The 112,309-nt window shown below is 62.7% G+C and carries 106 protein-coding genes, 2 tRNA genes and 2 pseudogenes (2 of these 110 cut by a window edge); 50 read left to right on the top strand and 60 right to left on the bottom strand.

Annotated elements, in window-relative coordinates:
• Nucleotides 1-529, top strand: partial view of a polyribonucleotide nucleotidyltransferase gene (pnp, locus tag ACP154_RS05085; protein WP_421861272.1) — the 3' end only. It extends 1,601 nt beyond the left edge of the window; the window shows 529 of its 2,130 coding nt (coding positions 1,602-2,130); its start codon lies beyond the left edge, outside the window; it ends in the stop codon at nt 527-529.
• A 71-nt stretch (nt 530-600) separates the two neighbouring features.
• Here pnp and ACP154_RS05080 read toward each other — a convergent pair whose 3' ends face one another.
• The gene (locus ACP154_RS05080; RefSeq protein ID WP_421861275.1) at nt 601-1,077 is read right to left on the bottom strand and encodes a hypothetical protein; all 477 of its coding nucleotides are present in this window, start codon (nt 1,075-1,077) and stop codon (nt 601-603) included.
• Between the two features lie 235 nt (nt 1,078-1,312).
• Between ACP154_RS05080 and ACP154_RS05075 the strand changes: the two genes are divergently transcribed.
• On the top strand, nt 1,313-3,763 hold the full coding sequence (locus ACP154_RS05075; protein ID WP_421861277.1) for a prolyl oligopeptidase family serine peptidase: 2,451 nt from the start codon (nt 1,313-1,315) through the stop codon (nt 3,761-3,763).
• Between the two features lie 74 nt (nt 3,764-3,837).
• On the opposite strand, the gene ACP154_RS05070 is transcribed toward ACP154_RS05075, so the two are convergent.
• Nucleotides 3,838-5,376, bottom strand: a complete 1,539-nt coding sequence (locus ACP154_RS05070) for a porin (protein WP_421861279.1) — start codon at nt 5,374-5,376, stop codon at nt 3,838-3,840.
• Between the two features lie 104 nt (nt 5,377-5,480).
• Nucleotides 5,481-6,302 carry a LytTR family DNA-binding domain-containing protein gene (locus tag ACP154_RS05065; protein ID WP_158267838.1) on the bottom strand — a complete coding sequence of 274 codons (822 nt, stop codon included), beginning with the start codon at nt 6,300-6,302 and terminating at the stop codon, nt 5,481-5,483.
• Nucleotides 6,303-6,489: 187 nt separating this feature from the next.
• On the opposite strand from ACP154_RS05065, the gene ACP154_RS05060 reads away from it, so the two are divergent.
• Nucleotides 6,490-7,656: an acyltransferase family protein gene (locus ACP154_RS05060; protein WP_421861282.1), complete on the top strand. Its 1,167-nt coding sequence runs from the start codon at nt 6,490-6,492 to the stop codon at nt 7,654-7,656.
• 66 nt (nt 7,657-7,722) lie between these two features.
• On the opposite strand, the gene ACP154_RS05055 is transcribed toward ACP154_RS05060, so the two are convergent.
• Entirely contained in the window at nt 7,723-8,691 is a 969-nt protein-coding gene (locus ACP154_RS05055; protein WP_421861285.1) for a hypothetical protein, read from the bottom strand.
• Between the two features lie 145 nt (nt 8,692-8,836).
• Between ACP154_RS05055 and ACP154_RS05050 the strand changes: the two genes are divergently transcribed.
• Nucleotides 8,837-9,946, top strand: a complete 1,110-nt coding sequence (locus tag ACP154_RS05050) for a hypothetical protein (RefSeq protein ID WP_421861288.1) — start codon at nt 8,837-8,839, stop codon at nt 9,944-9,946.
• Between the two features lie 13 nt (nt 9,947-9,959).
• Here ACP154_RS05050 and ACP154_RS05045 read toward each other — a convergent pair whose 3' ends face one another.
• The 4 genes and pseudogenes from ACP154_RS05045 to ACP154_RS05030 form a co-directional block, all read right to left on the bottom strand.
• Complete coding sequence (locus ACP154_RS05045; protein WP_421861290.1) at nt 9,960-11,507, bottom strand: BCCT family transporter; 1,548 nt, start codon at nt 11,505-11,507, stop codon at nt 9,960-9,962.
• 178 nt (nt 11,508-11,685) lie between these two features.
• Nucleotides 11,686-12,066, bottom strand: a pseudogene (locus tag ACP154_RS05040) (NAD(P)H-dependent oxidoreductase); the annotation flags it as partial.
• 15 nt (nt 12,067-12,081) lie between these two features.
• Nucleotides 12,082-12,279 carry a hypothetical protein gene (locus ACP154_RS05035; RefSeq protein WP_421861293.1) on the bottom strand — a complete coding sequence of 66 codons (198 nt, stop codon included), beginning with the start codon at nt 12,277-12,279 and terminating at the stop codon, nt 12,082-12,084.
• 23 nt (nt 12,280-12,302) lie between these two features.
• Nucleotides 12,303-13,127: an enoyl-ACP reductase FabI gene (locus tag ACP154_RS05030; protein ID WP_107711943.1), complete on the bottom strand. Its 825-nt coding sequence runs from the start codon at nt 13,125-13,127 to the stop codon at nt 12,303-12,305.
• A 263-nt stretch (nt 13,128-13,390) separates the two neighbouring features.
• On the opposite strand from ACP154_RS05030, the gene ACP154_RS05025 reads away from it, so the two are divergent.
• Together ACP154_RS05025 and ACP154_RS05020 are read left to right on the top strand one after the other, a co-directional pair.
• On the top strand, nt 13,391-14,317 hold the full coding sequence (locus ACP154_RS05025) for an acyl-CoA desaturase (RefSeq protein ID WP_133724352.1): 927 nt from the start codon (nt 13,391-13,393) through the stop codon (nt 14,315-14,317).
• Nucleotides 14,318-14,407: 90 nt separating this feature from the next.
• On the top strand, nt 14,408-14,875 hold the full coding sequence (locus ACP154_RS05020; RefSeq protein ID WP_421861297.1) for a low molecular weight protein-tyrosine-phosphatase: 468 nt from the start codon (nt 14,408-14,410) through the stop codon (nt 14,873-14,875).
• 292 nt (nt 14,876-15,167) lie between these two features.
• Here ACP154_RS05020 and ACP154_RS05015 read toward each other — a convergent pair whose 3' ends face one another.
• On the bottom strand, nt 15,168-16,349 hold the full coding sequence (locus tag ACP154_RS05015; RefSeq protein WP_421861300.1) for an acyl-CoA dehydrogenase family protein: 1,182 nt from the start codon (nt 16,347-16,349) through the stop codon (nt 15,168-15,170).
• A gap of 277 nt (nt 16,350-16,626) precedes the next feature.
• On the opposite strand from ACP154_RS05015, the gene ACP154_RS05010 reads away from it, so the two are divergent.
• Together ACP154_RS05010 and gyrB are read left to right on the top strand one after the other, a co-directional pair.
• Entirely contained in the window at nt 16,627-17,259 is a 633-nt protein-coding gene (locus ACP154_RS05010) for a LysE family translocator (protein ID WP_421861303.1), read from the top strand.
• A gap of 77 nt (nt 17,260-17,336) precedes the next feature.
• Entirely contained in the window at nt 17,337-19,739 is a 2,403-nt protein-coding gene (gene gyrB / locus ACP154_RS05005) for a DNA topoisomerase (ATP-hydrolyzing) subunit B (RefSeq protein WP_107711938.1), read from the top strand.
• Here gyrB and ACP154_RS05000 read toward each other — a convergent pair.
• The 3 genes from ACP154_RS05000 to ACP154_RS04990 form a co-directional block, all read right to left on the bottom strand.
• A complete protein-coding gene (locus ACP154_RS05000) occupies nt 19,736-20,521 on the bottom strand; it encodes a putative phage abortive infection protein (protein ID WP_421861306.1) in 786 nt (261 codons plus the stop codon). The two genes, gyrB and ACP154_RS05000, sit on opposite strands and share 4 nt — an antisense overlap.
• Nucleotides 20,522-21,246: 725 nt before the next feature.
• Nucleotides 21,247-22,569 (bottom strand): hypothetical protein, encoded by a 1,323-nt coding sequence (locus ACP154_RS04995; protein WP_421861308.1) that lies wholly within the window; start codon nt 22,567-22,569, stop codon nt 21,247-21,249.
• 113 nt (nt 22,570-22,682) lie between these two features.
• Nucleotides 22,683-23,324 (bottom strand): DUF1134 domain-containing protein, encoded by a 642-nt coding sequence (locus ACP154_RS04990; protein WP_421861311.1) that lies wholly within the window; start codon nt 23,322-23,324, stop codon nt 22,683-22,685.
• Nucleotides 23,325-23,487: 163 nt separating this feature from the next.
• Between ACP154_RS04990 and lepA the strand changes: the two genes are divergently transcribed.
• On the top strand, nt 23,488-25,296 hold the full coding sequence (gene lepA / locus ACP154_RS04985) for a translation elongation factor 4 (protein WP_421861313.1): 1,809 nt from the start codon (nt 23,488-23,490) through the stop codon (nt 25,294-25,296).
• Nucleotides 25,297-25,372: 76 nt separating this feature from the next.
• Here the strand turns inward: lepA and ACP154_RS04980 are convergent, their stop codons facing one another.
• From ACP154_RS04980 to mutS, 5 genes are all read right to left on the bottom strand, one after another.
• Nucleotides 25,373-25,885, bottom strand: a complete 513-nt coding sequence (locus ACP154_RS04980) for a copper chaperone PCu(A)C (RefSeq protein ID WP_421861317.1) — start codon at nt 25,883-25,885, stop codon at nt 25,373-25,375.
• Nucleotides 25,886-25,992: 107 nt separating this feature from the next.
• Nucleotides 25,993-27,036, bottom strand: coding sequence for a tryptophan--tRNA ligase (trpS, locus tag ACP154_RS04975; RefSeq protein WP_421861320.1), 1,044 nt, complete (start codon nt 27,034-27,036; stop codon nt 25,993-25,995).
• 63 nt (nt 27,037-27,099) lie between these two features.
• The gene (gene murJ, locus ACP154_RS04970) at nt 27,100-28,707 is read right to left on the bottom strand and encodes a murein biosynthesis integral membrane protein MurJ (protein WP_421861323.1); all 1,608 of its coding nucleotides are present in this window, start codon (nt 28,705-28,707) and stop codon (nt 27,100-27,102) included.
• 3 nt (nt 28,708-28,710) lie between these two features.
• Nucleotides 28,711-31,527, bottom strand: coding sequence for a [protein-PII] uridylyltransferase (locus ACP154_RS04965; RefSeq protein ID WP_421861326.1), 2,817 nt, complete (start codon nt 31,525-31,527; stop codon nt 28,711-28,713).
• Nucleotides 31,528-31,559: 32 nt separating this feature from the next.
• The gene (gene mutS, locus ACP154_RS04960) at nt 31,560-34,253 is read right to left on the bottom strand and encodes a DNA mismatch repair protein MutS (RefSeq protein ID WP_421861328.1); all 2,694 of its coding nucleotides are present in this window, start codon (nt 34,251-34,253) and stop codon (nt 31,560-31,562) included.
• 121 nt (nt 34,254-34,374) lie between these two features.
• Between mutS and ACP154_RS04955 the strand changes: the two genes are divergently transcribed.
• A complete protein-coding gene (locus ACP154_RS04955) occupies nt 34,375-36,663 on the top strand; it encodes an NADP-dependent malic enzyme (protein WP_421861331.1) in 2,289 nt (762 codons plus the stop codon).
• Here the strand turns inward: ACP154_RS04955 and ACP154_RS04950 are convergent, their stop codons facing one another.
• The 5 genes from ACP154_RS04950 to ACP154_RS04930 form a co-directional block, all read right to left on the bottom strand.
• Nucleotides 36,664-38,037, bottom strand: coding sequence for an AmpG family muropeptide MFS transporter (locus ACP154_RS04950; RefSeq protein ID WP_421861334.1), 1,374 nt, complete (start codon nt 38,035-38,037; stop codon nt 36,664-36,666).
• Nucleotides 38,038-38,056: 19 nt separating this feature from the next.
• Nucleotides 38,057-39,901 (bottom strand): response regulator, encoded by a 1,845-nt coding sequence (locus ACP154_RS04945; protein WP_421861336.1) that lies wholly within the window; start codon nt 39,899-39,901, stop codon nt 38,057-38,059.
• Nucleotides 39,902-39,924: 23 nt separating this feature from the next.
• Nucleotides 39,925-41,478, bottom strand: a complete 1,554-nt coding sequence (locus ACP154_RS04940) for a YifB family Mg chelatase-like AAA ATPase (RefSeq protein WP_421861338.1) — start codon at nt 41,476-41,478, stop codon at nt 39,925-39,927.
• 200 nt (nt 41,479-41,678) lie between these two features.
• Nucleotides 41,679-42,305 (bottom strand): BON domain-containing protein, encoded by a 627-nt coding sequence (locus ACP154_RS04935; protein WP_421861341.1) that lies wholly within the window; start codon nt 42,303-42,305, stop codon nt 41,679-41,681.
• Between the two features lie 97 nt (nt 42,306-42,402).
• Complete coding sequence (locus ACP154_RS04930; RefSeq protein WP_421861343.1) at nt 42,403-42,813, bottom strand: YraN family protein; 411 nt, start codon at nt 42,811-42,813, stop codon at nt 42,403-42,405.
• Nucleotides 42,814-42,900: 87 nt separating this feature from the next.
• On the opposite strand from ACP154_RS04930, the gene ACP154_RS04925 reads away from it, so the two are divergent.
• Nucleotides 42,901-44,370: a penicillin-binding protein activator gene (locus tag ACP154_RS04925; protein WP_421861346.1), complete on the top strand. Its 1,470-nt coding sequence runs from the start codon at nt 42,901-42,903 to the stop codon at nt 44,368-44,370.
• On the opposite strand, the gene hemW is transcribed toward ACP154_RS04925, so the two are convergent.
• Both hemW and rdgB read right to left on the bottom strand, forming a co-directional pair.
• Nucleotides 44,367-45,527: a radical SAM family heme chaperone HemW gene (hemW, locus tag ACP154_RS04920; protein WP_421861349.1), complete on the bottom strand. Its 1,161-nt coding sequence runs from the start codon at nt 45,525-45,527 to the stop codon at nt 44,367-44,369. The two genes, ACP154_RS04925 and hemW, sit on opposite strands and share 4 nt — an antisense overlap.
• Nucleotides 45,524-46,129 carry an RdgB/HAM1 family non-canonical purine NTP pyrophosphatase gene (rdgB, locus tag ACP154_RS04915; RefSeq protein ID WP_107711921.1) on the bottom strand — a complete coding sequence of 202 codons (606 nt, stop codon included), beginning with the start codon at nt 46,127-46,129 and terminating at the stop codon, nt 45,524-45,526. Before rdgB ends, hemW begins: the two co-directional genes overlap by 4 nt.
• A 438-nt stretch (nt 46,130-46,567) precedes the next feature.
• Here rdgB and ACP154_RS04910 point away from each other — a divergent pair, with 438 nt between their 5' ends.
• The gene (locus tag ACP154_RS04910; protein WP_107711920.1) at nt 46,568-47,119 is read left to right on the top strand and encodes a DUF2975 domain-containing protein; all 552 of its coding nucleotides are present in this window, start codon (nt 46,568-46,570) and stop codon (nt 47,117-47,119) included.
• Between the two features lie 18 nt (nt 47,120-47,137).
• Nucleotides 47,138-47,371, top strand: coding sequence for a helix-turn-helix domain-containing protein (locus ACP154_RS04905; RefSeq protein ID WP_107711919.1), 234 nt, complete (start codon nt 47,138-47,140; stop codon nt 47,369-47,371).
• A 21-nt stretch (nt 47,372-47,392) separates the two neighbouring features.
• Here ACP154_RS04905 and rph read toward each other — a convergent pair whose 3' ends face one another.
• The gene (gene rph / locus ACP154_RS04900; protein WP_421861354.1) at nt 47,393-48,109 is read right to left on the bottom strand and encodes a ribonuclease PH; all 717 of its coding nucleotides are present in this window, start codon (nt 48,107-48,109) and stop codon (nt 47,393-47,395) included.
• Between the two features lie 129 nt (nt 48,110-48,238).
• Here rph and hrcA point away from each other — a divergent pair, with 129 nt between their 5' ends.
• The gene (hrcA, locus tag ACP154_RS04895; RefSeq protein WP_421861356.1) at nt 48,239-49,306 is read left to right on the top strand and encodes a heat-inducible transcriptional repressor HrcA; all 1,068 of its coding nucleotides are present in this window, start codon (nt 48,239-48,241) and stop codon (nt 49,304-49,306) included.
• Between the two features lie 62 nt (nt 49,307-49,368).
• Nucleotides 49,369-49,989, top strand: a complete 621-nt coding sequence (grpE, locus tag ACP154_RS04890) for a nucleotide exchange factor GrpE (protein ID WP_421861358.1) — start codon at nt 49,369-49,371, stop codon at nt 49,987-49,989.
• Nucleotides 49,990-50,057: 68 nt separating this feature from the next.
• On the opposite strand, the gene ACP154_RS04885 is transcribed toward grpE, so the two are convergent.
• The 3 genes from ACP154_RS04885 to ACP154_RS04875 form a co-directional block, all read right to left on the bottom strand.
• A complete protein-coding gene (locus ACP154_RS04885) occupies nt 50,058-50,783 on the bottom strand; it encodes a hypothetical protein (RefSeq protein WP_421861361.1) in 726 nt (241 codons plus the stop codon).
• A gap of 147 nt (nt 50,784-50,930) precedes the next feature.
• The gene (locus tag ACP154_RS04880) at nt 50,931-51,299 is read right to left on the bottom strand and encodes a YMGG-like glycine zipper-containing protein (protein ID WP_107711914.1); all 369 of its coding nucleotides are present in this window, start codon (nt 51,297-51,299) and stop codon (nt 50,931-50,933) included.
• 110 nt (nt 51,300-51,409) lie between these two features.
• Nucleotides 51,410-52,036, bottom strand: a complete 627-nt coding sequence (locus ACP154_RS04875; protein WP_421861398.1) for an alpha-ketoglutarate-dependent dioxygenase AlkB family protein — start codon at nt 52,034-52,036, stop codon at nt 51,410-51,412.
• Nucleotides 52,037-52,129: 93 nt separating this feature from the next.
• Between ACP154_RS04875 and ACP154_RS04870 the strand changes: the two genes are divergently transcribed.
• From ACP154_RS04870 to ACP154_RS04845, 6 genes are all read left to right on the top strand, one after another.
• Nucleotides 52,130-53,629 carry an FMN-binding glutamate synthase family protein gene (locus tag ACP154_RS04870; protein ID WP_421861364.1) on the top strand — a complete coding sequence of 500 codons (1,500 nt, stop codon included), beginning with the start codon at nt 52,130-52,132 and terminating at the stop codon, nt 53,627-53,629.
• 23 nt (nt 53,630-53,652) lie between these two features.
• Nucleotides 53,653-54,003, top strand: a complete 351-nt coding sequence (locus tag ACP154_RS04865; protein WP_421856063.1) for a hypothetical protein — start codon at nt 53,653-53,655, stop codon at nt 54,001-54,003.
• Nucleotides 54,004-54,237: 234 nt separating this feature from the next.
• Nucleotides 54,238-56,154 (top strand): molecular chaperone DnaK, encoded by a 1,917-nt coding sequence (gene dnaK, locus ACP154_RS04860; RefSeq protein ID WP_133724328.1) that lies wholly within the window; start codon nt 54,238-54,240, stop codon nt 56,152-56,154.
• 91 nt (nt 56,155-56,245) lie between these two features.
• Nucleotides 56,246-57,430 (top strand): molecular chaperone DnaJ, encoded by a 1,185-nt coding sequence (gene dnaJ, locus ACP154_RS04855; RefSeq protein WP_421856067.1) that lies wholly within the window; start codon nt 56,246-56,248, stop codon nt 57,428-57,430.
• A 75-nt stretch (nt 57,431-57,505) separates the two neighbouring features.
• On the top strand, nt 57,506-58,324 hold the full coding sequence (gene dapB, locus ACP154_RS04850; RefSeq protein WP_421856070.1) for a 4-hydroxy-tetrahydrodipicolinate reductase: 819 nt from the start codon (nt 57,506-57,508) through the stop codon (nt 58,322-58,324).
• Nucleotides 58,317-59,360: a hypothetical protein gene (locus ACP154_RS04845; protein ID WP_421856072.1), complete on the top strand. Its 1,044-nt coding sequence runs from the start codon at nt 58,317-58,319 to the stop codon at nt 59,358-59,360. Before dapB ends, ACP154_RS04845 begins: the two co-directional genes overlap by 8 nt.
• Before the next feature lie 2 nt (nt 59,361-59,362).
• Here the strand turns inward: ACP154_RS04845 and ACP154_RS04840 are convergent, their stop codons facing one another.
• From ACP154_RS04840 to ACP154_RS04815, 6 genes are all read right to left on the bottom strand, one after another.
• Nucleotides 59,363-59,668, bottom strand: coding sequence for a hypothetical protein (locus tag ACP154_RS04840; protein ID WP_421856075.1), 306 nt, complete (start codon nt 59,666-59,668; stop codon nt 59,363-59,365).
• A gap of 103 nt (nt 59,669-59,771) precedes the next feature.
• Complete coding sequence (locus tag ACP154_RS04835; protein WP_107711907.1) at nt 59,772-60,236, bottom strand: VOC family protein; 465 nt, start codon at nt 60,234-60,236, stop codon at nt 59,772-59,774.
• 21 nt (nt 60,237-60,257) lie between these two features.
• A complete protein-coding gene (locus ACP154_RS04830; protein WP_421856078.1) occupies nt 60,258-60,812 on the bottom strand; it encodes a hypothetical protein in 555 nt (184 codons plus the stop codon).
• A gap of 10 nt (nt 60,813-60,822) precedes the next feature.
• Nucleotides 60,823-61,695 carry a methylated-DNA--[protein]-cysteine S-methyltransferase gene (locus ACP154_RS04825; RefSeq protein ID WP_421856081.1) on the bottom strand — a complete coding sequence of 291 codons (873 nt, stop codon included), beginning with the start codon at nt 61,693-61,695 and terminating at the stop codon, nt 60,823-60,825.
• Between the two features lie 22 nt (nt 61,696-61,717).
• Entirely contained in the window at nt 61,718-62,341 is a 624-nt protein-coding gene (locus ACP154_RS04820; protein WP_421856084.1) for a DUF2244 domain-containing protein, read from the bottom strand.
• 4 nt (nt 62,342-62,345) lie between these two features.
• Nucleotides 62,346-63,134, bottom strand: a complete 789-nt coding sequence (locus ACP154_RS04815) for a thioesterase family protein (protein WP_421856087.1) — start codon at nt 63,132-63,134, stop codon at nt 62,346-62,348.
• 148 nt (nt 63,135-63,282) lie between these two features.
• On the opposite strand from ACP154_RS04815, the gene ACP154_RS04810 reads away from it, so the two are divergent.
• Complete coding sequence (locus ACP154_RS04810) at nt 63,283-64,029, top strand: LolA family protein (RefSeq protein ID WP_421856090.1); 747 nt, start codon at nt 63,283-63,285, stop codon at nt 64,027-64,029.
• Between the two features lie 3 nt (nt 64,030-64,032).
• On the opposite strand, the gene ACP154_RS04805 is transcribed toward ACP154_RS04810, so the two are convergent.
• Entirely contained in the window at nt 64,033-64,833 is an 801-nt protein-coding gene (locus ACP154_RS04805; protein WP_421856093.1) for an undecaprenyl-diphosphate phosphatase, read from the bottom strand.
• A gap of 101 nt (nt 64,834-64,934) precedes the next feature.
• On the opposite strand from ACP154_RS04805, the gene ACP154_RS04800 reads away from it, so the two are divergent.
• Genes ACP154_RS04800 through queG form a run of 3 tightly spaced genes read left to right on the top strand, consistent with a single transcriptional unit; the run spans nt 64,935 to nt 67,745 of the window.
• A complete protein-coding gene (locus ACP154_RS04800; protein WP_421856096.1) occupies nt 64,935-65,915 on the top strand; it encodes a cation diffusion facilitator family transporter in 981 nt (326 codons plus the stop codon).
• A gap of 31 nt (nt 65,916-65,946) precedes the next feature.
• The gene (locus tag ACP154_RS04795; RefSeq protein WP_107711900.1) at nt 65,947-66,624 is read left to right on the top strand and encodes a glutathione S-transferase family protein; all 678 of its coding nucleotides are present in this window, start codon (nt 65,947-65,949) and stop codon (nt 66,622-66,624) included.
• 2 nt (nt 66,625-66,626) lie between these two features.
• A complete protein-coding gene (gene queG / locus ACP154_RS04790; RefSeq protein ID WP_421856100.1) occupies nt 66,627-67,745 on the top strand; it encodes a tRNA epoxyqueuosine(34) reductase QueG in 1,119 nt (372 codons plus the stop codon).
• Here queG and ACP154_RS04785 read toward each other — a convergent pair.
• Nucleotides 67,742-68,014: a histidine kinase gene (locus ACP154_RS04785; protein WP_107713611.1), complete on the bottom strand. Its 273-nt coding sequence runs from the start codon at nt 68,012-68,014 to the stop codon at nt 67,742-67,744. The genes queG and ACP154_RS04785 overlap by 4 nt on opposite strands.
• Before the next feature lie 135 nt (nt 68,015-68,149).
• On the opposite strand from ACP154_RS04785, the gene ACP154_RS04780 reads away from it, so the two are divergent.
• Nucleotides 68,150-68,443, top strand: a complete 294-nt coding sequence (locus tag ACP154_RS04780) for a 4a-hydroxytetrahydrobiopterin dehydratase (RefSeq protein ID WP_421856103.1) — start codon at nt 68,150-68,152, stop codon at nt 68,441-68,443.
• A gap of 17 nt (nt 68,444-68,460) precedes the next feature.
• Here ACP154_RS04780 and ACP154_RS04775 read toward each other — a convergent pair whose 3' ends face one another.
• A complete protein-coding gene (locus ACP154_RS04775) occupies nt 68,461-68,919 on the bottom strand; it encodes a hypothetical protein (protein ID WP_421856105.1) in 459 nt (152 codons plus the stop codon).
• A gap of 100 nt (nt 68,920-69,019) precedes the next feature.
• Here ACP154_RS04775 and ACP154_RS04770 point away from each other — a divergent pair, with 100 nt between their 5' ends.
• Together ACP154_RS04770 and ACP154_RS04765 are read left to right on the top strand one after the other, a co-directional pair.
• Complete coding sequence (locus ACP154_RS04770) at nt 69,020-69,838, top strand: MipA/OmpV family protein (protein WP_421856108.1); 819 nt, start codon at nt 69,020-69,022, stop codon at nt 69,836-69,838.
• Between the two features lie 151 nt (nt 69,839-69,989).
• The gene (locus ACP154_RS04765; RefSeq protein ID WP_421856111.1) at nt 69,990-72,062 is read left to right on the top strand and encodes a [FeFe] hydrogenase, group A; all 2,073 of its coding nucleotides are present in this window, start codon (nt 69,990-69,992) and stop codon (nt 72,060-72,062) included.
• Between the two features lie 18 nt (nt 72,063-72,080).
• Here ACP154_RS04765 and ACP154_RS04760 read toward each other — a convergent pair.
• Nucleotides 72,081-72,156, bottom strand: a tRNA-Ala gene (locus ACP154_RS04760).
• A 112-nt stretch (nt 72,157-72,268) separates the two neighbouring features.
• On the opposite strand from ACP154_RS04760, the gene ACP154_RS04755 reads away from it, so the two are divergent.
• The 6 genes from ACP154_RS04755 (at nt 72,269) to ACP154_RS04730 (ending at nt 76,662) form a co-directional block, all read left to right on the top strand.
• Entirely contained in the window at nt 72,269-73,375 is a 1,107-nt protein-coding gene (locus ACP154_RS04755) for a sensor histidine kinase (RefSeq protein WP_421856114.1), read from the top strand.
• An 88-nt stretch (nt 73,376-73,463) separates the two neighbouring features.
• Complete coding sequence (locus ACP154_RS04750) at nt 73,464-73,778, top strand: YggT family protein (protein WP_107711885.1); 315 nt, start codon at nt 73,464-73,466, stop codon at nt 73,776-73,778.
• 172 nt (nt 73,779-73,950) lie between these two features.
• Nucleotides 73,951-74,883 (top strand): bifunctional methylenetetrahydrofolate dehydrogenase/methenyltetrahydrofolate cyclohydrolase FolD, encoded by a 933-nt coding sequence (gene folD / locus ACP154_RS04745; protein ID WP_421856117.1) that lies wholly within the window; start codon nt 73,951-73,953, stop codon nt 74,881-74,883.
• A gap of 50 nt (nt 74,884-74,933) precedes the next feature.
• Nucleotides 74,934-75,377 carry a response regulator gene (locus tag ACP154_RS04740; protein ID WP_421856120.1) on the top strand — a complete coding sequence of 148 codons (444 nt, stop codon included), beginning with the start codon at nt 74,934-74,936 and terminating at the stop codon, nt 75,375-75,377.
• A gap of 47 nt (nt 75,378-75,424) precedes the next feature.
• Nucleotides 75,425-76,180: an SDR family NAD(P)-dependent oxidoreductase gene (locus ACP154_RS04735; protein WP_421856123.1), complete on the top strand. Its 756-nt coding sequence runs from the start codon at nt 75,425-75,427 to the stop codon at nt 76,178-76,180.
• 62 nt (nt 76,181-76,242) lie between these two features.
• On the top strand, nt 76,243-76,662 hold the full coding sequence (locus ACP154_RS04730) for a DUF1330 domain-containing protein (RefSeq protein WP_107711881.1): 420 nt from the start codon (nt 76,243-76,245) through the stop codon (nt 76,660-76,662).
• On the opposite strand, the gene ACP154_RS04725 is transcribed toward ACP154_RS04730, so the two are convergent.
• The 6 genes from ACP154_RS04725 to ACP154_RS04700 all read right to left on the bottom strand — a co-directional run bounded on the left by ACP154_RS04725 (nt 76,655) and on the right by ACP154_RS04700 (nt 82,200).
• A complete protein-coding gene (locus tag ACP154_RS04725; RefSeq protein ID WP_421856126.1) occupies nt 76,655-77,284 on the bottom strand; it encodes a response regulator transcription factor in 630 nt (209 codons plus the stop codon). The genes ACP154_RS04730 and ACP154_RS04725 overlap by 8 nt on opposite strands.
• Entirely contained in the window at nt 77,281-78,807 is a 1,527-nt protein-coding gene (locus tag ACP154_RS04720; protein ID WP_421856129.1) for a PAS domain-containing sensor histidine kinase, read from the bottom strand. The genes ACP154_RS04725 and ACP154_RS04720 overlap by 4 nt, the downstream gene beginning before the upstream one ends.
• A gap of 29 nt (nt 78,808-78,836) precedes the next feature.
• The gene (locus ACP154_RS04715; RefSeq protein WP_421856132.1) at nt 78,837-80,186 is read right to left on the bottom strand and encodes a dihydrolipoyl dehydrogenase family protein; all 1,350 of its coding nucleotides are present in this window, start codon (nt 80,184-80,186) and stop codon (nt 78,837-78,839) included.
• A gap of 26 nt (nt 80,187-80,212) precedes the next feature.
• The gene (locus tag ACP154_RS04710) at nt 80,213-80,875 is read right to left on the bottom strand and encodes a hypothetical protein (protein WP_107711877.1); all 663 of its coding nucleotides are present in this window, start codon (nt 80,873-80,875) and stop codon (nt 80,213-80,215) included.
• Between the two features lie 31 nt (nt 80,876-80,906).
• Nucleotides 80,907-81,317 carry a nuclear transport factor 2 family protein gene (locus ACP154_RS04705; protein WP_421856135.1) on the bottom strand — a complete coding sequence of 137 codons (411 nt, stop codon included), beginning with the start codon at nt 81,315-81,317 and terminating at the stop codon, nt 80,907-80,909.
• Between the two features lie 121 nt (nt 81,318-81,438).
• Nucleotides 81,439-82,200 carry a cysteine hydrolase gene (locus ACP154_RS04700; RefSeq protein WP_421856138.1) on the bottom strand — a complete coding sequence of 254 codons (762 nt, stop codon included), beginning with the start codon at nt 82,198-82,200 and terminating at the stop codon, nt 81,439-81,441.
• A 225-nt stretch (nt 82,201-82,425) separates the two neighbouring features.
• On the opposite strand from ACP154_RS04700, the gene ACP154_RS04695 reads away from it, so the two are divergent.
• A complete protein-coding gene (locus ACP154_RS04695; protein ID WP_421856142.1) occupies nt 82,426-84,480 on the top strand; it encodes an ATP-binding protein in 2,055 nt (684 codons plus the stop codon).
• A 331-nt stretch (nt 84,481-84,811) separates the two neighbouring features.
• Here ACP154_RS04695 and ACP154_RS04690 read toward each other — a convergent pair.
• The 6 genes and pseudogenes from ACP154_RS04690 to hemC all read right to left on the bottom strand — a co-directional run bounded on the left by ACP154_RS04690 (nt 84,812) and on the right by hemC (nt 90,160).
• Nucleotides 84,812-84,887: transfer RNA gene (locus ACP154_RS04690), tRNA-Thr, on the bottom strand.
• Between the two features lie 96 nt (nt 84,888-84,983).
• On the bottom strand, nt 84,984-85,655 hold the full coding sequence (udk, locus tag ACP154_RS04685; RefSeq protein ID WP_421856145.1) for a uridine kinase: 672 nt from the start codon (nt 85,653-85,655) through the stop codon (nt 84,984-84,986).
• A 1,095-nt stretch (nt 85,656-86,750) separates the two neighbouring features.
• Nucleotides 86,751-87,089: pseudogene (locus ACP154_RS04680) on the bottom strand (heme biosynthesis HemY N-terminal domain-containing protein); the annotation flags it as partial.
• A 48-nt stretch (nt 87,090-87,137) separates the two neighbouring features.
• Nucleotides 87,138-88,400, bottom strand: coding sequence for a hypothetical protein (locus ACP154_RS04675; protein WP_421856148.1), 1,263 nt, complete (start codon nt 88,398-88,400; stop codon nt 87,138-87,140).
• Nucleotides 88,401-88,469: 69 nt separating this feature from the next.
• Nucleotides 88,470-89,195, bottom strand: a complete 726-nt coding sequence (locus ACP154_RS04670) for a uroporphyrinogen-III synthase (RefSeq protein ID WP_421856151.1) — start codon at nt 89,193-89,195, stop codon at nt 88,470-88,472.
• Nucleotides 89,196-89,197: 2 nt separating this feature from the next.
• Nucleotides 89,198-90,160 (bottom strand): hydroxymethylbilane synthase, encoded by a 963-nt coding sequence (gene hemC / locus ACP154_RS04665; protein ID WP_421856153.1) that lies wholly within the window; start codon nt 90,158-90,160, stop codon nt 89,198-89,200.
• An 87-nt stretch (nt 90,161-90,247) separates the two neighbouring features.
• Here hemC and tsaD point away from each other — a divergent pair, with 87 nt between their 5' ends.
• From tsaD to ACP154_RS04645, 4 genes are read left to right on the top strand one after another with little or no spacing between them, the layout of a single operon-like run.
• Nucleotides 90,248-91,399 carry a tRNA (adenosine(37)-N6)-threonylcarbamoyltransferase complex transferase subunit TsaD gene (gene tsaD, locus ACP154_RS04660; protein ID WP_421856156.1) on the top strand — a complete coding sequence of 384 codons (1,152 nt, stop codon included), beginning with the start codon at nt 90,248-90,250 and terminating at the stop codon, nt 91,397-91,399.
• A gap of 23 nt (nt 91,400-91,422) precedes the next feature.
• Complete coding sequence (locus ACP154_RS04655) at nt 91,423-92,424, top strand: NAD(P)H-dependent glycerol-3-phosphate dehydrogenase (protein WP_421856159.1); 1,002 nt, start codon at nt 91,423-91,425, stop codon at nt 92,422-92,424.
• Nucleotides 92,425-92,438: 14 nt separating this feature from the next.
• On the top strand, nt 92,439-92,729 hold the full coding sequence (locus tag ACP154_RS04650; protein WP_421856162.1) for a YciI family protein: 291 nt from the start codon (nt 92,439-92,441) through the stop codon (nt 92,727-92,729).
• Complete coding sequence (locus ACP154_RS04645; protein WP_421856165.1) at nt 92,729-93,076, top strand: Rieske (2Fe-2S) protein; 348 nt, start codon at nt 92,729-92,731, stop codon at nt 93,074-93,076. The genes ACP154_RS04650 and ACP154_RS04645 overlap by 1 nt, the downstream gene beginning before the upstream one ends.
• A 15-nt stretch (nt 93,077-93,091) precedes the next feature.
• Here ACP154_RS04645 and ACP154_RS04640 read toward each other — a convergent pair whose 3' ends face one another.
• On the bottom strand, nt 93,092-93,829 hold the full coding sequence (locus ACP154_RS04640; protein ID WP_421856168.1) for a creatininase family protein: 738 nt from the start codon (nt 93,827-93,829) through the stop codon (nt 93,092-93,094).
• 151 nt (nt 93,830-93,980) lie between these two features.
• On the opposite strand from ACP154_RS04640, the gene acs reads away from it, so the two are divergent.
• Complete coding sequence (gene acs, locus ACP154_RS04635) at nt 93,981-95,927, top strand: acetate--CoA ligase (RefSeq protein WP_133724290.1); 1,947 nt, start codon at nt 93,981-93,983, stop codon at nt 95,925-95,927.
• Nucleotides 95,928-95,946: 19 nt separating this feature from the next.
• On the opposite strand, the gene ACP154_RS04630 is transcribed toward acs, so the two are convergent.
• Entirely contained in the window at nt 95,947-96,477 is a 531-nt protein-coding gene (locus ACP154_RS04630; protein ID WP_133724289.1) for a nuclear transport factor 2 family protein, read from the bottom strand.
• A 101-nt stretch (nt 96,478-96,578) separates the two neighbouring features.
• On the opposite strand from ACP154_RS04630, the gene ACP154_RS04625 reads away from it, so the two are divergent.
• The gene (locus tag ACP154_RS04625) at nt 96,579-97,409 is read left to right on the top strand and encodes a LytTR family DNA-binding domain-containing protein (protein ID WP_421856172.1); all 831 of its coding nucleotides are present in this window, start codon (nt 96,579-96,581) and stop codon (nt 97,407-97,409) included.
• Nucleotides 97,410-97,544: 135 nt separating this feature from the next.
• Nucleotides 97,545-98,210 carry a hypothetical protein gene (locus ACP154_RS04620; RefSeq protein ID WP_421856175.1) on the top strand — a complete coding sequence of 222 codons (666 nt, stop codon included), beginning with the start codon at nt 97,545-97,547 and terminating at the stop codon, nt 98,208-98,210.
• 6 nt (nt 98,211-98,216) lie between these two features.
• On the opposite strand, the gene ACP154_RS04615 is transcribed toward ACP154_RS04620, so the two are convergent.
• Nucleotides 98,217-98,903, bottom strand: a complete 687-nt coding sequence (locus ACP154_RS04615; protein WP_421856178.1) for a TetR/AcrR family transcriptional regulator — start codon at nt 98,901-98,903, stop codon at nt 98,217-98,219.
• Between the two features lie 130 nt (nt 98,904-99,033).
• Between ACP154_RS04615 and ACP154_RS04610 the strand changes: the two genes are divergently transcribed.
• The 5 genes from ACP154_RS04610 (at nt 99,034) to ACP154_RS04590 (ending at nt 105,009) form a co-directional block, all read left to right on the top strand.
• Nucleotides 99,034-101,457 carry a TonB-dependent receptor gene (locus tag ACP154_RS04610; RefSeq protein WP_421856181.1) on the top strand — a complete coding sequence of 808 codons (2,424 nt, stop codon included), beginning with the start codon at nt 99,034-99,036 and terminating at the stop codon, nt 101,455-101,457.
• A gap of 19 nt (nt 101,458-101,476) precedes the next feature.
• Entirely contained in the window at nt 101,477-102,709 is a 1,233-nt protein-coding gene (locus ACP154_RS04605) for a parallel beta-helix domain-containing protein (RefSeq protein WP_421856184.1), read from the top strand.
• Nucleotides 102,710-102,735: 26 nt separating this feature from the next.
• Complete coding sequence (locus ACP154_RS04600) at nt 102,736-103,863, top strand: SO2930 family diheme c-type cytochrome (RefSeq protein WP_421856187.1); 1,128 nt, start codon at nt 102,736-102,738, stop codon at nt 103,861-103,863.
• 81 nt (nt 103,864-103,944) lie between these two features.
• Nucleotides 103,945-104,433 carry a hypothetical protein gene (locus ACP154_RS04595; RefSeq protein WP_421856189.1) on the top strand — a complete coding sequence of 163 codons (489 nt, stop codon included), beginning with the start codon at nt 103,945-103,947 and terminating at the stop codon, nt 104,431-104,433.
• An 84-nt stretch (nt 104,434-104,517) separates the two neighbouring features.
• Nucleotides 104,518-105,009 (top strand): host attachment protein, encoded by a 492-nt coding sequence (locus ACP154_RS04590; RefSeq protein WP_421856191.1) that lies wholly within the window; start codon nt 104,518-104,520, stop codon nt 105,007-105,009.
• 180 nt (nt 105,010-105,189) lie between these two features.
• Here ACP154_RS04590 and ACP154_RS04585 read toward each other — a convergent pair whose 3' ends face one another.
• The 3 genes from ACP154_RS04585 to htpX all read right to left on the bottom strand — a co-directional run bounded on the left by ACP154_RS04585 (nt 105,190) and on the right by htpX (nt 108,012).
• Complete coding sequence (locus ACP154_RS04585) at nt 105,190-106,650, bottom strand: methyl-accepting chemotaxis protein (RefSeq protein ID WP_421856194.1); 1,461 nt, start codon at nt 106,648-106,650, stop codon at nt 105,190-105,192.
• Nucleotides 106,651-106,983, bottom strand: coding sequence for a hypothetical protein (locus tag ACP154_RS04580; RefSeq protein ID WP_421856197.1), 333 nt, complete (start codon nt 106,981-106,983; stop codon nt 106,651-106,653).
• A 75-nt stretch (nt 106,984-107,058) separates the two neighbouring features.
• The gene (gene htpX / locus ACP154_RS04575; protein ID WP_421856200.1) at nt 107,059-108,012 is read right to left on the bottom strand and encodes a zinc metalloprotease HtpX; all 954 of its coding nucleotides are present in this window, start codon (nt 108,010-108,012) and stop codon (nt 107,059-107,061) included.
• 76 nt (nt 108,013-108,088) lie between these two features.
• Between htpX and ACP154_RS04570 the strand changes: the two genes are divergently transcribed.
• The 3 genes from ACP154_RS04570 (at nt 108,089) to ACP154_RS04560 (ending at nt 109,237) form a co-directional block, all read left to right on the top strand.
• Entirely contained in the window at nt 108,089-108,292 is a 204-nt protein-coding gene (locus ACP154_RS04570; protein WP_107711852.1) for a DUF1674 domain-containing protein, read from the top strand.
• Between the two features lie 50 nt (nt 108,293-108,342).
• Nucleotides 108,343-108,669, top strand: coding sequence for a hypothetical protein (locus tag ACP154_RS04565; RefSeq protein ID WP_421856203.1), 327 nt, complete (start codon nt 108,343-108,345; stop codon nt 108,667-108,669).
• Nucleotides 108,670-108,754: 85 nt separating this feature from the next.
• Entirely contained in the window at nt 108,755-109,237 is a 483-nt protein-coding gene (locus ACP154_RS04560; RefSeq protein WP_424993769.1) for a thermonuclease family protein, read from the top strand.
• A 5-nt stretch (nt 109,238-109,242) separates the two neighbouring features.
• On the opposite strand, the gene ACP154_RS04555 is transcribed toward ACP154_RS04560, so the two are convergent.
• The 4 genes from ACP154_RS04555 to trpA all read right to left on the bottom strand — a co-directional run.
• On the bottom strand, nt 109,243-109,464 hold the full coding sequence (locus ACP154_RS04555) for a DUF2061 domain-containing protein (RefSeq protein ID WP_421856209.1): 222 nt from the start codon (nt 109,462-109,464) through the stop codon (nt 109,243-109,245).
• Nucleotides 109,465-109,567: 103 nt separating this feature from the next.
• Nucleotides 109,568-110,890 (bottom strand): bifunctional folylpolyglutamate synthase/dihydrofolate synthase, encoded by a 1,323-nt coding sequence (locus ACP154_RS04550; protein WP_421856212.1) that lies wholly within the window; start codon nt 110,888-110,890, stop codon nt 109,568-109,570.
• Nucleotides 110,891-110,903: 13 nt separating this feature from the next.
• Nucleotides 110,904-111,782 (bottom strand): carboxyl transferase domain-containing protein, encoded by an 879-nt coding sequence (locus tag ACP154_RS04545; protein ID WP_107711848.1) that lies wholly within the window; start codon nt 111,780-111,782, stop codon nt 110,904-110,906.
• Nucleotides 111,783-111,838: 56 nt separating this feature from the next.
• On the bottom strand, nt 111,839-112,309 hold the 3' portion of the coding sequence (gene trpA / locus ACP154_RS04540) for a tryptophan synthase subunit alpha (RefSeq protein WP_421856216.1). Its footprint extends 321 nt past the window's final position; the window shows 471 of its 792 coding nt (coding positions 322-792); its start codon lies off the right edge, out of view; its stop codon occupies nt 111,839-111,841.

The raw sequence follows: 112,309 nt of genomic DNA, 5'->3' as shown, positions 1-112,309 counted from the left end.
CATTCTGGATGAGATGAACAAGGCGCTGACCGGCGCCCGTGAGGCTCTGAACGAGCACGCGCCGAAGATCGAAACCATCCAGATCCCGGTCGACAAGATCCGGGACGTGATCGGGTCGGGCGGCAAAGTCATCCGCCAGATCGTCGAGGAAACCGGCGCGAAAGTGGACGTCAATGACGACGGCCTGATCAAGGTCTCCGCCGTGTCCGCTGAGTCCATCAAGGCGGCTCTGGACTGGATCAACGGTCTGACCGCCGAGCCGGAAGTGGGCAAGATCTACAAAGGCAAAGTGGTCAAGGTCGTCGATTTCGGCGCCTTCGTGAACTTCTTCGGCCCGCGTGACGGCCTCGTGCACGTCTCGCAGTTGAAAAATGAGCGCGTGGGTCACCCCAAGGACGTCGTGGCTGAAGGCCAGGAAGTCTGGGTGAAGCTTCTGGGCTTTGACGATCGCGGCAAGGTGCGCCTGTCGATGAAGATCATCGACCAGGAGACCGGCGAAGAGATCAGCGAAGAGGGCGGCGAGGACTAATCCTCACCCCTTTGATCGCGAGGTCATGGAAAACCCCGCTGGCGCAAGCTGGCGGGGTTTTTGTTTGTGGGTTAGCGCCACCCCCACCGACGGGGGAGGCAGTGCCTGTCGTCCGGCGCCTGCACGCGCATCAGCAGATCTCGTGCAATGGGATCATAGACCGGGCAGCCCCGGGAATCGGTGTCGAACATCTCGAGTTCGGGACCGAAATCATGGGTGTTGAGCAGGAAGATCGCCAGCTCCTGCCGCTCCAGCTGACGGATCGAAGCGTCCAGATCGTCGGGCTCGCGCCCTATGGCGCGGTAAAAGCGATAGAGCAGTTCTCGCTCATAAAACTCCAGCCCTCGGCCCTCATCCAGCGCCAGAGAGCACAGCATGGCGTCCGGGTCGCCTTGATCAATCGCAGCCAGCATCTGATCCGCGTCGCCGTCATACGTCTCAAGGCACGCGCGCCAATCAGGCAGGGTAATCGGTTCGGGCGCGGCGGGCTGAGCTTGTGAGCACGCGCAGGCGATCAACATCAGGCTGACAAAACTGATCGCGCGCAACTTATCCGCCCCCAGAGAACCGCCCCTAAACGCCAATTCCCATATTGGAGGGTAAAGATGGCGGGATGCAACTTGAGACTGTTGGAGCGGTTTGCTTCCTAGGCGCGCCAAGGGCTGTGTCGGCGCCTGAACGACAGACGTAATCCTATAACCTTACCAATCCGTCATCCCCCGGCCAGCATTCCTCCGCTATGATCCGCCCCGACTGCGAAAACGCAAATCCGGGGAGGGCTTTATGTCCACACTTATTCGTGCGGCGCTGGGCGGCGCACTGAGCCTAGGCGTCACCATCGGCGCGGCGTCGGCCCAAGACGGCTATCGTCTGCCGCCGCAAGACATTGTCGACATCGTGGATGCGCCGAACGCGCCTTACACCACGTTGTCGCCCAACAAGCGCCATCTGCTGCTGCTGCATCGTGAAGGCTTGCCGCCGATTTCTGAAATGGCGCGCCCGATGGAGCGTCTGGCGGGCTTGCGCCTCGACGCCGAGACCAATGGCCGCCACGGCCCGCGCACGGTGATCGGTCTATCGGTGATTGATCTGGAGACGGGCGAGGAAACCGCGATCTCGACGCCTGATGATGTGGGCCTGTCAGGCTTCACCTGGTCGCCAGACGGCTCCAAAGCTGCGTTCCTGGTCACCGATGAGGACTCCATCGGCGTCTGGGTCGCAGATATGGAGCGCGCTCAGGCGCGTGAGATTATCGGCGAGGGCGTCAACGCGGTGTTCTCCGCGCTCGACTGGATGAGCGACAGCGAAACCTTGCTCGTCACCCTCAATAGCGATGAGCGCGGCCCACGCCCTGAGCGCGCGCGCGTGCCCACAGGCCCGGTCATTCAGGAAGCGGCGGGTTATGAAGCGCCGGTACGCACCTATCAGGACTTGCTCTCTGACGCGGACGATGCGGCTCTGTTCGCCTGGCTGGCCGAAAGCCAGATCGTGTCTGTGGACGTCACCGCGCGCCGTCTGCGCGTGCGCGAGATTGGCGAGCCGGGGCTCTATTACGCAGTCGATCCGGCGCCGGGCGGCGAGTATCTGCTGGTGGAGTCGCTTGAGCAGCCCTTCTCCTATGACGTGCCCTGGTCGCGCTTTGCGGAAACCAGCGAAGTCTGGACCTTGGACGGCGATGTGGTCGCGGAAATTGCAAGTCATGACATCGCTGACGGCGTGCCGATCGGCGGCGTGATCGAAGGGCGCCGCTCCATCGCCTGGCAGGATTCTGCGGCGGCGCGCCTTGTGTGGGCGGAAGCGCTGGATGGCGGCGATCCGCGGGTGGAAACCGATGAGCGCGACAGCGCCTGGGCGCTTGAGGCGCCGTTTGACGGCGAGCCGGTTGAGATCGCCCGGTTTGAAGACCGCTATTACGGGACCCAGTTCACCTCTGAAGGCCAGATCGGCATCGCCACCGAATATGATCGCGACACCCGCGTGGTGCGCGCCTGGCTGGTGGATTTTGCGGCCCCCGGCGCGGAACCGCGCTTGCTGAATGAGCGCTCGATCCAGAATGTTTACGCGGATCCGGGCTCGCCTCTGAGCGTGCGCAACGCCTATGGCCGTTCGGTTGCGGCTGTTGTGGACGGCGCGATGTATTTCACCGGTAATGGCGCGAGCCCCGACGGGGATCGCCCCTTCCTCAGCCGGGTGGATTTTGACACGCTGGACACCGAGATCCTGTGGCGCAATTCCGGCGAAAGTTATGAGCGCGTCATTGATGTTCTGACCGACGATGCGTCAGTGTTCCTGACCTCTTATGAGGATCCGACCACGCCGCCGAACGTGCAACGTCATGACGGGGAGACGGTCACCCGCATCACGAATTTTGAAAACCCGCACCCCCAGCTCAATGACATCCGCAAAGAGCTGATCACCTATGAGCGCGAAGACGGCGTGCCGCTGTCGGCGACGCTTTATCTGCCCGCCGATTATGAAGAGGGCGACACCCTGCCCTTGCTGATCTGGGCGTATCCGCTGGAATACAATTCCGCCTCGGACGCCGGGCAGGTGCGCGGTTCGCAATACCGCTTCTCTCGCGTTGCGGGGACCAGCCCGCGCTTCCTGGTGACCCAGGGCTATGCGCTGATGGAAAACGCGACCATGCCCATCGTGGGCGATGATCCGCTGACGGTGAATGACACATTCGTCGATCAGCTGGTGCTTTCGGCTGAAGCGGCGATCGCAGACAGTGTGGCGCGGGGTTATGGCGATGGTGAGCGTGTGGCGGTCGCCGGTCACTCCTATGGCGCGTTCATGACGGCGCACCTGCTGGCGGGCTCGGATTTGTTCCGCGCCGGCATCGCCCGCTCGGGCGCCTATAACCGGACGCTGACCCCGTTCGGCTTTCAGTCCGAGCGCCGCACCTATTGGGAGGCGCCTGAATCCTATTTCCGGCTGTCGCCCTTCATGCACGCCAATGACATTGACGAGCCCATGCTGATGATCCACGGGCAGATGGACAATAATTCGGGCACCTATCCGATTCAGTCCGAACGCATGTTCGCCGCCGTCAAGGGCAATGCCGGCACGGCGCGCCTTGTGATGCTGCCCTATGAAAGCCATGGCTATCGCGCCCGCGAAAGCGTTCTGCATGTGCTGGCGGAATCCATTGAGTGGCTGGACACCTATGTGAAACCGGCCGAGCCTGTCGTGCCGCATACGCCGGATCAGGGCGAGCGCGAAGTGGAGTAAAGCGTCCAGCCGCACCTATCAAAAACCCCGCCGGATCGCTCCGGCGGGGTTTTCTGTGTCTGAAGGGCGGGAGCTTAGAAACTCGCCTGAACGCCCAGCGCCAGCACATTGGTGTTCGCATCGCTTTCAGACCAGCTTTCGCCGGTCGGCAGATTGCCGCCAGACAGGAAGTTTAACGGAACCCAGCCTTCGGTGTGGATCAGTTCACCAAAAAGATTGACCGACGGGCTGATGAAATAGGATCCGCCCAGAACCCATTGGTCCTGCTTTTCCCAGGGGGCGCCGTCATCGCCAGAGACGAAGCGGCTGAACTCGAACGATACCGCGAAGTCTTCACTCGATTGCAGGTCAAACCAGTAACGCCCGCCCAGGGTGAAGGCGTTCGGCGCTACCGCTTCAAAGGCGGAATAGATCGGAACCGGCGAGGCCGTGCCTGCCCAGTCTTCGGTGGTTGAGGCGTATTCGCCCAAAAGCTCCAGACGGCCCAGATCGGCGCGGGCGTAGATCGCCCAGCCCGGATTGCTGTCATCGCAAGGATTGAAGTGGAAGACCGGATAAGCCTGGCAATAGGCGGTGGCTTCGGTATAGCTCGCGCCCGCCATCACGCTGCGGCCTTCAGACAAGGCGGCGGTGTAATTCACGTCGACGGCGAAATTGTTGACACGGCTTGGGACATTGGTGTCTTCGACCGGTGCGTTGTGGGCGCGGAATTGCGCGCCGCCCTGAATGGCCATGGCGCGCACATGCAGGCCGTTCTTGTAATAGCCGACCATGCCGCCCGTCGCGAGACCCGCGAACGCGTGCCAGCTGGTGGAATTGGTGAACGGGCTGACGGTGTCGTTCAGGCCAAAGGGCGTGTCCATCTTGCCGATGGCGGCGTACCAGGGGCGCTCGGACAGATTGCCGAACAGCACGAAGGCGCGGCGTAGCTGGATCTGGTTGCGGTTCAGATCGGTCAGCGTGCCGGATCCAAAGCTTTGCTCGGGATCATAGAGCATTTCCGAGTAGAGCGTGATGGAGTCCGTCACCCGGCCCGTAACGGCGAGCTGGGCGGAGTGCACGATGAATTCCGACACTGTCTCGCCGATCTGGTTGGCCGAGGTGGGATGGCGCATCAGCCAGCCGAATTTGGTGTTGGAATTGCTGTCTTGATAATCCGCCAGCGCCGTCACATTCCCGCTCAGGGTCACCCGGCGATCGAGATCGCCGGACTCGATCGCGTTCAGAATGGTCAGGGCGCGCGTGTTCACGCCCTCGGCGTGATCCAGGATCTGATAGCCATACTCAGGGCTGACGCCGACCAGGTTTTGGTGGAAGTCATCGCCATGATGGGTGGCATGTGCGCCGGTTTCAGCGCCATGGTCATGGGACGCTGTATGCATCGGCGCATCTGCTGGCGTGGGCGCGGGTTGAGCCATGACGGGCGCATTGAGCGCGTCAGACTGCGGCAGCAGGCCCTGAGCGGCCAGAACGCTGAGCAATTGCTGGTTTGTCGCTTCCAGCTGCGCGAGGCGGGCCTCTAGCTCCTCAATACGGGCGTCGTCATCCGCCAGAGCCGGTGCGGCCATAGCCAGCGACAGCAGGCTAATGCCTGCGATCAGTACGAATTTCATGTAAATATCCCCAAAAGGTATAAAAAAGCGCCGTCCCGTGCGCCAGAAGGGCACCGGCCTATGCGCTAATGGTTAACGAGATATTTACTGAATAAATTCAGCGATTAAACGTGAGTGCGATAGCCGCGACTCACCGGAAGGGTTCGGCCGTCCGACAGGCGCGCTTCAGCGTCGCCGTCGCCGGTGGGGACCAGTTCGCGGATCGCCGGACGCACCGTCATGTGAGAGCGGTGAAGCCGGACAGGCTCCGCCCCCGCTGTCTCCAGAAGACTGATCAACCGGGTCAGGGTCATGCGCGCCAGATGGGCGCCCGTGGGCGTGACGACCTCCACATAATTTCCCGCCGCGCTGGCGCTGATGATGTCGCGGGCTGGCAATCGGATTTCTCGGCCGCCGCTGCGCAGGGTGATCACATGGTCGGCGCGGGCGTCCTCTTGGGCGGCCCGCAGGCGCTGGCGGGCGTCTTCCAGCTCACGCATGACCGCGAGCACCGCGAGCATCAGGGCGTAGGTCAGCACATCCTTGCGAAATTCGTAGAAAAACTCGCCGAACGGGCCGCCATAGGTTTGATAGGCAAACCCGAACATGGGAGGCCAGAGCAAGGCGCGCAGGCTGTCCATGGTCAGGACATGGACGAGTGAAAAGGCTGTGACGCCCAGCGCATGCACCGGGAGCGCGATGCGCCAGCGCTCCAGGGAGACCGGGACGCGACGCTCCAGCAAGGCCACGGGCGCGAACAGGGCCAGAATGACCAGATTACTGGTGCCTTCAAGCGTCAGAGCGCGCAGCCAGACACCGGTCTCCCCCGCCCGTCGCCATTCTTCGGCCAGGGACAAGCCGTTCACCAGCCAGAAGCCGAGCGAGGCGATGAGATAAAACACAAAAGCGCCTCGAAGGACGCGGCGTTCAAGATGGGGCGTATGCATGATGACCTGATCTTGCCCTGATGCGCGCGGGCTCGCCAGCGGAGGACGCCGTGTTTCGTCCCCGTTGAGCCGCGTTTCGTCCCTGGGGCGCCGGTCTTGGTCCCGCCGGCCCGCCTCTTGCCCTTTCAGGCCTGCTTTCATGAGAGGGAGCGGTCAGTCTCGCTGCCGGTTCGATTGGGAGACTGAGATGACTGAAACCGGGCCGCGCGACAGCGCACCCCTGACCCGCCGCTATGATCTTGATTGGCTGCGCATCCTCGCGTTCGGCCTTCTGGTTTTGTACCATGTGGGCATGTTTTACGTGCCCTGGGGCTGGCATGTGAAAAGCGTGCATGCGGGGCCGGGCGCCGAGCCGCTGATGAGCCTTCTGAACCCTTGGCGTTTGTCGTTGTTGTTCTTCATCTCGGGCGTCGCCTTCGCCTATCTGCACGACAAAAAGGGCGGCTGGGCGTTTGCCGGAGACCGGGCGCTCAGGCTGCTGCCGGTGATCGTGTTCGGCATGATCGTGGTGGTCATGCCCCAGACCTATTTCCAGCTGCGTGAAATGGGCGAAATCGAGCCGGGTTTGCTCGCTTTCTGGCCTGAATACATCCTGGGCTGGGAGATCGCGGGCATCGCCGTGCCGACCTGGAACCATCTCTGGTATGTCGTCTATCTCTTTGTTTATGCATTGCTGTTGGCGCCGCTCATGGGCGCCTTCAGGGCGTTTGGACGCGGCCCCGGTGCGGGGCTGGCCCGGCTGTGGGACAGCCGCTTTGGGCCGGTCGCGCTCATCGTATTGGGCTTTGCGCCGATGATGGTCTACCGCGTCTTCCTGGTCCCCCATTTTGAGACCACGCACAATCTGACCTGGGATTGGGCGAACCACGCCATCAGCTTGACCTATCTGGTGTATGGCGTCTTCGCCGCCAAGTCCGAGCGCTTCTGGTCCGCGGTGGATCGCGCGCTGCCGCTGGCGCTGGGGCTGACGGTCATGCTCGGGGCCGGGCTGACGCCGGTCTGGGCGCTGTGGTGGGATCAGATCGCCGAGCATGCGGTCCCGCTCTGGATCGCTCGGGCGGGCCGGGTGCTGTACGCCTGGACCATGATCCTGACGCTTTTGGGTTTGGCGCGACGATTTTTGACCGGAGACGGCCCTGTGCGGCGCTATCTGACCGAGGCGATCTTTCCCGTTTACATCCTGCACCAGACGATCACGGTGTCGGCGGGCTATGTGCTGACGCGCATGGGGTTTGACGTCTGGACCGAGTTCGTCCTGGTCACCGCGATCACCTATGGCGGCGCGTTCGCCGGGTTTGAGATCATTCGCCGGATCAAGCCGCTCCGGCCGCTCTTTGGTCTGAAACTGTCCTGACCTCAAGGCCCCGCCCTCAATCGGCGGGGCCTGTCCAGTGTAGATGGCGTTACCGGTGACCTCGGCTCACCAGGGGTCTTCGTTCACGGGAAACGGCGTCTCCGAAATGCTCAACCGTGCATTCGTGGCCCGGTCAAATCGCATATAGGTGCCAACAAAGACCTGATAGACGCCCGGCTCGGCGGGGGCGAACACCAGCTGGGCCCGCTCGTCCACCTCGCCCATATCGTCTGCGCAGATCGCGTCGCCGGAGGGCGTGATCACATCCATCACCACATCGGCTTCACCCTCGGCCATGAACACCAGCGGCCCGTCGCCGCCCGCCCAGCTGATCTCGGCGGTCGGACCTTCGCCGGTCCAGCCTGGGCATCGGCCCGATGGCGTTTCCCCATAGATGTCCATGGACCCCAGTTCGAAGCCGAAGCCGGTCTGGATGTCGAGGACCACCGGGTCCGGCAGGAAACCTGGCGATAGCGCAAGGGTTTGCGCAGGCGCATCCAGAGCCCGGGCGTTCGGGGCGCCGAACGGACGCGAGTAGGGCGCGGCGTCAGACAGGATCAACAGCGTCTCTGACTGACGATCGTCAAAATCGCCCACCCAGACTTTCCAGGCCCCCGGGGCCGGGTTCGAATACGTCAGCGCGGCGTTTGTGCCCTGTCGTGCGCCATCATCGTCACATCGCCATTGACCCTCGGGATCGAGCACGGCCAGCGTTGTGTCGGCCCGCCCGGCGGTGAACAGCGTCAGCGCGGCCTGACCTGGCGCCACCTGCACCTCCACAGTGGGCGCGGAGGTCACCACGCCGTAACAGCCATTGGGAAAACCAGACCGTCTCGCCGCGAGATCACCTCCTGAGCGGACGGCGATGACATAAGGGTCCGGACCCTCGCCCGCAAAAGCGTGCGCGCCGTAAAGCGCAGGCGCATCCGGATCAGCCGCGCCGGCCTGTCCGCCAAATCCGAACATTTGTGCGTGCGCCGCAGCGCCGCACCCCATCATCAGCGCGACGCAAATCGCCCCCATGCCCAGTTTCATAGTGATAGCCCCCAGTAGAGAATGGAGAGAACGATATGGAGCGGACATGCGCGGCACAAGCCAAAGATGGGTGTGTCGCCAAAGAGTCTCTCGACTCTTCTGAAATCTGACGCTTATCTGGTCAGGCTTTTGAGGGGGAAAGAACATGGGTGCATTCACACGGGCCGCTATGGTCCTGGGGGTCACGCTGGCGGGCAGCGTCGCGGCCGTTTTCGGGGCGGACGCCTTGCGTGATGCGGGGTATCTGCCGCAGCCGAACGAAACCGGCGCGCCCGCCGCAGATATGTCAGACACAGGGCCGACGACGCGTATCGCGACCCGTTTTGATCGGTTCATCCAGTCCCCGGACCTGCAAAACCGGGCGGCCGCCGCGAACGCGGCGTGCGGGTTCGGCGAGTCTCTGTCTGCGGGTGAGACCGGGTTCTGGTATGTGGGCGATGCGCCCGGCAATCTGGGCCTATATCGCGCGGAATCTGGCGAGGGGGGCGTGCTGCGCAGCTTCACCGCCTCTGGCGATAATCTGCTCGCCTACAGCGATCAGTACGGCGAGCTTTTTGTTCAGACCGGTGAAGGCGCGTTCAACAGCCGGACCTTTGTGCTCGATGAGGCGGGCGAGGTGACCTTCACCGAACCCTTGCTGGAACGCGCCCGGATCGCCTTGACCTGTGACGACGCCTTTGCGGCGGCCGATGCGCTGAACGCCGAGTTCGCAGCGTCCGGCGCACGGGTGAATCCGATCCGGTCAGGCCTCAACGCCTTTGTCGTCGGGGACGGGTATGGGTATTGGGACTATCCGCGCGTTGACGGCCTGGTCGAGACCTGCGCGCCCGCGGGCGGCGTGGCGGCGCTTGAAGAGGGCCAATTGACCCTGATTTCGGCGGAGTTCGACGCCGAGGCTCAGTTCAGCGACATGATCTATCACGAGATGTCTGGTGAAAGCCTGTCAGGCGTCGCTGAACCGATGGTGTATCTGACGCTGGCGCGTGTCGACAGCGCTTCGGGATATGGCGATATCCAGGTGTACAGCGCCCCGCTGAGCTGGCGCGCCTTGCTGGCGGATGAGGACGCTTTCTCGCTCGTCTATCATTTTGAGGCGATGGAGCTTGTGGGCTTCACCATCAGCGGCGACGGATCGCGCTCTCATAGCGAGGCCGTGGGCGGCGTGCTGGATGCGCGCTTTCCGTGCGCAGATCCGGAGCGTGCGGTCGCAATCCTTGAGCAATTGGCGGATGAAAGCCGCGCCACGGGCCCGTAAGTCGGACCATGCGCTAAGGTTTCGCCTCCCGCATCAGCTTGAGCGCGATGCGGGGGGCGTCCCACAGCGAAGGCAGCAGCATCAACGACACCGGCGCGCCGGTGATGACGATGAACTGTTGCAGCTTGCTGACCGCGCCGCCGCCATCGCCCGCGCTGACCAGCACAATGGCCATGGCCGCCATGACCACCCCCCAGAACGCGCGGATGCCGCCGGTGGGTTCGCCGCGTTTGCTCAGCGCACTTGAAATGGCGAAGGTCATGGAATCGCCCGTGGTGGCGACAAACACTGTGGTCAGGATCAGAAACAGGATCGAGACCGGCAAGGCCAGGGGCAGATTCTGGGTGATGGCCAGCAGGGCGGCGGGCAGGTCGAAGCCTTCAAAGGCATTTGAAACAGAGCCTGGTTCGGACAGCTCGAAGGCGAGCCCGCTGCCGCCCAGAATGGTGAACCAGAAATGGGTGGCCAGAGGGGCGACGACCGAGAGGGTCAGGATGATGGACCGGATCGAGCGCCCGCGCGAGATGCGCGCGATGAAGATCGCCATCATGGGTCCATAGCCGATAAACCAGGCCCAGAAGAACAGGGTCCAGCCATTGAGCCAGCCGCTTTCGCCAAACACGCCCGCGCCGTCGCGTTGCAAGGCGATGGGGAAGAAATTGGCAAGGTAATGCGTCATCCCTGACAGGAAGTGCTGGATGATGAAGCCGGTCGGGCCGACGGCCAGAATGAAGACCAGCAAGGCAGCTGTCAGAATGATGTTGAAGCGGCTGAGAATCTGGATGCCGCGGGACAGGCCGGTCAGGGCGGAGGTGATGTAGATCGACGCCAGCGCGATGATCACGCCGATCTGCGTTGGCAGGCCTTCCGGAAAACCGAACAGATTGGACAGGCCGGCGCTGACCTGCAGGCCGAGAAAGCCGATCGGTCCGACAGTGCCGGCGATGACGCCGATCAGCGCGAAGGTGTCGGCCACCCCGCCCAGCGGACCGTTGGTGAGCTTGCGACCCAAAATCGGATAGAGCAGCGTTCGGGGGGCCAATGGCAGGCCCTTGGCCTGCTCGTAATACATCAACAAGATCGCGCTGAGCGCGCCCAGGCTCGCCCAGGCGGGAAAACCCCAATGCAGAAAGCTCTGCGCCAGCGCGACATCCACCGCGGCGTCTGAGCTGGCGGACACGTCGGCGTTTGGCGGCGGGTAGAGAAAGTGCGCCAGAGGCTCCGCCGCCGCCCAGAACACGCCGCCCGCGCCTAAAAGCGTGCAGGCGATCATCGCCGACCATTGGAAATAGGGAAATTCAGGCGTGTCCCGGCCCCCGAGCCGGATCTTGCCAGCAGGTGACAGGGCGATCACCAAAGCCATCAGGAAGATCGCAGGCAGCAGGATCTGCCAATACAGCCCGAAGCCGCGGGCGACCAGGCTCGACCCGGCGTCCACCCAGTTTGACAAAGCGCTGAGGTCAAACACCGCCAGCGCGCAAAACCCCAGGCAAAATCCTGCGGTGGCGAAAAACACGCCCAGACGCGTCCCGCGCCAGGCGCGAGCCAGCTTGTTCGTCATGGGAGAGACTCCTTGGGTTGCGTCGGCTTTAAAGGTCTTCGCGAATGCCCAAGGCATCAGGCCCTCGACCGTTTGAGGGTCGCCTTTATAGGCGAGCGTGTGGGACAGGTCGATGGCTGGGGCGAGATGGCTGGTGACGTCGAAGGCGGTCCTGGCCCTGTGGCCTGGGGGCGCGAGATTATCTCGCTAGCGCGCGGGCTGCGTTCTCGCCTGCCTGACGCGCTGTCTTGATCCAGCGCTCAAATTGCTTGGGCGAGGCGCGTTTGATCGGGCTGATCAGATTCATGCGGACGGGCTTGATCCCGGCAAACTCCAGAACCAGGCGTTTGATCTGCCGGGCGGCGGGCTGGCCATAGACATACCGGTCCCACCAGGCGGGCGTATCGGAGGTCAGGAACACATCCGCGCTGCGGCCTGTCAGCAGCCGGTCCCAGAACGGGTCCGTGTCGTGATAGCGCATGGCGAAACCGGGCAGATAGGCGCGGTCAAACACGCCCTTCATCTTTGCGGGCATGCCACCCCACCATTGCGGATAGAAGATCGCGATCCGGCGCGCATCGGTGACATGCTGACGCTAGCGTTCGAGGTCGGGCTCCAGCGTTTTTCGCTGTTTGTAACCAAAGCTCAGATCGGGATCGAACTGCATGGCGTTCAGATCCATGCGGGTGGTTTGCACGCCGCCGGCTTCAGCCCCGCGCTGATAGGCGTCCGCCAGCGCCTGGCTGAAGGAGGTTTCAGCAGGATGGCCGACGAAAATGAACAGTTCAGCCATCCTGCATCATCCTTTGAGAGGTCTTACTCTTCGATATCAGGCACGGCGACGGCATGGAAGCCGGCGTCCACGTGCAGGACTTCGCCGGTGCACGACTTGCCCAGATCACTCAAGAGGTAAAGCGCGGAACCGGCCACGCCCTCCATGCTGGTGTCTTCCTTGAGCATAGACCAGTCCTTGCCGGTCTTCATCAGGGTGCGCCCGCCGGATATACCCGCCATGGCGAGGGTCCGCATCGGGCCGGCCGAGATGGCGTTGACGCGAATGCCCTGCGGGCCGAGATCGCGGGCGATATAGCGGGTGGACGCTTCAAGGGCCGCCTTGGCGACACCCATGACATTATAGTTCGGCACAACCCGTTCAGAGCCCAGATAGGTGAGCGACACCATGGCGCCGCCGCCTTCTTCCTTGGACGGCATCAGCGCGCTGGCGCGCTTGGCGGCGTCGACGAAGGAAAAGGCGGAAATGTCCATGGCGCGCTGGAAGCCCAGGCGCGTGGTGTTGTGGGTGAAGCTGCCCTGAAGCTCGTCCTTGCCGGCGAACGCGATGGCGTGGACGAGGAAGTCGAGCTTGCCCCATTTGTCTTCAAGCGTCTTGAAGCAGGCGTCCATGGAGGCGTCATCGGTGACGTCGGCGGTGACCATGAACGGTTCGTCCCCGAGGCTCTCCACCAGCGGACGCACACGCTTCTCCAACGCTTCATCCTGATAGGAGAACGCCAGTTCGGCGCCCTGGGCGTGCAATTGCTGGGCGATGCCCCAGGCGATGGAGTTCTTGTTGGCCACGCCCATGATCAGGCCGCGCTTGCCCTTCATCAACGTGCCGGTCGGAAACTCGGTCTCGGCCATGGCCGTCCCCTTCTTCATGCATTGGCGCCCGTGAATCAGGCGCAAACTGGATGGACGGCGCAGCGCATATCGGTGCGGTGCGCCCGGTGTCAGGGCTCGCTGATAGCGCACACCGGGCACGGGTGTCGAGATTGACTGCGACGTGATGGCCGTCACAGCGTTTTGGCATTGGTTAAACATTCCCCGTCATGCATTGTATGCAACGGCTGGGCGACCGGGCATGATCAAGGCGCGGTTGTATGTCAGGACTGTTGAGGACACGCATGAAAGCCACTCCGACGCCACGCTCGGTGGCGATCCAGAAGCGCTGGAGCACTCTGGATTGGGCGAGCGTTTTCGCCGCCATCATCTATCCCGCCCTGGGCGTTCTGGGGCTCGTCATCGCCTTCACGCTCGGACTGGCTCTGAACGGGCTGACCCTGCACTGGTGGTATCCGGTGCTGGCGTTGTTTGTGGGCGCCGTGACGCTGGTGATCTGTAATTTCGGCATCGGTGTTCTGCACCGGGTCTGGCAGCACAAGGCGGGTGAGCTCAAAGCCCCCGCCCAGATCCTGACCGCGATCAATTGCGTCATCGCCATGCAGGGCCGGCTGAAGGACTGGGTGAACTATCACAGCCAGCATCACCGCCTGTCCGACAAGGCCGGTGATCCGCACAACCCCCATGAAAGCAAGATGTGGGCGTGGATGGGCTGGTTGATCTTCCGCGATCCCAACGACCTTCAGCGCCCGACGGCCATGTGGCTCAAGGATCTCAAGACGGTGCAGATTCTCGACCGGCACTATTCGCTGATCACGCTGGGCGTACATCTGGTGCTGCCGGCGATCATCTATCTCGCAGTCTGGGCGCTTGGCGGTTCGCTTTTGCTGACCTTCATTCTGCATGCGGCCGCGGTGACCGCGCGCGCGATCCAGTTTCACGCCACCATTCTGGGCGTGAACGTGTTCGGCCATCTCAAAACGCCGCGCTGGGCGGATTACCTTCTGGCGATTCTGACGGGCGGCGAGGCGTTTCATGATCACCACCACGACGAGCCGGTCAGCGCGCTGCACCTGCCGCGTCGCGGTCTGATGAACCGTCTGCTCGATTACAACGGCACCATCTTGCTGGTGTTTGAGAAGCTGCGCTGGGCGCAAAACCTCAAAATCGCGCCGCAATTCAGCGTTCCGGCGCGTCTCACCGCGTCCTGAAGCCGTCGTTAACGTCAGCTTCACAGGCGTCGCGGTCTTCTGAGCGTTGCGGGTTCGGGGCGACCCTGCCCGCAGCGTCAGGAGGGGATAATGTCGCGCGAAACATCGATCCTGTTTGTCTGTACGGGCAATATCTGTCGCTCACCCACAGCGGAAGCGGTCGCCAAGGCGCTGGCGCAAAAGGCCGAGAAAAATCTCGTGCTCGATTCCGCAGGCACCGGCGACTGGCATGTGGGGGAACGCCCCGATCCACGCGCCACACAAATCGCCGAAGCACGGGGCTATGACCTGTCTGGCATCAGCGCGCGGGCGATCACCGATGATGATTTCATCCGTTTTGATCATCTGATCGCCATGGATGAGGGCCATCAGCGCTGGCTTCTTGAGGCGCGCAGCAGCCGGCAACTCCCCGAAACCAAGATATCCTTGCTGATGGACTGGTCGGTGGGCCTGGCGCGCACCTCGATCCCCGATCCCTATTACGGCGACGAGGCAGATTTCGAGCGCGTGCTCGACCTTATCGAAAAAGGCTGTCAGGGGCTGGTGTCGCGGGTTTGAGGGTGTTCATGGGCCTCTTGAAGTGTCGTTCAGGATCAAGGCCGGGATGACAGCTTTGGGATAACACTTCTTCTCTTCCCCCACGCAGGCGGGGGCCCAGAGCCGGATACGCATAGCTCGAAGATCTCTGGATCCCGGCCTTCGCCGGGAAAGAGGGAAAGAGTTTCATCAAAGCTGAAACCCCGGCCAAGCGCAGCGCTGAGCCGGGGCCTCCATCAGAATAAAGCGCCTGAAACGGAGAGAGGTCCCTGGGCCTTCGCTATGCTCGCCCGGGACTTCAGCGATTATTCCTTCACAACCCCATCTGCTTGACGGCGAGATCGCGCATGATCTCTTCCGAGCCGCCGCCAATGGCCATCACCTTCACCTCACGATAGATGCGCTCGATCGCGCACCCGCGCAGATAGCCGGCGCCGCCCAGGATTTGCATGGCTTCATTGGCGCAGAACTCGGCTGTTTTGGACGCGAACACCTTGATCTTCGCCAGCTCTGCAGCGGGCATGGCGCCGCCATTGTCGGTCGCTTCGTTCACCCGCCAGGCGACCATTTGCAGATAGGCGTCCAGCGCGTCGATCTTGCTGGACATGTCCGCGATCTTGTGGCGGATCGCCTGATGCTTGATCAGTCGCTTGCCGAAGGTTTCGCGCTGTTGGGCGTAGGTGATGGCGTCATCAAGACAGCGTTTCGCCATGCCAAGACACCCTGCCGACAGGGTCAGGCGCTCATAGTTGAAATTGTCCATGATCGCCAGCAGGCACAGGCCTTCCTGGCCCAGCTGATAGCGCGCGGGAATGCGGCAGTCGTCAAAATGCAAGCTGGCGGTGTCTGAACACCACCAGCCCATCTTGTTGGTGATGGCGGTGCGGGTGAAGCCCGGCGCGTCAGACGGCACGAGAAACAGCGAGATGCCGCCAAACCCCTCGCCGCCCGTGCGCGCGCCGACCATATACCAGCGCGCTTTCATCCCGCCGGTGATGAAGGTCTTTTCGCCATTGATCAGCCAGTCCTCGCCGTCCTTGCGGGCCTTGGTCTGAAGGCGCGACAGGTCTGACCCGCCCGACGGTTCGGTCATCCCGAGCGCGCCGCCGGTCTGGCCGGACACGATGCCGGGCAGGACTTCCGCCTTGATCTCGTCGGTGGCGAGGGTGTGGATCGGTCCGGTCATGATCCCGCGCGAGCCGAGCGAAGCGTTCACCCCGCCCACGCCCGCATAACCCATGGCGATGCCCGCATCGACGCGCATGATCGCATCTTCAAACCCGTTGCCGCCATAGGCCGCGTCAATGCCGAAGCCGAACAGGCCCAGCGCGCCCGCCTTCTCATGCAATTCCCAGGGAAAATCGCCCGCCTCGTCCCACTCATTGGCGTAGGGTTCGATCTCGCGATTGATGAAGCCTTCGACGCTGTCGCGAAACGCCTTGCGTTCGGGCGTGTCAAAGGGCCGGGCGAGGGCGGATGTGGGCGCGTTGGACATGAGAGGCTCCCCAATACATCTTTTCCCTTATCGTAATCAGGATAACGTATACGGCAAGTGAATAGAGAGGAGATGCGGCAACTCAATCCCTCTCCCCTCCCCGAGGGGAGAGGTTAGGTGAGGGGTGAGCGGCGTTTCATCCTGTAAATGCCTACCAGATTGAAGCGCACCCCCTCACCCGGCCTCTCCCCCTTGTCCAAGGGGGAGAGGGGTAGACGCTGAGACTGAGGTCAATTCGCCCTTCCTCTCAGACCCGCTCCGCGCTAGGTGCAGCGCTATGAGCCTGATCACCCTCGCCGCCTTCGCCGGCGCCATCTTCATCCTGTTTCTCACGCCCGGTCCGGGCAATATCGCCATGGTGGGCCGGACGCTCGACGCCGGGCCGAGCCATGGCGTGACCTATGGCTTGGGGATTTTGACCGGTGATGTCTTCTGGTTGACGCTGGCGGTGTTCGGGCTGGCCGCCGCCGCAGACGCCGCCAGCGAGTACGCGCAGTTTTTCTGGATCGCCAAGATCATCGGCGCGGGCATTCTGCTCTGGTTCGCCTGGGGTTCCTTTCAGGGCTGGCGACATCCGGCGCCAGCGCACGCGCCAATGGCGAAGATCAGCAAGCGGGGTCTGGCGATGACCTATGCGGCGGGCGTCGCCATGCCTTTAACCAACCCCAAGCCGATCATCTTCTATCTCACTTTCCTGCCAGCGTTTTTCGATCTGACAATCGTCGGCCCGCTCAGCTATCTGGCGATGATCGGCGTGATGGGCGCGATGTTTGTGCTGTTCGCGCTCGTCTATGTGGGATTGGCGCACAAAGCGCGCGGCTGGCTGCGTGAGAAAGGCGTCAAGCGCTGGGCGGACCTCGTCACGGCGGTGATCATGACGGCTGTGGCGGTCTTGCTGCTGGCGCGCTAGAGCCGCGTTCAGAAAAGTCCACACCTGCAGTGCGTTCAGACATGGTGACAACGCCGCGAACGCGGTAAAAGTATGTCATGTCAGAGACACCGAATCAGGAATACGGCGCGGAGTCGATCAAGGTCCTCAAGGGCCTCGACGCCGTGCGCAAACGCCCCGGCATGTATATCGGCGACACCGATGACGGCTCGGGCCTGCATCACATGGTCTATGAGGTGGTCGATAACGCCATCGACGAGGCGCTCGCCGGGCATTGCTCGCAAGTGACTGTGTGCCTGCACGCCGACGGCTCGGCCTCCGTCACCGATGACGGGCGCGGCATTCCCACCCAGATCCACGCCGAGGAAGGCGTGTCCGCAGCCCAGGTGATCATGACCCAGCTGCATGCGGGCGGGAAATTTGACCAGAACTCCTACAAGGTGTCCGGCGGCCTGCACGGCGTGGGCGTGTCGGTGGTGAACGCCTTGTCGGACTGGCTCGACCTGACGATCTGGCGCAATGGCCGCGAGCACACCATGCGCTTCCGGCGCGGCGATCCTGAAAACGGTCAGGACCTGCGCGAAGTGGGCGATGCAAACGGTCGTAAAGGCACCCAGGTGCGCTTCATGCCGTCTGAAGAGACCTTTTCGAACATTGATTTTGAGCGCAGCCGATTGCTGCACCGCTTGCGTGAGCTGGCCTTCCTCAATTCGGGCGTGAAGATCGTGCTGCGCGACGAACGCGACGCCGAACCCTTTGAAGAAGTGCTGGTGTATGAGGGGGGCGTCGCCGCTTTCGTCAAACACCTTGATCGCACCAAGACCGCGATCTTCCCCGACCCGGTGCTGATCACCGGCGAGCGTGAAGGCGTCACTGTCGAGGCCGCGCTGGAGTGGAATGACAGCTATCACGAGAATGTTCTGTGTTTCACCAACAACATCCCCCAGCGCGATGGCGGCACGCACTTGGCGGGCTTTCGCGGCGCGCTGACGCGGGTGGTGAACCAGTATGCGGGCAATTCGGGCATTGCCACCAAAGCCAAGGTGTCCATCACCGGCGATGATGCGCGCGAGGGCCTGACCTGCGTTCTGTCGGTGAAAGTGCCCGATCCGAAATTCTCCTCGCAAACCAAGGACAAGCTGGTCAGCTCCGAAGTGCGTCCGGCAGTGGAAAGCGCGGTCTATGACACGCTGACCGAATGGTTTGAGGAACACCCCGCCGAAGCGCGTCAGATCGTGACGAAAATCGTCGAGGCCGCCTCCGCGCGGGAAGCAGCGCGCAAGGCGCGCGAGCTGACCCGGCGCAAATCCGCGCTCGACATCACCTCCTTGCCCGGCAAGCTGGCGGATTGCCAGCAGAAGGACCCGGCGAAATCCGAACTGTTCATCGTGGAGGGGGATTCCGCCGGCGGTTCCGCCAAGCAGGGCCGCCACCGCGAGAACCAGGCCGTGCTGCCGCTGCGGGGCAAGATCCTGAATGTGGAGCGCGCGCGTTTTGACAAAATGCTGTCCTCGGACCAGGTCGGCACGCTGATCACGGCGCTGGGCACCGGCATTGGCCGCGACCAGATCGATTATGAAAAGCTGCGCTACCACAAGGTCATCATCATGACCGATGCGGACGTGGACGGCGCGCATATCCGCACGCTTTTGCTGACCTTCTTCTACCGGCAAATGCCGGAGCTGATCGAACGCGGGCATCTCTACATCGCCCAGCCGCCGCTCTATAAAGTGATGCGCGGCAAGTCCGAGCGCTACCTCACCGACCAGGCCGAGATGGACGCCTTCCTGATCGAGGAAGGCAGCTCTGAAGCCGTGCTGGAGCTGGCGAGCGGAGAAACCGTCTATGGCCAGGATCTGGCGGAACGGGTGAAGGCCGCGCGCGGCATCGCCCTGTCGCTCGATCGTCTGTCCGCCCGCGCGCCGAAATTCGCGCTGGAAGCCGCCGCGCTTACGGGCGCGCTGCATCCGGACGCGACGCAAGCGCAGGTGGACGCCGCGGCCCAGCGCCTCGCCGCGCAATCAGATGAAGGCGAAGACGGCTGGGAAGGTCAGATCCTGCCCGAGGGCGGCATGGTGTTCAAACGCACCGTCCGCGATGTGGTGGAATCCATCACGCTGGACGACAAGATCCTCGCAAGCCCTGACGCCAAGCGCCTGTCAGATCGCGCGTCCGCCATTGCCGGTGATTATCAGGGGCTCGCCATCTTCCGCCGCAAGGGCGAAGAGACCGAGATCTTCTCGCCGGATGCGCTCGTCAGCGCGGTGCAAGCTGCGGGCGCCAAGGGCCTGAAAATCCAGCGCTATAAGGGGCTGGGCGAGATGAACCCAGATCAGCTGTGGGAAACCACCCTCGACCCTGAAGCGCGCTCCTTGCTGCGCGTGTCGGTCACCGAGGCCGATGTGGCCGACGAGCTGTTCTCCAAGCTCATGGGCGATGTGGTCGAACCCCGCCGCGACTTCATCCAGGAATTCGCCCTGGAAGCGGAGGTGGATGCTTAGGCGTCTGCGTTTTCAGACCTTTGTATCAAGGCCTCTGGGACATGATTTCCAAAGGCCTTGATATCAAATTCGCTCAATATTTTTCTTCCTAATTTGGCTCTATCTTTCTCAGATAGGTGTTCAAATAAATGAACATCTTCTGCGTTTTGTTTCATATTGGCGCCTCTGAAATTAAGACAGTTGAGGAGTAAAATAAATAATTCAGCGCTGGATAATTGGGCGATAAAGAGCTTAGATAATACCCTATCTTGCATTTTATTATCAACAATATATTTTAATGAGTTATGAATAGTTCTTAAGTATACACCCATCGTGATATCATACTTATTGTATATTTTTTCATATCGCTCATGAAAATTTTCACCGGTTAGTTCTAGTGGGTATATTAAATCGCGGAGTGCGGCGAAGTATTCTTTTCCGCTTTTTGTTCCTCCGCGATGATACAAGCTACAGCTAGAGAGCACATCATTGTAATTTGTAATTATAGCATTAAGGCTATCATCCATCGACTTCTCTTTATTATTCTCATTTAAAGAAGTGAATTCTTTTATAGCTATATTCATTTCTTCTTTTTGAAATTTTACGCCTCTATACAAATAGTACAAAGCCGCCATGGCGATAATCGGCCCTAAGAGACCACCGACGTATGCGCCAAAATCAGCCCAGTCTTTAGGAGATTGAGACCATGGATTTCCGTTGAATCGAAAAATGTAAGCCCCGATGACCACTAATAAGGCGATCAGGGCGCTCACAGCCACAGCCTGAATAGGTATACGTTTCATAGTTAGCGCTCCCCTTATGATGGAATAATACGAGCGCTTTTAGTGTTTGGAAGCACTTATCCTCCCCCTCCCACCTTACCCCCATACTCTCCTCACTCCTCCAGAGCAGGCGGCCGGCGCGTTGGGTTCGGGGGGAGAGGTGGTGTCCCGAGCGGGCGCGGTTTAACGCACCGCGTCGCAGCGAAAAGGCGGGACTTCGTACATTCCGGCGATCCTGTTGGAGCCGTGCCCTTGGGGCAGGAATCCCTTGGGCGGACGACTGACACCCGTCCAGCTTGGGCAGGCTGCGTAGAAATGGCGTCAGCAAGCCGGTCGAGGCCGTAGAAAACACCATCGCGCGCGGGAGCCTTTTCGGGCCCCATAAATACAATAACAGACCCACTATTCGCCCGGACTGCTCCCGCGCGCCCTGCTCGTCCCCTCGCCTGCACAGGCGGGGATGGCGGTGTTTGTTGAAACATCTCTGACAGTGTCTGCTCTTTTCCCTCTTTCCCCGCCTCCAAGCGAGTTGAGGGTAAATTCCGTCGGGGACCCAGAGATCATGAAACGCCGCACTCCCGGCTCTGGGCCCCGGCCTTCGCCGGGGAAGAGAGTCATACAAAGCCTGAATTCCCGGGCGAGCGGAGCGAAGACCCGGGACCTCTTTCAATGTTGAGAGCCTTATCCTGATGGAGGCCCCGGCTCTGCGCTGCGCTTGGCCGGGGTTTCAGGACCGAGAGGTTGTCCTACAACCCGCCCCCCACGCGGTTTTTCCAATAGCCGACATCCTCGGCGTATTTGCCGACCACTTCGCCCAGCACCTGGTTGAGCTTGAGGGTGTGAAAGCTGATCCATTCGCCCTGATCGATTTCCTCGAGCGCTTTCATCGAATTGCCCAGGAAAAAGGCGTAGAGCATGGCGATCAGGATGAAGAGCACCGGGAAGACCCAGCCCAGCGCAATGATCGTGGCGAAGGGATTGAACAGGCCGAGCCCCGCAGCGAGCCCGAACAGCGCCGTCACCGCCAGAAGAAAGCCTGCCGGGACGAACAAGAGGTAATAGCTCGAGTTCCGGGTGATCTGGAACACCACATTGCGCACATAGCTTTCGATGAAGAAGACGCGCAGGGCGATCCAGTTGATGTTCAGCGTCCACAACCGGGCCTCGGCGGAGAGCTGTTTGGAATCGCGCTCCTCTCCCACCGTAACCGATTTCGCGCGACCGATGGCGGTGCGGTAATGATCGTTGAGGCGAGCGCAATAGCGGGTCAGGAAATTCGCCATCTCGCGGGCGGTGTTGCGCTGATAGGGGGCGTATTCGGCGTAATAGAGCGCCCACATCACCAGCGCTGCGAGGATGCAGGAGCCCGCGCCGAACATCAGCGAATTGAGGGCGCCGGCGGTGGTTTCGCCCACCAGATCCCCATGCAGCGGGCCAAAGGCGTCCACCACGCCCACCGCGTTCAGCACGATATTGGCGATCAACACGACGGACAGAATGGCGGACAGCCAGATCGACAGGCGCCGCACATTGGCGTTCATCAGCTTGCGGGTCTCGTTGAGCATGTAGAGAAGCCCGTGTTCGCTCTCGGCGAATTGCTGGGCGATCACCGCGCCTTCCACATCTTCAAACAGGGCGCGCGGGTCAGAGGCGATGGGCACGGCGGCGCCCAGAAAGCGATCCGCCAGCCTGGCGTAATCCTTCGCCAGCGTCTCGGTCATCTCCTCGGGCATGCGCATGAAACCGACGCGCACCATCAGCCATTTGAAGATCAGCCCCTGGCGCGAGATATAGCTCTCCTCATGCTCGAAATCCTCGCCCAGCGTGCTTTCCAGCAGGGTCTTGTGACCTGACACCGCCGCCGCCCAGGCGCCCGGACCCATTTCGCTGGCGCGATTGGGGGCGGATTTCTTGCCCAGGCCGAACAGGCGCAGCACCAGCCGAAACGGAAAGGACAGGCCGCGCAGGACGCCCGCGCCCAGGCGTCGGGCGTATTTACCGATGCCGACAATGACCAGAGCGATGGCCAGTCCCGCCGCCAGCCCTGTTGCAAACCCCGAAATATCCATGAACGCGTCCAATCCTTGCGGCCCCTCGATCCGGCGGTCCCAAAGCGCCGGATCAGGAGAAGGTTAGCCGCAAAACCCGTTCGATGCGAGTAAGGGTTAACGCAAATTCACCCTTAGAACGGGATCCAGTTGCGCTGTCGCGAATAGGCGAGATAACCCACATTGGCCCCGGCGCGCAGCCCGACGCCCGAGCGGATCGGCGCCAGGGTGATGCCGTCGGCGCGTTGATAGTTCACCCCCAGCCCCGCCACGAAATAGGCCGAGCCCTCAACGCCGGGAAAGCGCTGGTACAATCGGTCGGTGTCATTGAGGCGATAGACGAGGGTGAACACGCGGCTGGCGTTGCCGCCCGCATCGAAGCCCAGCGAGGGCCCTTGCCAATAGACCTTGTGCTGGTCCGTGTCGCCTTTCAGGGTGAGATAGCCCTCGCCATAGCGCAGGCCGATGCCCGCGGCGCCTGACACTTCCTCGCCGGCGATATAGCCGACCGGGCGGCCGAGGTCTGAAAAGACGCGCTCCAGCGCAGAGGCGGCGGCTTCGGCGGTGACGCCAAAGAAGTCAGCGGTAACCTCCACCAGCTCTTCACGCGAATAAGTGTCGATATTGGACTGGTACGCGCTCGGTTGGCCGTAATCGGGCGCCGCCCCGTTCGAAGCGGAGGACGGCTGCTGTCCGCCGCCCGTGGCGGAACAGGCGCCGAGCGCCAGCGTCAGGGCGGTGGTCGTGATCACTGAAAGGATGGACCGTTTAATCATGGTGAGCCTGCCTTGTCTGACCGGATTCATGCGTCTGACGCTGAACGTCAATTAGGGCCTCGGTGAGGCGAAAGGGTAAACGCTGCGTAAACACGCGGCCCGGACGCCGGCTTTGCTGCCAATAAGCTTGGCGCGGCGGCTTGCCAGTGCTAACTCCCGCGGCATGAGCACAGATCCGTCCCTGATCCGAAATTTCTCCATCGTCGCGCATATCGACCACGGTAAATCCACCCTGGCCGATCGCCTGATCCAGTTCACCGGCGGTCTCACCGACCGCGAGATGAAGGAGCAGGTGCTCGACAATATGGAGCTTGAGCGCGAACGCGGCATCACCATCAAGGCCCAGACCGTGCGTCTGGACTATACCGCCAAGGATGGTCAGACCTATGCGCTGAACCTGATCGACACGCCCGGTCATGTCGATTTCGCCTATGAAGTCAGCCGCTCGCTTTATGCCTGCGAGGGTGCGCTCCTGGTGGTGGACGCGGCTCAGGGCGTGGAAGCTCAGACGCTGGCGAATGTCTACGCCGCCATTGATGTGGATCTCGAGATCGTCCCGGTCCTCAACAAGATCGACCTGCCCGCCGCAGAACCCGACCGGGTGAAAGCCCAGATCGAGGATGTGATCGGCATCGATGCGTCTGACGCCATCGAGATTTCCGCCAAGACCGGTCTTGGGATCGAGGATGTGCTGGAAGCCGTCGTCACCCGCCTGCCGGCGCCGAAATCCGGTGATCCCGCGGCGCCCTTGAAGGCGCTGCTGGTGGACAGCTGGTACGACCCGTATCTCGGCGTCATCTGTCTGGTGCGGATTATTGAAGGCACGCTCAAAAAGGGCATGCGCGTGCGCCTGATGGGCGCGAAAGCCAGCTATGGCGTGGATGGGGTGGGCGTGTTCACCCCCGCCAAGGAAAACCGCGACGCGCTGGGCCCGGGCGAGATCGGCTTTCTGAACGCCTCGATCAAGCAGGTGCGGGACGCCCGCGTCGGCGACACGATCACCGAGGAAAAACGTCCTACCGACTCCATGCTGCCGGGCTTTGAGCCCGCCGTGCCGGTGGTGTTCTGCGGCCTGTTCCCGGTGGATGCGGCCGACTTTGAAGATCTGCGCGACGCGGTGGAGCGGCTGGCGCTCAATGACGCCTCCTTCAGCTATGAGATGGAAACGTCCGCGGCGCTGGGCTTTGGCTTCCGCTGCGGCTTTTTGGGGCTGTTGCACCTTGAGGTCATTCGCGAGCGGCTTGAGCGCGAATACAATGTGGACCTCATCACCACCGCGCCGTCCGTGGTCTACAAGATCAAGATGACCGACGGCTCCGAAGTGGACATGCACAATCCCGCCGACATGCCCGATCCGGTGAAGATCGACAGCATTTCAGAGCCCTGGATCAAGGCGACCATTCTGGTGCCGGATGAATATCTCGGTGGCGTGCTGAAGCTGTGTCAGGACCGTCGCGGCATCCAGCTCGAGCTCACCTATGCCGGCTCGCGCGCCATGCTGGTCTATGAGCTGCCGCTCAACGAGGTGGTGTTTGACTTCTATGACCGCCTGAAATCGGTCACCAAGGGCTATGCCAGCTTTGACTACCAGTTCATCGAGCATCGCGAGGAAGACCTCGTGAAAATGTCGATTCTGGTCAATGAAGAGCCGGTGGACGCCCTGTCGATGATCGTGCACCGCTCGCGCGCCGACATGCGCGGCCGGGCCATGTGCGAGAAGCTTAAGGAGCTGATCCCCCGGCACATGTTCAAGATCCCGATCCAGGCCGCCATTGGCGGCCGCGTGATCGCGCGCGAAACCCTGTCGGCGATGCGCAAGGACGTGACCGCCAAATGCTATGGCGGCGACGCCTCCCGCAAGCGCAAGCTGCTGGACAAGCAAAAGGCCGGCAAGAAGAAGATGCGCCAGTACGGCAACGTCGAAATCCCGCAAGAAGCCTTTATCGCCGCGCTCAAGATGGACGACGATTAAGCGCGAGCGTTTTGACGACTATAAAAAAGCCCCGGTCATGAGACCGGGGCTTTTTGTTCAGGGCCGGAACGCTCGGTTAGCGCCCGTCACCCCCATGGCTCATCGCGCCCATGTCCGGGTCGAGCTCGGGGGCGGTGTCGCGCACGGGGAGGGTGATGGCGAGGGTTTCGCCGTCTGCAAATTCCAGCGTGAGGCTCATCTCGCCATCTTCGAGCTCAGCCGGGTTCACGCCGAAAATCATCAGATGGTCGCCGCCCGGAGCCAGGCTCGCTGCGCCGCCAGCGGGAATGTCGATGGCGTCCACATGGCGCATGCGCATCACGGCGCCGTCCATGGCCATGGTGTGCAGCTCGATGGCGTCCGCTTCCTCCGTGGTCGCGGCCACAAGCTGGCCGCCCGGCGCGCCCGCGGTGAGGGTGATAAAGCCTGCGGTGACGTCTCGCCCGCCCAGCGGTGCGCGCACCCAGCCTTCGATCACGGCATACTCGGCGGGCTCTGCGCTGACCTGAGCCTCTTCGGCGGGCGAACAGGCGCTGGCGAGGGTCAGAACGCTTAAAGGGGCGAGGGCGTAGAGGGCGCGTTTGAGCATGTCATCTCTCCATATGAGACGGGCGACGCCCCTGGCGCCGCCCGAAACCGGTTATGTCCAGATTTGGCGCGCGGTGCGCGTTTGCGCAAGCGTGCAGCCTGCGGCGTTTAAGCGCCCCAATACCCCACAAGCTTGCGCACTTCGTCGATCACCGGCCGGGCGGCCGTGCGAGCGCGTTCGGCGCCGTCTTTCAAAATGGCGTCAATCTCGGTCTTGTCATTGAGAAGGCGGGCATACTCCTCGCTCACCGGGGCGATGTACTCCACCGCCGCTTCAGCCAGTTTCGGCTTGAACACGCCAAAACCTTCCCCGCCAAACTCACCCAGAACCTCGCTCACGGATGTGCCGGTCAGCGCGGCGTAGAGACCCACAAGGTTTTTCGCTTCGGGGCGATCTGTGAGAGCCTCTGCGGTTTCGGGCAGGGGTTCGGGGTCGGTCTTGGCTTTCTTGATCTTGCGGGCGATCGTGTCGGCGTCGTCATGCAGATTGATCCGGGCATTGTCGCTCGGGTCGGACTTGGACATCTTCTTCGTGCCGTCCTTGAGCGACATGATCCGCGCACCGGTCGGCAAGATCACCGGTTCAGGCTGGGGCAAGATGATCTGGTCGCCGCCAAAGTCGCGGTTAAACCGGGCGGCGATGTCGCGCGCCAGCTCCAGATGCTGTTTCTGGTCATCGCCCACCGGCACATGGGTCGCCTTGTACACCAGGATGTCCGCCGCCATCAGCACCGGATAGGTGAACAGGCCGACGCTGGCGCGCTCGGCGTCCTTGCCGGACCCCGCCTTGTCCTTGAACTGGGTCATGCGCTCCATCCAGCCCATGCGGGCGACGCATTGCAGAATCCAGTTCAGCTCGGCGTGCTCAGGCACAGCCGATTGGGCGAAGATGGCGCTGCGTTTGGGGTCCACGCCGGCCGCGATATAGGCGGCGGCCACGCCGCGCACCCGGTCGGGCAACACGGCGGGGTCGTACTCGATTGTCATGGCGTGCATGTCCACGGCGCAGAAGAAGCATTCCTTGCCGCTGTCCTGCATCGGCACCCAGTTCTTCAGCGCGCCCAGATAATTGCCCAGATGCAGGCCGCCCGTGGGCTGCATGCCGGACAGAATGCGTTCGGGGCCGGAATAGGCGGGCGTCGCGTCAGTCATGGGAATTTCCGCTAGAGAACAGAGAATGGGAAGGCTGTGTCTTAAAGGGCGGGAGCCCGGGCCTCAAGCGTCCGTGCCGCTTGGGGCCTTGTCGGTGACGGCAGCGCTGTCGCGCTTCAGGGCGCCCAGCAATTCCTGCGGCCTGAGCCCGCCAATGGCGAGGGTTGTCACGACGAAAACCGCAAACCCGGACAGCACCAGAATCCCCATCCAGACCAACGCCGTCAGCGCGGCGCCCAGATGCGCCGCCAGAAGGCCCGTAATTGGCGCTTCCCCGAAGCGCAGAGTCAGCCAGAGCGCCGCCATCATGACCAGACAGGCCAGAACTATGCGCGCCAGACGGTGTTTCAGCCTCGGATCGGCGACGAACTGCCCCCGCCGCATCAAGGTCACGCCCAGCAAGATTGCGTTGAGCCAGCCTGCCAGCGTGGTGCCGAGGGCCAGTCCCGCATAGCCCAGAGGCCCGAAGAACAACGCCACGCCGATCAGCAGGTTCATCGCCATGGACGCGCCGGCGAACTTCATGGGCGTCAGCGTGTCTTCGCGGGCAAAAAAGCCCGGCGCGAAGACCTTGATCAGCACGAAGGCGGGCAGGCCGGCGGCGTAAATCGCCAGCGCCAAGGCGGTGCGCTGGGTGTCCGAGCTGTCAAAGGCGCCGCGCTGGAACAAGCCTGCCACGACAGCGTCCGGTATCACCAGTAGAGCGGCGGCGGCGGGCAGGGTCAGCGCCATGGAGATTTCAATCGCCCGGTTCTGGCCTCCCATGGCGCCCGCATCGTCACCAGCGCGCAATCGCTTGGACAGGGCTGGCAGCAGGGCGACGCCCATGGCGATGCCGATCACGCCCAGCGGCAGCTGATAAAGCCGCTCGGCATAATAGATCCAGGAGCGTGCACCTTCCTGCAGCGTGGCGATGGAGCCCGAAACCAGCTGATTAAAATGGGTCACCCCCGCCGCCGCAGCGCCGGGAACGCCCAGAACGACCAGGCGTTTCACGCCAGAGGTCAGACGGGGTGCGCGGACTGTCAGGCGGATCCCGTGCTGCCGGGCCGTCAGGTAAAGCCAGCCCGCTTGCAGCACGCCCGACGCTGTCACGCCGATAGAGAGCCAGAGCGCCAGGTCGCGACGCTCCCCCGGTGCGAACAGCAGAACGGTGATCAGCACCACGTTCAGAAGAATGGGCGCAGCTGCGGCCGTGGCGAATCGGGCATGGGAGTTGAGCGCGCCCGAAATCATCGCCGCGAGCGACATGCACAGCAGATACGGCATGGTGATCTGCGTCATCAGCACGGCAAAGGCGAACAGGCCCGGATCGCCGACAAAGCCCGGTCCCAGCGGATACATCAGCCAGGGCATCAGGATCTGGCTCAGCACCACAAGCGCCAGCACCGAAACCGTCAGGACGGACAAGACTTCACTGGCGAAGCGGTCTGCTTCTTCCTGGCCCTCCCCCTCCAGACGGCGGGCGTAGAGCGGGATGAAGGCGGAATTGAACGCGCCCTCCGCAAAGATGCGCCGGAACAGGTTGGGAAAGGTCAGCGCAGTGAAGAAGGCGTCAGTCAAAGGCCCGGCGCCCAGGCGCGCGGCCAGCAAGATGTCGCGCGTAACGCCGAAGAACCGGCTTAACAGAGTGAAGCCGCCAACAACCGCAGAGGAGCGCAATAACCGCATGGTCTAACGCCCGGCGCTGGCGGGCGTGGAGACCAAGCCCTGCTTGGCGCGGTGCACGGCGACCGCGTCTTCAGCGTCGGAAAGTACGTTCATCAATTGCACCTTGATGCCCACAAGCCGGGCGTCGCCAGAGGGTTTGCCGCCGTTCTCGGTGACGTAGAAGGTGTCGACGGCGCGTTCTCCATAGCCGTCAATACGCGCCGCCTCCAGCGACAATCCGATGTCAGACAGTGTTTTCGCCAGAGCGTGCAAGAGGCCGGGGCGGTCGCGCCCGGTCGCCTCGATCACCAGCGCATCATCAGAGGCGTCCAGATCGAGATTGACCGACGGGGTGACGGTGAAGGCGGCTTCACGGCGGCGCAGGGGTTTGAGCATGGGGCGGGAATCCTCTGCGGACAGGCCATGCTCGGCGGCGTGCTGCACGCTGTCGCGGAGGCGGTCCTGGATATAGCTGTCTGACCAGCCGAACGGCTTGCCGCCCTGTTCCTGCACGTAGAAGACGTCAAAAGCACGACCATCCGAAGTCGTGGTCACCTGCGCGCCCACCACGTTCGCGCCTTCGCGTGACAAGGCGCCCGCAATGTCAGCAAAAAGTCCATGCCGGTCGGGCGTCAGCACCATGACTTCCGTCGCCGAGCGGCGTTTGTCCGTGCGCACGCCGACGCTGGTCGCCTGTCCGCGCTCAAAGGCGGCGCGGGCGAAGGCGGCATGCCGGAAGCGGTCATCCTCGCCAAAGGCCAGCCAGTAGGAATGATCAAGCACTTCAGTCCAGATGCGGGTGAAGTCCGGATCGATCCGCGAGAGCGCGTCATGAAAATGATCGCGCGCAATGGCGGCGCGTTCGGCCAGCCGCGCCCGCGCCTCGGCCTCGTCGCGGCGTTCGCCGCCGCGCAGCACGGCTGCGGTCGCCTGATAGAGATCGCGCAGCAGCTGGGCCTTCCAGCCATTCCACACGCCAGGCCCCACGGCGCGGATATCCACCACGGTCAGCACGGTCAGAAGGTTCAGCCGATCGATCGTGCCGACCTTCTCGGCGAAATCGAGCACGGTGCGCGGGTCAGACAGATCCCGGCGCTGGGCCACATCACTCATTTCCAGATGGTTCTCGATCAGCCAGGCGACGAGATCGGTTTCATGGTCATCCAGCCCAATGCGCGGGCAGACCTGACGGGCGTTCTCGCCTCCCTCAATGCATTGATCGCCCTTGCCCTTGCCGGTGTCGTGCAGCAGCACCGCCAGATGCAGCGCCCGGCGATGCAGGATTTCCGGCGCCAGTTTCGAAGCAAGCGGGTGGTCGGCGTTGAGCTTGCCCTGTTCAAGCTGTCGCAAAAGGCCCAGCGCGTTCAGCGTATGCTCGTCTACGGTGAAGCGGTGATACATGTTGAACTGGGTGCGGGCGACAATGTCGCCGAACTCGGGGATATAGGCGCCCAGGAGTCCCGCCTCGGTCATGGCGCGCAGGATGATGCGCGGATCATCGGCATCCATGAGGACCGCAAAAAAGCTGCGCGCGGCGCGAGGGTCTGTGCGGAAGCGATCATCGATCTGGCGCAGTCCGCGACTGATGGCGGCCACGGCGTCAGGGTGCAGGTCCAGATGATTGGCGGCGGCTTTTTCAAACAGGCGCAGCATCATCACCGGATCGGTTTCCGGCGCTTGCGGATCGGCGAAATCGAGCCGGCCGGCATGCAAGGTGAAGCCGCGCTCAGCCAGTTCGATTTCGCTGGCGCTGCCATCTGAGGGCAGGAATCGCCCGCCGGGCGGGTCCTTGAGCGCTTCAGCTTCCAGCTTGGCGCAGACCAGACGGGTCAGCGCGCCCACATCGATCGCTTTGAGAAAATAGCTGCGCATGAAGGCTTCGACGCCCAGCTGGTCGTCCGTGTCTTCAAACCCCATGCGGCGCGCGATTTCAGGCTGCAGGTCAAAGGTCAGGCGGTCATCCTTGCGCCCGGCCAGGGCATGCAGGTGAAAGCGCACCGTCCAGAAGAAATCCGCCGCGCTCAGATACCGCTTCACATCATCGATGGAGAACAGGCCCGCCACCACCCAGCGCTCCAGCGCGTCATCGCCATAGAGGATTTGCGCGAGCCAACGCAGGGTCTGCAGATCGCGCAATGCGCCTTTGCCGTCCTTGATATTAGGCTCGACCGCATAGCGGCTATCGCCTTGACGATCCACGCGCTCATCGCGCTCGGCCAGCTTGGCGGCGGCGAATTCAGCGTCGTTTTTGATGCGGATGTCTTCGTCAAACCGGGTATGCATCTGGCGCACCAGCCGGATATCGCCCGAGATGGACCGAAGATCGAGCAGGGCCGTGCGCTCAGACAGATCGTCCTGGGCGAGTGCGATGGCTTCATCCAGCGTGCGCACCGCGCCGCCGCCAATGTGCAGGCCGCTATCCCAGATCGCGTACTGGGTCTGCTCGATCACCGCCGCGGCATATTCGGGCGGCGTATCCGAGGTGAGAAAGACCAGATCGATGTCTGATTGTGGCGCCAGTTCGCCCGCGCCATAGCCGCCCAGCGCACACAGGGCGATGCCTTCGATCGCGTCTTCGGTGTGGTCTGAGATGATGGAATCAAACAGCGCCCGCAGCGCGGCATTCATGACGCCCGACCAGGTGCGCGCCGCTTCCAACCCGCCTTCCGCGCCGTTCAGGCGTGTCCGGGCCAGGGCCCGGCCCTTCTCGAGATAGCGTTTAAGGCGGGTCATCGCCAGCTGGCGGTTGGCGGGCTTGTTCCAGCCGTCGCGGGTCGCGGCGGACAGTTCGGCGCGCAAGCGCAGCCCATCAAGACTGGCGGGGAGGGTTGTAGGTCTCATGGCTTGGATTCTACGCGAGGGGGACCGGCGCGTCAGCCAGAGTTTTGGCTCAAGGCCTTAAGGGCATACAGCACATCCAACGCTTCGCGCGGCGTCAGACTGTCCGGATCGATATCTTTCAGGCGCGCATCGCTTGCGCTGGGTTGGGTTTCTGGTTCCGGGGCCAGGCTAGAGAATAGCGGCAGATCCGCGAGCGCGGCTGCGGGCGCGTCATCGCTTTCAAGCCGTTTGAGTATCTCTGTGGCGCGTTTCACCGCCGCCTTGGGCAGGCCGGCGCGTTTGGCGACCTCGACGCCATAGGAGCGGTCCGCAGGGCCTGTCTGAACTTCGTGCAGGAAGATCAGATCGCCCTTCCATTCCTTGGCCTTGAGCGAGCAATTGCCCGCTGCGTCCAGCTCTTCGGCCAGGCGGGTCAGCTCGTGATAATGGGTGGCGAACAGCGCCCGGCTGCGATTGATCTCATGCAGGTGCTCGACCGCCGCCCAGGCGATGGACAGACCGTCAAAGGTCGCCGTGCCGCGTCCGATCTCATCAAGGATCACCAGGGCGCGCGGCCCGGCCTGGTTGAGAATGGCGGCGGTTTCGATCATCTCCGCCATGAAGGTTGAGCGTCCGCGCGACAGGTCGTCCGCCGCCCCGACGCGCGAGAACAAGCGGTCCACAAGGCCGATGCGCGCCGATCTGGCGGGGACATACAGCCCCGCCTGCGCCAGGATCGCCATCAGCGCGTTCTGGCGCAGGAAGGTCGATTTACCCGCCATGTTCGGCCCGGTGACCAGCATCAGCCGCGGATGGTCCCCGCCTGCGCCGTCCAGGTGACAGCCATTGGGGGTGAAGCGGCCCTCGCCGGAGCGTTCCAGCGCACGCTCGACGACAGGATGCCTGCCGCCCTCGATATCAAAGGCGAGGCTGTCATCCACATGCGGGCGCTCCGCGCCGGTTTCCTCGGCCCAATGGGCGGTGGCGGCGGCGACGTCCAGCTCCGCCAGCGCTTCGGCCGCGCGCCGGATCGGCGCGTCCAGCGCTTCGATACGGGCGCGAAACGCGTCAAAGATTTCAAGCTCCATCGCCAGGGCGCGCTCACCCGCCTGTGCGATTTTCGCTTCCAGCTCACCGAGCTCCGGCGTGGAGAACCGTACGGCGTTCGCCATGGTTTGCCGGTGGATAAAGGCCGTGTCGCCCATCAGGGCGTCGGCGTTCCTGGCGCTGACTTCGATGAAATAGCCCAGCACATTATTGTGCTTCACCTTCAGCGCGGTGATTCCGGAGCGCTCGGCATAGGTGGCTTGCAGACCCGCCACCACCCGGCGCGATTCATCTCTCAGGCCGCGCGCTTCATCAAGCACGGGGGTCCATCCCGGCGCAACGAAGCCACCATCGCGCGCCAGCAGCGGCGGCTCGGCGACCAGGGCTTGATGGGTGTCCTGCACCAGGCTCGCCAGTTCGGGGTTCTGCGCCAGAGACAGAGCGTCGAGCGCTTTACTGATCGGGGCGGGCGGAGCGTTCAGCGGATCCTTGGCGAAGCCTGCGATCAGCTTTTCGCCCTCTTTTAGCGCCCGGCTCAATTGCGCCAGATCCCGCGGCCCGCCACGGCCCAGAAGCAGGCGCGACAGGCAGCGCGCCGGGTCGCCGGCCGCTTTCAGCCGGTCGCGCGTCTGCTCGCGCAGCGCGCGATTCTCAAGAAAGAACTGCGCGCCATCCAGTCGGTCCTGAATCTCCGGCAGGCTCATCGATGGACGCGATAGACGATCCGCAAGAAGCCGCGCGCCGGGCGCCGTCAGGGTGCGATCAATGGCGTCAATCAAAGATCCCTTGCGCGACCCCTGAAGCGTCCGGTCAATCTCAAGGCTCGCCCGGGCCGCCGGGTCGATCACCATGGCGGCGCCAGACGGCAGGCTGAGCGGCGGGCGCAGGCGCGCCGGCGCGCCCGCTTGAGAGAGCTCAAGATAATCCAGGAGGGCGCCGAGCGCAGACAGCTCGGCCTTGGTGAAGGCGCCAAAGCCATCAAGGCTTTGCACATGAAAGCGCTGCTTGAGGCGACGCTCGGCTGCGCCTGCATCAAATTTGGCGCGGGCGCGCGGCGTGATCACTGCATGAGGCGCAAGCTCAGCGGCCAGCTTGCCGTCCTCGTCGCAGCACAGGACTTCAGACGGGTTGAGCGCGGCCAGTTCCGCTTCCAGCCCCTCATAGCCGACACGCATGCTGGCGAACTCACCGTCGGAGACATCCGCCCAGGACAGGGCGCACTCGCCGGTCGCGAGACGGGCGATGGCGGCGATGCGGTTGGCGGCGCGCGCTTCCAGCAAGTCATCCTCGGTCAGCGTGCCGGGGGTGACGATACGTGTGATGCCGCGTTTGACGACTGATTTCGCGCCGCGCTTTTTGGCCTCGGCGGGATCTTCCATCTGTTCGCCGACGGCGACCTTGAAGCCCGCCTTGATCAAACGTGACAGATAGACCGGGGCGTTATGGACGGGCACGCCGCACATGGGCACGGGTTCGCCCTGGTGCTCACCCCGTTTGGTCAGAGCGATATCGAGCGCTTCTGAGGCCCGCACGGCGTCGTCAAAGAACAGTTCGTAAAAATCGCCCATGCGGTAGAACAGCAAGGCATCGAGCGGCGCTTCGGCGCGCAGCTCCAAAAACTGCACCATCATCGGCGTCCCGCCCTCCGGGGTCGGGAAGGCGCGGGCGTTCAGGGCGGTCGGATCTGCGTGTGACGTCATGGGCGCAAGGTAACCGCGCCGCCGCCCGCCGCAAGTGTGACAGCGCGTGATTTGCTGTACGCCGCGAAGCGGCTAGTGTGCAGGTCCACACCTGTCCACCGCCCTTTTTTCCGGATCCGCCATGACTGACCGCCGCTCCCGCGTTGATGACGAAGAAGCCCTGAACTTCCACCGTTTCCCGAAGCCCGGAAAACTGGCGATGACCGCCACCAAGCCCATGGCGACCCAGCGTGATCTGTCGCTGGCTTACAGCCCGGGCGTGGCCGCCCCGGTCAAGGCGATCGCCGAGGATCCGGACCTCGCTTACGATTACACCTCCAAGGGCAATATGGTCGCGGTGATCTCCAACGGCACCGCCATTTTGGGCCTTGGGGATCTGGGCGCGATGGCGTCCAAGCCCGTGATGGAGGGCAAGTCGGTGCTCTTCAAACGGTTTGCGGATGTGGATTCCATCGATATCGAGGTGGATGAGAACGATCCCGAAGCCTTCATCGAATGCGTGCGTCGGTTCGGCGCCAGCTTTGGCGGCATTAATCTGGAAGACATCAAGGGACCTGATTGCTTCATTATTGAAGAGAAGCTGCGTGAGCTTCTGGATATCCCGGTTTTCCATGACGATCAGCACGGCACGGCGATCATTTCCGCCGCCGGCATCATCAATGCGTGCGAGCTGTCGGGCAAGGATATCAAAGCGCTGAAAGTGGTGGTGAACGGCGCGGGCGCCGCCGGCATCGCCGTGCTCGAACTGCTCAAAGCCATGGGCGTCCAGCATGACAACGCGATCCTGTGTGACTCCAAAGGCGTCATCTACAAGGGGCGCGATCATGGCATGAATCAGTGGAAATCCGCCCATGCCGCCGACACCGATGCGCGGACGCTGGACGAAGCGATGAACGGGGCGGACTGCTTTATCGGCCTGTCAGTGAAGGGGGCGGTGACCAAGGAAATGGTGCGCTCCATGGCGGCCGATCCGATCATCTTCGCCATGGCGAACCCCGATCCCGAAATCACGCCCGAAGAAGTGCGCGAGGCGCGTTCGGATGCGATCATGGCTACGGGTCGATCTGATTATCCCAATCAGGTCAATAATGTGCTGGGCTTCCCCTATATCTTCCGCGGCGCTCTGGATGTGCGCGCCCGCACCATTAATGAAGAGATGAAGATCGCCGCCGCCAAGGCGCTGGCCGAGCTGGCGCGCGAAGACGTCCCCGATGAAGTCGCCGCTGCGTATCACGGCGCGCGTCCGACGTTTGGCAAGGAATACATCATCCCCGCCCCGTTTGATCCGCGCCTGATCAGCCATGTGCCCCCCTATGTGGCGCAGGCGGCGATGGAGTCCGGCGTGGCGCGCAAGCCGATCTCCGATATGGAGCAATACAAGGCGGCTCTGGCGCGCCGGCTCGATCCCACGGCGGCGATCCTGCAATCAATTCAAGACGATGTTCGTGCCGGTGAGCGCAAGACCATCGTCTTTGCTGAAGGCGAGGAGCCGTCCGTGATCCGCGCCGCCTACGCCTTCCAGAACCAGGGTCTGGGCGAGGCGATCCTGATCGGTCGCGAAGAGACCGTGCACGCCAATATGCGGCTTCTGGGCGTTCAGTCGGACGCCATTCGCATCGTCAATGCGCGCCTGTCTGACAAGAACGCGGATTATGCCGACTTCCTGTTTCATCGCTTGCAGCGCCAGGGCTATTTGCGCCGCGACGTGCAGCGTCTTGTGAACAATGACCGCAACGTCTTCGCCGCCTGCATGCTCGCGCTGGGTGATGCGCACGGCATGGTGACCGGCGTGACGCGCAATTACGCTCAGGCGCTGGGCGATGTGCAGCTTGTGATCGACACCGCCGAGAACGAGCGCGTCATGGGGATGAGCCTTGTGCTGTCACGCGGTCGGACCCTGTTTATCGCCGACACCAATGTCACTGAGTTCCCAAGCCCTGAAGCCCTGGCGGACATTGCGGTGGAGACGGCGGCGGCGGCAAAGCGCTTTGGCGTCACCCCGCGCGTGGCCTTCCTGTCTTACTCCACCTTTGGCAATCCGTCCGGCGATCGGGCCGACGCCATCCAGAAAGCGGTCAGCTATCTTGATGCGCGAGGCGTGGATTTTGAATACGAGGGCGAGATGAACGCCGATGTGGCGCTCGACCCTGATCACCGGCGTCTCTATCCGTTCTCGCGCCTCACAGGGCCTGCGAACGTGCTGGTCATGCCCGCCATTCACTCGGCGTCCATCGCCACCAAGCTGATGCGCGCCGCCGGCGGCGCCACCGTGCTGGGGCCGATGCTGGTGGGGCTTGAAAAGCCGGTTCAGATCGCCCGTCTGGGCGCCAGCGTGAACGACATTCTCACGCTGGCGGCGCTGGCGGCGCACGATTTGTCAGATGACCGGACGGAGAAGGCGGCGGAGTGATTACTCCGCCTTGCCGCCCTGTGGCTGTTCAGGGCTGTTTTCGGTGGTCCGACGTTCGGCGAATTTGAACTGCCCCTTCGCCGCCATCGGCCCCCATCCCAGCACCAGTGCCAGCAAGACCCCGGCGGGGAGGGTCCAGCCCGCCGTCAGGATGAAGAACCAGACCCAGCCCACCTGATCGGCCAGCACGCCGGAGAAGCCGGCCATGAATTTGGGCACAAGGGCGTAAAACGAGCTGAGCATGGCGTACTGGGTCGCCGCGTTGTCGGGGTCCACAAGGCTTGAGAGGTAGGCGATGAACACCGTCGTCACAAAGCCGCCGGCCAGATTGTCGCCCACGACCGCAAGCGTCAGCTTGCCCAGATCGTCCGGCCCGGCCGTGGCCGCCAGCCACGCATAGGCGCCATTGGTGATCAAGGTGATCACAAGCCCGATTACCAGCGCCCGCATCATGCCAAAGCGCATGCTGGCGATTCCGCCCAGAAACAATCCGGTCATGGTCGCGATCAGGCCGGGGCCGCCCTGAATGCCGCCCACGGCGTCGCGCGCGAAACCCAGATCGGAATAAAGCGGGGCGGCCATCACGCCCATGGTGAAATCACTGATCCGGTAGAGCGTGATCAGCAAGAGGACCGGCAGCAACCACCAGCCAAGACGCCCCAGAAATTGCTTGAACGGGTCGACCACGGCCTTGACGATTTTCTGGGGCAGGGATCCGGTCAGGGCGTGCTTATAGGTTCCCGTCGCGGGCTCCTTCATCAAGAAGACCAGCCCTGCAGACACCGTCATCGCCGCCGCCATTGCCAGGAAGGACCAGCTCCAGTCCGCCCATTCGGAAATGGCGAGCCCAAGCCCGGAGGTCATGTAGGCGACCCGATAGCCCAGCGAGTAGCCGGCGGCCATGTTGGCCTGCATGTCATTGGGGGCGCTTTCAATGCGCCAGGCGTCGATCGCGACATCCAGCGTGGCGCTGGAATAGGCCAGCAAAAACGCCGCGATGGCGACCGGAGCGAGACCTTGGGAGGGGTTAGTCTGGGAGATGATCACCAGTGCGATGACCGTGCCGGAAATGGCTGTAACGATCCAGGATCGACGCGGCCCCAGAAGCTTGGCGAGGAAGGGTATTTGCACCCGGTCAATGATCGGCGCCCAGAGAAATTTCAGGGTGTAGGACAGCGTCACCCAGTAAAAGAAGCCGATGGTGGAGCGCTCGATCCCGGCGTCACGCAGCCAATAGGAGAGCTTCTGGAAGACCATGTAAAGCGGCAGGCCTGACGCGAAGCCCAGCACGATCATCGACAGCATGACCGGGGTGAAATACACCCGCACGGTCTGCGCCCAGCTGCGCGCTGGCGGGTTTGTTTCCACGGTCATGGTCGTCCCTCGTCTGGCCCTAGGCGAAACTGGCCCGGTTTTGCGGGGCGCACAAGCCGGTGAGGATCTCGATCAGCGCCTGAGGCTGCAAGGGCTTGGTCAGAAATGCGTCCATGCCGGCGGTCAGACAGGCTTCGCGATCATCCTCGGTGGCGTTTGCCGTCAAGGCGATCAGCGGCAGCGCCGCGACGGGGCTTTTCAGGCTGCGTATGGCGGCGGCGGCGTCGAGCCCGCCCATTTCTGGCATGCGCATATCCAGAAGCGCGGCGTCAAACTGGCCGCCAGCGACAGCCTCCAGCGCGGCTCGACCGGTATCGACGACTGCGACGTCCGCCCCCAGGCGCGTCAGGACCGTCCGCGCGATCATGGCGTTCACCGGATCGTCTTCGGCCACCAGAATGTGGAGACCTTCAAGCGCACGATCGGGCAGGCGAGGTGCGGACGGCTCTTCGGGTTCGATCTCAAGGCCCTGGGCGTAGGCGGCCAGCGAGCTGAGCCGGACGGGCGAGACCAGCCAGCCATCAATGCCGAGGGGGCCGTCCTTTTGGGTGAAGCGGTCCTTGGTGCGCGGTTCAGCCAGGACCAGTATGCGCAGCTCAGGGGCCTGAGCTTTCAGCGCGGGCGCCTGGTCCGCCCAGTCCGCATCCAGGATCAAGGTTGCAGCGCCTTGGGCCTGGCTCACCAGATCGGCGATGGCGTGGACCGACGCGGTCTCGAGGGTCGCGCCGCCTAGGGCTTGCGCCATGAGCGACAGCGCTTCGCGGCGAATCTCCGAAGCGGACGCGATAATGATGGTGCGGTCCTCCAGGGGCCGCTCGACCGGCGGAGGTGACAGGGCGGGGGCCGGAAAGCGCGTCCAGAAGACCGCGCCCTGACCGGGTTCGGAGCTGACGCCGACATCCCCATCCATGGCTTCGGTCAGGCGCTTGACCATGGCCAGGCCCAGCCCGGCGCCAGGGGTGGCGTTGTGCTCCGCCGCGCCGCGTTCGAAATGCTTGAAAAGGTTTGATTGTTCGATTTTGGCGATGCCGGGCCCTGTGTCCTTGAAGGCGAGACTGAGCTCGCCCTCATGATAGCTTGCCTGCACCAGCACGCCGCCTTCTTCAGTGAATTTCACAGCATTGCCGCCCAGATTGAACAGGATTTGTCGCAGGCGGGCCGGGTCGGCGCGAATATCCGCCGGGACGTCTGCGCTGATGGCGTGGGCGAGCGCCAGACCTTTTTCTGCAGCGCGGGTGGAGAGAATCTCGCACGCATCTTCAATCAGGCTGCGCAAGTCGACCGGTTCGGCGCGCAAGGTCAGGCGCCCCGCCTCAAGTCGCGACAGGTCCAGAATATCATCAATCAGGTTCAGCGCATGTTGGGCGCTTGAGCGTACGGCTTCCAGATAGGCCGCCTGATCCGGGTGAAGGCCGCTGTCTTTGAGCAGCGCCGCGGCCCCGAGCGCGCCCGACAAGGGCGTGCGCAATTCATGAGTCACAGAGGCGAAGAAGACCGATTTGCCCGCCGCGGCCTCGCTGGCTTCAGCGCGTTCACGGCGTTCGTCGCTGACATCGCGCCCCACGGCGATCGTGCCGCCATCCTTGAGCGTGGTCTCAGACCATTCAATCCAGGCGGCGCCGGCCCGCGTGCGCATGGCGGCGTCATAGCGGCGGGCCTGACCTGGCGTGCTCGGGGCGGGGGCGACGGCGAACCAGCGTCCGATCCAGTCAGAGCGAGCGCCGCCAAAGGCTTTGAGGAATGCAGCGTTGACCTCGGTCACACGCCCCGAGGAATCCCGTGCCAGCACCAGCTCCGCCATCGCGTCCAGAAGACTGCGCTGGGGGTGGGGGTTTTCGGCGGCAGGGTCCCATTCACGCTCCATGAACCCTGTTTACGCGCTGCGCGTTAACGAAGCGTCGAAAGCAACGGCGCGCTTTTCAGTGCGGCGGGGGTGGAGACCGCCTGGCCCTGGGTCGCGGCGCGCCGGGCGCTTAGCGCCTCGGCCACATGGATGCGGCGGACCTGTTCGCACTGGTCAAGGTCGGCGAGGGTCCGCGCCACGCGCAAGACGCGGTGATAGCCGCGCGCGGTCAGCCCCATCGCCTCGCACGCCCGCAACAGCAGCGCCCGCCCCGGTTCGTCGGGGCTGGCGAATTGATCAAAGGCTTCGCCGCTGAGATGCGCATTCAGCGCGCCGCGGTCGTTCTGGATGGCGCGGGCGGCGGCGACGCGCGCCGCAGCCTCAGCTGTGCCTTCCGGGGCAGGGGGCAAAGCCAGGTCCGCAGGCGTGACAGGGGGAATGTCGATTTGCAGGTCAATCCGGTCCATCATCGGACCGGAGACGCGCGCCTGATAGCTCTGGGCGCATTTGGGGCCGCGCGCGCAGGCTTGTCCGTTCTCGCCGGCCCAGCCGCAGCGGCAGGGATTCATTGCGGCGATCAGCTGGAACCGCGCGGGATAGGTAATGCGGGCATTGGCGCGCGCCACGGCGATTTCGCCTGTTTCAAGCGGTTGGCGCAGACTGTCGAGCACCTGGGGATGAAATTCGGGCAATTCATCTAGAAACAGAACCCCGTGATGCGCCAGGGACGCCTCCCCGGGGCGAATGCGCGTGCCGCCGCCCACCATCGCCGCCATGGAGGCGGAATGATGCGGGGCGCGAAACGGACGATTGCGCGACAGACGTCCGCGCTCCAGCAGGCCCGCCACCGATTGCACCATCGACACCTCCAGCAGTTCTGACGAGGTGAGGGGCGGCAACAGGCCCGGTGCGCGCGAGGCCAGCATGGATTTGCCGGCGCCGGGGGGGCCGACCATAAGCAGATTATGTCCGCCGGCGGCGGCGACCTCGAGCGCGCGTTTGGCGGTTTCCTGTCCGCGCACATCGCGCAGGTCCCGGCACGGATCCGCTTCAATGAGGTCACCCGGTGCGGGTCGGGACAGCACCTGTCCGCCCTTGAAATGATTGACCAGCTGGATGAGCGAGGCCGGCGCCAGAATGGGCAGCTCGCCGCCCGCCCAGGCGGCTTCCGGCCCGCAGCTTTCCGGGCAGATGAAGCCCAGATCCTTTTCCTGCGCCAGCATGGCGGCGGGCAGGGCGCCCGGCGAGGGCGATAATCCGCCATCCAGCCCCAGCTCGCCCATCACTAGATGCTCGGCCAGCATATCCACCGGCAAGACGCCCATGGCGGCCATCAGGCCCAGCGCGATAGGCAGATCGTAATGAGCGCCCTCCTTGGGGCGGTCAGCGGGCGCGAGATTGACGATCAGGCGCTTGGAAGGGAGTGACAGCCCGACGGCGGCGAAGGCGGCGCGAACCCGTTCACGGCTTTCCGCCACCGCCTTGTCCGCCAGCCCCACAATCATGAAGTTGGGCATGCCGCCGGCGATCTGGACCTGAACATCCACCAGTCGCGCCTGTGCGCCATCGAAAGCGGCGGAGTATGTGCGGATGCCCATGGCGCCCTCATTCAATGAACTCGATCAATCAAACAACACGGTTAACGCGAGTTATCCACATTGTTCGGAACAGATATGTTCAAAACAGGAACATTTATAGAATAAATGACGTTCACCGGTCAACCTGACGGGGATATTTTCTCGATAAAACGCGTTTCAGGGTATATCTGCTACCCAAAAGTTAAACGGTCTCAAGGCGGCTAAGCGTCGGGTTCGCCGGATAAATCACACGCTTGAGCCTGCTGCGCGCCGCGCGCGGGCAGGTCCGGCGCCACATCAGGGGCCCGGGTCAGCACCACCACGCGTTCGACGCCATCCACCAGGGCGGCGTGAGCGGCGGCGCGTTCGCTTTCCTGCGAGCTGCGGGCGAAGCCGAGCAGATAGACAACGCCGGAATGAGTCTCGATATTGAAATTGAGGCTGCGGATGGCGCTGTCGGCGGCCAGGCGCGAGCGCACTTGCTGGGTGATCCAGCCGTCGCGAGTGGCGTTTGCGATGCCGCGCCGCCCGCCCAGTTCGATCCGGTTGGAGACCGAGCGGACGCTTTGCACGGACCAGGCGAGGCATTCGGCGTAAACCCGGTCTTGCGCACGCGGCGCATGACCGGTGAGCAGCGCCACGCCTTCAGTGATCTCCACATCCACGCCATTGAGCGCATAGCCCTCGGCGCGCAGCATGGCGGACTTGAGCGAGACCGACGCGTTGAAGTCATCGACCTGACGCCCCACGGAACGCCCGGGCTGAAAGGCGGCGCAGTTCGTCAAGATCACACTCGCCAGAACAAGAAGGACAATTCGGATCAAGCTCATGGGACGGATCAAGCTCATGGGATATGTCTTTCTGTGTGAAACGCAGGCGATCAATTTAGGCGCGACGCGTGAGCATTGGGTTAACCAGGCGTTACTGCTTCTGCTGCCGCACAGCTCAGATCAGTCCGGCCATATCATCAGTCTCGATCATGAAGGCGCCTTTTATATGACGGGGCCAGCCCCACTCAGGCCAGGCAATGACGTCAAAGCGAGGCTGTAACGCAGCCAGAGCGCCATGACGGCTGCGCCACAGGCTGGCGGCGCGCAATAATCGGCGTTTTTGATAGGGGGTGACCGCGATCAGGGCCGCGTCGAGACTGGCGCGATGCTTGACTTCGATAAAGGCCAGAACCTGTCCGCGCCGCGCCACCAGATCGAGCTCTCCGGCTGCGGTTCGGGCCCGTTGATCGAGAATGCGCCAGCCTCTGAGCTGCAGCCAGAGCGCGCTCAAGGTTTCGCTGCGACGCCCACGGCGTTCCGCCTTCCGCCGGGCCTGTGTCATCAGCGCGTGACCCGCTGTGCGCATGCTTGCCCCTGACGCAGCCGGGGGTTAGCTTCAGCGCGGACAAGGGCGGCGTCGAAATGCGCCGATCGGGGGGAAGAGGTGGCCGTCATGGTTGAAAACAGTACACCTGCAGCGGGCAAGACGCGAGTCGCCGCCGCGCTTGGGGCGCTCGGCGCTGCGCTCGTGCTCAGCGCCTGCACGGCCACAACCCCCAGTACTCCGATCCAGACTGCGCCAGACCGCCCTGTTGTCGGCGCGCCGCCAGCGCCCGCAACGCTGCCGGTTGAACTGGCGGATCGCGGTTACACCCCCGCCTTTCTGGAGGGCGAACCTGATCTTGTGCGGGTGGCGCTGCTTTTGCCGTTCAGCGCATCATCGTCCGCGGCGCGAAACGAAGCGGCGCAATTGTTGCGCGCTGCAGAGCTGGCGGTGTTTGAGCGCGGCGGATCCAATCTCGTCTTGCTGCCCAAGGATACGGCCGGTGACCCCGGCACGGCCCGCACCGCCGCTGAAGCCGCTATTTCAGACGGCGCCGATCTGATCATTGGCCCGCTGTTCCAAGACGCGGTCGCCGCCGCGGGCCGGATTGCACGCAGCGCAGACGTGCCGATGCTCAGCCTGTCTTCTTCCAGCGCTGTGGCGGGCGATGGCGTCTATCAGCTGAGCTTTCCGCCAGATGAAGAAGTCCGCCGGGTGACCGAATATGTGGGCGCGCTGGGGGCAACCCGTTTCGCGTTCATCGGCCCGGCCTCGGCCTATGGCCAAGTGACCCAGGCCGCTTTCGCGGACACGATTGAAGATCTTCTTGGCGAGTTTCCGCTGCCTGAAACGGTGATGCTGGAAGAGCCGGTGTCTGACGAAGAAGACGCGGAAACGATCCTGGTCGAGCGCACCTTTGACACCGGTCTGGTCGCCAGCCAGTTTTATGATGGCGGCGTATCGGCGATGACGGAAGCGGCGGCCCGCCTGGCCAGTGTGGGTGTTGAAGAGCTTGATCCCGCTCAGGCGGCGATGATGAGCGGGGCAAACTGGGCGCCGTCGCCGGGATCCGCCTTCCAGGTCGTCTTGTTGCCCGAAGGCGGTGATCAGCTGCGCATGCTGGCCCCGGTGCTTCTCTATCAGGATATTGATCCGCTTCTGGTGAAGTTTGTCGGCACGGGCCAATGGCTCGATGAGTCCCTGGCGCGCGAGCCGGCGTTATCCCATGGCTATTTCGCAGGTCCCGACCCTGAGGCGCGCAGCCGGTTTGAACAGGTGTTTGAAGAGTATTACGGCGCGACGCCATCGCGTCTGGCCGGGCTGGGGTATGACGCGGCGTCTCTGGCGGCCTTGCTGGCGGAGGGCGGCTATGGCGCAGATCGTCTGACAGGCCCCGATGGGTTTGTCGGCGTGGACGGACTGTTTCGCTTCCGCGAAGACGGCACGATCGAACGCGGCCTCGCCGTGTATACTGTGCGCGGCGGCGGTTTCCGGGTGCTCGATCCGGCGCCGGACCGCTTTGGCCCGCCAGACATGTCTGAGGATGACTTGTCCGATACGGACATGATGGACAAGCCTGTCTCCGAACCGGCCTTTTAGACGTCGAAATCCGGGATCAGCGCCTCGGCGACATGGTCGGCGAAGGCACGACCGGACTCTGTGAGGACAAGTCGTGATCCGATTTTCGTGATCAGCGACTGGGCGGTCATGCGTTCAAGCCCGTCTGGGTCAGGCGCCAGCCCGGTGCGCGCGAACAGGCGATCAAGGTCCAGTCCATCCTCGGTGAGCCGGATTCCCATCAGCAAGCGTTCCGTCAGCTCCGCCCCGGCGTCCAACCGCTCGCGCTCATGCGCGTCTCCCGCGGCGACCTCCTTCATATAGGCATCCGGGCGACGCTGGGCCGCCGCGCCTTCCCGCCCGCCCGTATCGAACCCGCCCGTGCGTGAATGTGCGCCCGGCCCGATGCCGATCCAGTCTTCGCCTTCCCAATAGAGCCGGTTATGCACTGACTGGTCGGCTCGCGTGCGAGCGTGGTTGGAGATTTCATAAGAGGGCAGGCCTGCCGCCGCGCACACAGATTGCGTCAGCGCATACATGTCCGCCGCGGCGTCGTCAGAGGGCGGGGTGAGCGCGCCACGCTTGAGTTTGCGCTCAAAGGCCGTGCCGGGCTCGATGGTCAGCTGATAAAGCGACATATGGCCAGTCCCGAAACCCAGCGCTGTCTCCAGCTCGGTGCGCCAGTCGTCGGGGCTCTGATGCTCCCGGGCATAAATGAGGTCAAGCGACACGCGCTTGAACTGGTTTTGCGCGCACTCAAGCGCCTGAAGCCCTGTGCGCGCGTCATGATCGCGGCCAAGACGTTTGAGGCTGGCGTCATCCAGCGCCTGCACCCCCAGCGACAGTCGTTCGACCCCGGCAGAGGCGATGCCGGCGAAACGTTCAAGCTCCATCGGATTGGCTTCCAGGCCAATCTCGCAGCCTGGCGCCAGTCCGAACAGGACGTCCGCGCGCTCCAGGATGGCGGCGATCGCCCTAGGCTCCATCAAAGACGGCGTCCCGCCGCCAAAATGCACGCTATGGATCGTGCGTGGCCCCAGCCTGTCACGCCAGTGCGCCAGATCAGCCAGCATGGCGGCCAGCAGCGCCTCAGGCTGCGCATGAGCGGCCTTGTAGACGTTGAAGTCGCAATACGGGCAGATGCGCGCGCAATAGGGCCAGTGAACATACAGGCCCAGGCGTGCGTTATCGGGGCTCATGCGCCGAAGATATCCTCAACAAGGAGACGGAACGCATGGGCGCGATGGCTCATGGCGTGTTTGATCGCCGGATCCATCTCCGCAAAGGTCAGCTCATGGCCGACAGGGATGAAAATCGGATCATAGCCAAAACCCTTGTCGCCGCGCGGCGGGAAAGTCAGACGCCCGCGCACCTCGCCTTCATAAACGCGGGTCTCGCCCTCAGGGTGCGCCAGCGCCAGCGCGCAGACAAAACGGGCGCTGTAGTCTGTGGCGTTGCGGGCTTCCAGCTCGGTGCGGACTTTTTCCATCGCCGCGCCAAAGTCGCGCGGCTCTCCCGCCCAGCGGGCGGAATAAATGCCTGGCGCGCCATCAAGCGCAGTCACTTCAAGCCCGGAATCATCGGCCAGAGACACGAGCCCGCAGGCCTCGGCGCCGGCCTTCGCTTTGAGAAGCGCATTGCCGGTGAAAGTTTTTTCAGTCTCTTCCGGCTCGGGCAAACCCAGCGAATCCGCCCCTTCCGCAGCCAGTCCATAGGGGGCGATCAGCTCGGCTATCTCTTTGATTTTGCCTTTGTTATGGCTAGCGATCGCCCATTTGGGAGCCGTCGAAAAAACGGTCATGGAAGCGTGTCCTTTCATCCGTACATATCGCCTTTCGAAAAATTCATATCGATTTTCGATATTTTTTTGTTGCGAAGCGATAGGGCGTGGTCTACATAGATACTCGTGGCGAGGGGGAAACACCCCGGACCACACCGAAGACCCCCGGCGATAAAGGATCGGAACGGCTTCGGAAACTGGTTGGTCGAACAAGAGACTTAGGAGAGTATGAGATGGTCAGGTCCAAAAACAATGCCGGTCACAGTGCAATCGCAATGGTGATCAATCTGGCTCTGGTGGCGGGCGTTTTCGCCGGTATGGCCGCTGCGGTCAGCTCGCTGGTCGGTTAATGAATGTCCGGATCGAAGGCCGGGTGAGACGAGACACACCGTTCCTCCCCTCGCGGAAGATGTCTCGCCGCCCGGTCGACGATCCAGATACTGAGCCTTTGGGGGATGTATGAAGACGCTGGGTCAGGGATCGCTGGCTTCATTGCTGAAGGTCCTTCTCGACATCGTCTATTATCTGCTTTGGGCGGTATTGGGGCTGGCGAGCCTCATTATCGTGCTCATCGTATTTGGCGGGGTGTCCCGCCTTTTGGGTTTTGGCTCTGATCTCCCGCTCAGCATCCGCCAGTTTCTGGCCATGGATGTTGTGCTGGCTTTGCCGCTCGCCATCGCGGCGCTGGCGGCGGTGACGTTCGTGGTGGACCGGTTGCGCCGGATTATGGCGACCTTGATCGCCGGAGATCCCTTCGTTGCCGAAAACTCCAATCATTTGCGTGCGATCGCCATCGGCATCGCTGTCTATCAGCTGCTGCATTACGGCGCGCATGGCGTTCTGTCGCTGATGATCACCTTGTTGGGGCGTCCCGTTGAAGGCGGCGCGCGCGTCGTTCCCGAATTCAGCCTGAATCTGGGCGCCTGGTTTGCTGTGCTAGCCATGCTGGTCCTGGCGGAAATTTTCCGCGAAGGCACGCGTATGCGCGAAGAACAGAAACTGACGATTTAGGGAGCGCGGATCACACACATGCCCATTCGCGTCACCCTTGACCGTATGCTTCTGGACCGCCGCATGTCGCTGACCGAGCTGTGTGATCGCGTCGGCATCACCATGGCCAATCTGTCGATCCTGAAAACCGGAAAGGCCAAGGCTGTGCGTTTCTCCACTTTGGAAGCCTTGTGCCGCGAGCTTGATTGCCAGCCCGCTGATCTTCTTGTGTTTGAAGATGAAGACGAGGAAGAAGAGGCGGACAGCGCTTAGCCGTCCGCCTGACCCCGGACCTTATTGACCGAGCGCTTTCAGCTGCGCTGCGCACAGATCGGTCACCCCCCGGCGCGCCAGCGCGAAGATCTGATCAAACTGGCTTTGGGTCATCGGCGTGTCTTCCGCTGTGGCTTGCACCTCGATGACGCCGCCCGTGGAGGTGAGGACGAAATTGGCGTCGGTTTCCGCGATCCGGTCTTCCTCATATTCAAGATCGAGCACGCAGTCGCCGTTTACAACGCCTGCGGAGACGGCGGCGATCTGGGCGATGACCGGATCGGTTTTCAGAACCCCTTCTTCCATCAAATACGCCACAGCTGCCTTGAGGGCGAGCCAGGCGCCGGTGATCGCTGCGGTGCGGGTGCCGCCGTCGGCCTGCAGCACATCGCAATCGACCACGATCTGACGTTCGCCGAGCGCCTTGAGATCGACCGCCGCGCGCAAGGACCGGCCAATCAGGCGCTGGATTTCCTGAGTGCGGCCAGAGGGTTTGCCCGACTGAACTTCGCGGCGATTACGCTGGTGGGTCGCGCGGGGCAGCATGGCGTATTCGCCCGTGACCCAGCCCTTGCCCTGGCCACGCAGCCAGGGCGGCACGTTTTCTTCCACTGACGCCGTGCACAATACTTTGGTGTTGCCGAAACTGATCAGGCAGGAGCCTTCGGCGTAAGGCGACCAGCCCATTTCAAAACTGAGCGGGCGCAAGGCGTCGGGTTGGCGGCCTTCAGGGCGCATGGGGCATCTCCGGATGTTCGTGTGTCTGTGGCTCTCGTGTTACCCGAGCAGGCGCGATGGCGCAAAGCGCTTTGCGCGCGATCTTGGTGATTGCGCCGGACGGGGAGCGATACTAACTCTGGAAGCGTGATGACTCATTCACCGTCTTCTTCCTCCGGCCTGATGGCGCTTGATGAGCGCTCGCGCTCGATCTTTCGCGATCTAGTGGAGACCTATCTGGACACCGGAGAGCCGGTGGGCTCGCGCACCCTGTCCAAGACCTCCGGGCTCAATCTGTCGCCCGCCTCGATCCGCAATACGCTGGCGGATCTGACCTCGGCGGGCTTGCTGGCCTCGCCGCATGTCTCTGCGGGCCGCATGCCCACACATGCCGGTTTGCGGCTGTTTGTGGATGGTTTGCTGCAAGTGGGAGATCTGGAGGCGGATGACCGCACAGCGATCGATACGCGAGTCTCTGCTGTGGGACGCCGTCCGGAAGATGTTCTGTCGGAAGTGTCAAACCTTCTTTCCGGCCTTGCGGGCGGCGCAGGCCTGGTGGCGAGTCCGGCCCAAGATGCGCCCTTGCGCCATGTGGAGTTCGTGAACCTTTCCCCCACAGAGGTGCTGGCGGTTCTGGTGACCGAAGACGGCAATGTTGAAAACCGGTTGATGCGCCCGCCGCCCGGTCTGCCGCCGGCGGCGCTGATCGAAGCGGGCAATTACCTCTCCGCTCGGCTCAGAGGCCGCACCCTCGCCGAGGCGCTGAGCGCGATCCGGGAGGAGATTTCCGCCAAACAGGCCCAGCTTGACGGGGCGGCGTCCGCGCTGGTGGAGGCCGGTCTCGCCGACTGGGCGGGGCCTGAGCAGCGCACCTTGATCGTGCGTGGCCAGTCCAAGCTGCTGGACAGCGTCGAGGCGGCGGAGGATCTGGAGCGCATCCGGCTGCTGTTTGACGATATCGAACGGCAGGAAGGACTGTTGTCGCTGCTGGACGAGGCGCGGCAAGCCCAGGGCGTGCGCCTGTTCATTGGATCCGAGAACCCGTTGTTTTCGCTGTCGGGATCGTCGGTGATCGTCGCGCCCTACAGAAATCGCGAGAACCAGATCATCGGCGCGATCGGCGTGATCGGCCCCACGCGTTTGAACTATGCCCGGGTCATCCCCATTGTTGATTACACCGCCCAAATGGTTGGCCGGCTTCTGGCCGGGCCGCGATAATCGCCGGTGCTGGTGAACCTTTGGGTTGACGATTGCCCCTCTAGCCTTGAATGACCGCACGTATGAGCAACGAAAACCAGACCCCCGAAACTGAAGACACTGAGCTGAACGCTGAGGCGGACGCTGCACACGCCGCCGAGGCTGAGCAAGAAGCGCCTGTGTCTGAAGAGCCCGATCCGGCTGAGGAAATCTCCAATCTCAAGGACCAGCTGCTGCGTGCGCTGGCGGAGATGGAGAACACCAAGAAGCGCGCCGAGCGCGAGGTGAAGGACACGCGCGCTTACGCTGTGACCGGCTTCGCCCGCGACATGCTGGATGTGGCCGACAATCTGTCGCGCGCTTTGCAGTCGATCAGCGACGAGTCCAAATCCGAAGCAGGTGAAGCGCTGAAAACGCTGCTGGAAGGCGTGGAGATGACCGAACGTCGTCTTCTGTCGTCTCTGGAGCGCCATGGCGTGAAGAAGGTGGAGCCCGCCCCCGGCGATGCGCTCGATCCCAATATGCACCAGGCCGCCGCCCAGATTCCCGCCGATCAGCCCAAGGGCGCGATCGCTCATGTGATGCAGCCCGGCTACAAGATCGGAGATCGCACGCTGCGCGCCGCCATGGTGGTGGTCAGCGCGGGTCCCGCCACCCCGCCTGCAGGGGGTGAGGCCGAAGGCGGCGTCGATGTCAGCGCCTGATTGCGAAACCTGATCTGAAATCAAAAAGGGCGGCTCGATGAGCCGCCCTTTTTCATATTGGGCTCTGGCTAGCGAGACGCCTCGTCCCTGAGGGTCTGGACGTTTTCTTCGGCCGCTTCTGCGGCGTCGCGGCCGCGTTCTTCAGCGGTGCTGACGGATTCTGTGACCACTTCAGACACGGCGTCGAGACCATAAGCCAGGCCGCAGCGCGCATGATAATCTTGAATATGGCCTGAAATCAGCGTCAGCGCGCCCGCCCCGTCGCTGGCGAGAATGCGCTGGCTAAGCTCGGTGCGCAGCTCGGTTCGGCGTGAGCGCACGGCGCTTTGCAGCGTCCGTGTCGACTGGCTTTCCAGAATGGTCTCTTCGAGCGTGCTTTGCGCGCCGGTGAAGAAGGTGGAAATGCCCGCCAGCAGGTTGGCGCTGCGTTGCGGCGCGGACAGACCCGCCGCCGTCGATGTTCCGAGCGCCACTAGGCTGAGCGAGGCGCGCGTGGTGTTGGCGGTGGTGGTGATGGAGGCGAAATACTCGTCACATTGCCGGTCGGATTCCGCGATCAGCAGCATGGCCGTGGTGCGGTCCAATCGATCATCGCGGGGGGCGCTGGCGCGGGCGGCCAGGACGGCTGACGCCTCCAGCGGTTCGCTGCCTATGTAGTTGATTTGAAGGCTGCGTGCGGTTTCAGCAGAGAGCGTCAAAGGTCGCCATTGCGGCGTCGTATCAACGGCGTTGCTCAGTGAGCTGCAGCCGGTCAGACAAGCCGCCGCAGCGAAACTGAAGAGTGTGCGGATCATGAACGCCCCCAGAGCCAGTTAAAGATCACACTTTAGCAACTCTGAGGAGAAAGTTAATAGAATATTACCCGCTAGAAAGCGTACCCTGTCTTGCGAAAAAGGGCGACCCGTCAGGCCGCCCTGTCTCGCATTCAGAGTGTTGCGAACCTAGCGGCGCGGCGCGCGGGTGCGCGGCTCGCCATTGGACCAGAATGTGTCGCCCGTACGATAGTCGGTGTAATAAGAGCGGCCCGAATACTGGTCGTAGATCAGCTCGGAATGATTGGGATTGTTGGGGTTGTGGCCACAGCCGCCCGGACGGGTGCAGCCATAGGCTGCGCCTGCGGCGGCGCCAACGCCTGCGCCGATCAGCGCGCCGGTTTCGGCGTTGCCCGAGCCTACATTATTGCCGATGATCGCGCCCGCGACCGCGCCGACGCCCGCGCCGACGCCTGCGCCGCGTACACCCTGATTGGTCGCACAGGCGGTCAGCGCCAGCGGCGCAGCGATCATGATTGCGATAAGACCTTTAGTCATGTCCCAAACTCCCTTCATAGCGCACAGTGCGCGCGTTCTCTGACAAAGAACGTTTTCAAAGCAGTTTTGTTTCATACCACGGCGGAAAAATGGCCAAGGCATGAAAGTTTCTAAAATGACTGGCGGACACGTCTCAGCGTGAGATTGATCCGTCCCGGCCGCCAGTCCGGCGGCAGCAGCGTGGAGCTGCCCGCATAAATCCGGTCAACGCCATGATGAAAGCGGCGGCTCTCCCCGCCGAGCACCACCACATCGCCGGAATTGAGCCGCATTGAGCGCGTCGGCCCCTTGCGGGTCGGCCCACCCAGACGAAACCGCGCTGCATCGCCCAAGGACACGGACACCACCGGCGCCGATTTCGCGTCTTCATCCGCATCTACATGAAGTCCCATGCGCGCATCGGGACCATACCAGTTCACCAGACAGGCCTGGGGCGGGTCGGGCCAGCCTGACACGGCGTCCCACAAGGCGATCAGTGTTTCGGGAATATCGGGCCAGGGCTCATCGGTGACCGGATGGCGGCTCTGATAGCGATAGCCGCCCTGCTTGTCGGTCATCCAGCCCAGTGGACCCAAATTGGTCATTTTCACGCTCAGGGGCTTGCCGGTGCGGGGCATGGTGGGCTGATACAGCGGCGATCTGGCGACGCGCTCAAGAATCTCTTGCGCCAGCGCGTGTTGTGCGCCTCGATCAAACCAGCCCGAATGAAGGCTGAACCCGTCTGATGTTCCGATCATGGCGCGATCACGTTCCACTCACGTCTCCGCCAGTCTGGTTCAGCTTTGCGGTCCGCCGGTTTAGGCTGGGACAGCTTTGTTGCGGGGGAAGACATGATACCGTCCTGGGTGCTGGATGTTCTGGGGGTGATGGCGCAGCTCTTCATCGTCCTGGTCGGAGCCGTCGTCGGTCTGATCGTACTGTTCTGGCTGATTGATTCCAATCAACGCGCTGACGCGGTGCGCCGCAATTATCCTGTCGTTGGCCGGTTCCGCGCACTCTTTATCCGGCTGGGCGAGTTTTTCCGCACCTATATGTTCGCGCTCGACCGAGAGGAATTGCCGTTTAACCGCGCAGAACGGGAGGCGGTGAACCGGATGAGCCAGGGACATGGCAATATCATCCCGTTCGGCTCGACCAAACTGCTGACGCCTGTGGGCACAGTGTTGTTCGTTAATTGTCCTTATCCGGTGCTGGAACAGGATGTGGCGCAAACCCAGCCCTGCGAGTTCGGCCCCTATGCGGACACGCCCTATCACGCGCCCTCCGTCTTCAATATTTCAGGCATGAGCTATGGCGCCTTGTCAAAACCCGCCATACGGGCGCTTTCCCTGGGTGCGGCGAAGGCCGGGATCTGGATGAATACCGGTGAAGGCGGGCTGAGTCCCATGCATCTGGAAGGCGGAGGCGACATCGTTTTCCAGATCGGAACGGCGAAATATGGCGTGCGCGATAAAGCGGGGGTGATGTCTGACGACAAGCTGCGCGAGATCGCCGCCCATGACGCCGTACGGATGTTTGAGGTCAAGCTCGCTCAGGGCGCCAAGCCGGGCAAGGGCGGCCTTTTGCCGGGCGAGAAGGTCAATCGCGAGATCGCGAAAATTCGCGGCATTGAACCGTTCCAGGATTCAGTCTCGCCCAACCGCCATCCGGAAATCTTCGACAATGGCTCGCTGCTCGATTTCATTGCCCATGTCCGCGGCGTCACCGGCAAACCGACGGGCATCAAGACCGTGATCGGAGCCTATGGGTGGCTGGAGGAGCTGTGCGATCTGATCTGGGAACGCGGGATTGAGAGCGCGCCTGACTTCATCACCATTGATTCTGGTGATGGCGGCACGGGCGCCGCGCCCATGCCGCTGATGGACAATGTGGGGCTGACGGTGCGTGAAGCGCTGCCATTGGTGTGTGACATCCTGATCCGCAAAGGGCTCAAGGATAGAATCCGCATTGTGGCGTCGGGCAAGATGATCACTCCGTCCGGAGTCGCCTGGGCCTTGGCGGTGGGGGCGGATGCGGTGGTGTCCGCCCGCGGTTTCATGTTCTCGATCGGCTGCATTCAGTCGCTCAAATGCGACAAGAATACCTGCCCGACCGGCGTGACCACGCACAAGAAATCGCTTCAGCGCGGACTACAGCCCAAGCAAAAATCGCTCAAGGCGGCCGAATACGCCAAGGCTGTGATCAAGGATGTGGAGATGATCGCGCATTCATGCGGCGTGCCCGAGCCCCGCGCGCTGAAACGCAAGCATGTGCGCGTGGTGGGCGCTGACGGGGCGACCCGGCCGCTGGACGAGATCATGCCCTATCCCGAGGTGGAGCCGAGACGCTAAGGCTGGCCGAAAGGGCGCATCCGATGATTATCCTGGTCCAGCTTGCGCATTCCCTGATCTACATGCTGGCGGTGCTGTGCATCATCGGCGTGTGGGTGTTTGCGCTCACGGGGCGGGCGCGCAAACTGTTGATCGTGACGCTGGGCGGGCCGATCCTGATCGGACTGGGCTTGCTCCTGAACAATGGCGAATGCGTCTTTCAAAGCTGGGCCCGCACTCTCACGGACACGCCGGAAGGCGTGTGGAGCCGGGACATTCTGTTCCTGCCCGAAGCGATCGCGCGCAATACGCCCTGGATCTTCACACCGGTCTTTCTCCTTGGCGCGGTGCTTGCGCTGCATCGGATAGGGCGACAGAACCGCCTGAATGCGTAAGCAGCCCTTGCACCCCCGCACCGGCCTTCCTAAATCGCCCCATGACACGCATGGCTTTTCACAAAGCCGTGACAGTGAAGACCATCAAAGCGGTCCAAGAGCAGTCGCTTGAGGACCAAGGTGTTGAAAATTTGAACGCGAGCAAATAGGGGGGCGGCTCCGGCGAGAGGGAAGCGCTTCGGGCTTCTCACCACCCCGCCCCGCCCCGCCGCTTAAACAGGAGAGACGCACGCGATGAGCAAAGTTATCGGGATTGACCTTGGGACCACCAACTCCTGCGTCGCCGTCATGGACGGTGATCAGGCCAAGGTGATCGAAAACGCCGAAGGCATGCGCACCACCCCCTCCGTGGTCGCCTTCACCGAGGATGGTGAGCGCCTGATCGGCCAGCCGGCCAAGCGTCAGGCCGTGACCAACCCGGATCACACCTTCTTCGCCATCAAGCGCCTGATCGGCCGGACCATGAGCGATCCGACCGTGAAGAAAGACGTGGACATGGTGCCATATGGCATTGTGGAAGGCCCCAATGGCGACGCCTGGGTTCAAGGCCGCGACAAGAAATACGCGCCGAGCGAAGTGTCCGCCTTCATCCTGCAAAAGATGAAGGAAACCGCCGAGAGCTATCTGGGCGCGACCGTCGAGAAGGCCGTCATCACCGTGCCGGCCTACTTCAACGACGCCCAGCGTCAGGCCACCAAGGACGCCGGCAAGATCGCCGGCCTCGAAGTGCTGCGCATCATCAACGAGCCGACGGCGGCGGCCCTCGCCTATGGCCTCGACAAGGGTGATAACCGCACCATCGTTGTTTACGACCTGGGCGGCGGCACTTTTGACGTGTCCGTGCTGGAAATCGGCGATGGCGTCTTTGAAGTGAAAGCCACCAATGGCGACACCTTCCTGGGTGGTGAAGACTTTGACATGCGCATCGTCTCCTACCTGGCGGACGAGTTCAAAAAAGAGACTTCCATCGACCTGCGTCAGGACAAGCTGGCCCTGCAGCGCCTGAAGGAAGAGGCTGAAAAAGCGAAAAAAGAGCTGTCTTCGGCCACCTCATATGAAGTGAACCTGCCCTTCATCACTGCTGACGCCTCCGGCCCGAAACACCTCAACATGAAGCTGTCCCGCGCCAAGCTGGAAAGCCTTGTGGAGGATCTGATCAAGCGCACCATCGAGCCGTGCAAGGCTGCGATGAAAGACGCTGGCGTCTCTTCTTCCGATATTGACGATGTGGTGCTGGTCGGCGGCATGACCCGCATGCCCAAGGTGCAAGAAGCGGTGAAGGGCTTCTTCGGTCGTGAGCCGCACAAGGGCGTGAACCCCGATGAAGTGGTCGCCATGGGCGCCGCGATCCAGGCGGGCGTGCTGCAGGGCGACGTCAAGGATGTGCTGCTTCTGGACGTGACCCCGCTCTCTCTGGGCATTGAGACCCTGGGTGGCGTGTTCACGCGCCTGATTGACCGCAACACCACGATCCCGACCAAGAAGTCCCAGACCTTCTCCACCGCGGATGACAATCAAACTGCGGTGACGATCCGGGTCTTCCAGGGCGAGCGGGAGATGGCGGCGGACAACAAGCTGCTGGGCCAGTTCGATCTGGTGGGCATCCCGCCGTCGCCGCGCGGCATGCCGCAGATCGAGGTCACCTTCGACATTGACGCCAACGGTCTGGTGAACGTGTCGGCGAAAGATCAGGCCACGGGCAAGGAACAGGCGATCCGCATCCAGGCCTCTGGCGGTCTGTCCGACAGCGACATCGACCAGATGGTGAAAGACGCCGAAGCCAATGCAGACGCGGACAAGAAGCGCCGTGAGCTGGTGGACGCGAAAAACAACGCTGAAGCGCTGATCCATCAGACCCAAAAACAGGTCGAAGAGTTCAGCGACAAAGTGTCTGCGGAAGACAAATCCGCGATTGAAGATGCGATCAAGGAACTGGAAGGCGTCAAGGACGGCGAAGATCCTGAAGCCATCCAGCAAAAGACGCAGGCTCTGATGCAAGCGGCCATGAAGCTGGGCGAAGCCATGTACGCGGCTCAGCAGGCTGATGGTGGCGAAGCCGCTGCGAAAGCGGATTCCGACGCTGAAGAAGGCGTGGTCGACGCGGAATTCACCGAGGTGAAGGACGACGACGACGACAAGAAGAGCGCCTAAGTCTGATCCAGACGCGGCGCGCGGCCCCGTCCCGCACCCGGGGCGGGGCCGCGTTGCTTCTGTCTAAACGTCAAACAAGCGGACCCTACGCATGAGCAAACGCGATTATTACGAGGTTCTGGGCGTCGCCAAGGACGCGGACGCGAAGGCGATCAAATCCGCCTATCGCAAGCTGGCGATGAAATATCATCCCGACCAGAACCCGGATGACGCCGAAGCCGAAGCCAAGTTCAAGGAAGTGGGTGAGGCGTATTCCGTCTTGTCTGAAGAGGACAAGCGCGCCGCCTATGACCGCATGGGCCATGCGGCTTTCCAGCAAGGCGGTGCAGGCGGCGGACATCCGTTCGGCGGCGGCGCCGGATCCGCGGATTTCGCTGATATTTTCGAACAGGTGTTTGGCGACGCCTTCGGCATGGGCGGCGGACGCCGCGGCGGCGGGCGTCGGTCCGGACCGGCTCGGGGCTCTGATCTGCGCTATGACATGCAGATCAGCCTGGAAGAAGCCTATCACGGTAAGGACGCCAATATCCGCGTGCCCACCACTGTGACATGCGAGCGCTGTGACGGCGATGGCGCGGAGCCGGGCACAGGCGTCACCACGTGTGAAACCTGCGGGGGCGCGGGCCGTATCCGCCGCACCCAGGGCTTTTTCACCATGGAGCAGACCTGTCCGACCTGTGGCGGGCGCGGCTCTTATGTTGAAACGCCCTGCCAGGAATGTGACGGGGCGGGCCGGGTGCGCAAGACCCGCGATCTGCGTGTTCAGATTCCGGCGGGCGTCGAAGACGGCATGCGCATTCGCCTGGCCGGTGAAGGCGAGGCGGGCGCACGCGGCGGACCCAAGGGCGATCTATACATCTTCGTTTCCGTTCAATCTCATGACTTGTTCGAGCGTGACGGCCCCAATCTGTACTGCCGCGCGCCGGTTTCCATGGTCACGGCGGCGCTGGGCGGGGAGATCGATGCGCCCACGATAGACGGCGGCAAGGTCAAGATCCGCATTCCCGAGGGCGCCCAGACCGGCGAGCGCATGCGCTTGCGCAACAAGGGCATGGTCAAGCTCAATGGCGGCGGCGCCCGCGGCGACATGTATGTGGAGCTGTTTGTCGAGACCCCGCGCAAGATGACCGAGCGGCAGAAGGAAATCCTGCGCGAGTTCTGCGAGATCTCCGGCGATGGCTGTAATCCGGAGAGCGACGGGTTTTTTAACAAGGTTCGGCGCTTCTGGGATGACCTCAACGGCGAAGATGAACACGGTCAGCGCCCCGAAACCTGATCGCTGCGTTTAAGGGGCGTTACGCTTTCTTCACGCAATCGCGCGATGACCAATCGTTAGGTTGTGAGGGGCGTCATGTCAGAATCCAGCATTCATATCGCAGTTACCGGCATTTCCGGCCGGTTGGGACGCGCCATCGCGACAGAAGTGATCCGCGCCAATGACCTGTCGTTGGTCGGCGGCATGGTCAGCTCTGACTCTCCCAATCTGGGCGCAGACCTGGGGGAGATGTGCGCCGCCGGGTTCATGGGGATCGAGGCTGTCGTCTCTCTGGAACAGGCGGCGGACCAGGCGGATGTCCTGATCGACGCGTCCTTGCCCAAAGTGACAAGCGCGATCGCGCCGCGACTGGCGTCCATGGGCCATCGCGCCTTGGTCACCGGTGTGACGGGACTGGATGACGAGCAGAAGGCGGCGCTGCATCAGGCCGCCGAAGTCATCCCCGTGCTGCAAGCGAGCAATTTCTCGCTTGGCGTGGCGCTGGTGGAACGCCTGCTCGCTCAGGCGGCCAAGGCGCTGACGGCGGAACATTTTGATATCGAGATCATTGAGGCGCACCACAAGCGCAAGGCGGATGCGCCGTCGGGGACGGCCCTGAGCCTGGGCGAAACAGCAGCCCGCGCGCGGGGCGTGGATCTCGATAGCGTCGCGCAATTCAACAGACCGCGCCATGACGGGCATCGTCCGATGGGCGCGATCGGGTTTTCGGCCATTCGCGGCGGCGGCGTGGTGGGAGAACACGAGGCGCGCTTCCTCTCGGCGTTCGAAGAGGTGAGCCTTTCCCACAAAGCCTATGACCGGTTTATCTTCGCTCAGGGCGCGCTGGAGGCGGCGCGCTGGATCAAGGGCAAGGCGCCGGGGCTGTATTCCATGCAGGACGTTTTGGGTGATTGATAAGACTGACACGCTGCGCGGGCCGTATCTGGAAGTCCGGCTGCACCAGATGTCGCCTTTCCCCCCGGTGCTGAACGGGGTGCTGGTCAGCCTCAGCCTGTATGGCCTTTATCTGTTGCTCTCAGTGCAGGTGGGGCAGCCGATCATCGAGCCAGCGGATCAGGGCGTGCGGTTTAATCCGGCGGCCTGGGCGGCGCTGGTCATCTGCCTGATTTTCGGTGTGGCGACGACCATGCCGGCGATCACTCAGGCGCAGTGGCGCGCCTCTTTGCCCCAGTTGCGTGCAGTTCTGGACGCGGATGGTCAAGACAAAGCCGAACAGATCGCCATTGGGCCGACACGGCAGCAGTCGCGGGCGTCTCTTATCGCCTTCGCGGTCGGGGCGATTGTCGGTTTGTTGGTCAATCTTTGGCTACTGAACCCGCCGAACCTGCCCTGGCGCGAATACTGGACGTCAATCGCGCCCTTCTTTGCGTTCATGAATACGGTCGTGTTCGGACTCGGGGCCCGAGGCGGTTATATGGTTCGCTATGAAGATCGTGAGATGAAACGCCTGGTGGAAAGCCACCTCCAGGTCGATCTTGCGCATCTGGAGCGTAATCAGGTGTTTGGTCGACTGGCCTTGCGCGGGGCGCTGGCCTGGCTGGTGATGACGGCGGTCATCTTGTTGTTCTTTGTGGAATCGACGCCCGCACTCATTTCGGCGACAGCGCTGGGGTTCGCCCTGCTCGCAGCGGGCTATGCGTTCGCAAGCACGATAGGTCCGGTTGTGGCCAAGACCGCTGGCGTGCGTGACGCGGCGCTCGGCAGGGTTCGTGAACGCATACAGGCGCACGCGCGCACTTTGATGAGCGAGACCTCTGATGAGGCCTTGGCTGTGTCAGAGTTGATCGCCTATGAGACCTGGCTGGAGAAGTTGCAGATCTGGCCGATCTCTGCCCCTGTGACGCGACGCCTGGCGCTGTACGGGTTCATCCCGGTGCTGGCCTGGTTCGGCTCAGCGGCGGCGGAGCTTGTGCTCAACCGCGTCTCCTGAATTCAGGCATGCCCGAACAGATCCGGTTGACGGGTCAGGGTCTCAAAATCCATACGCTGGGCGGGACGCCGCAGACGGGTCAGCGTGCGGCTGGGCGGCGGGGCGACCATGGGGGCGGGCGCTTTGAGCGTCAGGCCCAACGCGGCCGCCTTGGCGCGAATGGCGCTGTCAGGACGGCCCAGTTTCAAACTGATCAGACGCAGGCTGGCGCCCTGTCGCGCGAGGGCCTTGAGCAGTTTTACATCCTCGCCGCGCCAGCGCTTGCCGGCGTTGCGCGCATACCCTGCAGACTTGGTTGCATAGGCCATTGTTCCACTCCTTATGAAGTAGAACATAAGCGGAACATCGTGAAACGTCAAGAGGTCTGCAAAAAGGCCCGCCTTGCGAGCGGGCCTTTGAGCGCTGAGACCGTTACCAGCTTCCGGTGTTTTCCATGCTGGCCCAAGGCTCTGAGGCTTCCAGCGCCTCGCCTTGCTGCAACAACTCCACCGAAATGCCGTCCGGGCTTTTGACAAACGCCATCCGGCCGTCCCGCGGCGGGCGATGAATGACATAACCCATGGCAGCCAGGCGCGCGCACAGGGCGTAGATGTCTTTCACCTCATAAGCCAGATGACCGAAATTGCGGCCGCCTGAATAGGGCTCAGGGTCCCAGTTATAGGTCAGCTCGATCATCGGCGCGCCTTTGGGCAGAAGCTGGGAGTCTGCGTTCACGCCCGATTTGGCGATATCATCCGGGCTGGCCAGGAAGACGAGGGTGAAGCGACCGGCCTCGTTCTCACTGCGGCGCACTTCCTTGAGGCCCAGACCGTCGCAATAGAATTTGAGTGAGGCGTCAATATCGGTGACGCGCACCATCGAATGCAGAAAGTGCATGTGAGGCTCCTTTTGAGGGGCTTAGCTGTCGGTCTTAGCGTCGCCGTCGATCTTGATCTTGCGCGCCCATTTGGGTCGCGGACGCCATCCGGTGTCCTCAATCGGTTCGCCGCGCGCCCGCGCCAGGGCGTGATTGAACGGTTCCGGCGCTCGCACATGGTGCAGCCGTGCGATGAAGGCCGCCAGCGCCGCCCAGATGAACACGACGCCGAAGAACAGCGAGAACATGAAGACATAGCCTGTGCGTCCGCCCCAGTCCGGCGCCCCGTTGGTGCGCCAGATCACATCATAAAGCGCCGGCACCGCCAGTAGCGCGGCGGGGCTGACGATGATGGCGGCCGCAGCAGCGGCGGCGGCGTACAGCGTCCAGCGCGGCTGAAAACAGGAGACGAACAGGCGGACAAACTCGTTTTGGCTCACGCCGCGCACGCTGGCGGGCTTTTCCGCGGATCGCGTCTGGTATTCCTGCCTCGCTTCCTGGGTCAATCCACGTACGGCGACCGCCCAGCGAGTCAGGCTGGCGAGGATGAACAGGACGAAAACGCCCCCGAGAATGTATAGCGACAGATCAAACATGGGACGGGTTTTAACCTGTCGCGGCCTCATAGGCGAGCATTGCGCGCTTACGATCGAGACCCCAGTGATACCCCGTCAATCGACCGTCTGCGGCGAGCACGCGGTGACAGGGAATTAGCCAGCTGATCGGGTTCGCGCCCACGGCTGCGCCCGCAGCGCGTGCGGCTTTGTCGCGTCCGGTTGCGCGAGCGATATCGCCATAGCTGACAGTGCGGGCAGGCGGAATCGCCAGCAAGGCCCGCCAGACCTGTCGGCGGAAGGGCGCGCCATAGAGCGCCAGCGGCAGGCGCGTCTCTCCCGCAGCGGCGTCAAACACCCGGCCCGCCCAGTCTTGCGCCTGCGCATCATCGCGCTCATAGCGCGCCATCGGGAAACGCCGGGCGAGATCATCAAAGGCGTCCTCTTCTTCCCCACGATTGCAGAAAGCCAGCCCGGACAGTCCGCGCGGCGCGATCAGGAACACCGCGCGTCCAAAGGGCGAGGGCGCAAAGCCATATCTGAAATCGAGCCCGGACCCGCCGGATTTCACGTCGCCGGGGGTGGCGGCTTCCTCGGCAATGAAAATGTCATGCAAGCGCGATGGGCCTGACAGGCCGGTCTCAAGCGCTGCGTCCAGAACGCTCGCCCCGTCCACCAGCAATTTGCGGGCGCTGGCGTGGGTGAGGGCTTGCACGAGCTTTTTCGGGCTGGCGCCGGTCCAGCGGGTGAAGACACGCTGGAAATGATGCGGGGACAGGCCGGCGGCCCGGGCGGCGGCGGCGAGGTCGGGCTGGTCGCGCCAATGCTCAGACAGGTAATCGAGCGCTGCGGTCACGCGCTCGTAATCCGCTGCACGGGTCTGCAGGCTGTCGGGATCAGCAAGTAGAGGCAAATCAGTTGTCATGAGCGCACTGTGCAGCCCGCGTTCAGGCGCCGCCACCTGATTCTTGCGCCAGTTGCGGGCCGCGCGCCCGGCGTGCATTGTCCAGAGCGGTGCGAACTGCGTCCGCCAGGCTTTCGCGTTCCTTGGGCGACAGCCAGCTGCCGATGATCAGGCTTTTGCCCATGGCGCTCAGTCGCGCTTGCACATCCGGCTCGCCCTCACCTTCGACGCTGACCCGGGTCCAGGCGCTGGGCAGGATGAACTGGGTGAGGTGTCCGGTTGGATAGCGCCGGATAATACGAATTTCGCGGCGCGTGATCTTGATGGTCTCCAGTCGCCGACCGTCGCGATAAGACAGTTTGAAGCCTAACCAGATCAGGAAAACATCGAGACCGAAAAAGCCCAATACGGGCCAGGCGCCCATCAGCATGAAGCCGATGCCTGCAGAAAAGCTGATCACGCCCATAGCGATCATCAGGGCGATGAAGCCGGGATTGGGCAAGGAGCGGTTGGGCCGGACCTGCGCATCCATGAACAGTGTTTCGTCTTCAGCCAGCGGCGGGGCTGAAGGGTCTGCAGGCCAGGTCTCATAAATCCGGCGGCGTTCCATGTCCGGCAAAATAGGGCGCGGGGTCCGCCTTGGCCAGTTCAGGGCCGTGAGCGCCACACACTCAGGCGAAAACGGTGACCATTTGCCGCCCCTTGACCATGCAAGCGCCCTCCGTGTTCCAGATTGTCATGTCTTGGGTCGATAGCCCGCCGCGCACATGATCGGCGCGGCACTCCAGCAGCCACCAGCCATCAGCCGTCTCGGGCGCATCCGTCAGCAAATCCATCATCCAGGTCATCGAGGATAGCGGGGTGGGCGTGTCCAGCATGGGGGTCAATGCGGGCGGCAACACGTCGCCAATGCACATCAGGCTGAGCGGATGCGTGCGTGAGGCGCGGTCTTTATGACGCGCCCACATGCGCACCACCGCCTTGCCAGACTTCAGGAACGGTATGCCGCCGCCTGCCCAGATGAAGTCGAAATTGCGGGTGAAGCCTGGCGCGCCTTCGGGGAAGGTCAAACGTTCGCTGGCTTCGGTTGGCGCCGTTGCACGCGCGGGCATGGGCGCTGGGTCCAGCGACAATGCGGACTCGCGTTCGCCGCAAAATGTAAAGACGGTTTCAAGCCCGATCCCCGCCTGGCTGGTGAGCCGACTGCGCACCGAACATGCGGTGCGGCCCTCTCGCAGTTTTTCCGCCGTCACCTCGATTTCACCTTCGCTGGGGCCGACAAAGCTGATCTGCGCGCTGCGTAGCGGTCGCCCGCCCGCATGAGGCAGGGCGCCATGCAAACACAGCGCAGCGCTAAGCCCGCCATAGACCGTTCGTCCCTGTTTCCAGCTCTCGGGAACGTCCAGAGTGAACCCGGCCTCGGTCGGGCGAGCTTTGGTCATCATTTCAGCAAGGGACATGGGCGCAATCCTGTCGCAGTGAACGCTGTTCAATCGGGGCGGCATAAGACCGGGTTCCGCCAGGGCGTGCAAGCGAGGTGCTGATATCTGACGCGAATCTGAACGCTCCGGCCTTTCTCACGCCCAATTCAGGGTCTAGACAAAGGCTATGAACACAACCGCACTCCTCCTCTCCGCCGCGCTGAGCCTGTTCACGGGCGCTCAAGCGACCGAAGATTCTCTGGACGCTGCTGCTGAAGCGCAAACCCAGGCCCCTGCCGTTGCTGACGAGGCGTTGCCCGAACCGCAAGCGGTCGAGGCCGCGCCCGGCCAGATCAGCGCTCAGGCTGGCGCTGCGCGCGCTCAGGCCTGGCTGGAAGGGCTCGACACCTTGCGCGCCCGGTTTGACCAGATCGCCGCCGATAATTCTGAAACCTCCGGCGTGCTTGAAATCGATCGTCCCGGCCGCGCCCGGTTTGATTATGATGATCCCAATCCGGTTCTGGTCGTGGCGGACGGGTCAACCGTCGCTATCGCCGATTTCGCCCTTGAGACCATTGATCGCGCGCCCATTGGCGCCACCCCCTTGCGGTTTCTGCTTCAAGACGAGCTCGACCTGGCCGATGCAGGCGTGGTTCAGGACGCCGGCCGCTATGAGGGTCGGCTCTATGTGACGTTCGAAGATCCTGATGGTGAGGTTCAAGGCCGCCTGACCCTGGTGTTTGACGATGCAGACCCGGACGCCGCTCCAAACGCGATGATGCTGGCGGGCTGGTATACGGTGGACGCCATGGGCGGCATGACCGAAGTGCGCCTCAGCGAGATCGAAACCGGCATGCGGATCAGCCCACGCCGGTTCATCCTGGATGATGAAGACGTAATGGGCGGCGATGATCGCCGCCGCCGGGGCCGCTAGGCGTTAAAGCGCCCACCAGAACAGCAAGGCCGCCAGGCCCAGCCGGTAGATCACGAAGGGCAGGAAACCCAACCGGTCCACCACCCGCATCAGCACCGCGATAGACGCGAGCGCGGCGAAGAAGGACAAAGCGGCGACAATCAGCCCGTCGATCAGTGAATGGGCGGTGTCCGCCCCGCGCGCCAGCTCGATCACAGCCAGAAGGCCGAAGGCTGCGATCACCGGCACCGCCATCAACATGGAAAAGCGCGCCGCCTCGCTGCGCGTCATGCCCAGGGCGCGCGCTGCGGTCATGGTCACGCCCGACCGGCTGGAGCCTGGGATCAGGGCGAACATCTGCGCCAGCCCGATCAGCGCCGCGCCGCGCCAGCTCAGCGTTTCGGTGGTCACAGTCTGTTTGCCGAAATGGTCGGCCAGCCAGAGCGGCAGCGCTAAAATCAGCGTCGCCCAGGCGATCACCAGAGGCGAGCGCAACGCATCCGCCATGCCGGAGACATAAAGCCCGCCGCCCGCAATCAGCACCGGCGGGGTGGCGATCGCGATCAACAGCGCCAGCTTGCCCCCAGGCGTCATCCGTCCTTGCAACAACGCCAGCTTGCCGGTGACCACGTTTGCGACATCGGCGCGGAAATAGACAAGGACCGCGAACAACGTTCCCAGATGCGCCATCACATCGATCAGCGGCCCCTGATCGGCGTCTCCCAGTATTTGAGGCGCGAGAATGAGATGGGCGGAGGATGAAATGGGGAGAAATTCGGTGATCCCTTGGACGATCGCCAGAATAATGAGATGTAGAAGACCCATGGTGCGTCGCTCCCCCGCGATTGACGCGACGCAGAGTGCGCGTGATTGAACAGATCGCCAAGAGCCAATCCCTCTTGGAAAACAGATAAGGACAGACCGCCATGGCGCATGACGCGCTGGATGCAGGCCCGGGCAAAATGGCGCCCGCCGAGGCGCAGAAGATCACCGGTCAGGTGACCCGCCTGTCGGTCATGGTGGCGGCGACGCTGGTGATCGCCAAGCTGGCCGCCTGGATCGCGTCCGGCTCTGTGGCGATGTTGGCGTCCCTGGCGGATTCCGGGCTTGATCTGGTGGCGTCCCTGACAACGTTTTTCGCCGTGCGCTATGCCGCGAGCCCAGCGGACAACGAACATCGCTATGGTCATGGCAAGGCGGAGGCGCTCGCCAGCCTGCTCCAGGCCCTGCTGGTGGCGCTGTCAGCCAGTTATCTGATCTACGAATCCTGGAACCGTTTCCGGGATCCGCAACCGATTGAGGCGGGGCCCTTGGCGCTGGCGGTGATGGGGCTGTCCATCGTGCTCACTCTGGGTCTGGTGTACATGCAGACCCGCGCTGTGAAGCAGACCGGTTCGCTGGCCGTGTCGGGTGATCGGGCGCACTATTTCGCGGATCTGGGCTCGAACATGGTGGTCATCGGCGGCCTGGTCCTGGCGTTGGCGGGCTGGGAGCGGGCGGATCCCATAATGGGCTTCATCGTCGTGCTCTGGCTGTTCTGGACAGCGTTCGAGGTGGGGCGCGATGCGATCGGGTCCCTCATGGATCATGAACTGCCCCATGAAGAGCGTGAACAGATCATGGCGCTCGCCGCCGACGATGTGCGCGTTCTGGGGGTTCATAACCTGCGCACGCGTGCGTCAGGTCCCTTCATCCATATCCAGATGCATATGGAGCTCGATCCGGACCTCACCCTCACCCAGGCCCACGCCATTCTGGTGGCGGCGGAGGCGCGGGTGATGGGCGCTTACCCTGCGGCGGATGTGCTCATTCATCCAGATCCCAAAGGCCGCGCCGCGCCACATGGCAATGCGTATTTCGACGATGAGGGTCAGGCGAGTGCAGGTCCAGCCGATGAACCGGCTTAAGCCGTATCGCGATCCGCGTTAGGGTGTCGTCATGCGTATTTTGCACCATTGGCCCCTCGATCCCTGGTCCCGACAGGTCCGCCTCGCTCTGGCGGAGAAAAAGCTCGATTTCGAGACCGAGTACCAACGGTTCTGGGACGCGCCTGACGACCTGCTGGCGCTCAATCCCACAGGCCTGCCGCCGGTCCTGGTCGAAGAGACTGAAAAGGGCCGCACCGCCCTGTGTGAGAGCCGAGCGATCCTGGAATATCTTGAAGAAACCCATCCCGAGCCTGCCTTGTTGCCGGGCGGTCCTGCGGACCGCGCCGAGGCGCGGCGTCTCGCAGCCTGGTTTGACGTGAAGTTCTCCGCCGAGGTGAACGCCTATCTGCTGCATGAAAAGCTCGAAAAGCGCGTGCAGTCTCTGGGCGCGCCGGATATGGAAGCGATCCGCATCGGGCGGGACGCCCTGCGCTGGCACCTCGATTATATGTGCGGGCTCCTCGACCAGCGCGACGGTCTGGCCGGGCCGCGCTACACCTTGGCCGATCTCGTCGCGGCCGCGCATCTGTCGTGCGTCGATTATCTCGGGGATGTGCCGTGGGATGATTTTCCTGCCGCCAAGGCCTGGTATCAGCGCATCAAATGCCGCCCCGCCTTTCGCGCCATCCTTGCGGATCGCCTGCCCGGCTGTCCGCCCGTGGACGGCTATCAGGATCTGGATTTCTGAGCATGTCAGCGCCTGAAGAGAAGGCCGAGCGGGTCAAGGCGCTGGCGCTGGAGGCCGGCTTTTCCGTGGTGCGCGTCACCCGCGCCGATGACCCCTGGGAGGCGGGCGCGCGCTTGCGCGAGTTCGTTGAAGCGGGCCGTCATGGCGAGATGGCGTGGATGGAAGACACGCTGGAGCGACGCAGCCACCCCACGGCCATGTGGCCGGACGCGAAATCGGCGGTTGTTGTGGGGCTCGATTACGGACCCGAGCGCGACCCGCTGGAGATCCTTGAGCGCCCGGATGAAGCCGCGATCAGCGTCTATGCCCAGAACAAGGATTATCACGACATCCTGAAAAAGCGCCTCAAGCGCTTCGCCGGCGCGTTTCATCATGAAACCGGCGCGGAGGTGAAGGTGTTTGTGGACACCGCGCCTTTGATGGAAAAACCGCTGGCGCACAAATCCGGGCTTGGCTGGCAGGGCAAGCACACCAATCTCGTCAGCCGCAGCCATGGCAGCTGGCTGTTTTTAGGCGTGATGCTAACCGCCGCCGAGCTGACGCCAGATGCGCCGGAAACCGATCATTGCGGCTCGTGCCGGGCCTGTCTTGATATCTGCCCGACCAACGCGTTTCCCGCGCCTTATCAGATCGATGCGCGGCGCTGCATCTCCTATCTGACGATCGAGCATAAAGACCCGATACCGGTTGAGTTTCGCGCCGCGATGGGCAACCGGATCTATGGCTGTGATGATTGTCTGGCGGTCTGTCCGTGGAACAAGTTCGCGCAAGCCAGTTCAGAAGCTGCGTTTCACCCGCGCGAGGCGTTGACCGGGCCGAAGCTCGCAGAGCTGGTTCAGCTTGATGATCCCGGGTTTCGGGCGTTCTTCAAAGGGTCGCCAATCAAAAGGATCGGTCGGGATCGCTTCGTGCGCAATGTCTTGATCGCCCTTGGCAATTCTGGCGAGCCAGCGCTGGCCGAGCGGGCCGCTGACTTGCTCGATGATCCGTCAGAGCTGGTGCGCGGCGCTGCGATCTGGGCGCTGGGGCGATTGGACGCCAAGCGCTTCGCCGCCGAGAAAGCGCGGCGCCGCGCTATGGAGCCAGATCCGGATGTCGCCGCGGAATGGGCGCAGGTCTAGGCTTCCCCAATGCGCGGCGGGCCGCCCTTGTCCGCTTCACTGGGCCCAAAGGCGCGGTTGAGAAGCTGGGTTGAATCCTGGGCCAGTTCGATCGCTTCCGTGAGGTGCTCAAGCACTTTGACGTTATTCGCCAGCACATGCAGGGCTTCGGGGCGTTCATCGCTGGAGATCTTGGTGCAGCGAATGAGAACGTCCGCCCGCAGCTCCATCAGGATGTCTTCCAGCTTTCGGCCGGTCGGGTTTTCGTGCGACACCAGATAGCGCGTCATGTCCGCCTCCGTGAATTGCAATCAGGTGGCGAAGTTTATGCCCTAACCCCCTCATTTTTCGTAAACGCAGGGTCTGGCCCTTGAAGCGCGGACCGATTGCGGCCAGCTTCCCTCTCAACAGCTCAGGAGGACACCATGGCGGACAAGATCGGCGCAGACGCTTTTCTCACACAGTTTGACGGCTGGACGGCGGTGGACGACCGCGACGCCGTGCGCAAAGTCTTCAAGTTTTCTGATTTCAAAAGTGCTTTCGCCTTGATGACCCAGGTCGCGATGAAGGCCGAGCAGATGGACCACCATCCAGAATGGTTCAATGTCTACAACACTGTGGATGTGACGCTGTCTACGCATGACGCCGAGGGCGTCACCGAACTGGATGTGGAGCTGGCGCGCTTTATTGAAGCGCGCGCTGCGATCCTGAACGCCTGAGACTGTCGCTCAGGCCCTCAATTGGCGTGAATGATCACGGTGTCGAGCACGACCGTCGCCTGTCCCGGCCCGATCAGGCGGTCGGTTTCCGCTTGCAGCAGGCGGGCGATGGCGTCTGCGTCGGGAATATCGCCCCAGCGATACATGCGGCCTGAATATAGCAGCATGGCCTGGGAATATGCGTCGCGGAGCCAGAGCTGGCGTTCGGCGATGGTCTGACGCGTCCGGCTGTGCGGGGCATCAAGCGCCAGACCCACTTGCAGCAGACCCCGCATGCGATAATCGGCTTGCACCGAAGTCCGGATCGGCTCGATCCGGACATAGCTGCGCGCATGGCTGAGCGAACGTCCTAGCGATTCTTCGGGCGCCGCCTCCGGTGCAGGCGTTGCAGGCGCGGCGCCCAGCGCTTGGGCGGGCGCAGCGCATAACAGGGCGCACACGGCGAGCAAACGCAGAATTTGATCCAGACGTTTCATACCCTCGTAATGACACATCGAGGTAAAGAAACAGTATGGTTGTATAAACCGGCGTGGCATGCTGCGAAGTTGTGCGTGCTTACGCCCTGAGGGGAATGGAATGAAAAACGGTATCTCATCCGCATTGGTTCTGGGCGCATTGGCCCTGATTGGAACGAGCGCAGCTCAGGCTCAGATCGCCGAGGGCTCACAAGCCAGCCCCGTGCCGACCAATTACATCGCCGCCGGTGCGGCGATGCTGCCCGATTACGCCGGCTCTGACGAGTATCGCGTCATACCCTTTGGTGCGGCGCGGTTTGAGCTGGGCGGGATTTCCTTCCGAACCCAGGGGCCGGGCTTGGCCGCCTCTCTTTACGAGACCGGGCCTTGGGCATTTGGCGCCTATGTGCGCTGGTCGGGCGGCCGCGACGATGTGGAAGACGAGATTGTCGACCGCATGCGCGACGTGGACTCCTCCCTGATTGCGGGCGGGTATGCGCGCTTGACGGTCGCTGAAGGCGTTCTGACCGAGCGTGACCGGTTCGGCCTCGGCGTTGATCTGGGCGCGGATGCGCTGGGTAATTTTGACGGCCTCGCCTGGAGCGCTTCCGCCGATTACGGCGTCATGGTCTCGCGCGGCGTGTTCGCAGCCTTGTCTCTGTCCGCCAGCGGATTCTCCGATGATTACGCCGACACCCTGTTCTCTGTGGATGCTGTGGACGCGGCTGCGACCGGCCTGGCGTTGTACACGGCCGAGGGCGGCGTCCGGGATGTGGGCCTGACCGCAATTGTGGACGTTTCTGTGTCCCGCAACTGGTCTGTGACAGGCGTGGCTGGCTATTCGCGGCTACTGGGTGATTACGCCGACAGCCCCATTGTGACCGAGCGCGGCAGTGAAGATCAGGTCTTCCTGGGTCTGGCGCTGGGACGGCGGTTCTAGACACACGCCTCAGACAGTGTGAAACGCCCCCGCAGCCCTGTCTGCGGGGGCGTTTTCGTATGCAGATCTCATGGTCAGATTGAAAACATGGCGAAGTCGCGTTCAATCCCTTACACTGAGAAGGGTTTTGTGAGGTGGTCTTGAGGCCAGAATGATCAAGCTGATGGTCAACGGACGCACTGTCGAGCTTGAAGCAGGGGTGACCGTGCTTGAAGCGGCGCGCGCGGTTGGCGTTTCGATCCCGACGCTATGCAGCTATCCGGGGCTGCCTTCTCATGCGGTCTGCCGTATGTGCCTTGTGGAGATCAATGGCGATCCCAAGCCACAGCCAGCTTGCGTCACTTTGATCAGAGACGGGGACCAGGTCGAAACAGAAACGGACGCCCTGCGCGCGTTTCGACAGACCAATGCCGAATGGCTGTTGGCGCGCCATCCCAATGACTGCCTGCAGTGCGAGGTGAGCGGCGCCTGCCAGCTCCAACGCCTGGTGCGCGAGCATGAATGGGAGACACATTGGCCAGCATGCGCTGGCGGGGCGCCTGACGCGCATGATCCAGATCTGACCGACCATACCTCGCCGAGCATCTGGCGAGACCTGTCCAAATGCATTGAGTGCGGTCTGTGCGCAGAGGCGTGTGGCGAACCGGGGCAGCAACTGCAAGTGATCGGGTTCGCCGAGCGCGGTGAGGAACGCCGACCTGTCACCGTTTTTGATCAGACGTTGAAAGAGACCGATTGCATATCCTGTGGTCAGTGCACGCTTGTCTGCCCGGTCGGCGCGTTGATCGAGGCGCCGCACTGGCATGAGGTGCTCAGGCGGCTCGATTCCCGTCAGCAAATCTCTGTGGTTCAGGTCGCGCCGGCGACGCGGATCGCGATCAGTGAAGAGTTTGGCTTCAAGCCAGGGACGGTCAGCACCGGCCGACTGATCAACGCGTTGCGGCAATTGGGATTTGACTATGTCTTTGACACCAATTTCGCAGCGGATCTGACAATCATGGAAGAGGGGTCAGAGCTTCTGGCCCGGATACAGGCCCAGACCGATTTGCCATTGTTCACGTCGTGTTGTCCGGGCTGGGTGAACTGGGTGGAATTGCATCGGCCAGACCTGCTGCCGCATCTGAGCACGACAAAATCGCCGCAACAAATGCATGGCGCTTTGTCCAAGCGCAGCCGGTTCGCGCGTTCTTTAGGCCCCGAATACGCCGACGGCGCCAAAGAACCTTATGTGGTCAGCGTCATGCCCTGCACGGCCAAGAAAGATGAGGCGGCGCGCCCGGGCCAGTCTGGCGATGTGGACCATGTGCTGACCACGCGCGAGTTGGCGCGGATGATCCGCTCGCGCGGCATCGCTTTTGGCGCTCTGGAAGAGGATGGCGAGTTTGATAATCCGCTGGGCGAGAGTACGGGCGCAGCGCAAATTTTCGGCGCGTCGGGCGGCGTGATGGAGGCGATGGCGCGCACGGCGGCGCATCTTGTCGATCCTGAAGCGGCGCCCGCGATTGACTGGCGCCCGCTGCGCGGCGTGAATGAAGGCGTGAAAACCGCGCAGATTCCAGGCGTCGGCGCTGTCGCCGTGTGCAATGGCATCGCCGTCGCCCAGCGTCTGCTGCAAACCCAGAACTGGCGTGATCAGTATGTCGCCATAGAGGTCATGGCGTGCGTTGGCGGCTGCCTGGGCGGGGGCGGCGAGCCCAAGTCCATGGATCCGGACATCCTCAAAAAGCGCGCGCAGGCGGTCTATGCGGTGGATGGACAGGCGCCGCGGCGACGGTCTTTTGAGAATCCCGACGTTCAGGCGCTCTATGCTGAAGAGCTGGGGCGTCCCAATTCAGCCGCAGCCCATGCCCTGCTCCACACCCGATATGCCGAAAGACGCTCCAAACGGGCTGCGCTGATGCAGTTTCTCGACTGCGTTGACCGGCGCGACGGGCGTTCAGCGGCGGCTTTGTTTCATCCTGACGGGGTCTGGTCGACCGCGTCGCCTTACGGAGACATTCACGGCGCTGAACGCATTGAGGCGTTTATCAGCAGCCAATTGCCGCCGCGAAAATTTGGCCCCGAGTTCGCGCGGCACCAGATGGCGTCTCCCGCTGATGGCGATGATCTCACTGTCGTGACGCCTGACGGTCATCGCTGCCGGTTTGAACTCGAGCTCGCTAGGGCGCCGGGAAAAATCCGGTCTGCGACTTTGATCAAATCGCTGGTTCGGCGTGTAGATTGACGAGGCTTGGGAAGGAAATGGTGGAGCCGAGGGGAATCGAACCCCTGACCTCGTCATTGCGAACGACGCGCTCTCCCAACTGAGCTACGGCCCCGTTCCTGAGCGGATGTGAAGTAAGAATCCTGCCTGATCATGTCAAGGATTTCGAGAAACGTCGTGGATGATTGACGTTTGCGTAAACGGAACTTCGTTATAAAACATGCGCCATGGGTGAGGGGTCAGGGATTTCCGGTGAAGCTGTGCTTCACCAAGCCGGTATGGGAGATGGGGCGGTGCCGCTGATCTTCCAGATGATGACGCACGGGCTGGTGTTTAGCGCCTATGCTCTGATCGCCGGCACGCTGATCTGGCAAATTCGGCGGAACAAAAAACTGCTGCGCCTGAAAATGGTGCGCATTGTGATTGTCTTGGCGTGTGTGGCCTCGCTGGCGCATTTGGTGGGACTGGTGTCTGCCGGGATGCCGAATCCGCGCCTGGACGCTATCATCCGATTGGTCAGCGCGGCGTTCGGTCTCTGCGGCGCGCTTTTGCTTTGGTACTGGCTGCCGCAAATGCTGGCCATGGCGCAGGAGCGACGGCTGACGCCGGTCAATATGGTCAGCCGCACCGATTTTCAGGCTTTACAGGCGAAGCTGGACCGGACGCATGCGGGACTCCAGCGCTTCGCCACAGCTGCATCGCATGATCTGCGCGCCCCGCTGCGTCATATTTCAGTCTTCGCGGGCCTGATTGAGCGCGAGGAGGGCGACCGGCTTACGCCCGCCGGTCGTGACTATCTGGGGCGTCTGAATGCGTCTGTAACTCGGATGCAGAGCTTGACGGACGCTCTTGTGGAGTATGTGCGTGCGATCAGTGCGACGCATGCGCCCTCCCGGCTGGAGTTGCGCGACATTCTCGCTTCGGTTCGCAAGGATCTGGAGCTGGACATCGAAAGCCAGAAAGCGGTGATTGAAGTCGCGCCCATGCCATCTGTCTGGGGGGATGAGCCGCTTGTCTCGATGGTCATGCATAATCTGGTCGAGAATGCGTTGAAATTCTCCAAGGATCCGCCGGTTATCAGGCTTTATGCGCGGGACGCCAAAGACGGCTGGGTGGAGATCGTTATCGAGGATGAAGGTCCTGGCGTTGATCCGCGCCAAAGCGAAATGATTTTCGACGTCCTGTTCCGCATGTCCTCCGGTCCGGTAGAGGGCGTCGGGCTGGGGCTGGCGCTCTGCCAACAGATTGTCGAGGCGGCTGGCGGGCGAATTTGGCTTGATGCGGACTATGACTCCGGGGCGCGGTTTGTGTTCACGCTGCCCGCTGCGCCTTGAGGACGACCGAAGCCGCTTGTCAGCGCGGGCCGGTGAAGGCTAGACCAGCATTCAGTGAAGAGAGTTCTGAACGCGAGCGCTGATATCCATGGAACACATGTCTCTGGCGCAGGTCCTGGTTTACCTGTTCCTCCTGATCCCGCTGCAATTGCTGGTCTATGTCATCTTTGTCGGAGTGATCCTGAGCTGGCTCATCTCGTTTAACGTGGTCAACGCGCACAACCAGCTTGTCAGCACCATCTGGCGGCTGACGAGCACCCTTACAGAGCCGTTGCTGCGTCCCATCCGTAATTTTCTGCCGCCTCTGGGCGGTTTGGATCTGTCGCCGCTTGTGCTGCTGTTGTTGATCATGTTTGTGCGCAACTGGCTGATCCTTGGACAAATCTTCCCCCGCCTCGCCTAGCGGTCTGCCCGCTCGGGCGGAACAAGGCGGCGTACGCCAGTTCGTCAGGGTTCAGCCCAAAGCGTCGCGCGCCGGTTTGCAAGCGTGTGCGCGGGCGCCGATGGGCGGGCGCGTCTGATGAGACAAAGGCGCTGCTTGACGCCGTCACGGCCATGCTTCATGACCCCGCTCCATGACCGACATCATCACGTCCTCCGACGCGGCCGCCAAGCTGATTGACGGCAAGGCCGCCGCCGCCGCCGTTGACGCCGCCGCCGCTGAGGGTGCGCGCCAGCTTGAAGCCGCCTTGGGCCGACCGCCGTGTCTGGCTGTTGTTCTGGTGGGCGATGACCCCGCCAGCCAGGTCTATGTGCGCAACAAGGGCCGCCGCACCGAAGCCGCGGGCATGCGCTCGGTGGAGCACCGCCTGCCTGCCGACGTCAGTCAGGCCGACGTCGTCGCTCTGGTGCAGGCCCTGAATGCGGACGATGAGGTCGACGGGATTCTGGTTCAATTGCCCCTGCCGAAAGGCCTTGATGAAACCGAAGTCGTCCAGACCATCCGCCCGGACAAGGATGTGGACGGGCTGACGGCTCAAAGCGCCGGCGCCTTGGTGCTGGGCGCGCCCGGCATGCGGCCCTGCACGCCGTCAGGCAGCGTCTTCCTGGCCAAGCAGGCGCTCGGTGATTTGACGGGCAAATCCGTGGTGGTCATCGGGCGCTCGATCCTGGTGGGAAAACCGGCGGCGCTGTTGTTCCTGGCGGAAAACTGCACCGTCACTCTCGCCCATTCGCGCACGCAGGACCTGCCCGCAGTCTGCCGGCAGGCGGACATTGTCATCGCGGCGGTCGGACGTCCCAATCTGGTCAAGGGCGACTGGATCAAACCCGGCGCTTGCGTCATTGACGTCGGCATCAACCGCGTCGAGGGCGAGGCGGGTAAATCCCGCCTCGTGGGCGATGTGGATTTTGATCAGGCTATTAAAACCGCAGGTTTCATCACACCGGTGCCCGGGGGCGTGGGGCCGATGACGATCGCCATGCTGCTTGCAAACACGGTCGCTGCTGCCGCCAGGCGTGCGCATGTATCTGTGCCAGATAGCGTCAAAGATGTTTTGCCGGGTTAAAGTCTGCTTAAGCATGCATCCAGTAGTTTAGCGCCTAGCAGGAGAGAGTGATGCCGCAGCCCTTGTCGGTTCTTCATGTGGAAGATGACTTCGCAGACGCGATGCTGCTCCAGCATGTGCTGTGCGATGCGGGCGGCTACGACATGGAGCTTCAGGTCGTCCGGACACTGCGGGATGCGCGCTTCAAGCTGTCTCGCAATTCCTATGACCTGATCATCGCGGATTTGCGGCTGCCCGACTCCACGCGCCCCAATGAGACGGTCAGTTTGCTCGAGCAGCAGGCCAAGGGGACGCCGATTCTGGTGCTGAGCGGATCAGCAGGCGTGGACTCCCATGGCACCGGCGATCAGGTGAAATTCCTCGACAAGAATGATTTCCTGAACAGAGATCTCGACGAGAAAAGCCAGGAATTGCTGTTCTGGGTTAAAAGCACGGCGCAGGGACAAGACGAAGGTATTGATCTTGATGATTCATCAGGAACTTACGAGATCTGACCTGTAGGTGACTGGACGTAGAAGGCGCAGGGCCTATCTGCGGATCCATGACTGATTTAGCGACATTTCCAGACGGATTTCGCGCCCTGATCGTGGGTGCGTCCGGTGGCGTGGGGCGGGCTCTCACCACGCAGCTTGTGGCTCATCCAAGGTGTGCAACAGTGTTTGCAGCCAGCCGCACGGGCGTCGATATCGCGGGCGTCCGGCCCTTGTCGATGGACTATGACAATCCGAACTCTGTTGAAGATGCGGTCGGGGCGGCCGCTGAGGATGGTCCGCTTCATCTGGTGATCGTCGCCAGCGGGGTTTTGGTGGATGGCGCGGGGCGCGGGCCTGAAAAATCCTGGCGCCAGATTGATGCCGATCACATGATGGACGTGTTCAAAGTCAACACGCTCGGCCCGGCTCTGGTGGCGCGCAGCGCTCTGGACACGCTGGCGCGAGGCAACAAAGACGCTCCGGAGAAGGCTGTGTTCGCGGCTCTTTCAGCGCGCGTGGGCTCCATATCGGACAATCGCCTGGGGGGCTGGCACAGCTATCGCGCCTCCAAGGCGGCGTTGAACCAGATCCTGAAAACCTGCGCCATAGAGCTCGCGCGTAAACGCCCCCACGCCGCCTGCATCGGCTTGCATCCCGGTACGGTGGACACGTCCCTGTCAGAGCCTTTTCAGGGCAATGTGCCCGATGGAAAGCTATTCACGCCCGAATTCAGCGCTGCCCGTTTGCTGGAGGTCGTCGATCAGGTGACAGCGGATCAGAGCGGCTGCGTTTTTGACTGGGCGGCCGAGATTATCGACCCTTAAGCGCTTGAGCTTTTTGCCTGGAGCGGTTTTCCTTCCTGCCTGACGCATTCAGGGAGGACATTATGACACCACACATCGACCCCGCTCGCGAAGCGTTCGCGCTGTTCAAGGATTTGCCGCGCGACGAACCGATTCACATGCTCAACCTGTTGCGATTGCGTGAAAAAGCCGCTTATCCCGATGGGCGCGATGTGAGCGGGTTTGAGGCCTACAAGACCTATGGTCAGACCTCAGGCCCGATTTTCAAACGTGTGGGCGGTACGATTGTCTGGCGCGGCGCGCCGCAACTCACCTTGATCGGTCCGTCAGATGAGAGCTGGCACCTGTCATTTGTCGCCGCCTATCCCAATGCCGCTGCCTTTCTGGAGATGGTGACCGATCCCGTCTACCAAGGTGAGGCTGTGCCGCACCGACAAGCGGCTGTGCTCGACAGCCGTCTGGTGCGGCACCAACCGCTGGATCTGATCTCGGAATTCAGCTGAGACCGTCTTTGAGAAGACCCAGCTGCATCGCCATCCGCACCAGATGCGACAGGCTACGCGCCTGCATCTTCTCCACCACGCGCGCCCGGTGAATCTCCACCGTCCGGGCGCTGATGCCCAGCTTGTGCGCCACCACTTTGTTGGGGTGACCTGCGGCGACTTCGATCAGGACTTCGGATTCGCGCGGGGTGAGATGTTCAAATCGCTCGGCCAGGGACGCCAGCGCCTGGCTAGCTTCAGCTTTTTCCTGGCCCGCTTGCAGCGCCAGCTCGACGCTTTCAAAGAGGCGCTCTTCTTCGTACGGCTTTTCAATGAAGTCGAGAGCGCCAGCCTGCATGGCGCGTACAGCCATGGGCAAATCCCCATGCCCGGTGACAATGATCACGGGCAAGGTGGAATTGCGTGCGCTGAGTTCTTCTTGAACCTGCAGACCCGAGAGGCCCGGCATGCGCACATCCAGCACCGCGCAGCCCGCCCAGTCGGGCGCATAGTCGTTGAGGAAGGCTTCGCCGCTGTCGAAGGTCTTCACCTCATGACCGGCGGAGAGCAGAAGCGCCTCCAGGGATTCGCGGGCGGCGGCGTCATCATCAACCACGTACACGAAGGGGGTGATATCGGTCATGCTCGGTCTCCTGGCGTAATGACGGGCAGGCAGAAGCGAAAGACTGCACCGCCATCGGGGCGGTTCTCTGCATGGATTTCGCCGTCATGGTCTGAGATGATGGAATGGCAGATCGACAGACCCACGCCCATGCCATCGGATTTACTGGTGTTGAAGGGCTGAAACAGTTTCGCCTGCTGGGCGCGCGACAGGCCGGGGCCCTGGTCGGCGACCTCGACCCAGATCTGCTCATTGCTGCTCCAGCACGCCACATTGATGACGCCCTGCCCCTGTTCGCTCATGGCTTCGGCGGCGTTGCGGATCAGGTTGAGCAAGACTTGCTGAATATTGACCCGCTGCAGCAAGGTATGCGGCGCGTCCGGATCCAGCTCGCACGACAGGGACAATCCGGCGGCGGCGATCGCCGGCTCGATCAGGGGCAGCGTGTCATGGATCACATCATAGGGGCTGGCGAACTCGGTCTCTGACTCCCCCTTGTCGAGGAAGGTGCGCAAGGAGCGGATGATTTCACCGGCGCGGGACGCTTGTGAGATCGCCTTCTCGACCATTTGAAGGGTGCGGGATTCGCCGTCAAACTCGGTTTTTGAGAGGCGGCGCGCGGCGGCGAGATAGTTCATCACCGCTGACAAAGGCTGGTTCAGCTCATGCGCCATGGCCGAGGCCATCTCCCCCATGGCGCTGACGCGGGAGACATGGTGCAGTTCGCTTTGCAACGCCCGCGCGCGCGCTTCAATCTCGCGCCGGACGCTCAGATCGGTGGCCAGAACCAACAGCCCGGTCCGGTTGGCGTATCGGATGCGGCTGGCGGACAATCGCACGGGAATGCGGTCGCCATCGACTGTGACCGCGAACGGCGTTTCGGTTTCCGCCGCGCCCTCGCGCTGGACCTTGCGCCAGAAGGCCTCGATTTCACCGGGCGCGCCGACAAACAGGTCTTCGGCGCGCAACATGCGTAATTGCGCTTCGCTATAGCCGAACAGCTCACACGTTCGCTTGTTCTCATCGAGGACGAAGCAGGTCTCCGCATCGATCAGGAAGCCGGCGGCGTTTGAGCCGTCAAACATGGCGCGATAGCGCTGCTCGCTGTCGCGCAAGTCCTGCTCGGCGCGTTTGCGTTCTGTGATATCGCGAAACGACACCACCGCCCCCGCGATCCGGCCGTTATCCCAAATCGGCGTGCTGACATATTCCACCGGGAAGGGCGTGCCATCCTTGCGCCAGAACACATCGTCATAGATCCGGTGGATCTTGCCGTCGCGTGTGGCCTCGTGGATGGGGCATTCGCAACTGGGAAAGTGCCGGCCGTCAGCATGGGTATGGTGCACCAGCTCATGCAGGTTGCGGCCCAGCATCTCTTCTACCGAATAACCTGACATGCGCGCGGCTGCGGGATTCACGAACGTTGAGATCCCATGTTCGTCAATCCCGTAAATCCCGTCGCCAGACGCCATCAAGATCAGATCGCGCTGGCGGCGGAACACGTCAGCCGGATTGTCGTCCGAGGTTTGGTGTGTGTCAGACATGCGTATGTCATACCCCTCTGACGGTCTTTTTAGACCAGAAACTTCAAATCTGACGAGAAGGTTGGATACGCATAGGTCATGGTCGCCAGATCGGTCGCGGTCAAACCGGTCTTCATCGCGAGGGTGAACAGATGGATCACTTCTTCCGCGCCATGCCCGGCCAGATGCGCGCCCAGAATGTGTCCGGTTTGTGGGTCAATCAGCACCTTGGAGAACGCGATGGCCTCAGCATAGGTCTTGGCGGAGCGCCAGTCGCGCAAATCGTTGACTTTCACGACCGGATCATAGCCTGCCGCCCTGGCCGCAGCTTCATCCAGACCGACGCTGGCGATCGCGGGGACCGTGTAGACAGCTGACGGGATTGTTGAATAATCGGGTTTGGCGTTCGCACCCGTAATGGCGTTTTCGCCAGCAATCCGACCTTCATAACTGGCGACCGGGCTGAGCTGAGGCGAGGTCGCCAGCGCATCGCCCGCTACATAGACGCTGTCGTTTGAGACGCTGCGCAAATGGGCGTCCACCTCAATGCGGCCGCGATCCGCTTTGATATCGCCCGCTTTAAGATCCAGCGATTCAACCGCCGGGCGACGCCCGGCGCCATTGACCACCAGATCGGCGTTCAACACGACGGTTTCATCGCCGATGACGGTCTCAACCAGAAAGGCGTCATCGTCTTGATCAATGGACTGGACCGTAACGCCGGTATGGATCGTGACGCCCAGGCTGCGGGTGTAGTCCACCAGCGTCTCCACCATGTCCGGATCCAGACGCGGCAGAACCCGCGGCGCCGCTTCCAGGATTGTCACCCGTGCGCCAGCGCGGATCAGAACATGGGCGAATTCAAGTGCGATGACGCCGCCGCCAATGAAGATCACTTCATCCGGCAGGGTTTCCAGCGTCAGCAAGTCGTCACTGGTCACTGTATGCGACCAGCCCTTGATCGGCAGGACTGCAGGCTCGGATCCGGTGGCGATGACGATCTTGTCGGCCGTATAGGTTTCGCCCTCCACCTCAACAGCGTTTGGGCCGATGAAGGCCGCCTTGCCTGTGACAAGCGTCATGCCTCGATTGAGGATCGAGGATTTGAACATATCCGGCACGCCGTCCACAAATGTGCGCTCGCGCCGGATCAGGGCCGGCCAGTCGAGCTGGACCTCGCCCGTGGTGATGGCGTGCTCGCCCGCGCGGGCGATGACATCCAGACTGGCGGCGGCGGCGACCAGCACTTTCTTGGGGACGCAGCCGCGAATGGCGCAGGTGCCGCCTACGTCACGCGATTCAATCAAGGTGACGGATTTGCCTTCGCGATGTGCGATTCCGGCGGCGGCCATGCCGGCGTTTCCAGTGCCGAGAACCAGAAGGTCTGAGTGTTGGGTCATGGGTCAGTCTCGCAATGTGTGTGGGGTCAGGCCGAGCTGCGCACGCCGGCGCGACGCAGGGCTTTGACTTCAGACAGCAGGTCCAGAAGCCGGGTTTGCAAAATGTCGGTAGGGTCGAAGTTTCGGTCGGTGAAGCAGTGATAGCGCATCACGCTGCGCGCCAGAGCAAAGCCGGCGGCGGCGGACGCCAGCGTCAAAAGGCTGAACGGGGCGATGTTCACCCAGCCCCAGAACCGGATCAGGCCAGCACTCAACGCCAGTCCGGCGGCCAGGCTGAACAGGTTCAGGGCGGCCAGAGACAGGCCCGCCCAGTCCCGGTCACGCTGGATCACTTCCACATGGCGCCATTCAAACACCACGTCCTGTACACCTTCTATCACGTATTGATCGTCATCGCGGGCCAGGCGCTCCGCCGCGATGGAGGCGCGCATGTTTACCCGGCGAAACAGCCGATCAAGCCCGTTATGGGTTTCAAGCCAGACGGCGCCTTCGGACAGGGACAGTCCCAGCCCGCCCACGCATGTCGCGCTGAGCACCGCCGTGCGGGTCTCGACGCCCAAGGCGTACAGCGTGACCAGCACCAAGGCGTAGAGGGCCCCGGCCAGCGGCAGGGTCAGTCCATGCATCAGCATCCAGCGCCGGTAAGCGCGCTCGAATTCGGTGTCGGACGGGCGGGCGGGACGGGTCATGATCTACTCCCGGAAACGGGGGAGGCGGAGGCTAGAGCCGCCGCTCATCCTCCCTGATCGCAATATCGTTGACGCTGGATTCGCGACGGCGCATCAGTCCGTCCGTGTCGAACTCCCATTGTTCATTGCCGTGCGAGCGAAACCATTGGCCGGTCTCGGCCTGCTTCCACTCATAAAAGAACGCGACGGAGATACGATTACCGGTGAAGGCCCACAGCTCTTTCTTGAGCTTGTAATGCTGCTCGCGAGACCATTTCTCGCGCAAGAAAGCCTTGATGGCGTCGCGTCCCTTGAAGAACTGATCGCGATTGCGCCATTCGGAGTCTTCTGAATAGGCCAGCGCCACCCGTTCGGGATCGCGACTGTTCCAGGCGTCTTCGGCAAATTGTACTTTGGCCCGTGCGGTTTCTTCTGTGAACGGGGGGAGGAGTGGGGTGGCCATATGTTATCTGTTCTTGTGTGTTGAAGCCAAAATGAGGGCCCGGCGGCGATGGGGGACGACCGCCGGACCCTCTTAGGACCCGTCCCTCGTGGAGGGGCAGACATTCAGGACGGGGGTTGGGTTAGCGGCTGTAGGCCGCGGTGATGGCGGTCACCGTTTCATCGGTGTCGCCCACATGATTGGCGATCATCCGGAAATTGGTCATGGCGGCGGCGTATCCGTCATAACCGGGCACCTGGGCGGCGGCGGTGGCGTCGGTGACGACCAGCACTTCAAAGCCCTGCTCGATCAGCTCGCGCATATGGGATTCGGTGCACAGATTGGCCGACATGCCCGCCAGGATCACCCGGTCCACATTCTGTTTGCGCAATTGCAGGACCAGATCGTTGGTCTCCGGGCCATAGACCTTGTGGGGCGAGGTGACGACGGTGTGATCGTGTTCGATATGGTGACGGTACTCTTCCAGCCAGTCCGCGCCCGAGCCTTCAAAGCCTTCCAGATCAAGAGGGCCGGCGCGATCAAACATGCCGATGGAGTGCATCAGCGCTTCCAGAGCGCCTTCAAAACGCCATTCATGGTCATGCTCATAGTAATAGTGCGGCGACACGAAGACTGGCATGCCAACCTCGTGGGCGGTCTCAAACAGGCGCCCGATATTCTCCACCGTGCCGTTTTCCGTGACGTTCTGACCGACGACGCCCCAGGTGACGCCATCGGGGCTGAGAAAGTCATTTTGCGGGTCGGTGACAACCAGGGCGGTGACGCCACGCTCGATCTGCATGCCCGGATCGGGCAGCTGGGCCAGAGCCTGACCGGCGAATAGCGCGACGCTGGCGGCTGCGCCCGTCAGCACAGTGCGGGAGAGGGTTTTATAAACACGCATGGTCCGTATCCTTTATCTGCGAGCAAGGACGTCTCCGGGGGGAAGAGAATGCTTGCTCTGGGACAAGAGATACGCATGGGCGGGCCCGTCCATAATTCGGTTTAGTGCGTAAGGGGAAGTGCCTAGTCCTAGGCCCCAAACGCCAACATGGCGCCCGCCAGATCCGAATCGAAAACGCGATCTTTACCTCGTTTTGCTTAGCTGTCGCGAAAAGGGGAGAGACGCTTGAGCGGCCTGTTTGAAATCCTGATCGCCATAACCAGCCTCTCGGCGGGTGCGATCCTGTATTTGAATCTGCGCCACATGTCGCGCTTGCGGCGGGGCAGTCAGCTGATCGTCGGCGGATTGCTGGTGATTGGTATGTCGGCCCTGATCGATTCCTCAAATGGGTTCGTGCCGTATACGCCTGGTCAGCTCGAGCCGGTTCATGACTGGATCGAAGGGGTGTCTTACACCGGCGACATTCTGGGTTTGTTTCTGATCAGCGTCGGTTTTTTCCGATGGCTGCCGCTTCTGCGCCGCGTCGACAGTGAAGTGACAGCGCGCAAGGCGGCCGAGCAAAGCTTGCAGCGAACCCTTGATCGCTCGCGCGAGCTCAACCAGCTCAAACGCGAACTGGCTCAGGACCATCTCAATAAAGGGTGGGATTACAACCATATGACGCGTCAGGTGGTTCAGCGGCTCGCTACGGCTCTGGATGTGGATGAAGCGGGTTTGTGGCTGTTTTCAGAGGACCATAGCGCCTTGCGCCCGTATTGCGTCTGGAGCCCGAAAGAGGGTGAAATATTCAATGCGCCGAGATTGACCGAGCATAAGGCGCCCGCCGCCTTTCGGTTCGCCAGCCAGGGCGCCTATATCGATGCGGCCGACATTGTCGCCGCACACGAAGACGCCCGGACGTTGGGTCAGGCGCTGCACCAGGTTTCAGAGGGCGCCGTGCTCGCCGCCCCAATCTTGCAAGAACACAGCGTCAGCGGCGTTCTGAGCATATGCATGAAGGGCGAACGCCATGAGTGGACGCCTGAAGAACAAGCGCTGATCTATGCGCTCGCCAATTACATCGTCGTGGCGGAGCTGGTGCTCAACGCCCGCACTTTGGCGCAAAGCGCGCGCGATGCGCAAAGCGCCGCAGAGCGAGCCAGCGAGGCGAAAACCGAATTCGTCGCCAATGTCAGTCATGAATTGCGAACCCCATTGAATGGCATGCTGGGGCTGGTGCGGGTCTTGTCTGAAGCGGAGCTTGAGCCAGCGCTGCGCGACAAGGTCGAGCTCCTGAAAGTGACAGGCGACCAGCTGTTGCGTGTTCTCAACGATCTTTTGGATCTGTCACGCCTGGAAGCGGGCCGGTTCCAGCTCGAACCTGAGGCCACGGACCCGACGCGCCTGCTGAATGAAGTCAGCATGCTGTTCCGACCAAGCGCTGAGGAGAAGGGCCTCAGCCTGGACGAAGAGATCGTCGCACTGCCCGCCAGCGTGGAACTGGATCAGACGCGGTTTCGCCAGTGCGTATTCAACCTGTTGTCCAATGCAATCAAGTTCACGCAATCAGGCGGCGTCAGCTTGCACGCCCAGGCTCAAACTGTGTCGAAGGCTCAGTGTCGCATCACGGTCTCCGTCAAGGATACAGGACCCGGGATCAAACCTGATGAGATCGACAAACTGTTTAACCGGTTCGAGCAGATCGGCGGTGAAGCGGGGTCGCAAAAGAGCGCGGGCTCTGGGCTGGGTCTGGTGATCACGCGCGAGCTGGCGCGCCGGATGGGCGGTGATGTCACGATTGAGAGCCGGCCAGGCGAGGGGGCCTGCTTCACGCTGACTGTGATTGCTGGCGTGAGTACGGATGAAGCGGGCGCCGCGAGGGATGCCGACGCATCCCAGCCCGTCACGGCGACATTGGCAGGTGCGCGTGTCTTGCTGGTGGATGATAACGACATCAACCGCATGGTTGCACGGTTCATGGTGGAGCCGACGGGCGCGGACGTAATTGAAGCCGCTTCCGGCGCGCAAGCGCTCAGACTGTTTTCAGACGATCCTTTTGACCTGGTGCTGCTGGACGCCAGCATGCCGGTCATGTCCGGGGAAGAAACGCTCAAGCGTTTGCGCGCCATGAATAAGGCGGGGGCGCGCGTTCCTGTCATCGCGTTGACCGCCCATGCCGGACAGGGAGAGCGCCAACGCTTCCTCGCCATGGGCATGGATGACTATATCCCCAAACCCATTATCGAAGACGACTTGATCGCCGCTTGCGAACGCTGTCTGAAACGCGCCCACCCCGCGTGACCGTCGCCCTCAGGTTCGCAAGGCCAAAGGCCGCCCGCAGCTTCAGTGAGGATCGACAGAGCGGAGCGAGGGAGAACAGCGCCCGAACCTTCCGGTTCGCAAGGCCAAAGGCCGCCCGCAGCTTCAGCGAGGATCGACAGAGCGGAGCGAGGGAGAACAGCGCCCGAACCTTCCGGTTCGCAAGGCCAAAGGCCGCCCGCAGCTTCAGCGAGGATCGACTGAGCGGAGCGAGGGAGAACAGCGCCCGAACCTTCCGGTTCGCAAGGCCAAAGGCCGCCCGCAGCTTCAGCGAGGATCGACTGAGCGGATGCGAGGGAGAACAGGAAAGAAGTGGTGCCGCATAGGTGACTCGAACACCTGACCCCATCATTACGAATGATGTGCTCTACCAACTGAGCTAATGCGGCGCCGGAACCAGGCGAAAGCCTGCCTCAGAGGGCGCGGAAACTAGCCTTGAACGGCGATGGGGGCAAGCCGGTTTTGCCAGCTGCAATGAGTCTGGCTCAGCGTTTTCTGAACGCCTTGACTTGCTCGACGATCGGCGCGGCCAGAGCGTCGAAAAAGCTGCTCAGGTGATCGGCTGGCCGTGCCGCCGCTGCGTCATTGCGGATCAGGATGTCGGCGTAGGCCTTGTTGGGCGAGGTCCATTCATGATGCATGGGTCGCACCGTCCGCAAATACTGGTGCACGACCGAATGCGAGGTTCGGCCCCGCTCATTCACATCGCGCAGCAGTCGGCGGGCCAGGCGGATATCGTCCGGCGCCGAGACATAGACCTTGAGATCCAGACAGTCACGAACGGCGGCGTCACAGAACAAATGAATGCCTTCCACGATGATCACGTCCGCGGGCGCGATGGTGCGCGTATCGCTGCGGCGGCGATGGATGGTGAAATCGTAGATGGGCCCTTTGATGGTCTTGCCGGTTTTCAGAGTGGCAAGATGCTTGGCCAGCAGTGCATGGTCGCGCGCCTGCGGGTGGTCAAAGTTGAAGTCTGACGGGTCGAAATCGGGCTTGGAGCCGTGATCCGCGTAATAATCGTCTTCAGAGAGAACCAGAGCGCTAATCGGGTTGGCGGCGCGCGCCGTAGAGCGCGCGATTTCGGTCTTGCCCGAAGCCGAACCTCCGGTCACGCCAATGATGAGGCGCGGGCGAGCTGAAGCAGATGCGGTCATAAGCGCTGAGAAACCCTAGGTGTCACGGTCAGAGGCGCCGGGATCGTCCGGCGCGGGTCCGGGTACATAAAAGTTCGGACCGGCTTTGTCCTCTGTCTCACTGCGCTTGCTCGCATCGTTTACAGTGGCGCGCGCTGCGATCAGCATGGCTTCGGGCGCCGCGGCGGCGGCGATCTCATAGCGCTCATGGCGGGGGTGGATCAAAACCGCGTGTCGGCCCCAGCTGTCCACCATGCGTTTCCAGTCCGCATCGGTATAGAGAAACGCCTGGCCGTCTTCATTGATGTCGGACCAGTCTGCTTCCGCCGGTGCGTGGGAGGCGCGCGCCATCCAGCGTTGAGCTTCCGCGTCTTGATCCTCGAGCTTGGCGAGACGGGCGGCGAGGGCGCAAGCACGCGCGGAGACCGGCCCGGTCTCCAGAACCGGTTTCAGGGCGGTGTGCGCGGCTTCGCGATTGCCTTGGTCCAGCGCGGTTTCAAGCAGCAGTAACTGGCTCTCGCGATGATCAGGATTGAGCGCAGCCAGCTCTCGCAGGCGTTCGGCGCGTTTCGCCTTGGTGTCCGAGCGGCGCAGGCTGGCGAAGGCGCGCGCCAGCGCCGGGTGCGGTGCGTGCTCCCAGGCGGTTTCCAGAACATCTGCGGCGCGGCGATGGCGACGATGGGCGGCGAGCAACCGGCCCGCCAGCTCAGCGGCGGGCGCAAATCCCGGCGAGGCGGTCGCGGCGCGATCCGCGAGTTTGGCGGCCAGCTCGGCATCGGTCGCTTCGATCCGGCGCGCTTCGGCGGTCAGAAGCACGGCGCGCATGCGGGCGGCTTCGGCGCGATCAACATGGCCGCGACGCTCGCCTTCGCTCAGCGTGGTCTCCGCTTTGGCCCATTGGGCGGCGTTCACCTGGGCTTCAAACAAGGCGTCAAACGCCCAGCGGGCTTGTCCCGCCTGATCAAAGGCGTCAGACGCATGGGTGAGCAGGGCTTGGGAATCAGACCGGTTCTGGGCGATGCCCACCAGCCCCCGCTGGGCGACCAGTCGGGTTTTTGAATCCGCCAGCATCGCTTCGTAATGAATCTGCGCGCTGTCCAGATCGCCCGCCGCTTCCGCCGCCCGCGCCGCCAGGAGGCGCGACAGGGCGGGACGATCAAGCAAGGCTTCGGCGCGGGAGGCTTGTCGGACGGCCAGATCGCCTTGTCCGGCGGCGGAGGCGATCAGCGCGCGTTCAAGCGCGTCAAAGCCCTGATCACGACGACGGCGCAGAGAAAAGCGCTTCCACGCGTCCGGCGCGGCCCAAAGCTTGGCGATCACCCACCAGGCGACGACCAGCAAGAAGGTGGCGACCAGCAGGGCGCCCAGAGCGAGCGCAAACGGCGCCTGGGCGTTTATGCCCAGAAAGTCGATGGTCACGACGCCCGGATTGAGCGTCAGGAAAACCGCCAGCATGGCGGTCAGCACGCACAAGATGACGGTGAGGATCAGGCGGATCATGGCTTATCGCGCTCCGTCTTGCTCGGCTTGCCGGTTCAGCGCGTCACGCATGTCATTGAGCACAGCGTTCAGGGCCTCGCGCGTGCGCGCCTCGGTCAGCCAGCTCTCTAGCGGGGCCTCAGCGGCGCCTGCGTCCAGTGCTTCGGTTTCCTGGATTGCCTGGCTCAGCGCGCCTTGCTCCAATAGTGCGACAATCCGGTCGGCGGCGCCGTGATCATCGCCAGCGCGGCGTACTTCGATCACACCCCAGAAGCGCTGGGTCTGACCCAAGGCTTCGCGGACCTCCTGGGCCGGGAAGCTGTCTGTGAGATCACCAAGTGTGGGCGCGCCGGTGCGCGCAGGTTCTGTCAGCGCGACCAGATGGGCGCGGTTCGGCCAGATCTGGCTCAGCATGGCGTATTCCATGGCGAAGGGTTGGGCCTGGACCGCAGCTTCGGCGAGGTCTGAAAAAGCCAGCGCCTGCCGCGCCAAAGAGACCGAAGCCGTCTGCGTCTGGCCGGTTTGTGTCTCCAGCCCTTCAATCAGGTTTTCGAGCGCTTGCACCCGCGCCGCCAGGGCCTGGGTCTCGCCCGATCCAGCTTGCAGGTCGCGCACCGAGCTTTGAAGGGCTGCAAGATCAAGGCGAAGCGCGGAGAGGGCGTCAGGAGACACGCCGCTCGTCTGGGGCGCCGGGCGGTCATTCGGTTGCGCGAGCGCTTGTTGCAGGGCCGATTGCGCCGTCTGTGCGGCCGCGAGCGCGGTCTGGACATCGTCAGCTAGGGTGTTGAGTTGGCGTTCAAGGCGCTCCAGCCGCGCAGTGAGCTGATCGCCGAGACTCGCGTCGCCTTCAGCGCCGGGCTCGAGCGCTTCAAGATCGGTGCGCAAGGTCGCAACGTCACGGATCAGCTGTTCAAATGCGTCGGTGCGCAGCGGCGCGCCGGCGGTGTCTTCCTCGACGGTTTCCAGTCGGTTCTGAAACGCAGTGAGTTGATCAGCTGTGGCTGTCTGGGTTTCCAACGCCTCGATCCGGCTGATCAGGGCGGGGTCCATGGCTCCGTCCCCGGACGCAGGAAGATACCGGCCCAGAACCCAGCCCGCGCCGCCGCCCACGCCCGCCGCCAGCACGGTCAGGCCGATAAAGGCGAGGACAGGCGTTTTGCCGCCAGACTTGGCGACTTTTGGTTTTTTGGTCTTGGATTGTCGGCCTGAGCCGCTGCTATCCGGCGCGGGCTCAAACTCGGCGTCGACCGGCTCTGCAGCGTCTGGGCGAGAAGTGTCGGCGCTCATGATGTCCTCGGGGCGGGGCCAGTTGTTCGTGGCGGCAAGTCTAGGCTGCGTCGGATCGCGGCGCCACCGTCAGCGCGTTTCGCCGCACTGCTTTTCCAGCGCCTCACACAGCGCGTCTTCATCCGGCTGCGCTGCGATGCTCAGCCTTGAAACGCCTTGGTGGCGCAAAGGTTCAGCCGCAGCCTCCGAGATCGCGATGACAGGCGCCGTGCGCAGAGCTTCAGTCCGGCCCGCCATCTGCGCCAGCGCCCAGAAGCGTTCGGCTCCCTTGGCGGAGTGGACCAGCACGCAGGCTTGAGCACCAAGGGCCTGCCAGACCCTGTCCGGCAGCGTGGCGACAGGTTCGGCGGCGTAGAGGATTTCAGACCGTGCGCTCACGCCGTGCGCTCTCAGATCCGCGCTGAGATCACCGGTTTGATCAAGCCCGCGCACGTGGAGAACCTCGCCGTGCGGCGCCTGCTTGGCGATCAGCGCCAGCAGGTCACGCGCGTCGCCGTCTGCGCTGGTTACGTGATGAAAGCCCGCCCCTGACAGGCGCTCAGCGGTCACCGCGCCAACCGCAGCCACGGGTATGGCGCGCTCCTTGGTCGCCTTCGCCAGACAGGTTGCGCCAAAGGGGCTTGTGACTGCGATCAGGCCGACCCCTTCCAGGTCCAGCGAAACGTCGCGCGCCGTTAATCTCGCGGTCGCGGCGTTGATCGCTTCAAAGCCGCGTTCGCTTAACGCCGCGCAAGTGCGGGTCGCGCCGGGTTCAGCCCGGGTGACCAGAACACAGGGTTTGGGCGTCGCGCCCATGATCAGCCGGTCTCGGCGACGATGCGCGCCAGCGCATCCCCGCCCGCCCGTTTCACTTCAAGGCCCAGCTCATAGCCCAAGAGCCGCGCCGCGCCGGCGTCAAGCTCGGGCAATTGTGTGCGGGTTTCATTCGCCCAGCGTTTGGCGCCGTCCGGGGTCAGAGCTTCCCCGCGCAGATGAATCTCCAGACCCTCCAGCGTCGCGTGAGCGGCGATGGGCGTACGACATGATCCGTCCAGGGCCTGGAGAAAGCCGCGTTCCGCGGCGATACAGATCTGGGTGGTGAGATGATTGAGCGGCTCCAGCGCTTTGCGCGCTTCGTCATCGTCGGAACGGATCTCGATCCCCACCGCGCCTTGCGCGGGCGCCGGGATGACGGCTGACAGCTCCAGCGGCGGCAGCTCAGCTTGTTCGCGACCCAGACGTCGCAAGCCGGCGCGAGCCAGGAAGGTCGCGTCCATCTCGCCCGAGCGCAGCTTTTCAAGCCGGGTATCCACATTGCCGCGCAGCAGGACGATGTTGAGGTCCGGACGCAAGGCCAAGGCCTGAGATTGCCGACGGATCGAGGCGGTGCCCAGCGTTGCGCCTTGGGGCAGATCTTCGATACGGCTGATCCCGTCGCGGGTCAGAAGGGTGTCGCGCGGATCCTCGCGCTCCAGAACGCAGGCGATTTCGAGCCCATCAGGCAGGGTGGTCGGCACGTCTTTCATGGAGTGCACGGCGAACCGCGCCTTGCCGTCCAGCAGTGCGCGCTCAAGCTCCTTGGTGAACAGGCCTTTGCCGCCCGCCAGTAACAGCGCGCGATCGGTAATCTTGTCGCCTGTGGTGGTCAGGCCCAGAATCGGAAAGCTGTCTTCGGGCTCTTTTTCGCCATGGGCGCGGGCCAGACGCGCCTGAACGTCCCGGGTTTGCGCCAGGGCCAGGGGCGAGGTGCGGGTCGCAATCGGCATATTGAACAGGTTCACGACAGACGCACTCCTTCACGCGCTTCAAGGTCTCGCCAGCAGAGGCTGATGATTGCGCCGAAACGCCAGCGAGGGTACTGCAAGGTCATGGCGTTATCCCATGATCAAGTCCACCCGCAACCGGGCGCGGCGCCGCAGGGCGTTTTAACCGTGCTCGGTCTGGAATCGAGCTGCGATGATACGGCCGCCGCCGTGCTGCGCCGTCATGGCGATGGCCGCATCGAAATTCTGGCCGAAGCGGTGGTGGGACAAAACAGCGCCCATGCTCCGTTTGGCGGCGTGGTGCCCGAGATCGCCGCCCGCGCCCATGCCGAGCGCATGGACGGTCTGGCTGAAGGCGTGCTGCAAGAGGCGGGGCTCAGCCCGTTTGATCTCGATGGCGTCGCAGCGACCGCCGGGCCGGGCCTGATCGGCGGGGTGATGGCCGCGCTGATGACCGCCAAAGGCATTGCGCTGGGCGCAAACCTGCCTTTGCTGGCGGTGAACCATCTGGAGGGTCATGCCCTGTCGCCGCGACTGACGCAGGCTTTGGCCTTTCCCTATTTGCTGCTTCTGGTGTCAGGCGGGCATACCCAGCTGGTCATCGTGGAAGGCGTAGGCCGGATGACGCGCCTCGGCTCTACGCTCGATGATGCGGCGGGCGAAGCTTTTGACAAGACCGCCAAGGTCATGGGGCTGGGCTTTCCTGGCGGCCCGGCGGTGGAACGCTTTGCGCAAGACGCTGAAGCCCCGGACCGGTTTCCCCTGCCGATAATGCTGGCCCGCGACACGTCCTGTAACTTCTCGTTCGCGGGCCTGAAGACTGCCGCGCGCCGACACTGGGACAGCCTTGAGGCGCCCGATGATCGTGATCGGGCCGATCTCGCCGCATCCATGCAGGCTGCGATCGCGCGCCATCTGGCGCAACGCGCCGGACGGGCGATGGAGATGTTCAAAAGCCGCTTTGAGTCTTTGGACAGTCCATTGCCGCTGGTGGCGGCGGGCGGGGTGGCGTCCAACACCGCCGTGCGCGAGGCGCTGGAGGCTGAAGCGCAGCGTCTTGGGTTCGCGCTGATTGCACCACCGCTGAAATACTGCACCGATAACGCGGCGATGATCGCGCTGGCGGGTGCGGAGCGATTGGCGTTAGGTCTGACCGACGGGCTCGACGCCGCTGCGCGGCCACGCTGGCCGCTGGATCAGGACGCGGCTGCACATGATCCCGCCAGCGGGTCGGGCCGAAAAGGGCCCAAAGCGTAAGCGTGCGAATGAAGGGGACGGACATGGCGCGTTATCAAACCATCGGCGTGATCGGCGCGGGCGCCTGGGGCACTGCGCTCGCCCAGTCTGCGGCTCAGGCGGGCCGCTCTGTGACGATCTGGGCCTATGAGCCGGAAGTGGTCGAGGCGATCAACACCGCTCATGAAAACACGGTCTTCCTGCCCGGCGCGCCGCTCAACCCCTCCATCACCGCCAGCTCTGATCCGGCTGATTTGTCGGATTGCGACGCCTTCTTGATGGTTTCGCCCGCCCAGCACGCCCGCGGCATCCTTACGCGGTTTGCGCCTCAGATTGCACAAGGCGCGCCGGTGCTTTTATGCGCTAAGGGGTTTGAGCGAGAGAGCCTGGCTTTGATGACGGATGTCCTGCGTGAGACCGTGCCGCACGCGGTTCCCGCCGTATTGTCCGGCCCCAGTTTTGCGATTGATGTGGCCAAAGGCCTGCCGACGGCGGTGACCCTGGCGTGTGAAGATCAGGGCATGGGTGAAGCGCTGATGGAGGCGGTGGGCTCGCACACTTTCCGCCCTTATTGGTCCAGCGATCTGATCGGCGCGGAAGTGGGCGGTTCGGTCAAAAACGTGCTCGCCATCGCCGCGGGCATTGTGGAAGGCCGGGGCTTGGGTAAATCGGCCCATGCGGCGCTGATTGCTCGCGGCTTCGCCGAGATGACCCGACTGGGTCTGGCTTTGGGGGCGAAACGTGAAACCCTGACCGGGCTGTGCGGGCTGGGGGATCTGGTTCTGACCTGCTCCTCGCCGCAATCACGCAATATGTCGTGCGGGCTGGCGCTCGGGCAAGGCCAGACGCTGGAGAGCGTTCTGGGCGCGCGGAAGGCCGTGACTGAGGGTGTGGCGACGGCGCCCGCTGTCGTGGCGCTGGCGAAGAAACACGCTGTTGAGATGCCGATCTGCGCCGCCGTGGATGCTGTGTTGGCGGGCCGGATCAGCGTTGATGACGCGATCACCGCGCTGCTCAATCGCCCGTTCGGGCCTGAAACTGACTGATCAGGAAAAAACTTATGCTGTTTGCCGTGACTTGCACCGACCGTCTGGGCGCGCTGTATATGCGCTTGAAGCACCGTTCCGAGCATCTGCTTTGGGCGTCGGCGGAGGATTCTCCCGTCAAGATGGCGGGGCCGCTCTTGAGCGCGGAGGGCGATCCCGTTGGCTCGCTTCTGATCGTCGAGGCCGAAGATGAAGCGGCGCTGCGCGATATTCTGGCGACGGATCCTTACGCCAAGGCGGACCTGTTTTCAGACGTGTTCTGGATCCCGTTCAAATGGACCGTGAAGGCGCCGGAGGGTCTGTAATGTCAGACGCCGAAACCGTCATGCCCGAACCGGGCACAGTGCTGAAAACCCTGAGCGATATTCCCGATCCGGGGGGGCTGCCCGCTGATTTTGCGCCCACGCCCATCGTTGTGCTGCGGTCAGGGGAGACCGTGACGGCGTATCTCAATGTCTGCCCGCATGCGGGTCGGCCATTCTCGCTGCCCTCGGGCAAGACTTTGGTCAGCGAAGGCCGGTTTCTCGTCTGCCCGTTTCATGGCGCGAGTTTTGACGTGACGACAGGCGCCTGTGTGGGCGGGCCTGCGGGCAAAGCCAGTCTCAAACCGGTTGCAGTGACGGTGGTGGACGGTCAGGTGGTGGCGGCTTGAAGCCGCCGGGCGCGATTAGCGACTGAAGAACGTCGTCACATCCTGAATGACCGCCTTGCGCGCCGCCTGAACGATGGTTTCGCCTTTCTCCGGCGTCGCCTGGGCGGGATCAGACCCGATCCGGCCGTCGGCGAAGGTCTTGCGGTAATTGTCCGCATCGGTGAAGCGCCCATTGGGGGCGATCCTGGGCTCCATCACCACGTCTTTGACGTGCTCGGGATAGGCGTAATAGGTCACCGATACTTCAGAAGCGGTGGCGTGGCTGCCTTCGCCCACAGGAAACAGCGACCGGCAGACATCCATGACGCCGGGCAGGTCCCACCAGTTACGCTGTATCAGCTCATAAGGGCAGGCTTCGCCGTCAAACGACCAGTTGGAATAGCTTTCCGCAAACGCCGCGCCGATCGTCGCTATGTTTCCTCCATGGCCGTTGAGGAAATAGATCTTCTCAAAGCCGTGCCGGGCGAGGGAGTCGATCCAGTCATTGAGCGCTGCGATCATAGTGGTCGGCCGCAAGGTCATTGAGCCGGGAAAGCCCAGATGGTGCTGGGCGACGCCGACATTGAAGGTCGGCCCCACCAGAATGCCCGCTTCCGCGCCAGCTTCGCGCGCAATCACTTCCGGACAGATCGCATCCGTGCCGATCAAGCCGTTCGGCCCGTGCTGCTCGGTTGAGCCGATGGGAATGATGATGCCCTTTGAGGTCTTCAGATAGGCTTCGACCTCGGGCCAGGACGCGGTGTGCAACAGCATGGAGCAGACTCCGAACAGGATGATGCGTGAGACGACTGGATACCAGACGCCCTGGCTTCACAAGCGCGCGTAACACGTTTGTCTGTCTTGCGAGGGCGTGGCGCGTGACGCAATCCTAGGCAAAAGAATAATTCCGAGGGAGGAGCAGACCATGTCCGAGACCGTCATCGGAGTGCCGCAAAGCTTTGCGGACTCAAACATTAACGCCGAGCGCTACAAGGAAATGTATGCCCGCTCGATCAATGACCCGGACGCGTTTTGGGCCGATGAGGCCAAGCGTCTGGACTGGTACACGGAGCCGACCAAAATCTCGGATGTGTCCTTCGCCAAGGACAGCCTGCACATAAGCTGGTTCGAGGACGGCGTCCTCAATGTCAGCTATAACTGCATCGACCGGCACCTGCCCGAGCGCGCCAACAAGGTCGCGCTGATCTGGGAAGGGGATAATCCGGCCTTTCACCATTCCATCACCTACGCCCAGCTGCATAACCATGTGTGCCGCTTCGCCAACGAGCTCAAAAAGATCGGCGTCAAGAAAGGCGACCGGGTCACGCTCTACATGCCGATGATCCCAGAAGCCGCCTACGCCATGCTGGCCTGTACGCGCATTGGCGCGGTGCATTCAGTGGTGTTTGGCGGTTTCAGCCCCGATGCGCTGGCGGGCCGGATCAATGACTGCCAGTCCGAGTTCGTCGTCACCGCCGATCAGGGCGTGCGCGGGAACAAGGGCGTGCCGCTGAAAGCCAATGTGGACAAGGCGCTCGAGCAAGCGCCGGGCGTGAAGGCGGTCTTGTGCATCCGTCATACCGGCGCCCAGGTGCCTTGGGTGGAGGGGCGTGATTTCTGGCACCATGACCTGGCCCTGGAAGTGGACGCCAAGTGCGAGCCTGAGCCGATGAAGGCGGAAGACCCGCTGTTCATCCTCTACACCTCGGGCTCGACCGGAAAGCCCAAGGGCGTGCTGCACACCACGGGCGGGTATCTCGTCTGGGCCTCGATGACCCATGAATACACTTTTGATCATCGCGAAGACGATGTGTTCTGGTGCACCGCTGATGTGGGGTGGGTGACCGGTCACACCTATATCGTCTATGGCCCGCTCGCCAATGGCGCGACCTCCTTGATGTATGAGGGCGTGCCGACTTGGCCGGGACCGGATCGGTGCTGGCGGATCGTCGCCAAACACAAGGTCACGACCATCTACACCGCCCCCACCGCCATTCGCGCCCTGATGCGCGAAGGCGACGAGCCGGTCAGCAAGCATGACCGTTCCTCCTTGCGGCTTCTGGGCTCGGTCGGTGAGCCGATCAACCCCGAGGCCTGGCGCTGGTATTATGAGGTGGTGGGCGACAAACGCTGCCCGATCGTCGACACCTGGTGGCAGACCGAGACCGGCGGGCATCTGATCACGCCGCTGCCCGGCGCCCATGCCCTCAAGCCGGGGTCCGCCAGTTTCCCGATGTTCGGCGTGCAGCCGGCGCTGGTGGACGCGGAAGGCAATCGTCTGCCTGACGAGGGCGCGCAGGAGGGCAATCTGGTGCTGCTGGGCAGTTGGCCAGGCCAGATGCGGACGGTCTATGGCGATCATCAACGCTTCGTGGACACCTATTTCTCCACTTATGAAAACATGTACTTCACCGGCGACGGCGCCCGTCGCGACGCGGATGGATACTGGTGGATCACTGGCCGGGTGGATGATGTTCTGAATGTGTCGGGCCATCGCCTGGGCACCGCCGAGATCGAAAGCGCATTGGTGGCTCATGATCTGGTCGCTGAAGCGGCGGTGGTTGGCTATCCCCACGATGTCAAAGGCCAGGGTATTTACTGCTATGTCACGCTGGTGGCGGGGTTGGAGCCGACCAGCGAGACCGAGAAAACCCTTAAAACCCATGTGCGTCAGGAGATCGGACCGGTCGCCTCGCCGGATGTGATCCAGTTCTCGCCCGGCCTGCCCAAGACCCGGTCGGGCAAGATCATGCGCCGGATTTTACGCAAGATCGCCGAGGGCGAATACGACAAGCTCGGAGACACCTCCACGCTTGCTGATCCCGGCGTGGTCGACGATCTGATTGAAGGTCACAAGCTGGCCCTGATGTGACAGGGCCAGCGTCTGACTGTTAGCCGCGTGCGTCCATGATGGCGGTGTGCGCGGCTTTCCAGCCCTCCTCAGTGAGGAGAAGCACCAGATGCAAATGCGTGCGCCGCGCGGTTTCACCGGGATTGCGTGACAGGCCGCGGTTTCCATCCGTATACACATGGATCACGGCAGCGTCGTCGCCCATCAGGCGCATCGAGATGAGCTCCATATTCGCCGCTTCGGTGGCCGAGACTTGTGGGTCGAACTGCGGGAACAGGCGGTCTTCGAGAAACTGCTCCAGAGTGTCTGCATCCTGGAACATGCGGGCATAGGCGTTGATCCATTCTGTGTCGGCCGTGTGCAGCGCGGCAAGGGCGGCGCTGTCCTCGCGCGCCCAGGCGTCGCGATATGTCGCAAACCAGTCCGTGAGGGCGCGGTGTGCGGCGTCATTCTCAGCCAGGCCAAGCTCTCGATACGCCGGAATCTCGCGACGTTCCTGGGCTTGTGACTGTGGCGCCGACGCCATCAGCGCACAGAGCGCGATCAGGGTTGCGGTGAGCGTGGTTTTCATTGCAAGTCTCCAGAATTAGGTGTCATCACAGATCGCCTTGACACAGGCGATGACTGGTCGATGCCGCGCCCTGCGCCGTGAGAACAGGAGCTTGTCGTGAAATGTCCGCGATAGACGTGAACGGTCGCAGCGTGCCCGACTGGAGCGCCAACCCCTGGCATCGCAATGTCATTTTACTGACCGTGCTAAGCGTGTTCCTGGCGTTTGTTCTGACGCTTTCAGGCGCGTTTAACACCGATGATCTGGGCCTTGTGCACCGGCTCGGGCTCTGGCTCTTGGTGAGCGCGCTGATGGTCTTTCAGCCTGTCGGGTTGGAGCTTTTGTTCGCGCGCGCTCTGCCGCAGACCGCCGTCGGTCGCTGGTCAGGCAAAACGCTGGCGATGCTGGTCAGCATTCCGGTCATCGCCGTTGAGCTGCACATCCTGAAATTCACGCCCCTCCTGCCAAAGGCCCCCGATCCGTGGGTCGAGTTCATCCCCTTTGTCACGCCCCCGGTGCTCGCTATTGGGGGCTTTACGCTGGTGCTGCGCCTGATGTGGGAACGCGCCTTTTTAGGGGCGCAGCATATCACCGAGGGGACAACGCCTGCGTCTTACCCGTCGTCAGACGCCGTGGGCATTGAAACCGGTGTCTTGTGGCTGCGGGCGCGCGACCATTATCTTGAAATCATCACGGACCATGGGCGGCATTTCCGCCGGGACCGTCTGGCTGATTGGGTCGAGCGCCTGAACGAAGGGTCGGGATTGCAGGTTCATCGGTCCTGGTGGGTCGCAGACCGGGCCGTGTCTCATGCGATCCGGGACGGACGCGATTACAAGCTGGTCTTGTCGACGGGTGACCACGCGCCCGTCGCGCGCTCACGTCTAGACGGGGTCCGGGCCGCAGGATGGCTCGACCGCGTGAGCGCCGCTCAGGCGGATGCGGCGGCCTGACTGCGCTTGCGCGCCTGCGCCCCATGACCCCACTTCTCATATCCCTATAATCTGTAAGCGCGCCGGGGTCGCATCCCGCCGTGGTCGTCCTGTGTCTAGATACAGCGCATCAAAACCATAAGAACGGACGACCTCATGCGATATCTCCCCTATTGGGTCGGCGGCTTCATGCTGCTGCCCTTCGTGCTCTGGGCTGGTCTTTTCATGGCCTTTCCCGGTGACAAGCCCGGCATCACGGACGCGCCTTTGACCGCCTCTCTGGTCGCGGTCTCCCTGCCGCTGGTGCTGTTTCACTACATTGCCGGCCTGGGTTTTGTGGCCAATTCCATGGGCGGACGCGTCGGAGAAGTCCTGCCTGTCTGGGGGCCGGCGCGCTGGGTGCAGCGGGCCATGGCGCCCTTGACGGTGGTGCTGTCTGTGCTGGCGGTGGTTTTCCTCAAACAGTCGGGCGAGAGCTGGATTACGGCGCTGGCCGTGGGCCTGGGCGGTCTGGTGATGGCGGGCGTGATGGTGGCCGCGCGGCGGCCGACGCGTTCGGCCGTGCTGCATGTTCGGCCCGGCGAATGGCTCGACGGCGCCGTGATGGGCTTGGGTCGTCTTTTGCTGCATGTACCGGTTCTGGGCGGCCTGCTGCGCGAAGCGGGGCGCGATCCCCATCGCGGCGTGCCGCTCCTGCTTTTAAACCTGGCGCTATTGCTGGGGGTTCTGGTGGCGCTGTTTGGCTTCACCGTGCTGGTGATCCCCGCGCTCCTGGCCTTGCCGCTTGTGTTCTACGTGCTGCTGGTTCTGGCGTCCGGCTAGGCAAGTCTAGTCCGCCGGGCGCCCATCGGGCCCCGGCGGAACCTTGTTGAGATAGAGTGACAGATACGCTTCGAGCGCCTTTACCAGCTCGACGAACATTGTCTCGACGTCCGCAGGGTCGCGCATCTGAGCGCAACGCGTCTCGATGGACATGAATATTTCGACGGTGAACCGGCCAACCAGTTTGGGATCTCCGCCTGCAAATCCGTCCAATCCCTGCGTCCAGCGATCACTGAGCATTCCGGCCACCTGGTCGATCATCGCGGCCTTGGCGTCGCGCAATTCCTGGCTTGATTGCATCACCAGCAGCAGCTTCCAATAGCTGGGATTGTCCACCAGGAAGCCATGCAGCCGTGTGATGATCGATCCGGTCACCTCGCGCCAGTCATCCCATCCGGGTTGTGACTGGTCGAGGGCGTCCTCGATAACGGCGATGATCTCTTCGTTCAGGTCTTCAAACAGGTAGGCGAAGACCGCCGAGACATTCTTGAAATATCGATACACCGAGCTCACAGGCACGCCGGCGCGATCCGCGATCAGGTTTGTTGTAATCGCTTCCGCCTCCATCTCCTCCACCAGCGCCTCGGCGGCGGTCAGCAGGGCGTCGAGCCGCTGCCGCGCACGGCGTTGCTGGGGTTTGTCACGCAGCCGGGTTTGTCGCGGCGCTGTGTCATGGGCGGATGTTTCGGGCACGAGATGATCCTTGCTGATTGCCGTCAGTAACTAGTGCGGCTTGATCCGTTTTGCAAAATGAGAATAGTATTCTGTTTCCGAAACCGGACAGAGGGCAAAACCCCGCCGGTCTCTAGGGGGAGGAATGATTATGAAACATGCGCTCTTTTTCGGCGTATCCGCTGGCGTGCTCGCTCTGGCGGCGCCCCTGGCGCCGGCTCTGGCCCAGGAAGGCGTGTCCAATACAGGCGTGGACACGATCACCGTTACGGCGCAGCGACGCACGCAGGATATCCAGGACGTGCCGCTGGCGATTGAAGTGGTTACAGCGGAAAACATCGACGCGATCGCCGCGACCAATCTGAGCGATCTTGACCAGTTTGTGCCGGGTCTGAATGTCAGCGGCGGCAGTCCGACCCAGCCTCGTTTCGCCATTCGCGGCGTTTCCACATCCGATTTCGGCGTCGGGACAGACCCAGCCGTGGGCGTGTATGTGGACGGGATTTATGCGGCGCGTTCGGGCGCGTCCTTGCTGGCGTTCAATGATGTCAGCCGGGTTGAGGTGATCAAGGGGCCGCAAGGAACCTTGTTTGGCCGCAACTCGGCCGCGGGCGCCATTTCGATCACGTCCAATGCGCCTTCTGATGAGGTGGAGGCCGAGCTGGCCTTGCGGATGGGTGAAAACAATCTGCGGCGTTTTGAGGGACTGCTGAACATCCCCTTCGCCGAGGCGTTCGCCCTGCGCCTGAATATGGTGGTCAATAAACGCGATGGGCTTCTGACCGATGCGGCCACAGGCGAAGATTATGACCGCCAGGACAATTGGGCGGTGCGCGCGGCGGTCGGCTGGACCCCGACCGAGATGACTGATGTCATTTTCCGCTATACCCGTGAAAAGCTGGATGAGGATGCACGTCCCGCCATCGGCCTCACGCCGCTGCCTGCAGCGCCTGGTCGTCCCGCAGTGCCTGTGGATGTCTCTGTCCTGCTCAACCCGTTCGAGACGCCGATCTTGAATGATGTCTCACCGAATTTGGAACAGCGCGATCTGGACGAAGCGTCGATCCACATCACGCATGATTTCGGGGCTTTCACGCTGCAATCCATCTCCGCCTTCCGGTATTTTGAGACCTCCAACCGTCAGGATGAGGACGGCACCAACCGGATCGAGCTGTATTTCGACACCAATAATATCGAGCAGAACCAGAGCTGGTATCAGGAGTTCCGCCTGTCGGGCGCCAATGACCGCTTCGACTGGGTCGCAGGCGTCAGCTATTATGATGAGAACGCCACCCAGGTCAGCGAGACCGGCGCCTTCACCAATTCCATCGAAACCGCCTTGTTCAATCTGGGGGCGGGTACGCCGTTCAGTGACCTGGAAAACGGGCTGCTGATCCCGTTCGGCCTGCCGCAACGCCTTCTGGGGCATGAATGGACTGAGTCCATGCATAATCGCGGAGATTTCTCGGCCTTCGCCGTTTTCGCCGATGTGGAATGGCGTTTGACCGACCGGTTCTCGCTTATCGGCGGCGCGCGCTATACGCGCGATGAGAAGACGTTCTCCTGGCTCAATGGACCGCGGTTGGCGCCCGATTTCGATCAGGCGCTGGCTGAGCTGGACGCGCTGGGCGTGCTGGGCCTGGCGGGCGTCAGTCCGTCTGATTTCGGGTTTGATCTCGTCTTTGATCTGTCCGGCGCCGCCGGGCTTGCTTGTGATAACGGCGTGACCGTGGCCGAGGGCGTCCTGTGTGAACGCACTGACAGCTGGGATGATATCAGTCCGCGTCTGGTGGCGAACTTTAACGCCATGGACAATCTGTTGCTCTTTGCGTCCTACACCCAAGGCTACAAGGCAGGCGGCTATAACAGCGTCGAGGTCGGCTCACGTTTTGAAAACGAAGACGTGGACAATTTCGAAGCCGGTCTGAAATGGACGGCGCCTGATCGCTCAATGCGGCTCGCCGCCTCGATCTTCCACTATCTGTACAAAGACAAACAGGCTGTGCGACTGGTGGCCAATGTGGGCGGATCGGGCGTGCCGCAATATGTGGTGGAGACCAGTGACGAGACCGGAACCGGCGTGGACTTCCAGGTCGATTGGGCGCCGCTCGCAGGGTTCGAGGCCTATCTCAACCTGCAATATATTGACGTCACCTTTGACGAGCGGATCACCCGGTCGGGACTGGACCTGTCCGGCCAACCCACGGGCACCCCGGAATGGTCGATTTCGACGGGCGCCAGTCAGACCTGGGCGCTGCCAAATGGCTCTGAGGTCGAAGTGCTTGGCGCTTACGCATACACCAGCGAGAACCGCTGCAACGAGGAGGCTCGCCAGCAGCTCGGCTGTGCGGTTATCGCCGGCATTCAGAACGGCGAAGCCCAGCAGCGGCTCGACCTGCGGGCCTATTGGCGCGACAGCGCTGACCGGTTCCAGCTTGGCGCCTACGTCAACAATGTCTTTGATGAGCAATATCTCGACGGCGTCGGTAGTCTGACCGCGGACACGTTCGGTACGACGCACGCCCAGATCACTCCGCCGCGCATGTGGGGCGTGGATCTGCGGATCCGCTACTAAATCCGAAGAGGACGAAATCATGAAACAGTTCAAATCAATCCTGATCGCGACGAGCGTTCTCACTCTTGCGGCGTGCGGCGGTCCTGAGGACAGCCGGGATGTCTCGGGCTTTGACCGGGAATACCAGACCACGTTAATGAACGCGCTTCTGGACGCCCAGCCCGGCGACGTCATCGACATTCCAGCGGGTGAATTCATCATAGAGCGCGGGCTATCGCTGACCGTAGACAATGTCACCTTGCGCGGCGCGGGTATGGCCGAGACGGTGCTCTCCTTCGCTGATCAGCGCCAAGGCGCAGAAGGACTTCTGGTCTCAGGCGTGGACGGGTTCACGCTGGAAAACCTCGCCTTTGAGGACACGGTCGGGGATTCCATAAAAATCTCGGACTCCTCAGATGTGGTGATCCGCAATGTGCGTGTAGAATGGACGAATGGTCCGTCAACGGACAACGGCGCGTACGGCCTGTATCCGGTTCAGTCGACTAATGTGCTGATCGAGGGCGCGGTGGCGATCGGGGCGTCAGACGCCGGCATTTATGTGGGCCAGTCTGAAAACGTCATCGTTCGCAATTCACGCGCCGAATACAATGTTGCGGGGATCGAAATCGAGAACTGCAACAATGCCGACGTCTACAATAATGTGGCGACCAACAATACGGGCGGCATCCTGGTGTTCAACATGCCGAACCTGCCGCGTCCGGGCGCCGGAACGCGCATTTTCGACAATGACGTCTATGAGAACAACACCGCCAATTTCGGACATGCCGGCACGCCTGTCGCCAGTGTGCCTGCTGGCTCCGGCATTCTGATCAACTCCAATGACGATGTGGAGATTTTCAATAACCGGCTGCGCGATAATCGCACGGCCCATGTGATCATCTCCTCTCTCTACACGTCAGGGTATGCTGATATCGGAACCAGCGAGGCTTTTGATCCGTATCCGGAGCGCATCCATATTCACTCCAACAGCTATGAAGGCGGCGGCGGCAATCCTGACGGCCTTGAGCTGCAGGCTTTGCGCATCGCCTTGTTCGGCCCGACCGGTCGCATGCCTGGCGTGCTTTGGGATGGATATGTGGACCAGAACAAGATGGTGGACGGTTCATTGCCGGACGATCTGCGACTGTGCGTCAGAGACGCAGAGGTGCTGAACGCGGATGCGCCGAACGGGTTCTCCAGTCCGCAAGTCGCCGACGCCGCCTTGTTTGACTGCAGCCATGATCCGCGCCCCGCGGTGGAGCTGGACCTGTGATCAGACGGTTTGCCATAAGCCTGTGTGTGAGCGTCCTGTTGGCCGCTTGCGCACAGGAGGCGCCGCCCGCGCCGCCGCAGCCGAGCTATATTGCTGACGGGCGCCCAGAGGCCCTGTCTGACTGGGGCCAGCTGGCTGTAGGCGGTGGCGCGCTGGTTCTGGGCGACCAGGTGACGCCCTATACGCTCGCGACGGGACTGTTCACCGATTACGCCCAAAAACTGCGCACTGTCTGGATACCCGCCAGAGCCGGCCCGGCAGGGTATGATGCGGAGAACGCGTTTGATTTCCCCGTGGGCACGGTGATCACCAAGACCTTTTACTATCCGCGTGCTGAGGGTGGCTTTGAGCGCGTTCTCAAAGCCTCCGGGTCCGGGATGGCGCACTACGCGGATCGCCAGCTTGATCTGACTGCCGTGCGCCTGATCGAGACACGCGTGCTGGTGCATCGTGAGACAGGCTGGGAAACCTTGCCCTATGTCTGGAACGATGATCAGACCGAGGCGCGTCTGATGCGCGCCGGAGCCTTCGTGGACCTGACCCTCATCTCAGAAACGGGCGAGCAGGCGCTGGGCTATCTGGTGCCGAATGTGAACCAGTGCGCAGGCTGCCATGAGACCGACACGAGAGACGGTTTGGGGTCACGTCCCATCGGCCCCCGGGCGCGGCATATGAACACCGATTTTGAGTATTTTGACGGTGTGGCGAACCAGATTGACCAGTGGTCCGAGCTGGGCCTTCTGGCGGATGCGCCAGCGTCAGACGAGGCGCCGCGCAATGCGTCGTGGACTGGCGAGTTGCCGCTGGCGGGCGTCGCCCTTGATAATGCGGCACGCGCCTATCTCGACATCAATTGCTCTCATTGCCATTCCCGAACCGGCCCTGGCGATACGTCGGGCCTGTATCTGGAACCGTCTGAACCTGTGGGCCCGCATCTGGGGGTGTGCAAGCTGCCGATCGCGGCAGGTCGCGGTACGGGCAACCGCCGCTATGACATTGTGCCGGGCGCGTCAGAGGATTCTATTCTCAGCTATCGTCTGGCCAGCGTACAGGCTGATGTGATGATGCCCGAGCTTGGCCGAGCGCTGAGCCATGATGAGGGTGTGGCGTTGATCGCGGCCTGGATTGACGCGATGAGCGGCGGCTGCGCTTAAGCGTTCGGGGTTTAGGGCTTGGCGGGCGAGGCGGCATTGGGCAAAGTGCCCGAAGTCTTACCGCCCGCCCCGGAGCCGCCCATGATCATCCGTTCGCTTGTCCTGTGCGCCGCATCCGGCCTCGCCCTGACCGCTTGCGCCACCTCCGAGCCGGTGTGCCGTCCGGCGGAGATGAGCGAACGCGCGGCTTTTGGGGCCCTGGTCGCTCATGATGAAGCGCGCTTGGCGCAAATGATGGCGCAAGGCCCTGGGGCGGAGCAGGTGCGCACGCTGGACCCGCGCGTGGAAGCGCAGATTTTCGGTGTTCGCATGGGCGATGCAGCTGTTCGCACGGTGCTGATGCAGCCGCCGCTTTGCGTTGTGGACGGGCCGCAAAGCAATGGCGAGCGGATCAGCTATGTGTTCCCGCAAGCGCGGTTCCAGGCTTTGCAGAACCCTGATCTGGAGGGGTTGGAGCGCGGCCGACCGGGGCTCGATTCCATCGCGTGCCGGTACCGGCAAGGCCTAGATGGCTGGCGCCTGTCAGATGCATGTCTACAAACATTTGCGCCGGCGCCCTCCTCCAGCTGATCAAATCCGCGACTTTTCGTCCGCTGGGCGTCATTGGCGTTTTGGATACACTTGTCCTCCCATCCTGACAGGGAGGACAGACCGATGTCTTTGCACAAAGAACCGCTCTGGATCGCTGTTTTTGATGGCGGCCGGGCGAGGGTCTTTGAAAACACCGGCTCTCGCAGGGCGCCAGATCTGGTCATGCGAGCAGAGTTCGGGATCGACAATCCGCCCGATCGCGACCAGGCCCGTGACGCGCCGGGACGTCTTGCCGATGGCGCTGGCCGCAGCGGCGGAGCCGGACTGCCCAAGGGCGTGGCAATGGGCGCCTCGAGCATCGACCGTGCAAGCGCCCATGATCTGGCCGAGACCGCTTTTGTCAGCGATTTTATTCGACATCTGAACGCTGAAGCCGAAGCAGGGCGTTTTGGAGAATTGGTTATTTTGGCGGCGCCGCGCGCATTGGGCGTCGCTCGTCCTGTGATGGAGCCCGCTCTCACCGGCCGGATCATCGCGCAAGAGCCCAAGGATGTGGTGCGTGAATCCCAGTCTGTCATCGCCGAGCGGGTGGGCGCGATCCTCTTCCCCGATTGAGTGTTATGCTGAGACTATCCGTTCGAGATCCTCACCGAGGCAGAGGTGTGCGTCCGATTTTCCCGTGAGATGACATCAGGTGAAAGACGACATTCAGACGGCAAACAGGCTGCGCCTACAGAAGGACTTTGAAAGCTAAAGTCCATCTGCAGGCTGAGCGGAAAGTAGCGGCGTCTGGGATCAGGCCGCTGAATCGAGATCTGTGCGGAATTTGCCAAGTTCGTCTGACAAGTGCTGAGCAGCGGACCGCAGGCCTTCTGCAGCCTCGTCAAACTGACCCGCCGCCTGATTGGCGCGCTCCGCGGCGCCGGACACGGCGGTCACTTCGTCGCTGACCCGACCGGTGGACTGGGCTGCATCCGCCGCCAGGCGGGCGATCTCGTCGGTCGCGCTCGCCTGCTGGCTGAAGGCGTCTCGCGCACTGGAAGAGGCGTCGCGGATATCGCCAATGGTCGAACCGATCTGGTTCAACGCGGTGCTGGCGGATTCAGCAGCACTGCGCATGGCGTTGATCTTCTTGTGAATGTCCTCAGTCGCCTTGCCCGTCTGGTCGGCCAGTTCCTTCACTTCGCTGGCGACGACCGCAAAGCCTTTGCCGGCTTCGCCGGCACGGGCGGCTTCGATCGTGGCGTTCAATGCCAGCAGATTGGTTTGCTCGGCAATGTCGCTCACCAGCTTGGCGATGTCCTCGATTTCACGTGCGGCGGTATGCAGCTCCTGCATCGAGCCGTCCGCCCGGCCTGCTTCTGATTCTGCGCGGACAGAGATTTCGTCAGAGGTTTCCAGGGTGCGCGTCACTTCTGCGATGGACGCCGCCAGCTCCTGTGCGGCGGAGGCCACGGCCTCCACGTGTCCGCTGGTCTGGTGCGCCTGATCGGACGCAGAGCCGGCGCTGCTCGCAGTCGCGCCTGAATCGGTGCGCAATTGGCCCGCCAGCTCGCTCAACTCACCCGATGCGGTCTGCAGGCGATCGAGCACATGGCCGACGGTCTGCTCAAAGCTGTTGGCGATCTGAGAGATATTTTCGCGTGACTTTTCGCTTTGCGCCTGGCGTTCCTTATCGGCTTCAAACAACTGACGCGCCTGGATGTTGGCGGCTTCAGCTTCGGTGACCGCCTGATCGGAGTCCGTCAGCGCTTTCGCGACCGCATGAGCCAGCCAGATCAGAACGGCGGTTTCCGCCACAACGACGACCGCGTGGAAAATAACACGCAGCACATCGCCGCCACCGGGGAAGAGGGCGGAGGGCAGGATGAAATTCAGACCCAAATGATGCACGGCGGTGACGCCGGCGGCCGCGACCAGAGCGCGCCAATCACACAGCAAGGTGACCATTGCGAGGGCTGCGAAAAAGGTCATGTGCATGTCGATCTGCCACGCTGCCCCACCCATCAAATAGGTGAGCGCTGCAGGCAGGCCGACCATGCCAGCCCCGACGACCATGCGGCTGGAGACCTCTCGCGGCGCCGTTTTCCAGACAAAGGCGGAGAGGCCCGCGATCACGGCCAGCAGAATGCCCCCGAACAACGCTTTGCCACCGTCCGTGAACAACGCTTTGGCGAGGTAAACCGGGATGGCGGCGACCTGGATGCCGACCAGCACCATCATCGCTTTGGCTTGCAGAGCTTCAAGACGCGTCATTTAGGAGAATCCCCCAGTTTGAGATCCGCTGACGGAACATCCGCCTAAAATGATCGGATCCGCAATGATCCAGGCCCCGGCGGCGCGGAGCGCTTCGGGACTGGATGTTTCGGTGATGTTGACGATCAAGGCGCCGGGCGCTGCGCCAAACCGAACCAGCTCGGCGCCAGCATCCGCGATGCGCAAAAGTTGCTCAGACCGGCTCAGGCGCGGGTCGAGCAAGATCGCCGCCTGTCCCTGGTCAGGGGTATCCAGAAGGGCGCCCGTCACTGGAACCGTGGTGATCAGCGCGACCATCAGGCCCAGACAGAATTGTGGCAGGCGTTTCGCCATATGATCGCATTCCCTGAATTATTTCATTCAGAGATGCGGCAATTCTATTAAGCATTGGTTGAGGACTTATCCGATTCAACCCCAGGGTCCGCCATACTTCCCTTCAGAAGGGGTTTCGTCTGAATCTGTATTGCTCCAGGGCCCAAAATCGCCCCAGGGACCGCTGGCGGAGTTGGGCGCTGCGCCACCCATCCGCCGCAGTCGACTGATTCGATTGGCGGTGGCCGGGTGCGTCGAGAACAGATTATCGGCGCCCTGTCCGTTCAACGGATTGATGATGAACATATGGGCGGTTGCGGGATTGCGCTCGGCCGCGACGTTCATCGTCTGACGCGCACCGCGCTCGATCTTTTCAAGCGCTGAGGCGAGCCAAAGCGGATCGCCGCAAATCTCCGCGCCGCCTTTATCCGCCTCGTACTCCCGCGCCCTCGATATCGCCATTTGCACCAGGCCAGCCGCCATGGGCGCCAGGATCGCCAGCGCGAGCGCGCCTATGAAACCGCCGCGTTCCCGTCCGCCGCCAAAGAAGAGTGCGAAATTCGCCAGAAAGCCAATGGCGCCCGCCAGCGTCGCGGTCACCGTCATGGTCATGGTGTCGCGATTGCGCACATGGGCCAGCTCATGCGCCATCACGCCCATTACTTCCTGCCGATTCAGCGACGCGAGCAAGCCTGTGGTCGCCGCAACCGCGGCATTTTGAGGATCACGGCCCGTTGCAAAGGCGTTGGGCTGGTCAGAGGCGATCACGTAGATGCGCGGATAGGGCAGGCCCGCGCGATCCGCCATGCCGATCGTATCCGACGCGAACTGAAGCAAGACCGGATCACGTTCTTCAGGCGTGATCTCGCGCGCGCCATGCATGCGCAGCACCATCTTGTCTGCGTTCCAATAGGCGAACACATTCATGCCGGCCGCCAGAACCAGCGCAATCATTGCGCCGGCGGCGCCTCCGATCAAAAAGCCCACGCCCATGAACAAAGCGCTGAGCGCAGCGAGCAGAACGAAAGTGCGAAGCGTGTTAGCAGTCATTGATGGCGTCACCTGTCTTGGCGGAGCAGCCCCCGCGACTTAGGTAATTGGGCGTAGACAAGAAGGACTGCAAGAGATGAGCGATGCAGAAGCGCCCGAAAAAGAGGCTCCTCGCAAACCGCTGAGCGAGGCGGCGAAACGCGCCCTGGCCGAGGCCGAGGAACGCCGCCGTGAGGCGGAGGCGGAGGCCGAACGCGCCAAAGAGCTGGGCGGCCCCAAAGGACCCGAACCCACCCGGTTTGGTGATTGGGAGAAGAAGGGAATCACCTACGATTTTTAAGCGGTACCGTCTCCGCTTCATCACTGCGCCCTGTGTGCTATAATGAGACAATGAGCTGTTTTCTCGCCCTCGCCCTGATCGTCACCGATCCCGCGCCCTTGTTGGGCGGACCACAGGATGCGCACGTTCAATCCCGCGTCCTGCAGGCACGTCATGAAAGCGTTTCCACCTATCAGGCTTCAGCCTATGGCGATCAGACGCGCGCCCTGACCGCGCCGAACCGCGCCCCTGATCGCGTGAAAGCGGGTGATCCGATCCGGCTGGAGGCGGGGTTCTTTCACGGCCCGCTGACCGGCGGCGTCGAGCAGGCCCCGCCGCGGATCATCGTGGTGCGCACCCATCACCGCCATCACGGGACCGGGCGCCGCGCGTACTAAACTGCCCTGATTGTCTGACGGCTTGCGCTCAATGCAGGCGACACCGTCGCTTTTCCGAATCAGATAATTTTCCTATACTGGCGATATGATCGGATTTATCGCCCTTGCTGCGAGCATGCATGCCACTCTGCACCTTCAAGGTGCAAACCAGATTGCCGGCCCTGTCAGCGCAGAACTCGTCGAAGTGATCGATGGCGACACGATTGCGGTCAGGGCGCATATCTGGCCGGGGCATTTTGTGGAGACGCGGGTGCGTCTTGAAGGCGTGGACACGCCGGAAACCCGCCGGCCTGACTGCGAGGCCGAACGCGCTGCGGGCCATGAAGCGACCGCCTTTACGCGCGCCTGGCTGTCTGCACGGTCTGACATCCAGCTCTATGATGTGCGTTTGGGAAGTTTTGCGGGTCGGGTGATCGCGGACATGCATGCGTCAGTAAATGCCGATGCAGAACTTGAGAGCTTGTCGGACGCCTTGCTGGCCGCGGATCTGGCGGCGCCCTATGGCGAAGACGGCCCCTGGTGCCGCTCCACGCGAGTCAGCGGTCCAGTGCAATCGCGCCCACGTTAGGCGCCTCATCTGTTCCAAGCGCGTTCGTGAACCGTATAAGCGATCGTCTGTACGGCTGGTTCGATCAGACCGATCGCCAGCGCCGCTTTCCAGTTCTGCGTCAGCGCATAGGCCACGCCAATCGCGACGATCAGATGCATCACGCCATAGGTGAACGGTTTCAGGGCGCGCACCGGCAGGTCAAAGGGCAGGGCGCTTCGGGGGATGGATTGCAAAATCTCGGTCATCACAGGCTTCCTTTTGCGAGTCATTCGCAAGAAGGAAAATAGGGAGCCGGCTTTCATTTGTCATATGAATGCTTCTGATCCGACGGATCGAAAAAGCCTATGACTAACCTGGCGTGCTCTGGACAGATCCGTTGTCATTGAGCGCCAGGACCTGTCCAGCCAGATATAGCGAGCCGCAGATCACCACACGGGCGCCGGGATAATCGCTGATGGCGTCGCGCACGGCTTCTGTAAGGTTTGAGGCGGTCTGGGCGGGCAGACCCGCAAGGCGGGCGGCCTCTGCGACCTCGCCCGGTGTTTGCGCGCCTTCGCGCCCGCCCTGGAAATCAATGGCGATGACGCGGGCGGCGAGGCCTTCGAAATACGCCAGAAATCCAGCGGCGTCCTTGTTCCTGGAGAAGGCGCAGATCAGCACCAGCGGGCGTTCACGCCCGGCTTCCATCTCCCCCAGGCTGGCGGCGAGAGATTCTGCCGCGGAGAGGTTATGCCCGCCATCCAGCCAGAGCGCGCCTTCGCCTTCTGACACGATATCGGCCAACGGGCCCTCGGTCAGCCGTTGCAGGCGTGCGGGCCATCGTGCCGTCGCGAGCCCTGTACTGACCGCTTCGGGGTCATACCCGCACATGCGTGCGGCCGCGGCGGCGACGCCCGCATTGATGATCTGATGCGACCCGGCAAGGCTGGGCGAGTTGAGATCCCACAACTCGTCCTCGGCTTCGAAGACCAGCCGGCCATGTTCGGTATAGGCGCGGAAATCTTGCTCCCAGATCGACACCGGCGCCTTGAGGCGTTCGGCGGCCCGGCGGATCACAGCCTCGGCGTCAGGCGTTTGCGGTCCGATGATCACCGGCGCGCCCGACTTGATGATCCCGGCTTTCTCGGCGGCGATCTCCGCAATCGTATCGCCCAGAAAATCCTGATGATCGAGGCTGACCGGCGTGATCACGGTGCATTGGGGCTTGGGCAGAACATTGGTGGCGTCCACGCGCCCGCCCAGTCCGACCTCCAGGATCAGCCGGTTTGCGGGGGTTTCGGAAAACAGCAAGAAGGCCGCCGCCGTCGTGATCTCGAAAAAGGTAATCGGGTGATCGCCATTGGCGGCTTCACAGCGCGCAAACGCGTCTTCCAGCCGGGCGTCGTCGACGCTTTCGCCCGCCAGAACAATGCGTTCGTTAAAGCGCACCAGATGCGGAGAAGTGTAGACATGGCAGCGCTCGCCCGCCGCCTCTGAAATGGCTTTCAGAAACGCACAGGTCGACCCTTTGCCATTGGTCCCGGCCACATGGATGACGGGCGGGAGGCGGTCCTGGGGACGCCCGAGCGCGTCAAGCAGCCGTTCGATGCGGCCCAGCGACAAATCGATCTTTTTGGGGTGCAGGCGTGAGAGGCGTTGCAGCGCCGCCTCAATGGTTTCAGCGGTCGCCATATCTGCCTCTCCGCTAGTCGGCGCGCGCCGGAGTGTTCTCTGCGGCGGCCGGGCGTTTCAGGAGGGTCCGCATCAGATTGCCCAGCACGGTGCGCAGCTCGTGACGGTGTACGACCTTGTCCACCATGCCCTTGTCCAGAAGGTATTCCGCCCGCTGGAACCCTTCGGGCAGTTTCTCGCGGATGGTCTGTTCGATCACGCGCGGACCGGCAAAACCAATAAGGGCGCCGGGTTCTGCGATCTGCACATCGCCCAGCATGGCGTAAGACGCGGTGACGCCGCCCGTGGTCGGGTCGGTGAGGACCACGAGATAGGGCAGCTTGGCGTCTTTGAGCATCTGAACGCCCAGGGTGGTGCGCGGCATCTGCATCAGCGACAGGGCGCCTTCCTGCATGCGCGCGCCGCCTGCGGCGGTGAACACCACCAGAGGCGTGCGGCGCTCAACAGCGGTTTCGCAGGCTTTCAGGAAGCCTTCGCCTGCGCCCATGCCCAGCGATCCGCCCATGAAGGAGAAGTCCTGGACGAGAACCGTGGTTTCAATGGATTTGATCGAGCCGACGCCGATCGCCATCGCGTCTTCGCGCCCGGTTTTCTTGCGGGCGGCGGCGAGGCGGCTGGTATAGGGCTTGTCGTCCTTGAATTTCAGCGGGTCCTTGGCGACCTCAGGCAGATCCACTTCGGTGTAATCGCCATCAAACGTGTATTTGAAGCGCAGGGCCGGGCCGATGCGCATATGGTGGCCGGCCGGTGTGACATGCTGGGCGGCTTCGAGATCCTTGTTAAAGACCATCTCGCCCGAAATCGGACACTTCACCCAGAGATTTTCCGGGGTGTCGCGTTTTTCGAACATTTTCTGGACGCCCGGCGGGGTCAGTTTCTGAAGCCAGCTCATATCGCGTCACACCTCTTCACACGTTTCTTCTGCGCCCGGCAGAGCCGCTTGATCCGCTAGCGGGCGGAATGGGTGGCGTCCGCCAGGGATCCGGCGAGATGCAAGGCCTGGTCCACACCCTTGCTCGCCAGTTCCTCGACAATCGCAGACCCGACCACGACCGCATCCGCGACCTTGCCGATCTCAGCGGCGCGCTCGGGCGTCTTGACGCCAAAGCCCACCGCCACCGGCAAACCTGACGCCGCACGCACTCGCTCCACAGCCGCCGAAATATCTCCGGTCGCGCCTGATCCAGCGCCGGTCACGCCCGTTGTCGATACGTAATAAACAAATCCGGACGTGTGCGCGACCACTTGCGGCAGACGCTTGTCGTCGGTGGTGGGCGCGGCAAGGCGCACAAAGGACAGGCCGTTCGCATCCAGAGCCGAACGGAACTCGGCATCTTCCTCGGGCGGGATGTCCACACAGATCACCCCGTCCGCACCCGCGGCCGCCGCGTCAGCAGCGAACTCAGCATAGCCGTACGA

The sequence above is a fragment of the Oceanicaulis sp. genome (genome assembly GCF_965249665.1).
Lineage (GTDB): Bacteria > Pseudomonadota > Alphaproteobacteria > Caulobacterales > Maricaulaceae > Oceanicaulis.
This window is presented reverse-complemented; position numbering and strand designations above follow the sequence as displayed.

Coding starts and splice junctions, on each gene's coding strand:
- ACP154_RS04610 (WP_421856181.1), top strand. CDS start 99,034: ATGAAACATGCGCTCTTTTTCGGCGTATCCGCTGGCGTGCTCGCTCTG.
- ACP154_RS04550 (WP_421856212.1), bottom strand. CDS start 110,890: ATGGCGACCGCTGAAACCATTGAGGCGGCGCTGCAACGCCTCTCACGC.
- gyrB (WP_107711938.1), top strand. CDS start 17,337: ATGTCAGAGACACCGAATCAGGAATACGGCGCGGAGTCGATCAAGGTC.
- ACP154_RS04555 (WP_421856209.1), bottom strand. CDS start 109,464: ATGACCGAGATTTTGCAATCCATCCCCCGAAGCGCCCTGCCCTTTGAC.
- ACP154_RS04955 (WP_421861331.1), top strand. CDS start 34,375: ATGACTGACCGCCGCTCCCGCGTTGATGACGAAGAAGCCCTGAACTTC.
- trpS (WP_421861320.1), bottom strand. CDS start 27,036: ATGACTGACGCGACGCCCGCCTATTCCGGCCCCGAACGCATTCTGTCC.
- ACP154_RS04580 (WP_421856197.1), bottom strand. CDS start 106,983: ATGGCGAAACGCCTGCCACAATTCTGTCTGGGCCTGATGGTCGCGCTG.
- rph (WP_421861354.1), bottom strand. CDS start 48,109: ATGCGCCCTGAAGGCCGCCAACCCGACGCCTTGCGCCCGCTCAGTTTT.
- ACP154_RS04655 (WP_421856159.1), top strand. CDS start 91,423: ATGGCGCGTTATCAAACCATCGGCGTGATCGGCGCGGGCGCCTGGGGC.
- ACP154_RS04940 (WP_421861338.1), bottom strand. CDS start 41,478: ATGGGCATCCGCACATACTCCGCCGCTTTCGATGGCGCACAGGCGCGA.
- ACP154_RS04720 (WP_421856129.1), bottom strand. CDS start 78,807: ATGTCTGACACACACCAAACCTCGGACGACAATCCGGCTGACGTGTTC.
- ACP154_RS04570 (WP_107711852.1), top strand. CDS start 108,089: ATGAGCGATGCAGAAGCGCCCGAAAAAGAGGCTCCTCGCAAACCGCTG.
- ACP154_RS04880 (WP_107711914.1), bottom strand. CDS start 51,299: ATGACTAAAGGTCTTATCGCAATCATGATCGCTGCGCCGCTGGCGCTG.
- dapB (WP_421856070.1), top strand. CDS start 57,506: ATGTCAGAATCCAGCATTCATATCGCAGTTACCGGCATTTCCGGCCGG.
- ACP154_RS04780 (WP_421856103.1), top strand. CDS start 68,150: ATGGCGGACAAGATCGGCGCAGACGCTTTTCTCACACAGTTTGACGGC.
- ACP154_RS04750 (WP_107711885.1), top strand. CDS start 73,464: ATGGAACACATGTCTCTGGCGCAGGTCCTGGTTTACCTGTTCCTCCTG.
- ACP154_RS04545 (WP_107711848.1), bottom strand. CDS start 111,782: ATGAGCTGGCTTCAGAAACTGACCCCGCCGGGCGTCCAGAAAATGTTC.
- ACP154_RS04765 (WP_421856111.1), top strand. CDS start 69,990: ATGATCAAGCTGATGGTCAACGGACGCACTGTCGAGCTTGAAGCAGGG.
- ACP154_RS04930 (WP_421861343.1), bottom strand. CDS start 42,813: ATGCGCACAGCGGGTCACGCGCTGATGACACAGGCCCGGCGGAAGGCG.
- ACP154_RS05010 (WP_421861303.1), top strand. CDS start 16,627: ATGAGCCTGATCACCCTCGCCGCCTTCGCCGGCGCCATCTTCATCCTG.
- ACP154_RS04565 (WP_421856203.1), top strand. CDS start 108,343: ATGAGCTGTTTTCTCGCCCTCGCCCTGATCGTCACCGATCCCGCGCCC.
- rdgB (WP_107711921.1), bottom strand. CDS start 46,129: ATGACCGTTTTTTCGACGGCTCCCAAATGGGCGATCGCTAGCCATAAC.
- ACP154_RS04995 (WP_421861308.1), bottom strand. CDS start 22,569: ATGGATATTTCGGGGTTTGCAACAGGGCTGGCGGCGGGACTGGCCATC.
- ACP154_RS04840 (WP_421856075.1), bottom strand. CDS start 59,668: ATGGCCTATGCAACCAAGTCTGCAGGGTATGCGCGCAACGCCGGCAAG.
- ACP154_RS04870 (WP_421861364.1), top strand. CDS start 52,130: ATGATACCGTCCTGGGTGCTGGATGTTCTGGGGGTGATGGCGCAGCTC.
- ACP154_RS05035 (WP_421861293.1), bottom strand. CDS start 12,279: ATGGCTGAACTGTTCATTTTCGTCGGCCATCCTGCTGAAACCTCCTTC.
- ACP154_RS04965 (WP_421861326.1), bottom strand. CDS start 31,527: ATGAGACCTACAACCCTCCCCGCCAGTCTTGATGGGCTGCGCTTGCGC.
- ACP154_RS04910 (WP_107711920.1), top strand. CDS start 46,568: ATGAAGACGCTGGGTCAGGGATCGCTGGCTTCATTGCTGAAGGTCCTT.
- ACP154_RS04605 (WP_421856184.1), top strand. CDS start 101,477: ATGAAACAGTTCAAATCAATCCTGATCGCGACGAGCGTTCTCACTCTT.
- ACP154_RS04835 (WP_107711907.1), bottom strand. CDS start 60,236: ATGCACTTTCTGCATTCGATGGTGCGCGTCACCGATATTGACGCCTCA.
- ACP154_RS04595 (WP_421856189.1), top strand. CDS start 103,945: ATGATCATCCGTTCGCTTGTCCTGTGCGCCGCATCCGGCCTCGCCCTG.
- dnaJ (WP_421856067.1), top strand. CDS start 56,246: ATGAGCAAACGCGATTATTACGAGGTTCTGGGCGTCGCCAAGGACGCG.
- hrcA (WP_421861356.1), top strand. CDS start 48,239: ATGACTCATTCACCGTCTTCTTCCTCCGGCCTGATGGCGCTTGATGAG.
- ACP154_RS05000 (WP_421861306.1), bottom strand. CDS start 20,521: ATGAAACGTATACCTATTCAGGCTGTGGCTGTGAGCGCCCTGATCGCC.
- ACP154_RS04640 (WP_421856168.1), bottom strand. CDS start 93,829: ATGCTGTTGCACACCGCGTCCTGGCCCGAGGTCGAAGCCTATCTGAAG.
- mutS (WP_421861328.1), bottom strand. CDS start 34,253: ATGACGTCACACGCAGATCCGACCGCCCTGAACGCCCGCGCCTTCCCG.
- ACP154_RS04740 (WP_421856120.1), top strand. CDS start 74,934: ATGCCGCAGCCCTTGTCGGTTCTTCATGTGGAAGATGACTTCGCAGAC.
- ACP154_RS04800 (WP_421856096.1), top strand. CDS start 64,935: ATGGCGCATGACGCGCTGGATGCAGGCCCGGGCAAAATGGCGCCCGCC.
- ACP154_RS04625 (WP_421856172.1), top strand. CDS start 96,579: ATGTCCGCGATAGACGTGAACGGTCGCAGCGTGCCCGACTGGAGCGCC.
- ACP154_RS04705 (WP_421856135.1), bottom strand. CDS start 81,317: ATGGCCACCCCACTCCTCCCCCCGTTCACAGAAGAAACCGCACGGGCC.
- ACP154_RS05015 (WP_421861300.1), bottom strand. CDS start 16,349: ATGTCCAACGCGCCCACATCCGCCCTCGCCCGGCCCTTTGACACGCCC.
- ACP154_RS05060 (WP_421861282.1), top strand. CDS start 6,490: ATGACTGAAACCGGGCCGCGCGACAGCGCACCCCTGACCCGCCGCTAT.
- ACP154_RS04815 (WP_421856087.1), bottom strand. CDS start 63,134: ATGTCCCTTGCTGAAATGATGACCAAAGCTCGCCCGACCGAGGCCGGG.
- ACP154_RS04925 (WP_421861346.1), top strand. CDS start 42,901: ATGGTTGAAAACAGTACACCTGCAGCGGGCAAGACGCGAGTCGCCGCC.
- ACP154_RS04710 (WP_107711877.1), bottom strand. CDS start 80,875: ATGACCCGTCCCGCCCGCCCGTCCGACACCGAATTCGAGCGCGCTTAC.
- ACP154_RS04950 (WP_421861334.1), bottom strand. CDS start 38,037: ATGACCGTGGAAACAAACCCGCCAGCGCGCAGCTGGGCGCAGACCGTG.
- ACP154_RS04810 (WP_421856090.1), top strand. CDS start 63,283: ATGAACACAACCGCACTCCTCCTCTCCGCCGCGCTGAGCCTGTTCACG.
- ACP154_RS04785 (WP_107713611.1), bottom strand. CDS start 68,014: ATGACGCGCTATCTGGTGTCGCACGAAAACCCGACCGGCCGAAAGCTG.
- ACP154_RS05050 (WP_421861288.1), top strand. CDS start 8,837: ATGGGTGCATTCACACGGGCCGCTATGGTCCTGGGGGTCACGCTGGCG.
- ACP154_RS04675 (WP_421856148.1), bottom strand. CDS start 88,400: ATGAGCGCCGACACTTCTCGCCCAGACGCTGCAGAGCCGGTCGACGCC.
- ACP154_RS04630 (WP_133724289.1), bottom strand. CDS start 96,477: ATGAAAACCACGCTCACCGCAACCCTGATCGCGCTCTGTGCGCTGATG.
- ACP154_RS05065 (WP_158267838.1), bottom strand. CDS start 6,302: ATGCATACGCCCCATCTTGAACGCCGCGTCCTTCGAGGCGCTTTTGTG.
- ACP154_RS04650 (WP_421856162.1), top strand. CDS start 92,439: ATGCTGTTTGCCGTGACTTGCACCGACCGTCTGGGCGCGCTGTATATG.
- ACP154_RS04700 (WP_421856138.1), bottom strand. CDS start 82,200: ATGCGTGTTTATAAAACCCTCTCCCGCACTGTGCTGACGGGCGCAGCC.
- ACP154_RS04805 (WP_421856093.1), bottom strand. CDS start 64,833: ATGGGTCTTCTACATCTCATTATTCTGGCGATCGTCCAAGGGATCACC.
- ACP154_RS04725 (WP_421856126.1), bottom strand. CDS start 77,284: ATGACCGATATCACCCCCTTCGTGTACGTGGTTGATGATGACGCCGCC.
- ACP154_RS05075 (WP_421861277.1), top strand. CDS start 1,313: ATGTCCACACTTATTCGTGCGGCGCTGGGCGGCGCACTGAGCCTAGGC.
- ACP154_RS05030 (WP_107711943.1), bottom strand. CDS start 13,127: ATGGCCGAGACCGAGTTTCCGACCGGCACGTTGATGAAGGGCAAGCGC.
- ACP154_RS05025 (WP_133724352.1), top strand. CDS start 13,391: ATGAAAGCCACTCCGACGCCACGCTCGGTGGCGATCCAGAAGCGCTGG.
- ACP154_RS04585 (WP_421856194.1), bottom strand. CDS start 106,650: ATGACGCGTCTTGAAGCTCTGCAAGCCAAAGCGATGATGGTGCTGGTC.
- grpE (WP_421861358.1), top strand. CDS start 49,369: ATGAGCAACGAAAACCAGACCCCCGAAACTGAAGACACTGAGCTGAAC.
- ACP154_RS04730 (WP_107711881.1), top strand. CDS start 76,243: ATGACACCACACATCGACCCCGCTCGCGAAGCGTTCGCGCTGTTCAAG.
- ACP154_RS05055 (WP_421861285.1), bottom strand. CDS start 8,691: ATGAAACTGGGCATGGGGGCGATTTGCGTCGCGCTGATGATGGGGTGC.
- ACP154_RS05045 (WP_421861290.1), bottom strand. CDS start 11,507: ATGACGAACAAGCTGGCTCGCGCCTGGCGCGGGACGCGTCTGGGCGTG.
- tsaD (WP_421856156.1), top strand. CDS start 90,248: ATGGCGTTATCCCATGATCAAGTCCACCCGCAACCGGGCGCGGCGCCG.
- hemW (WP_421861349.1), bottom strand. CDS start 45,527: ATGAGCCCCGATAACGCACGCCTGGGCCTGTATGTTCACTGGCCCTAT.
- udk (WP_421856145.1), bottom strand. CDS start 85,655: ATGACCGCATCTGCTTCAGCTCGCCCGCGCCTCATCATTGGCGTGACC.
- ACP154_RS04795 (WP_107711900.1), top strand. CDS start 65,947: ATGCGTATTTTGCACCATTGGCCCCTCGATCCCTGGTCCCGACAGGTC.
- ACP154_RS04935 (WP_421861341.1), bottom strand. CDS start 42,305: ATGAGCTTGATCCGTCCCATGAGCTTGATCCGAATTGTCCTTCTTGTT.
- ACP154_RS04865 (WP_421856063.1), top strand. CDS start 53,653: ATGATTATCCTGGTCCAGCTTGCGCATTCCCTGATCTACATGCTGGCG.
- ACP154_RS05020 (WP_421861297.1), top strand. CDS start 14,408: ATGTCGCGCGAAACATCGATCCTGTTTGTCTGTACGGGCAATATCTGT.
- acs (WP_133724290.1), top strand. CDS start 93,981: ATGTCCGAGACCGTCATCGGAGTGCCGCAAAGCTTTGCGGACTCAAAC.
- ACP154_RS04715 (WP_421856132.1), bottom strand. CDS start 80,186: ATGACCCAACACTCAGACCTTCTGGTTCTCGGCACTGGAAACGCCGGC.
- ACP154_RS04770 (WP_421856108.1), top strand. CDS start 69,020: ATGAAAAACGGTATCTCATCCGCATTGGTTCTGGGCGCATTGGCCCTG.
- ACP154_RS04825 (WP_421856081.1), bottom strand. CDS start 61,695: ATGACAACTGATTTGCCTCTACTTGCTGATCCCGACAGCCTGCAGACC.
- ACP154_RS04830 (WP_421856078.1), bottom strand. CDS start 60,812: ATGTTTGATCTGTCGCTATACATTCTCGGGGGCGTTTTCGTCCTGTTC.
- lepA (WP_421861313.1), top strand. CDS start 23,488: ATGAGCACAGATCCGTCCCTGATCCGAAATTTCTCCATCGTCGCGCAT.
- ACP154_RS04670 (WP_421856151.1), bottom strand. CDS start 89,195: ATGGGCGCGACGCCCAAACCCTGTGTTCTGGTCACCCGGGCTGAACCC.
- folD (WP_421856117.1), top strand. CDS start 73,951: ATGACCGACATCATCACGTCCTCCGACGCGGCCGCCAAGCTGATTGAC.
- ACP154_RS04885 (WP_421861361.1), bottom strand. CDS start 50,783: ATGATCCGCACACTCTTCAGTTTCGCTGCGGCGGCTTGTCTGACCGGC.
- ACP154_RS04875 (WP_421861398.1), bottom strand. CDS start 52,036: ATGATCGGAACATCAGACGGGTTCAGCCTTCATTCGGGCTGGTTTGAT.
- queG (WP_421856100.1), top strand. CDS start 66,627: ATGTCAGCGCCTGAAGAGAAGGCCGAGCGGGTCAAGGCGCTGGCGCTG.
- htpX (WP_421856200.1), bottom strand. CDS start 108,012: ATGACTGCTAACACGCTTCGCACTTTCGTTCTGCTCGCTGCGCTCAGC.
- ACP154_RS04735 (WP_421856123.1), top strand. CDS start 75,425: ATGACTGATTTAGCGACATTTCCAGACGGATTTCGCGCCCTGATCGTG.
- ACP154_RS04990 (WP_421861311.1), bottom strand. CDS start 23,324: ATGATTAAACGGTCCATCCTTTCAGTGATCACGACCACCGCCCTGACG.
- ACP154_RS04590 (WP_421856191.1), top strand. CDS start 104,518: ATGTCTTTGCACAAAGAACCGCTCTGGATCGCTGTTTTTGATGGCGGC.
- ACP154_RS04980 (WP_421861317.1), bottom strand. CDS start 25,885: ATGCTCAAACGCGCCCTCTACGCCCTCGCCCCTTTAAGCGTTCTGACC.
- ACP154_RS05070 (WP_421861279.1), bottom strand. CDS start 5,376: ATGAAATTCGTACTGATCGCAGGCATTAGCCTGCTGTCGCTGGCTATG.
- ACP154_RS04620 (WP_421856175.1), top strand. CDS start 97,545: ATGCGATATCTCCCCTATTGGGTCGGCGGCTTCATGCTGCTGCCCTTC.
- ACP154_RS04775 (WP_421856105.1), bottom strand. CDS start 68,919: ATGAAACGTCTGGATCAAATTCTGCGTTTGCTCGCCGTGTGCGCCCTG.
- ACP154_RS04560 (WP_424993769.1), top strand. CDS start 108,755: ATGATCGGATTTATCGCCCTTGCTGCGAGCATGCATGCCACTCTGCAC.
- ACP154_RS04755 (WP_421856114.1), top strand. CDS start 72,269: ATGGGTGAGGGGTCAGGGATTTCCGGTGAAGCTGTGCTTCACCAAGCC.
- dnaK (WP_133724328.1), top strand. CDS start 54,238: ATGAGCAAAGTTATCGGGATTGACCTTGGGACCACCAACTCCTGCGTC.
- ACP154_RS04645 (WP_421856165.1), top strand. CDS start 92,729: ATGTCAGACGCCGAAACCGTCATGCCCGAACCGGGCACAGTGCTGAAA.
- ACP154_RS04905 (WP_107711919.1), top strand. CDS start 47,138: ATGCCCATTCGCGTCACCCTTGACCGTATGCTTCTGGACCGCCGCATG.
- murJ (WP_421861323.1), bottom strand. CDS start 28,707: ATGCGGTTATTGCGCTCCTCTGCGGTTGTTGGCGGCTTCACTCTGTTA.
- ACP154_RS04945 (WP_421861336.1), bottom strand. CDS start 39,901: ATGGAGCGTGAATGGGACCCTGCCGCCGAAAACCCCCACCCCCAGCGC.